Source organism: Arthrobacter sp. Soil782, from assembly GCF_001428435.1.
GTDB classification, from domain to species: Bacteria; Actinomycetota; Actinomycetes; order Actinomycetales; family Micrococcaceae; genus Arthrobacter_D; species Arthrobacter_D parietis.
Genome location: NZ_LMSO01000010.1, coordinates 1 through 115343 on the forward strand (window position 1 = coordinate 1; position 115343 = coordinate 115343).

The following is a 115343-nucleotide window of genomic DNA, read 5'->3' on the forward strand; positions in this document are numbered from 1 at the left end:
GATGGCCATGATTTCTCCGGTGACGGGAACGTGGATGTGTTGGCGAGAAGTGCCGACGGCAAGCTGTGGTTGTACGCCCGCAACGCTGCCGGCGGCTGGGATGCGCGGGTTCAGGTCGGTTCCGGCTGGAACGGTATGACCGCGATCCTGGCTCCGGGTGATTTCGACGGTGACGGAAATCCGGACGTTCTGGCTCGGGACGGYCTGGGCAAGCTCTGGCTGTATCCAGGCAACGGTGACAGCGGTTGGAAATCGAAGGTTCAGGTCGGCAGTGGTTGGAGCGGTATGACCAGCATCCTGGCCCCGGGTGACTTCGACGGCGATACCAAGGTTGACGTCCTCGCTCGTGATCGGGACGGTCGGCTGTGGCTGTACCCGGGTAACGGTGCAGGCAAGTGGCTGGCAAAGGTTCAGGTCGGCAACGGTTGGCACACCATGACCAGCATTGTCGGTCCGGGCGACTTCGACGGCGACACGAACGTTGACGTCCTTGCCCGTGATCGGGACGGCAGGCTGTGGCTGTACCCNCACACCATGACCAGCATTGTCGGTCCGGGCGACTTCGACGGCGACACGAACGTTGACGTCCTTGCCCGTGATCGGGACGGCAGGCTGTGGCTGTACCCGGGTAACGGTGCAGGCAAGTGGCTGGCAAAGGTTCAGGTCGGCACTGGTTGGCACACCATGACCAGCATTGTCGGTCCGGGCGACTTCGACGGCGACACGAACGTTGACGTCCTTGCCCGTGATCGGGACGGCAGGCTGTGGCTGTACCCCGGAAACGGGAACGGCGGATGGCTCAAGAAAGTCCAGGTCGGCTCCGGCTGGAATGGTATGACCAGCATCCTCTAACCGCCGATGGGGCAGTCCCGCCCCTGGACAAGAAAGGCCTCCCGCGCCCTATACGGCGCGGGAGGCCTTTCTTGTCTGATCGCTCTGCCCGATGGTTGTTGCGGAGCAGCCGCAAGCTATGGCCTCCCCGCGGCTGTCGAGCTGCCCACCGGCAGCGGACACCTGCACCGCCGTCGTCGGCCTGCCCAGCACGCAGACTCAGGGAACGGATACCGGAGACGTTCGCCGTGGCCTCCAAGGAACACACAGCCGCAGCATTGGCCGGGCGATAGCGGAAGGCGCCCAATCGCCGTCGTGCGCGGTGCCTGATGAAGCCTGGTCCCTCCGCGAGCGTTCCATTGTGCACGCACACCTACCGCAGTCCGTCTCCACCCACAGAAAAGTCCAGGCGGCCTTCCCGTTGCCGGGAATGCCGCCTGGACTGAGATGCCGAGGCGGAGGGCTTACTCGCCGTCCCAGAAAGCGGGTGCGGCCTTCATCGGATCGTTGAGGTCCACATCGCCCGGCTTCAGGCCCACGCTGAACTGAGTCATCATGTCGTGGTCCTCGTGCGGCAGGTTGTGGCAGTGGATCATGTACTTACCGCGGTGCGGCCCGAACTTCATGAGCAGGCGAACGGTTTCCCCTTCGCCCACATAGACAACGTCCTTCGGGCCCATTTCATAGGAGAAAGGTGCACGACCGTTGCGGCTGAGGATCTGAAAGTCGATGAGGTGGATGTGAATCGGATGGAACCACCCGCCGGAACTGTTCTCGAACTCCCAGATCTCGGTGTCTCCAAGGCCTGGATCAGCGCATACCCGGCGATACCCGCTGGCAATGATGTCTGCCCACGAATCTTCCCCGATGACCCAGACGCTGTCATCTCTCTTCACACGGAACTTGCGGACGCGGGTATCGCGGGCTGGGCGCAGATTCATCACTTCGTGCGAAACCAGCGTTTCGGGGATTGTCTTCCAGGTGTGGTCCGCGGTGTCCACCGGCTGGTCCGTGACATCGAAAGCCATGATCCGATCGGTGAAGTCGTAGTCAACGTTGTTCTTGTTCGACAGGTTCCGCAGCTCCACGCGCTGTCCGGGCTGATATCCCGAGAAGTCCACCAGGATCTCGTAGCGCTCGGCGCCGGCATGGCGCCAGGACTCAACCGCCTGGGTCTTCGGCATCAGTCCGCCGTCAGTGGCCACGACATAGACAGGTTCACCCGTGCTGAGCGTCGGGCGGAAGGAACGTGAAATGGACGCGTTCAGAATGCGGAAGCGGTAAACGCGTCGCTGGACCCTCATTACCGGCCACGGCTTGCCGTTCACGAGGATGACGTCGCCCCACAGTCCCGAGTGGGAGTTGTCGTCATAGGCGAGACCCCCGTCCGCGGCGAACATGGCATCAGAGAGCGTCAGGGGAACATCGAACTCGTTCTGCGGGAGTAGATCGCGCTCCGCGGGATCATGCATGCAGAATTGCGCTGACAGACCGGAGTACGCATTCTCCGCGGTGGTGTGCACGTTGTGATCGTGGTACCAAAGCGTACGAGCCGACTGGAAGTTCGGATACTCATAATTCTTTGCGAACCCGGGAGGCGTGACATCACTGGCATACCCATCGAACTGGGGGAGCGAGGCTGAACCGTGCAGGTGGGTAGACGTCGAAAGGGTGTGCCCGTGCCGGGGGTGAACCTGCGGCAGTTGATTGCGGATCTTGAGCACCGCCCGCGTTCCCTGAAGCAGGTCGATGGTCGGACCGGGAAAGATTCCGTTGTAGCCGAGGATGGGTGTGGTCAGCCGCGGGAGAATCTTCGCGATTCCGGCCTTCTGCGTGACGCTGTAATAGTGGACCTTCGCACCGTCCGGCGCGCGTCCCACCGCATAGGGCTCCAAAATCGGCGGGACCGTAAGCGGTACGCGGTACGGCAGCGGCATGTCACTGTCCGCCAGCTTGCTGGCGGACTTGGCGCTGACGGAGCTGAACGGAACGGCCAGCGCCCCGGCTCCAATTACCCCAAGTCCCCCCATTGTGAGGACCTGTCGCCGAGATACAGACATCGGTCTTCCTTCCCTTGGATGTATGAAAAGGATGTCCTTCGCTACTTGGAGAAAACTAGGACTCCAAGGTTCAGGTGCGGTAACCGGGCTTGCCGCGACATCGCCGCTCGGCAGGCACTAATCTGGAAGGGAAACCTCCAACCTTCCGGAACGGACCCCTACATGCGCGTTCATATTGCAACCGACCACGCCGGCATGGAGCTCAGTGCGCACCTCGTCACTCATCTGAGCGCGAAGGGGCACGAGCTGATCGACCACGGACCCTCCGTCTACGACGCGGAAGATGACTACCCGTCCTTCTGCATCAATGCGGCGCTGGCGGTGGTCGATGATCAGCTTTCAGGTGTCGAGGCGCTCGGCATCGTGCTCGGCGGTTCAGGTAACGGCGAGCAGATTGCAGCGAACAAGGTCCGTGGAGTGCGCGCCGCACTGGCATGGAACCTGGACACTGCCAGGCTTGCGCGCGAACACAATGACGCGAACGTCGTAGCGCTGGGCGGACGCCAGCACTCCCTCGAAGAGGCCACCGCCATCGTCGAAGCCTTTCTGCAGGAGCCTTTCAGCGGTGCTGAGCGGCACGTACGGCGCATCAGCAAGATCGCTGCCTACGAGACCACCGGCAAGATTCTTCCGTAGTGCCGGAGGGCCACTCGATACACCGGCTCGCACGCCAGTTCACCTCGGTTTTCACCGGCGAGATGTTGAGGGCGAGTAGCCCGCAGGGCCGTTTCGCCGAGGGCGCGGAACGTATCGACGGAGCTGTCCTGAACCGCGCCCGCGCACACGGCAAGCAGCTGTTCCTTGAATTCGACAATGACCTGGTCATGCGTGTTCACCTCGGTCTGTACGGTGCGTGGAGCTTCGGTGGTGACAGTCGGTTCCGGGGAGCGTCCAGCATCGGCGCACCCCGGCGCGTGGGGGAGAGGGAAACCGCCGACGACGACGCCCCCGCCGTTTATGCCGGCCCACCACCGCCCGTGGGAGCAGTCCGCGTGAGGCTCGTTTCCGCACACGGTTGGGCGGACTTGCGCGGGCCGACAGCCTGCGAAGTCATTACCGGCGCGGAGCGGGATGCAATCATTGCCGGGCTTGGACCGGATCCGTTGGACACGGACACTCCTCCGGCGGAATTCATTGCACGGGTACAGCGGACCCGCACCGCCGTGGGCCTGTCGCTCATGAATCAAGCCGTGATCGCCGGAGTCGGCAACGTCTACCGCGCCGAGGTGCTCTTCCGGCGTCGTGTGCATCCATGGCTCCCGGGCCCGGCGCTCGGGGATGCTGGCGCGTTGGCACTGTGGGAAGACCTGGTTCTACTGATGAACGAGGGCGTGCGTGCAGGACGCATTATTACGACGACGCCGAATCATCGGTCTCCCGGCGCAGGGAACGGCTCCGCTGTGCCCGCTGAGGAGGCCCACTACGTCTACAAAAGAACCGGGCAGGAATGCCGAATCTGCAGCACGCCGGTGGCAATGGCAGAGATGGGTGCTCGCAAGCTGTACTGGTGTCCGTACTGTCAGGCTGCCTGATCCAGATGCGGAAGGGGCCGCAGAGCTAGGTATGGAGGAGGTGGAGGGGATGACGGGAATCGAACCCGCGTAATCAGTTTGGAAGACTGAGGCTTTACCATTAAGCTACATCCCCGTGACAACCTAAGGACTGGATCGCAGTGCAAGCTGTGCGGTTTCCGGGTTGGTCTGGAACGCATATAACTACACCATAAGGGGGTCGAATTCTCAAAATGTGCAACCTTGCGGTTTCTTTCGTAGACTTGCCTCTGCACTTCAACGGGGTGTAGCTCAGCTTGGTAGAGCGCCTGCTTTGGGAGCAGGAAGTCGCAGGTTCAACTCCTGTCACCCCGACTCTGTGTTCAACGGTGCAGAAACCTGCACCAAACAGTGCAGACATGATCCTTCGCGGGATACGTATACCCGGTGCAGAACCGATCCCTATCATTCAGGAGAACTAGGCTGTGAAGAGCGCTGTCGAAAACCTCACTCCCACGCGAGTGAAGCTCAACGTGGAGGTCCCTTTCGAGGAACTCAAGCCGAACATCGAAGCTGCCTACAAGACCATCGCCACCCAGGTGCAGGTTCCGGGTTTCCGCAAAGGCAAAGTCCCCAACAAGCTGATTGACCAGCGGGTAGGGCGCGGTTACGTCATCGAGACGGCCATCAACGACGGCCTCAATGGCTTCTACCAAAGTGCCGTCCAGGATATGAAGATCCGCCCGCTGAGCCGGCCCGAGGTGGAAATCACCGAGGTTCCCGACCCCACGGCGCAGGACGGCCAGCTCCTCTTCACGGTTGAGCTCGATATCCGCCCCGAGATTGAACTTCCGGAGTACTCCGGCCTCGAAGTCACCGTTGAGGCTGCGAAAGCTTCTGACGAAGACGTCGTGAAGGCACTTGACGAGCTGCGCGGACGCTTCGGCACCCTCAAGGATGTGGACCGCCCCGCTACCGACGGTGACTTCCTGACCCTTGATCTGACTGCCAAGATCGACGGCGAGGAAGTGGACTCCGCTGTCGACATCTCTTACCAGGTGGGATCCGGCACCATGCTGGAAGGCATGGATGAAGCCGTGACGGGCCTGAGTGCTGACGAGTCGTCGACTTTCGAGACCACGCTCGCCGGCGGCGAGCACACCGGTAAGGCTGCCGAGGTTACGGTTTCGGTGAAGGCCGTGAAAGAGCGCGAGCTCCCTGACGCCAACGATGATTTCGCTCAGCTCGCCAGCGAGTTCGACACCATTGATGAGCTGCGTGCTGATCTGGCGAAGCGCTCTTCAGAAGACAAGCTCGTTGAGCAGGGCGTGGAAGCGCGCGACAAGGTGCTTGAGAAACTGCTGGAACTCGTCGAGGTTCCGGTGCCTGAATCCGTCATCGAAGAGCAGCTTGAGCAGCACTTCAATTCGGAGAGCAGCCACTCGGCCGGCGCGGACCACGACACCGAGGAACACCGCGCAGAGGTTCGCGGGAACACCGAGCAGGCATTCCGCAATGAGATTGTCCTGGATGCGGTCGCCGAGAAGGAAGAAATCGGTGTCAGCCAGAACGAACTGATCGACTACATCGTTACGTCGGCAAGCCAGTACGGCATGGAACCAAACCAGTTCGCGCAGATGCTTGACCAGAGCGGACAGGTACCGATGATCGTCGGTGAAGTTCGCCGTCGCAAGGCCCTGGCCAAGGTTCTGGAGCTTGCAGTGGTTACTGATACCAACGGCGAGACTGTCGACCTTTCGGACTTCGTTCGCCCGGCCGGAGATGTTGAGCAGGCGGAGAGCGAGACAGCGGCTGAGGAGGCCTCCGAGGATGCAGTCGAGGCGTCGGCTGTCGAGTCCGATGCTTCCGCTTCAGACACTGATGAAGCGGATGCGGAGTCCACGAAGGCTTAGTTCGACCTAGCGTGAAAAGATGCCGTCAGCGCCCTGCTGGCGGCATCTGCCGTTAAGCCTCCCGCTTCCTAACGCCGTCAGCGAACAGCTCACGGCACGGGAGCAAAACAGTACGCAAACAGGTTAGTGTCCAGTGAGAGAAAAACCTGAGTGAGAGGTCAATCAGCAATGGCATCCGAATCCACCACACCGACCATGGCAACCGTTGATCCTGCCAGCCGTGACGACTACATCTACAACCGGCTTCTGAAGGAGCGGATCATCTGGCTCGGATCCGAAGTGCGGGACGAAAACGCTAACGCCATCTGCTCGCAGTTGCTCCTGCTGTCGGCGGAAGATCCTGAGAAGGACATTTTCCTCTACATCAACTCACCCGGCGGATCAGTGACTGCGGGCATGGCCATCTATGACACCATGCAGTTCATCCCGAACGACGTCGTTACAGTGGCTACGGGCCTTGCAGCTTCGATGGGTCAGTTCCTGCTGTCCTCCGGCACCAAGGGCAAGCGTTACGCCACCCCGCACGCCCGCATCCTGATGCACCAGCCGTCCGGCGGGATCGGAGGCACCGCTTCTGACATCAAGATTCAGGCAGAGCTGATCCTGCACATGAAGCGCGTTATGGCCGAACTCACCGCCGAGCAGACCGGACAGTCGGTGGAGACCATCCTCAAGGACAATGACCGGGACAAGTGGTTCACGGCGCAGGATGCACTGGAATACGGGTTCTTTGACCATATTTCGGCGCATGCCGGATCCGTCTCCGGCGGCGGCGGAACCCAGCGCGACTGACCCGCATCACGCCCACTCCCATAGACCTGCCACACAGGAGGCACCATGAACCACGATTTCCAGGCCGCAGCCGGCGGCCGGGCTCCCCAGCTGCCGACAAGCCGTTATGTCCTTCCGCAGTTCGAAGAGCGCACGCCCTACGGTTTCAAGCGCCAGGACCCCTACACGAAGTTGTTCGAGGACAGGATCATCTTCCTTGGCGTTCAGGTGGATGACGCTTCCGCGGATGATGTGATGGCGCAGCTGCTCGTTCTTGAGTCTACTGACCCCGAGCGCGACATCACGCTGTACATCAACTCTCCCGGTGGATCGTTCACGGCGATGACCGCCATCTACGACACCATGCAGTTCATTCGTCCCGAGATCCAGACCGTCTGCCTCGGTCAGGCTGCCAGCGCGGCAGCCGTGCTGTTGGCCGCTGGTGCCCCCGGCAAGCGCCTTGCGCTTCCCAACGCCCGTGTGCTGATCCACCAGCCGGCACTCGGCGGCGGCCAGGGCGGCCAGGCTTCGGACCTCGAGATCCAGGCCAACGAGGTCATGCGTATGCGGGCCTGGCTAGAGGACACCCTCGCGCTGCACAGCGGAAAGACCTCCGAGCAGGTCAACATTGACATCGAGCGGGACAAGATTCTGACCGCCGAAGATGCAAAGGCGTACGGTCTCGTGGACGAGGTGCTCACCTCACGCAAAATCACACCGCCGAAGATCAACAAGCCGTAGCTGGTGAGAGTGGCGCCCGTGGTCCCTCCAAATGGGGAGAGACCACGGGCGCTATATTGCTGATTCGGGGCACCAAGTGGCCTAGAGTGGAACCTAGTCGACGCATGGAGACCGTCCCATTGCAGCAGTTGGCAGCGGCCAAAGATCTAGATGGAACACTCCAGGACCACGTTAGGGGACTGACACATGGCTCGCATTGGTGAGAGCACCGATCTACTCAAGTGCTCTTTCTGTGGCAAAAGCCAGAAGCAGGTCCGGAAGCTCATTGCGGGCCCGGGCGTGTATATCTGCGACGAATGCATAGAACTGTGCAATGAAATCATCGAGGAAGAGCTTTCCGAAGTTGCTGACCTCGGTACATTCGAGTTGCCGAAGCCCCGTGAAATCTTCGACTTCCTGCAGGAATACGTCATCGGACAGGAGCCGGCCAAGCGATCGCTGGCTGTGGCTGTTTACAACCACTACAAGCGGATCCAGTCGGGCCACACGCCCCGCGCCTCGGCTAACCTGTCGGATGCGTCTCCGACTGAAGATGTCGAGATCGCAAAGTCGAACATCCTGCTGATCGGACCCACGGGCTGCGGCAAGACGTACCTCGCGCAGACCCTCGCAAGGCGGCTGAACGTGCCGTTTGCAGTTGCTGACGCCACTGCACTGACCGAGGCCGGCTACGTAGGTGAAGACGTAGAGAACATTCTGCTAAAGCTCATCCAGGCAGCTGACTATGACGTCAAGAAGGCTGAGCAAGGCATTATCTACATCGATGAAATCGACAAGATTTCGCGTAAGAGTGAGAATCCGTCGATCACCCGGGATGTCTCGGGTGAGGGTGTCCAGCAGGCGCTGCTGAAAATCCTGGAGGGAACGGTGGCATCCGTGCCGCCGCAGGGCGGACGCAAACACCCACACCAGGAGTTCATCCAGATCGACACCACCAACGTGCTCTTCATCGTTGCAGGTGCTTTCGCAGGGCTGGAGGAGATTATTGGTTCGCGGGCAGGGCGGAAGGGCATCGGCTTCGGCGCACCGCTCAGTTCGCTCACGAACGAGGAAGTCAGCTACCGCGATGTCATGCCGGAGGACCTCCTCAAGTTTGGTCTGATTCCCGAGTTCATTGGGCGCCTGCCAGTGATCACCACCGTCACGCACCTTGACCGGCCGGCCCTGATGCAGATTCTGACGGAGCCCAAGAATGCGCTGATCAAGCAGTATCAAAAGATGTTCGCCCTGGACGGTGTGGAGCTGGTCTTCGAACCCCAGGCGCTGGAAGCAATCGCCGACCAGGCTCTCGAGCGCGGAACCGGCGCCCGGGGACTGCGCGCCATCATGGAAGAGGTCCTCCTTCCTGTGATGTTTGACCTCCCAAGCCGGGAAGACATCGCAACCGTGGTCATCAGCGGAGCAGTTGTCGACAAATCGGCCGAGCCCACACTGATCTCCCACGACGTAGTGGCCAAGCGCCGTAACAAGTCCGCCTAGCCAAGCGGGTACCCGGCGGGAATACCAGCTGCACGCGTCAGGTTGGGACGGAAGAGACCACTCTTCCGTGCAACCTAGGAGTTTTATTCATGATTGCTGCCAACCAGACCGCAAAAAAGGCCGACTTCTGGTTCGATCCGGTGTGCCCGTTCGCCTGGATCACCTCCCGCTGGATTGGAGAGGTCGAGAAGGTTCGCGAGGTCTCAGTTGCCTGGCATGTGATGAGCCTGTCTGTCCTTAACGAAGGCCGGGACCTTCCTGAAGATTACGAGGAGCTAATGAATCATGCCTGGGCTCCGGTCAGGGTGATCATCGCCGCCTCCGAGCTACACGGGCGGGAGAACATCAAGAAGCTCTATGACGCCATGGGCACCCGCATCCATAATGGCGGCGCCTCCGATTACGAAGCAGTGATCCGTGAGGCACTTGAAGAGACCGGTCTTCCCGCTTCTCTGTCCGAGTACGCCACCAGCGATGAATATGACACCCAGTTGCGGGCATCGCACCAGGAGGGCATCGATAGGGTCGGCGACGAGGTTGGAACCCCGGTCGTTGCATTCGACGGAACGGCTTTCTTCGGTCCGGTTCTTACACGCATTCCCCGCGGAGAGGAAGCCGGGCGCATCTTCGACGGCGCGGTCATGATGGCGGAATTCCCCGAGTTCTTCGAGCTGAAGCGATCCCGCACGTCCAGCCCCTCCTTCGACTGAGACAGGTCGTGGCTGAGTAGACCGCAATAACGAACGCCAAAGCCCCTCCGCCATTGCCTGGCTGGAGGGGCTTCTGCATGGTGGACCAGGCAGGGTCAGGCCGGGGTCGAGGCTTCCTCCGGCGGCGCCAGTCGGACGTCGCTTACGGAAAGGTCACCGTCGGAAACGCGGAGTTCAAGGCCGCTCGCATTGCCGGCGGCGCTCAGATCGGAAAGCGCTGCCTCAAGCTGCCGGACCTGCGCTTCTGAGCCGCTGATGACCGCCGACAGCACCTGTGTGCGCTGCTTGACCTTTGCTTCCGACTTGGCCTTTCGAAGACCACCCAGCGCAGCGCCCACGGTTCCGAGCATTCCGGTATCCGCGTCAAGAGCCGCGGAGGTCAGCATGCCTGCGGCAGGCCAAGCCGACAGGTGTACGGACCCGCGGCGCCACCAGCTCCACACTTCCTCCGTGGCGAACGGAAGAACCGGGGCAAAGAGGCGAAGCAGCCGGTCAAGGGTCGTTGCCAGGGCCGCGAGCACAGATGCTTTCTCGGAATCTCCCGCGCTACCGTACGCGCGATCCTTGATGAGCTCGACGTAGTCGTCCGTGAATGACCAGAAGAACGTCTCGGTGAGCTGCAGAGCGCGCGCGTAGTCGTACTTCTCAAAGGCAGCCGTGGCCTGTTGAACCACGTCATCGAGGGAGGCCAGGAGCGAACGGTCGAGCGGATTGGTAACCGCCGCTGCGTCCTGGGAGATGATGTCTGCTTCTGTGGCGCCAAGGTTGAGCACGAACTTGGATGCGTTGAGCAGCTTGATGGCCAACCTTCGCCCAATCTTCATCTGCGCGATTTCGTAGGCGGTGTCCGCACCTAGCTTGGCTGACGCCGCCCAATAGCGGACTGCGTCCGAGCCAAACTGATCAAGTGCATCCGTGGGAACAACGACATTGCCCTTGGACTTGGACATCTTCTTGCGGTCAGGATCAAGAATCCAGCCCGAAATGGCGGCGTGCTTCCACGGCGCGGAGTCGAGCAGCGAGTCAGCGCGAACCACCGAAGAGAACATCCAGGTGCGGATGATGTCGTGTCCCTGCGGGCGTAAATCGAAAGGGTAGACCTTGGCGAAGAGGTCCTCGTCCCGTGACCAGCCCCCGATAATCTGTGGCGAGAGCGACGACGTCGCCCATGTGTCCAGAACGTCGGGGTCTCCCATGAAGCCGCCCGGCTGATCCCGCTGCGCTTCGTCGAACCCCGGCGCCGGCTCTGCAGCCGGGTCAACGGGCAGCATGTCATCGGACGGGATGATCGGGTTCTCGTAGTCAGGGGTCCCGTGCTCGTCGAGGGCGTACCAGACCGGGAACGGCACCCCGAAGAACCGCTGGCGGGAAATCAGCCAGTCACCGTTGAGGCCCTCGATCCAGTTCTCATACCTACTGCGCATGAACGATGGGTGGAAGTCGATCTCGCGGCCGCGTGCAATGAGGCGTTCACGACGGTCGGCATCCCTGCCGCCGTTGCGGATGTACCACTGTCGGCTGGTGACCACTTCGAGTGGCTTGTCGCCCTTTTCGAAGAAGTTCACGGGGTGGGTAATCTTCTTGGGCTCCCCGGCGAGCAAATCTGCTTCGTTGAGCATCTCCGCTACGGCTTCCTTCGCGGAGAAGACGGTCTTACCGGCGATGCGGGAGTAGTTGTCCCGGCCGGCCGTCGTCGTAATCCAGTCCGGGGTGTCCGCAAGAATCCGGCCGTCGCGGCCGACGATCGCGCGGGTGGGCAGTTCGAGCTCGCGCCACCAGGTGACGTCGGTGAGGTCTCCGAACGTGCAGACCATCGCAATGCCGGCGCCCTTGTCCGGCTTGGCCAGGGGATGCGCCTTGACCTCGACCTCCACGCCGAAGAGGGGTGAGGTGACCGTGGTGCCGAAGTAAGGATGGAAACGCTCATCATCCGGGTGTGCCACCAGGGCGACGCAGGCGGCGAGGAGTTCGGGTCGCGTGGTTTCGATGTGGATCCGAGTGCCGTCCGCGGCCTCGAAGGGATAGCGGTAATACGCCCCCGGAACTTCGCGGTCCTCGAGCTCGGCCTGCGCAACGGCGGTCCGGAAGGTCACATCCCAGAGGGTGGGTGCCTCAGCGAGGTACGCGTCGCCCTGCTTGAGGTTGGCCAGGAAGGCACGCTGGGAGACGGCGCGGGAGGTTGAATCGATGGTGCGGTAGGTCAGGTTCCAGTCCACGGAGAGGCCGAGGGAAAGGAAAAGGTTCTCGAAAACCTTCTCATCCTCCACGGCGAGTTCCTCGCAAAGCTCGATGAAGTTGCGACGGGAGACGACATCGAAATCGCGCTGATTCTTCGCGGGCTGGGCAGGCGGGCGGTAGTCGGCGTTGTACGGCACGGACGGATCGCAGCGGACCCCATAGTAGTTCTGCACGCGCCGCTCGGTGGGCAGGCCGTTGTCATCCCAGCCCATCGGGTAGAAGACGTTCTTGCCCGTCATGCGCTGATAGCGCGCCATGACGTCGGTCTGCGTGTAGGAGAACACGTGGCCCACATGCAGGGATCCGGACGCCGTGGGAGGCGGGGTGTCGATGGAGTAGACGTTCTCACGCGACGTCTCAGGATTGAAGGTGTAGGTTCCCTCGGTGCGCCAGCGCGTGTTCAGCGCGGCTTCCAGGCCCTCGAGCGCGGGCTTGTCGGGAACGTTGATGGGGGCCGGTGTGGGCGTGTCTGTACCCGCGTTGATGTTTGCCATGCATCGATTGTTTCATGCTGGCCGGATACACCGGCTTCTGGGCCTCCATGGGCTAGTTTGGGTCAATGACTTCCAGAAAGAACAGGGCCGCAGTTGTCACAGGAGCAAGCTCCGGCATCGGTGAGGCCACCGTGCGCCGGTTGACGGCTGATGGTTGGCGTGTCTGGGCGGTTGCCCGCCGTCAGGATCGCCTGGAACAGCTCGGCGGGGAAACCGGAGCAGTGCCGGTAGCGCTGGATATCACCGACGACGACGGCGTTGCCCGCCTGGTCCGCGACGTCACCGAAGCAGGCGGCATCGACACCCTGATCAATATTGCGGGCGGGGCACGGGGCGCGGACTGGGTGGCGGATGCGCGCACCGAGGACTGGGAGTGGATGTACGGCGCGAACGTTATCGGCAGTATGAAGCTGATTCGTGCGTTCCTGCCGATGCTGCGGACGCATGGGGAGGGCACCGTCGTGAACCTGACGTCAACAGCGGCATTGGTTGCCTATGAGGGCGGCGCCGGCTATAACGCCGCGAAAGCAGCCCAACGGGCCATGACCAGGGCGCTACGCCTTGAAGAGGTTGAGAACAATGTGCGCGTCGTCGAGGTTCTTCCCGGCATGGTGCAGACCGAGGAATTTGCCCTGAACCGGCTCGGCGACGAGGAGGCCGCAGAGAAGGTGTACGCCGGTGTCGAAAAGCCGCTGACGGCTGCGGATGTCGCGGACGTTATCGCCTATGCCGTGTCTGTGCCGCATCACGTGAACCTTGACGAGATTGTCGTGCGGCCGTTGGCCCAGGCAGCCGTGCACAAGGTGGTCCGCCGGCGCTGAGCGGCGGGAGGCCGTGCAGGTGGCGGATGGTTCGCCCGATTGAGCGCAGCCGGTTAGAATTGATGCAACAGCTGTGACCCGGCCATCACCGGTGAGCTTCCGGAAGAACGCCCGCAGATGAAGTTTCGCGTCCCGCGGGTCAGTAGAACCGGACGGGTAAGCCCGTAACAGCAGACATGAAGCGGCTTGCACTACTCCGACCGAACCCGGGCGGTGGAAGGCAGGCAAGCGAGGTGGTACCGCGGATTACTCACCGGGCTTTCACTGCCGGCAGGGGGATTCGTCCTTGCAGAATGGTTGTTACTGCCCGCCGAACGTCGCCAGCTTCAGGACACACCTCATGTCACAGATTTATCCCAAGGCCTCCGCCGCGGACCCGGCTGTCTCCGGCTCTGCCTCGCCCAGGTTCCCCGAACTCGAGGAACGCGTTCTGTCCTATTGGGACGGGGACGGCACGTTTCAGGCGTCCATTGACCGGCGCGACGCCGGTGAGAACGGGACCAATGAGTTCGTCTTTTATGATGGACCGCCCTTCGCCAATGGCCTGCCGCATTACGGACACCTTCTGACCGGCTATGCCAAGGACCTCGTGGGTCGCTACCAGACCCAGCGCGGCCGCCGTGTTGAGCGGCGGTTCGGTTGGGACACACACGGGCTTCCCGCTGAGCTGGAGGCCATGAAGCAGCTCGGCATGAGCGACAAGCAGCAGATCGAAGCCATGGGCATCGACAAGTTCAATGACGCCTGCCGCGCTTCGGTGATGAAGTACGCGGGGGAGTGGCGTGACTATGTCACCCGCCAGGCGCGCTGGGTGGACTTCGAGAACGACTACAAGACCCTGAACGTCGAGTACATGGAGTCGGTGCTCTGGGCCTTCAAGACCCTGCACACAAAGGGTCTGACCTACAACGGATACCGGGTGCTGCCGTACTGCTGGAAGGACGAGACTCCGCTGTCCAACCATGAGTTGCGCATGGATGACGACGTCTATCAGGACCGCCAGGACCAGACAGTCACTGTAACGTTCCCGATCACGGCCGGAGAGTCCGCCTTGTCGAAGGAGCTTGCCGGCGTCGAGGCCCTTGCCTGGACCACCACACCCTGGACGCTGCCCACCAATGCGGCCCTCGCGGTCGGGCCGGAGATCCACTACGCGCTGATACCCGGCGCCGGTACTTTTGAGGGACGCCGATTCCTCATCGCCGAGGAACTGCTGTCCGGGTATGCAAAGGACCTGGGATATTCCTCCGCTGAAGAGGCGCGTGCCGCCGTCGTTGGAACGCACCGCGGCACGGAGCTGGGCGGACTGCAGTATGAGCCGCTCTGGGGCTACTTCGTCGATCCTGAACGCGGCGGCTACCGCAATGCGTTCCGGTTCCTCGTTGCCGACTACGTCACGACGACGGACGGCACCGGTATTGTGCACCAGTCGCCGGCGTACGGCGAGGAGGACCAGAAGATCTGCGAGGACGCAGGAATCCAGGTGATCCTCTCAGTTGACGAGGGCGCGCGCTTCCTACGCACCTTCGAACAAGGCCCCCTGGCCGACATCGTCGGATTGCAGGTCTTCGACGCGAACAAGACCATCACCCGCGTACTGCGTGATAGCGGCAGGCTGGTGCGGCAGGCAAGCTACGTGCACAGCTACCCGCACTGCTGGCGTTGCCGCAACCCGCTCATCTACCGCGCCGTTTCGTCCTGGTTCGTCGAGGTCACGAAGATCAAGGACCGCATGGTCGAGCTGAACCAGCAGATCAACTGGATCCCGGACAACGTCAAGGACGGCCAGTTCGGCAAATGGCTCGAGAACGCCCGGGACTGGTCGATCAGCCGCAACCGCTACTGGGGCAGCCCCATACCGGTCTGGGTGTCAGATGACCCGAACTACCCGCGTACTGACGTCTACGGTTCCCTGGCGGAGATCGAGCGCGACTTCGGGCGAGTGCCGCGCAACGCAGCGGGCGACGTAGACCTGCACCGCCCCTTCATCGACGAGCTGAGCCGCCCCAATCCGGATGATCCCCGGTCCCCTGAGGAGGGCCAGTCGACTATGCGCCGCGTGGCGGACGTTCTTGACGTATGGTTCGATTCCGGTTCCATGCCGTATGCACAGGTCCATTACCCGATGCAGAACCAGGACTGGTTCGAGTCCCACAACCCGGCCGACTTCATTGTCGAGTACATCGGCCAGACACGCGGTTGGTTCTACACGCTGCACGTCCTGGCCACCGCGCTGTTTGACCGGCCGACATTCAAGAACGTCATCAGCCACGGCATCGTGCTCGGCTCGGACGGTCAAAAGATGTCCAAGAGCCTGCAGAACTACCCCGACGTGTCCGAGGTTCTGGACCGGGACGGCTCGGATGCCATGCGCTGGTTCCTGATGGCTTCACCCATCCTGCGCGGCGGCAACCTCGTGGTGACCGAGCAGGGCATCCGGGATGGAGTCCGGCAGGTGATCCTGCCGCTCTGGAACGTGTGGCACTTCTTCCGCCTGTACACGAATGCCGCCGCCGGTGGAGCAGGCTATGAGGCCAGAACGGTGACGGCCGAGGCCGCCGAGTCCCTTGCCGACCCGCTGGACCGCTATATCCTCGCCTACACGGGGAATCTGGTGGAGGACATGACGGCCTCCCTTGACGCGTTCAACATCAGCGACGCCTGCGAGTCGCTGCGACGCTACCTGGACACGCTGACCAACTGGTACGTCCGCCGCGGCAGGCAGCGGTTCTTCGACGAGGACACAGCCGCTTTCGACGTGCTCTACACCTGCCTGGAGGCGGTCACCCGCGTTGCGGCTCCGCTGCTGCCGCTGGTCACCGAAGAGATCTGGCGCGGCCTGACCGGCGGGCGCTCGGTGCACCTGACGGACTGGGCTTCGCCGTCGTCGTTCGCTGCAGCGCCGGAACTGGTGGAGCGGATGGAACGCACCCGCCAGATCTGCTCCACGGGATCGAGCCTGCGGAAGGCAGCGAACCTTCGCGTGCGCCTGCCGTTGGCCGAGCTGACCGTCGTGGCACCGCAAGCCGGGGAGCTGGAGGGCCAGTACCGGGCAATCATCGCTGATGAGCTGAACATCAAGTCCGTCCGGTTGATCGATTCCGCGGATGTCTCGCCGGAGGAGTTCGGGATCTCGCAGCGGTTGGCTATCAACGCCCGCGCCGCCGGACCGCGTCTGGGCAAGAACGTCCAGAGTGCCATCAAAGCAGCGAAGGCGGGGGACTGGTTCGTGGACGACAACGGTGCCGTCACTGCGGGCGGTCTGGCTCTGGAGCCGAGCGAATACACCCTCGAGACGGTGGTCGACAGGAACGACGACGCCGGCGCAACCACCGCCGTGACGGTGCTGCCCGGCGGGGGCTTCCTTGTGCTCAACACGGAAGTCACGCCCGAACTCGCAGCGGAAGGTACGGCCCGGGACATCATCCGGTCCATCCAGCAGGCGCGCCGGGACGCTGATCTCCATATCAGTGACCGGGTGGTCACCACCGTGGAGGCGGACGCCCAGACCCTGTCCGCACTCGAGGCACACGCCGAGCTGGTCAAGCAGGAGACGTTGACAGACCAACTGGAACTCGTTGCCGCGGCCACCTCCGGTACGGATGGAGTATCAGTGAAGGTGGAGAGGCAGGCATGAACGCTGGAATGAACGCTGAGGGCTTTCCAACCGGAAGCGAACGGGGAATCGATCAGTTCTCGGTCGAAAGCGTGTATGCCGAATTGTTGAGCCGTGCGCCGGAAAGCAAGATGGAGCCCCGGATGGCCCCCTTGTTCCGTGCGATGGAAATCCTCGGCGAACCCAATCGGGCAGTTCCGATCATCCACATCACCGGGACCAACGGAAAGACCTCTACGGCGCGGATGATCGAGGGCCTGCTGCGGGCGCACGATCTTCGCACAGGCCGCTACACCAGTCCGCATCTGGCACGGGTAACGGAGCGGATCAGCATCGACGGGGAACCTGTTTCGGACGAGACGTTCGTGCGGGTCTGGGACGAGATCCGGCCATACCTGGAGATGGTAGACGCTGAGCTGGACGAAGCTGGCGACCCGCGGCTGACCTACTTCGAATGCGTCACGATCCTCGCGTTTGCCGTCTTCGCCGACGAGCCGGTGGATGTAGCTGTCATTGAAGTGGGACTTGGCGGCATCACGGACGCCACCAACGTGGGTGACGGCGCGGTCGCCGTCGTCACACCCATCTCCCTCGACCACACCGAGTTGCTCGGTGACACTCCGGGGGACATCGCGCTGGAGAAGGCTGGGATCATCAAGCCGGGCGGATTCCTGGTCAGTGCTGCCCAGCCGGCGGATGCAGCGCAGGTGCTCCTGGAGAAGGCGCGTGATACCGGCGTCGAGTTCCGTTTCGAAGGAGTGGAATTCGGAGTGGAGGACCGGCGCATTGCCGTCGGCGGGCAACAACTCACGGTGGCGGGCATCGCCGGCCGTTATGAGGACGTGCTTCTGCCACTTCACGGGGAACACCAGGCGCAGAACGCGGCGGTCGCCGTTGCGGCGGTAGAAGCGTTTCTCGGCGGCGGGTCACGGCAACTGGATGACGACGTCGTCCGCGATGGATTGAAAGCCGTCACCTCACCCGGCCGGCTGGAACTGGTAAGGACCGCCCCCAGCATCCTCGTGGATGCCGCCCACAACGCCGCCGGCGCTCGTGCTGCAGCGAAAGCAATCAACGAAGCGTTCGAATTTACCAAGCTCGTACTCGTTATCGGCGTCCTCAAGGACAAGGATGCAGGAGCGATCCTGAGCGAGCTGCACGAGGAACTCGGCGGAGTGCTCGAGGACGTCTGTCTCACCCAGTCCACCTCGCCGCGGGCCATCCCGGCGGAGGAACTGCGGCGGCTGGCGCTGAGCGCCGGCTTCGCGGACAACCGCGTCCATGTTGCCGAGCGGCTGGACGATGCCCTCGAGTGGGCCGTCCTGACTGCCGAGGAGGGCACCGAGCTCGGCGGCGCAGGCGTCCTCGTCACAGGATCAATCACTGTGGTGGGCGAAGCCCGCACGCTGCTGGGGAAGTAAGGGGAACGCAGATGGCTCGCCAGACAAAAGCGCAGCGCGAATGGCGACCGGGTATGCCGAAGAAGCGGCGCTCGGTCAAGGTCATGTTCGCGTCAACGGTGCTCCTGCTCGAAGCCTTCGTTGTGCTGTTCGCCACGCTGGTGGTGTTCGGCCTGCGCTCGGACACCATCCCGGTGGGCGTGATCCTCGGCGTCGGGCTTACCCTGAGCGCGGTGCTCATTGTCTCCTGCGCGCTTCTCACGAAGCCGTACGGAATTCTGATCGGGTGGATTCTGCAGGTGCTCATCATAGCCACGGGCATAGCTGAACCGATGATGTTCCTTGTGGGTATCCTGTTCGCGTTGACCTGGCTGTACGGGATCCGCACCGGCGCTCGGCTCGACCGGGAGAACGCCCAGCGGGACCGCGAACAGGCTGAATGGGATCAGGTCAACAAGTCCGAAGGCGACAACGGCCAGCAATCGCTTTAGTAGAGTCAACGATGGAACTCGCCGGGTATCCGGCCAACTGATCTCAATCGGAGGAAAAACATGAGTGCTGAACGGACCCTGATACTGGTAAAGCCCGACGGCGTTGCCCGCGGACTCAGTGGAACCATCCTTGCCCGCGTCGAGGCAAAAGGCTACAAGCTGGTCGATATGAAATTTGTACACGCTACCCGGGAGATCCTGGAAGCGCACTATGCCGAGCATGTGGGCAAGCCGTTCTACGAACCACTCGTTGAGTTCATGCTGAGCGGCCCGGTGGTCGCAGCCGTCTTCGAGGGCGAGCGCGTCATCGAGGGCTTCCGATCGCTCGCAGGAACAACAGAACCGACAACGGCGGCGCCCGGCACCATCCGCGGGGACTATGGTCGGGACTGGGGGCTGAAGGTCCAGCAGAATCTCGTGCACGGCTCTGATTCGGTCAAATCTGCTGAGAAGGAAATTTCTATCTGGTTCGGCTGAATTTGGTGCGGCTGAATGCCGGCTCACCGAGTTGATAGCCTTGGGCAATGACTGAATATCGCAGACTTGGCACATCAGGACTGAGCGTGTCGGTGATTGGCCTGGGGTGCAACAATCTGGGGCGGCCCGGAACCGCCTCAGAATCGCAGCGCGGTGCCGCTGCTGTCGTCAGTGCCGCTCTGGATGCCGGAATCACCCTCTTCGATGTCGCGGATTCCTACGGACGCTCTCCCGGTGTCAGTGAGGAACTTCTTGGCCGCGCGCTGGGGAAAAACCGCGATGACGTGGTGGTTGCCACCAAGTTCGGACTGGACCTCAAAGGGGTGAACGGTCCGGACTGGGGAGCGCGCGGGTCACGCCGCTACATTCTGAAGGCCGTCGAATCCTCGCTCAAGAGGCTCAACACCGACTGGATTGATCTCTACCAATACCACGCACCGGATGCCGCGACCCCGATCGACGAGACGCTCGCAGCGCTGGACCAGCTCGTGCAGAGCGGCAAAGTGCGTTACATCGGGCATTCCAACTTCGCCGGCTGGCAGGTCGCGGAGGCGGAGTATGTGGCTCGCCAGTTGGGCACTACCCGCTTCATATCCGCGCAGAATCACTACAATCTTCTCGAGCGGGCGCTCGAGCGGGAGGTGGTTCCCGCCGCACAGTCCTATGGGCTTGGACTTCTCCCATACTTTCCGCTGGCCAACGGGCTGTTGACCGGCAAATACGCGGCGGGTCACGCGCCGGCGGGGAGCCGGTTAACGCACTCGCGCACTAATCTGCTCGATCAGGCTGACTGGGAGCAGCTCGCAAACTTCAGCGCCTACGCGCGTGCACGGTCCCTTTCAGAGTTGGAAGTTGCGTTCTCCTGGCTGGCCAGCCGTCCCGCCGTAGCCAGCGTCATCGCCGGGGCAACGAGGCCGGAGCAGGTTCGGCAGAACGCAGAAGCGGCCCGGTGGATTCCTTCCGGGGCTGACCTCGAAGAACTCGAGCACATCTTTCCGGCAAGTTCCTAACGGCGCCGACGCGCCCCAACCGCGTCGAGCGGGCAGTTAGCCTCCGGAGAGAAGAACTGCCCGCCGAAGCGGTTGTAGGTGAATCAGTGGAAGGATTTCCCGTTGACCCGTCTCGACGCGCCGACCCTGTCCAGATAGGGCGTGATGCCGCCAAGATGCATCGGCCAACCGGCACCAAGGATCATGCACAGGTCAATGTCCTCCGGTGCAGCGACCACTTTCTCCGCGAGCATGCGGCCGATCTCATCGGCCAGGGCGTCCTGCGTTCGTCGCAGGACCTCCTCGCTGGAGGACGGTGACGAGCCGAAACTGAGCAGCGCGAGCGTGGATTCGGACGCTACCTCCGTGCCGGCGTCGTCCTGCTCCCATAGTCCCTTCTTTCCCGCGTCGATCAGGATCTGTTGATTTTTGGACAGGTAGAAGCGGTCGCCGAAGGCCGTGTTCAGTGACTCCTGCACGTGCTGACCCACCGGCAACCCCACGAGTGCGAGCAGCTTGAAGGGTGTCATCGGCAGCCCCATGGGCCGCAGCGCCCTGTCCGCGGTGGCAGCGTCGGTTCCCTCATCAAAAGCCGCAGTGATTTCGCCGAACATGCGCCCCAGTATCCGGTTCACAACGAAGGCGGGGGCGTCCTTGACCAGCACTGCGGTTTTTTTGAGTTCCTTGCCGACCGCGAAAGCTGTCGCCAGGACCTCGTCCGCGGTACGCGGAGCCTTCACAATTTCCAGCAGCGGCATGGCGGCCACCGGATTGAAGAAATGAAAACCGACGACGCGCTCGGGATGCAGGAGATCCTCAGCCATGGCGGCTACAGAGAGCGAAGAGGTGTTGGTTGCCAGAACGCATTCAGCCGAGACCACTTGCTCCACCTCTGCGAACACTGACTTCTTGATGTCCAGTTCTTCAAAAACAGCTTCAATCACGAAATCGGCGTCGGCGAAGGTTTCCTTTGACACCGAGCCGGATACGAGTGCTTTGATGCGGTTTGCCTTATCCGGGGAGAGACGCCTCTTCGCCAGCATCTTGTCGACTTCCGAGTGGACCCAGCCGACTCCCTTGTCTACCCGCGCCTGATCAATGTCTGTGAGGACAACGGGGACGCTCAGCTGACGGGCGAACAGGAGCGCGAGCTGGCTGGCCATGAGTCCTGCACCCACCACGCCCACTTTTGTCACCGGCCGGGCAAGCGAGCGGTCCGGCGCTCCCGCCGGGCGCTTGGCCCGCTTCTGCACAAGATCGAGGAATGCGTAGACCGTGTCATGAAATTGCGGGGTGAGCATCAGTTCGGTCAAGGCTGCACATTCGGCCGCAGCAGATTCCGCCTGGGTCCGGGTTCGAGCAGACTCGAAGAGGTCCAGGACCTTTCCGGGCGCGGGCGCGGCGTTCGAGGTTTTCGCCTCGACGAAGGTCCGGCCGGCCGCGGCGGCCGCTTCCCAGTCGCCGTCGTCATATGCCGACAAGGCGGCGCGGCGGTCGTGGATGCCTGCCGCGTTCTTCAGGACATCCGCCGCCCAGCGGATGGACTGCTCGAGGAAATCTGCGGGTTCGAAGAGCGCGTCAGCGATGCCGATCTCGTAGGCGGCCTGCCCATTGAGGGTGCGGTTGTTGCTGAGCGGGTTCTCGATCATGACCTTCACCGCGGCGCGCGGGCCGGTTAGCCGAGGCAGGCGGTATACCCCTCCCCAACCGGGAACCAGCCCGATGAACGCTTCGGGTAGCCCGATGCCGTTTGCACCGGTCGAGACCGTTCGATAGTCGGCAGCGAGAGCGATCTCGAGTCCGCCGCCGAGGGCCACTCCATTGATAAAGGCGAAGCTGGGAACACCGAGGGACCCGAGCAGATTGTAGGCGGCATGGCCGAGCTCTGCCATCAGGCGGCCATGTTCGGACGCTTTCAATGACTTGACTGTGGAGAGGTCTGCACCCGCCGCCAGGAAATAGGGCTTCCCTGTCAACGCTACGGCGGTGATCTCGCCTTGCACCGCACGGCCCTTCAGGGTTTCGAGGGTGCGCCCGAACTCGATGAGCGTGGCCGGTCCCAGGGTGGTGGGCCTGCTGTGGTCCAGCCCATTGTCGAGGGTGATCAGTGCCATGGTTCCTGCGCCGCCGGGAAGCGGCACATCTTCCACGAGTGAGTGCGTGACGACCTCCCCCGGCACCAGCGCGGACAGTTCCTCAAAGCGGTCGAAACTCATGCTGCTTCCTCCGTGATGTGTCCTGAGTAGTCGGCGTGATGCGGGTTTTCCCAGATGACGGTTCCGCCCATGCCCAGCCCAACACACATGGTGGTGATTCCGTACCGGACCTGCGGGTCTTCCTCGAACTGCCGGGCCAGTTGAGTCATGAGGCGCACCCCGGACGAGGCGAGGGGATGGCCTACCGCGATGGCTCCGCCATAGCGGTTCACACGCGGATCATCATCGGCGATGCCGAAGTGGTCGAGGAAGGACAGAACCTGGACGGCAAATGCCTCGTTGATCTCGAAGAGACCGATGTCGTCGATGGTGAGGCCGGCCTGGCTCAGGGCCTTTTCGGTAGCGGGTACGGGGCCGATGCCCATGACCTCCGGCTCCACCCCGGCGAACGAGTAGGCGACCAGGCGCATCTTTGCAGGAAGACCCAGTTGGTGTGCGGCCTCAGCGGAAGCAAGCAACGCGACTGTGGCTCCGTCATTGAGTCCGGCTGCGTTGCCGGCCGTGACCCGCCCGTGCGGGCGGAACGGGGTGCGAAGCGCGGCGAGGTCCTCGAGAGTGGTGCCGGGCCGCGGCGGCTCGTCCTGCTGGCTGAGCGTCCAGCCTGAGGCCGGCTTCCTTCCGGCGACTGGAACGAGATCCGGCTGGATCTGGTTTCGCCCGTACGCTGCAGCGAGCTTCGTCTGGCTGGCCACTGCGTAGGAATCCGCGCGATCCTTGGTGATGGCGGGAAAGCGGTCGTGAAGGTTCTCTGCCGTATTGCCCATATTCAACGCTGCGGGATCCACGAGACGCTCCGATAGAAAACGCGGATTGGGATCGGTGCCTGAGCCCATGGGGTGGTTGCCCATGTGTTCCACACCTCCGGCGATTACAACATCGTAGGCGCCGAAGGCGATGCCTGACGCAGTAGTTGTCACCGCGGTCATGGCACCGGCGCACATGCGGTCGATGGCGAACCCCGGGACTGTTCGCGGCAGGCCCGCCAGCAGGGCAGCGGTTCTCCCGATGGTGAGTCCCTGATCACCCGTCTGCGTGGTTGCGGCGATAGCGACGTCGTCGATCCGCTCTGGAGGCAGGGAAGGGTTGCGGCGCATCAGCTCGCGGATGCACTTGACGATCAGGTCATCGGCCCGCGTGCCGGCGTGAATCCCTTTGTCTCCGGCCTTGCCAAAGGGTGTCCGGACGCCGTCGACGAAGACCACGTCCCTGATCTGTTGCCGTGCTGCTGTGGCTGGTGTGGGCACAATCGCTCCTCATTGGGTTCGGGAATCCGACGCTTATGTTACTCGCGGGTAACATTGTGCCGCAACATGCCGAACTGTTATTGCTTCGGCGCTTTCGGCTGCTTCGGCTGAAGTGGGTCGGGATCAAGAAACGCTACGGTGAGCACTGCGGCAACGTGCTCGATCTGCCAGCGGCGTGCGCCGAGGTCAGCAAGGGAGGCGGCGATCGACTCGAGGTCGAGCGGCTCGGGCGGACGCCACGCCACCCTCCGCAGGAAGTCGGGAGTCAGGAGATTCTCCACCGGCATAGTCAACTTCTCCGCGACCGCAGCAATCCGCGGTTTGGCGGTTTGCAGGCGTGCTGCTGCCGCCGGGTCTCTTTCAGACCAGACACGAGGGGGCGGAGGAGCGTTCGTGGGCAGCTGCAGTTCGGGGAGATCGCGGGTGGTCCGTGCCATCGAAAGACACCGAAGCCACCGTGGCGCCTCGCGTTGTGCGGCCCGACCATGGAATCCGTTGACGGCCAGCAGCTGGGGGACCGTTTGCGGCATTGCTTTCGCGGCCGCCACGATTGCGGCATCGGGAATCAGCCGGCCAGGCGCGACGTCGCGCTTTTGGGCCAGCAGTTCCCTTTCCTCCCACAGCTCGCGGACGGCAGCCAGCTGCCGTCGGTCGCGAATCTGGTGAACCCCGGATGTCCGCCGCCACGGATCTGTTTTCGGGGGTGCCGGCGGGCTGGAGCGAATGAACTCGAACTCTTCCTCGGCGAAGCGCAGTTTGCCGTCCTCGCTGAGTAACTCAATAAGGCGGGCGCGCAGCTCAATCAATACTTCGACGTCGAGCGCTGCATACCGGAGCCACGGTTCAGGCAGGGGACGCTGGGACCAGTCTGCTGCAGAGTGTTCCTTGGCCAGCGTGAATCCGAGCAGGTGTTCGATCACAGCGGCCAGACCAACGCGCGGGAGTCCGGCGAGCCGCGCTGCAAGTTCGGTGTCGAAAAGTTTGTCCGGCCACATGCCCAACTCAGACAGGCAGGGAAGGTCCTGGGTTGCCGCATGCAGGATCCATTCAACGCCGGAGAGTGCCTCGTTGATGATACGCAGATCAGGAAATGGCTCCGGATCGATGAGCCAGGTTCCTGCGCCTTCCCTGCGGATCTGCACGAGGAAAGCCCGCTGCCCGTACCGGAAGCCCGATGCACGCTCGGCATCCACCGCCGCTGGTCCGGTGCCGGCGGCGAGCTCACTGGCGGCGCGCTCCAAACCTGCCGGTGTGTCGATGACGTAGGGAACGCCGTCTTGGGGTTCGTCAAGAAGCGGCAGGACGGCGATGGAGCCCTGTCCGGATGCGTCGTCGTTGTGGGCGCGGCTGTCAGGCTCGGATTGCACGGTCATGATGATTCCAGTCTAGCCGGGCACGTTCGGGGATGCCGGGGAAGTGGGATTCCGACGCCGGTGCAGCTGTCGGCATGCACGGGAAAAGACTGAAGGTTAACTTCGGCGCCGGTTCGGGAGCGCTGCAACTCCCTCAGGAAGCGGCGGAAGACCGGCAAAAGTGCACACCATGTCCGCCCATGCCTCCAGATGTTTCTGGACACTGTCCGAATCCGGAGTCCAGGAAGCTCGCAGCTCGATGTCGATCGTGTCTACTCGGTCGGCGAGTGATCCGTAGCTTTCGGAGAGAATGCGCGTGGCGGTGCCGCCCGCGGACCGATACCCGGCGTCGTGTGTCTGCAGTGCCTCCACCAGCCACGTCCACGCCACGGATCCGAGGAGGGCGTCGTTGCCCATATCGGGTTCGAGTTGGGCGCGGATATAGGTAACGATGCGAAAGGTGCCATCCCAGACCTCGGAGCCGTCCGGGTCATAAAGGAGTATGAAGCGGCCGGTGGCAAGTTCTTCGGCGTGATTGTCCGCGAAAGCAGCCCGTGCAGGTCCATGCACCGGCAGGGGACCCGGCTGGGCGCTCTGAAGGACTTCAGCTCCGAGAGCCACCGCATAGGGCGCAAGGCGGGAAGGAGCCGGAATCTCGTCGAGGCGAAGTTCATTACGGCATCTCGCCTGCCTCAGCCCGGCCAGGGCGTTCAGGAATTCAGGGGGAACCTGCGAGAGGTCACCAATTGCACTCACTCTCGCAGGTTATGCCCCAATCGCTTCCGCGGCCGGGCAGCCACGCCGGGTGCAGGGGCATCTGCCCAACGGCCTGAGTGCTTAGGAAGAGCGGGTTTCGCGTCGGATGGCCTCCGCAAAGGCATCTACATCTTCGGCGGTGGTGTCGAAGGTGCACATCCAGCGCACCTCGCCGGTCGACTGGTCCCAGTCGTAGAAGCGGAAGTGTTCGCGGATTCGGTCTGCCACGCCAGGAGTGAGGATAGCGAACACGGCGTTGGCCGCCGTCGGCTGGGTAAGCTGGACGCCGTCGATTCCGGAGACCGCCGCGGTGAGCCGTGCAGCCATGGCGTTTGCGTGACTCGCCGAACGCAACCACAGGCCGTCTTCAAGCAGCGCCACGAGCTGAGCGGACACAAATCGCATCTTCGAGGCGAGTTGCATGTTCATCTTCCGGAGGTACTCCAAACCGGTGGCAGCAGTGGGATTCAGGACAACAACGCACTCGCCGAACATGAGCCCGTTCTTGGTTCCGCCGAACGAGAGAACGTCGACGCCCGCGTCGCGGGTGAAGGCGCGCAGCGGCACGCCGAGAGCGGCTGCCGCATTGGCAATCCGTGCTCCGTCCATATGCAGGTGCATGCCCCTGGCGTGAACGTGATCCGCGATGGCGCGGATCTCCGCGGGAGCGTAGAGCGTCCCCAGCTCGGTGGTTTGAGTGATCGATACGGCGAGCGGCTGTGCCCGGTGCTCATCTCCCCATCCCCAGGCTTCCTGATCGATCAGCTCCGGCGTGAGCTTGCCGTCCGGTGTAGGAACGGCCAGCAGCTTCATCCCGCCGATTCGCTCGGGCGCCCCATTTTCATCGACGTTGATATGCGCGGTCTTGGCACAGATGACTGCGCCCCAGCGGGGTAGCAGCGACTGGAGACTCAGTACGTTGGCGCCGGTTCCGTTGAACACCGGGTAGGCGATGGTGTCAGCTCCGAAGTGCTCCCGCATGAGTTCCTGGAGCCTTCGGGTGTACACGTCCTCCCCGTAGGCAACCTGATGGCCTTCATTGGCGGCTGCCAGCGCGGCCAGTATCTCGGGATGCACGCCGGAGTAGTTGTCCGACGCGAAGCCGCGTACCTGGGGATCGTGGAGACGGGCGGGAGCGGAGATGGTGTCAGTCACTGGTCCATTATCTCGTATCGGGAAGCAGGGGAAGTTGTCAGGACGCGGGGTTGACCCGTTGCCCGTTGATTGCCGCCGCATCGAGCTCGAACAGGCCGGCCAGAGTCGCGGCGAGATCACGAACATGGGTGTACCCCGGGAAGCGGCGTTCGGGACTCTCAGCACGCATTTTTTCGTCGAGAAGAGCCTTGACCACCACGATCGAGGCAGCGGCACGGGCTTGCTCGCTCGGGTGCGCCGCTGCGAACTCCTGCCCCACAGCGCGCACCCACGTCTCAGCCGCCGCTTTGATCGCTGCATACGAAGCGCTGGAGGCGGTAGGTGAATCGACCGCCGTCGCTGACACGATTGCAAGCCTGCCCCGCTGTGACCGTTCCAGGTCGCCGGCGAACGCCCTCGAGGTATTGCGAAGGGTGGTGAGGACCGAACGATGAAGGAAATCGTAGTCCTCGTCGGATTGCCCGGCGATGCCTGAGCCGCCGCGCCAGCCGCCCACCAGGTGAATCAACCCATCCACGGTGGTTCCAGCAGCGCGCAGGTCGTTCGAGAGCGACAAAACGGCGGCGAAATCCGCGAGGTCACAGGTTCTCAATTCCGCACCTGACAGGTGGCCAAGCGCTCGTTCAAGGCGCGTGGAGTCTGATCCGACCGCAATGACGCGGGCGCCGGCCGAAGTGAAGGCTTCGGCAGCCGCTATACCCGCCTGGCTGGTTGCTCCCGCAATGAGAACGTTCAGACCTGACAGGCCGGGAGACTCCGTCACGCGGTAGCCCCGGTAATCCCCGCGGTGGACGCGATGACGTCCTTCATCTTCTTGTCCAATGCCTCGAAGAACATTGAGAGGGGGAATTCGTCATCGAGAACCGCATCGGTCAGGCCGCGTGGAGGACCCTCCAGAGGCAGTGCGTCGGCTCCCTTGGCCCACACTGATGCCGGATGCGGGGTCACTGTTTCGGAAACCAGCTCGTAGGCTGCAAGCCAGTGTGCAATCTTCGGCCGGTCGATCGAGCTCCAGTAAAGCTGCTGAATCTTCTCGCCGAGTGCAATAACGACGCCGGGGACTTCCTCCCAGTCGATGGTCAGCGTGGTGTCGGTCCAGTGGAGAACGTGGTTCTGGTGGAGCCAGGCGAACAGCAACTGTCCGCCCAAGCCGTCATAGTTCCGCACCCGGCTGCCGGTGATGGCGAAGCGGAAGATGCGGTCGAAAATAACTGCATACTGCACGAGGCGTGCGTGGTGGCGGGCCTCCTCGGAGGCGTCGTCGTCGGCTGCAATCCTCACCGATTCGCGGAAAGCGGTGAGATCGCATCGCAGTTCCTCAAGTGAATACAGGAAGTACGGCATGCGCTGCTTGATCATGAAGGGATCGAAGGGGAGATCACCGCGCATGTGGGTGCGGTCGTGAATCAGGTCCCACATGACAAAGGTTTCCTCCGCCAGCTGCTGGTCCTCGACGAGTTGCCGGGCTTCATCCGGCAAGTCCAGGCGCGTGATCTCTGCGGCTGCGGTGACGACGCGACGGAAGCGTGCCGCCTCGCGGTCCGCGAAGATGGCGCCCCAGGTGAACTGGGGCGTCTGCCGCACAGCGACGGTCTCCGGGAACAGTACGGCGGAGTTTGTGTCGTAGCCCGGCGTGAAGTCCAGGAACCGGATCGGTACGAACAGCTTGTTCGAGTATTCTCCCGCCTCAAGCTCGGCAATGAAATCGGGCCACACGACTTCGATCAGCACTGCCTCGACAAAGCGGTTGGAGCTGCCGTTCTGCGTGTACATCGGGAAGACCACAAGGTGCTGCCGCCCGTCCACCCGATCCAGTTGAGGTTGGAATTCAACCAGGGAATCGAGGAAATCGGGCACCCCGAATCCTGAAGCTTTCCACCGGACGAAGTCTTCCATCAGAGCCTCGTGGTAGGCGGCGTCATGGGGGAAGAGGGGAGCGAGTTCCCTGATTGACCGCACGATTGTATCTACGTGCGTTCCGGCTCCGGTCACCTCCGACGCATCGGCGATGGATCCATCCTTGGCCTGCAGGTTCTGCAGGGAGGCAGCTGCGCTCTTGAGCGCCAACCAAGCATCATGATGGTGCGGGCTCTGTGTAGTTTGGGGCCGTACGTGGGAGTCGAGGGTCTGGGTCACGATTCCTCCTCATGGTGGTGGGCTGTTGGTTTCCACGAGCGTAACAACGGAACAGCACACCTGATCCTCAAATGGATGCAACCTAAGGAACTCTAATGCTCAGACTGCCTCGGGTCTCAGAGAGGCACAGCACTGCTGGAGCCCTGGCGCTTGGGTGGGTCGCTGTGAAGGGCGTCAGTCCTTCGGGATCAGCCTCATGGACACCGAATTGATGCAGTAGCGCTGATCAGTGGGAGTGCCGTAACCCTCGCCCTCGAACACGTGCCCGAGGTGTGAGTCGCAGTGTCCGCAGCGAACTTCGATCCGTTCCATGCCGAGGGCCCGGTCCTTGATGTAGCGGACCCTGTCTTCGGCCAGCGGCGCCCAGAAAGACGGCCAACCGCAGTGTGAGTCGAACTTCTCGTTGCTGGTGAACAGTTCATGACCGCATGCCCTGCACTGGTAGACCCCCTGTGCATGGGTGTCGTGATACTCACCGGTGAAGGGACGTTCGGTTCCCGCCTGTCGAAGTACGTAATACTCCTCCGGAGTCAATTCCCGGCGCCATTCCTCATCACTCTTCTGGATGGGGGAGTTGTCAACATGCGGTAGTGATTCTGATGTACTCATGTTTCCTTCAACGCCTAGGAGTCACCGATAAATCCCGAGCCCGCATAGAGGTGGAGAACGGGGACCCCGAGCTTCTCCTGAGCGCGGTTCGCCCAGTCCCGGTGAAGCGTGTCAGCGACCGCATGCGGCCGCGTGATGACCACTGCCTGGTGTGCGTCGCGTTCCCTCACTGCATTGACCATCGCCTCCACCGCGTTACCCCGGGCGGTGAAACCATCGGCCCTCAATCCCGCGCCTGTCAGGGCCTCAAGTGAGCCTTGAAGAGCCTGATCGGCGGAGATACGGACCTCCTCCTCGGTGGGCCGGTGGGACAGTCCCTGCACTGCCTCGCTGAATTCCAGGAGACTCAGATGATGGAGGAACTCCCCGAGCACGTTTGTGTGCCGGTCTTCCGGAACAACCACTGTGTACGTAGAGTCACCTCCATCGACCAGCGACGACAAATGGGTGGCGTCAGCGGCTGTCAACGGCACCTCAGCGAGCACAACGATTGTTTCCTCCATGTGCCAACAGTAGTCGCCGACCCACCCGCCACCTAGGAGCGGCTCGACACTCCACGCATGGGGCAGTCCGCTGCTGCGCCGCTCGCGTAGGCGAGAATGTAGCCATGCCTCTCAGCTCCCCTCCGGCCGAAGCGGACCGTCAGTCATGGCTTCGTTGGGCAGTCCTCGGACTTGGTTCCGGCGTCGCCGTCAGTTCCGTCATCGCTGGTGCGGCCTCCGCTTTGGCAGCGCACTTCGCTAAAGAGGTGGTTACCCCGCGGAAACGAGACGAGAACCTGGAGATCTTCGCCGTAGTTCAGACGGGCGGAGGCCTGGAAGTGATTCTCCCGGCGAACGAGGACACCACCGTGGACGGCACCTACAGTCTGTACTTCGACGAGGGCCGCGGGCATGCCCGGATAGGAGCGATCCGTTCGTTCGTCCCCCGGGAGGGCACAGTTCAGCGTGAGGTGGAGGCGGTCTACTCGGGTGACATCAGAACGGCAATACGGGGCTGGTGGAGCGGTGCCGCCTACCCCACACCCTCGGCCCTCGGCTTCGCAGACGAACACGTGGACGTACCTGTTACCGGCGGCACCGCGCCCGCCTGGCTGGTGCGTGCTGAAAATCCTGCCGCTACGTGGGCGATCATGGTGCACGGTAGGGGAGTGCAACGCTCCGAAGGTCTGCGCGCAGTGCACACAGCACGCGAACTCGGTATGACCAGCTTGCTGGTTTCCTACCGCAATGACGGCGAAGCGCCTTTCGCTGCTGACGGCAAATACGGGCTGGGCATGACCGAGTGGCAGGACATCGAGTCCGCGATGGAGTACGCCTTTGACCAGGGTGCACAAGATGTCGTGTTGTTCGGCTGGTCCATGGGAGGCGCAATCTGCCTGCAGGCGGCGGATGTGTCCGGGTACCGCTCGAGGATCCGGGCGTTGGTGCTTGACGGCCCGGTGATTGACTGGATGAATGTCCTGACCCACCAGGCAGAGCTGAACCGTATTCCCGCTCCGGCCGGCAGGCTGGGCCAGTGGCTCATCTCGAACAGCTTCGGACGGATTGTGACCGGATTGTCAACACCGGTGGATCTGAAAAGCATGGACTGGGTGTCGAGGGCGGACCAGGTGACCATCCCCGTCCTGATTCTGCATAGTGAGGATGACGAGTTTGTCCCGGTAGGACCCTCCGCTGAGCTTGCCGAGCGCAACCCCGGTTTTGTCACGTTCGAACGGTTCTACCGCGCACGCCATACCAAGGAATGGAATGTTGACCCTGCGCGGTGGCACTCGGTGACAGCGGATTGGCTCCTGCGCGAGGTGTTTGGCCGCGTGGAACCGAAGCGGGCCCTAAGCCGCCCCTGATTCCCGTATCTTGCGCTTGATCCGCCCCAGCATCGCCGCCATGCCGCGCATGCGCAGGGGAGTGATGGCACGTGTGAGGCCGAGCCTCTCGGGAACGTCATCCGGAACAGCAAGGATCTGCGCTGCAGGCAGCCCGTCCAGGCCTTCCCGGAGCACGCCGGCGAAACCACGGGTAGTAGGAGCTTCCTGAGGCGCCGAGAAAAACAAGGATACGGATTTTTCGGCGTCATCGGCAATATCGAGAGTCAAGAAGAGCGGGCTCTGACACTCCACAACCTGCTCCAGAAGCTCCGGATGGTCAGTGAGCCGCTCTGGCAACGGAGGAAGTCCCCTGGAAAATTCAAGGAGCAACTGGAGGCGGTCCGGTTCGGACAAAGCCTGGAAATCGTCCACGATCTCGGCGAGCTGCTGGGGCAATGCGCTTGTTTCCACTGTCATCCTCACGAGTGCCCCGGGACCGTGACCCCGGGGCTTCAGTCTGTCTGGGTTTGTTCTATCGCTGCCGGGCGGGAACAGGGGCCACGCCGGGCTCCGACCCTTTAACGATCGGCACGCGTACTACGTTGCCCCACTCGGTCCATGAGCCGTCGTAGTTGCGCACATTCTCGAAACCGAGAAGGTGCTGAAGAACGAACCAGGTGTGGCTGGAACGCTCACCGATTCGGCAGTAGGCGACGACGTCGTCCCCTTCATTCAATCCTGCCTCGCCGCGGTAGATAGCATCCAGTTCACCCCGTGTGCGGAAGGTTCCGTCATCAGCAGCGGCACGTGCCCAGGGCACAGACACAGCTGACGGGATGTGCCCGCCGCGCAGCGCGCCCTCTTCCGGGTATGCCGGCATATGGGTACGCGCGCCGGTGTACTCGTCAGCGGACCTGACATCGATCAGCGGGTTACCGAAGTGGCCCAGAACATCAGTCAGGTAGGCCCGGATGGGAGCGTCATCGCGCTCGACCACCGGATATTGAGTTGTTTCGGGCCGGGGTACGTCCGTAGTGAGGGAGCGGCCCTCCGCAATCCACTTGTCGCGTCCGCCGTCGAGCAGGCGTACGTCCTCGTGTCCGAACAAACTGAAGACCCACAGCGCGTACGCGGCCCACCAGTTCGATTTGTCACCGTAAATCACGATGGTGCTGTCCCGGGAGATGCCCTTGGCGGACATGAGACGAGCAAAGCCTTCGCCGTCGACATAATCGCGGGTGACGTCATCATTGAGGTCCGTATGCCAGTCGACTTTGACGGCCCCCTCGATGTGGCCCGTCTCGTAGAGAAGCACGTCCTCGTCCGATTCGACAATCACGAGACCCGGCGTGCCGAGATTGTCCGCAAGCCACTGGGTTGAAACCAGGCGCTCGGGGTGGGCGTACTGGGCAAACTTCTCATTCGAATCTGTTGCGACACTCATCCGTTGGAGCCTTCCTGCATTGGTGATAGCTCTTTCCTATCTACCCTAACCACGCGTTCTACCAATTATTTCCGGGCAGGTCACAGGGCGCCATATAAAGTTGGACGAGGGGTCCGGCTACCTTGAACGGGGTTGGCGCGGCCCGCTGTCAAAGGTCCGAATGGGCCGCTGGGGCTGGCCCGGCTGCTGACGTATCCTTGCCTAGCACGGCTCGCAAAGGCCTGCTTGTAGATCGCCGACGAAAGACGCACTCATCTGTGGCCACCATTGAGCACCTGACCCAACGATCGCCGCAGGTATCTGTGGATGAACTGCTGGACGGCTTTTTCCCGTCACAGCGCTTCGGAGCCGTATCTTTCGATTCCTATCAACCCGATCCGGGGCAGCCGTCGCAGACCGCCGCGGTCAAGGCCCTGCGCCACTTCGCAGCAGCCGTGAACACCCCCAAGCCAAGCGGCCTTCGCAAAATCTTCGGGGCAAAGCGCGAGGAGAGCCGCGCAGGCATCTATCTCGATGGCGGCTTCGGGGTGGGCAAAACGCACCTCCTTGCTTCCCTCTGGCATGCCAGCGAAGGAAAGAAGGCTTTCGGAACCTTCGTGGAGTACACAAATCTGGTCGGTGCTTTGTCCTTCAGGCGTACAGTGGACGCGCTGAGCACATACCAACTCGTCTGCATTGACGAGTTCGAGCTGGATGACCCTGGTGACACAGTATTAATGTCACGGCTGATGCGGGAGCTGGCGGATGCTGGAGTGAAACTTGCAGCAACATCGAACACGCTGCCGGGTTCCCTGGGGGATGGCCGGTTCGCGGCCGTTGATTTCCAGCGCGAGATCCAGGTTCTTTCGGACCAGTTCGACGTCGTCCGGATCGATGGCGAGGATTACCGCCACCGTGGACTTCCGGAAGCCCCCGCACCATTGACCGAACAGCAGGTGCGACGCCGGGCTAGGCATCTGCCGGACGAGGTCACGGTTGCCGAAGACAACTTCGGCGATCTCATCAAGCACCTGGCGGGTGTTCATCCCAGCCGGTACCGGCAGCTCATCGATGGCATAGACGCCGTTGCCTGGCACGAGGTGTACACCATCACCGAGCAGGCGGTGGCACTGCGCTTTGTCGTGCTGGCTGACCGCCTGTATGACCGGGATGTACCGATCCTCGCCAGCGGTATGCCGCTGAGTGACCTCTTCACACCGGAAATGATGTCTGGTGGCTACATGAAGAAGTACTATCGCGCTGTTTCCCGCCTGACCGCCCTGGCCCGCCAGGGAGCGGAAGCGGGCGGCTGAAGCGACCGCGAAGGTTTCCGGCGCGACTTCCGGGATGACAAAGGCGCCGGCGCTGCCTCTCGGCAGGGTCGGCGCCTTCTTGTCGTGCTAGAGGCTGATTATCAGGCCGAAGCGTTGGGTGGTTCAGCCGGCCGGTCGATGTCCTGACCGTCAATCACAAGTCCGGTTGCCTTGTCCTTCAACTCTCCGGCCCTGCCTTTGAGCCCGTCAACTACAGACACAGACACCTCCCTTCTTTCCCGTGGAACCTGTTGTTCCACCCACTTTCATCATCATAAGGAGCAGAGAGGAGCCGGCCAAGGGTTTGAGCTTTCGCCCTGAGCGTGATCCGTCTTGCTGGGGGTGCAGCAGTGTGCGAATCTGAAGTGGCCAAGCAGGCACCCGGACGAGGTGCGCCGTACCCGGCCAGTGACAAGACGGCGCTGGAGGAGCGAGCAGACCATGGCGTGGTTTGTACTGGTTGTGTCAGGAGTGCTTGAGGCCGTATGGGCCACCGCGCTTGGGAAGTCTGAGGGATTCAGCAAGCTATGGCCGACGGTGATTTTCGCCGTGGGACTGGTGTTGAGTATGGCTGGTCTTGCATGGGCCATGCGAACGTTGCCGACCGGAACGTCCTACGCGGTATGGGTGGGCATCGGCGCTGCCCTGACGGTCACTTATGCAATGATTTTCGACGGCGAGGCGGCCTCGGTGCTGAAGGTCCTGCTGGTCCTTGGGATAGTCGGCTGCGTTATTGGTTTGAAAGTTCTTCATTGAGCCGAACAGACCCGAGGACAAGGACAGGCTCCCTCCAACAGGAGGGAGCCTATCCTGTCGCCGCAGGAGAGCGGACGACGGGATTCGAACCCGCGACATCCACCTTGGCAAGGTGGTGCTCTAGCCAGCTGAGCTACGTCCGCGAAAAAGCGCCCCCGTGGAGGCGCTTTGTGTGGGCGATACTGGGATCGAACCAGTGACCTCTTCCGTGTCAGGGAAGCGCGCTACCGCTGCGCCAATCGCCCAGGTCTTGCAATTCACCGTATGGAGGTGGGGACGGGATTCGAACCCGCGTATACGGCTTTGCAGGCCGCTGCCTAGCCACTCGGCCACCCCACCGTGACCCGCCGAAGCGGGATCACCAGCCGGAGCCAGCGAATACAGTGACTTGCGAGCGGACGACGGGATTCGAACCCGCGACATCCACCTTGGCAAGGTGGTGCTCTAGCCAGCTGAGCTACGTCCGCAGAGAAAATTGCCGGGACTGAAATGAGTTTCCCCACGGTGCCCTGCGTCTTTCCAACGAATAAAAACAATATCGGAGGAACCGGGCTTCGTCCAATTGAGTGGACTTCGGAGCGCCGCGCCCTGCAAGGGGCAGTTCTACGTTATAAGCACAGATCAAGTACACACTTCACGCTCCCGAGCCGGAGTACCCGCGAAGAAGTGTCGGACCGGGATGACACACTTGTTGCATGACCGAGCCGCTCCTCGCACACGCCACCGAACGCGGGCGTATGTATTCCCGATCCGTCACGGATGATCCCCTGGTTCCTTCCATCACCACCGTCATCTCGCAGGCTCAGAGTTCCTCGCTGGATGGCTGGTTCGGATACATGGCCGCCAGTGCCCTTGCACAGGATCCGCGCCTGGCGTCCTCGCTCGGCAACCCAAGCGAAATGCGGGCAGTCATCAAGGACGCTTCGAAAGCGGCCGAGCGCTACCGCGATGATGCCGCGCGGCGCGGAACACGTGTGCATCACTACTGTGAGCAGGTTGCTCTCCGCGACCTCGGACGGCCGCACCGCCTGGACGAGGCCCGCACGGATCTTGCCCAGCATGGGGAGGATGCCTTCGCTGCCCGTTTCGATGAGTGGTGGGATCTTTACCAGGTAAAGCCGATCGCACCCGAAATTACCGTCTGGAACTCGGAACTGGGCTATGCCGGGACCCTTGACCTGGTGGCCACGATCGCCGGACGCTTATGCGTCGTCGATTTCAAGACCCGCGCCACGGATCGCGATGGCATGGTGAAGCCGCTGGACGAGAAGGTAGTCATGCAGCTCGTTGCTGGTATGAAGGCACAGGAATCGTTGGTGGACCCGCATGCAGGCACCTGGGAACCCTGGAAATACGGGAAAGATCCTGTTCTGCTGGGTGTGGCGATCGGCCAGACCGAAGTCCGGGCGCATCGGGCAAATCCGGATGTCCTCAAAGAGCACTGGTTCAAGTTCTGCGCCCTGCGGCGGGCGTGGGAAGCCGGCAGCAATGCGGCCGGCGCGGGACGCCCGCTCCTGACCGTTCCTCCGCCGCCGCGGGCCGCTGTTGGGGTGCCTGCGACCAACAGGTTGGAGAGCTCAACCGGCAGGGGCAGCGCCGGACATCCCCCAGAGGAAGGGAACCGCGACTGCGCGACTCAGGGCGGGGTTCCAGAGCATTCGATGGAGGGTTGAGGATCGCCCTGGCCTAGAATTGACCAGGCATTCTGGACAAAAGGGCGTGGTCGGCGGCTTTCCATTCCCGTCCATGGCGTCGCAGACAATTTCCCAAGCACAGATGAGGATGTTCAACCGGATGACGGTTCTGAGTATCAGAATGATCGGTGATCCCGTACTACGGACGCCTGCGGCGGAAGTGACCGAGTACGGTCCGGACCTGGCGCGGCTGGTGCAGAACATGGTTGAGACCATGCATAGCGTGCGGGGTGCAGGGTTGGCGGCACCCCAGGTCGGTGTCGGCTTGCGGGTTTTCACTTATGCCGTTGACGGAGAAGAAGGTCACGTCATCAATCCGCGGCTGACGGCTTCCGGTGGGCTGCAGGCCGACGATCAGGAGGGCTGCCTCTCCGTGCCGGGCATCGGGTTCCCACTTCCGCGCGCCGACGAGGTCCTGCTCAAGGGATTCAGCGTGACCGGAGAACCCGTGCAACTCAACGCCACGGGGATGCTTGCGCGCTGTTTCCAGCATGAAACTGATCATCTTGATGGGCGTCTCTACATAGATCGTCTGGCGGGCGAGGACCGCCGCAGCGCCATGCGCGCTATCCGTAACGGACGCTACAGCGACGTCACTCTCGACACCGTATCCAAGCGGTCCGGAAACGTCGGATCAGCGTTCGGCATGAAAGTGTCCCTGCCGGGCAGCCAGGGCGCCGGCGCATGAGAATACTTTTCGCCGGAACGCCTCAGGTGGCAGTGCCGTCCCTGAATGAGCTTCGTTGGGCCGGTCACGAGGTCGCCGCCGTACTCACACGGGCGGATGCCCTTGTGGGGCGGAAGAAAGTCCTCACGCCGAGTCCCGTTGCCCAGGCTGCAGCCGAGGCAGGTCTGGAGATCATCAAAGCAAACCGTATCGACGAGCCGGTTGTTGAGCGCCTGAAGGCGCTGGACCTGGATGCTGCGGCGATCGTCGCATACGGCGGCCTTGTTCCACCCGCAGCGCTGCAACAGCCCCGGTTTGGTTGGATCAACCTCCACTTCTCGCTGCTGCCGGCCTGGCGGGGTGCGGCACCCGTGCAGCACGCGCTGATCAACGGGGATGACATCTCGGGGGCATCCACGTTCCTTCTCGAGGAGGGCCTGGACACCGGGCCGGTGTTCGGGACAGTGACGGAGCCGGTCCGTTCCGAGGACACTAGTGGCGTCCTCCTCGAACGCCTGTCTCAGAGCGGCGCGGTACTTCTTTCCCAGACGCTTGCCGCGCTCGAGCAGGGACGCGCAGTCCCTGTTCCCCAAAGCGGCGAAGTGTCCCTCGCTCCCAAGCTCTCGAGCGCCGACGGAAGAATCCGTTGGTCTGATCCGGCCCTCGCAATCAAGCGCCGGATCAGCGGTGTGACACCGGAACCCGGTGCATGGACCTTGCTGGACGGACAGCGCGTCAAGCTCGGAGTAGTGCTTCTTCATCCCGACATCGGAGAGATTCCTTCGGGCCGCGTTCGTGAAAGGGACGGGGCCGTGCTCGTGGGGACAGGCTCGCATGCGGTCCAGTTGACGGAGGTTCAACCTGCAGGCCGTTCTATGCTCGCCGCTGCCGAATGGTTCCGCGGAACTCGCCGAGAGGATCTGATTTTCGAATGACACCTGAATACCGGTCCGGAGAATCAAGCCGTCGCAATGAGCGGGGACGCGAACGCAACAGGTCAGGTGAGCGTAAGTTCTCCGCGACCGCGCCGGGAGAACGCACCCGGCGGGCGGATCCGGCCCGCCTCGTGGCTTTCGAAGTCCTGCGGGCTGTCGCGGCCGACGACGCCTATGCGAACCTGGTGCTGCCGACCAGCATCCGCAAGCATCGCCTTGGCCGTCAGGACGCAGGCTTCGCCACCGAATTGGCTTACGGGGCTCTTCGCGGTCAAGGCACGTATGACGCCATCCTCTCGCTGTGTGTCGATCGTCCGCTTGCGCAGCTTGATCCGGCTGTCCTTGATGCGCTAAGGCTAGGCGTCCACCAGTTGATGGCAATGCGCGTCCCCCCGCACGCAGCACTTGACCAGACGGTGGGGCTTGCCAGAGCCGTCATTGGAGCGGGACCATCTTCCCTGATCAATGCCGTACTGCGGAAGGTTTCCCGCAAGTCCTTTGCTGAGTGGCTAGACGTGCTCACAGAGGGGGTTGAGGACCCTGTCCGCGTCAGTTCGCTGCGCCATAGCCACCCGGAATGGATCGTCCGCACCATGCGGCAAAGCCTCGTGAATCACGGGCGTTCCGTCGCCGAGATCGACGACCTGTTGGCTGCAGACAATGCCGCGCCCGTCGTCAACCTGGTTGCATTGCCGGGTATCGGAGAACTCGACGAAGCGCTGGAAGCCGGTGCCCGCGCAGGCGAGCTGGTGGTGGATTCAGCGTTGTTCGCCGCCGGCGACGTCGGCCGGCTTGAGTCAGTTCGATCCGGCCGAATCAGAGTGCAGGACGCCGGATCCCAGCTGGTCGCGCGTGCCCTGGCCGCCGTCGAGGTTGATCATCCTCCGGAAGACGGCGAAGAGTGGCTTGACCTGTGTGCCGGTCCGGGTGGCAAGTCGGCCCTGCTGGCCGCGATCGCCGCCCAGCGCGGTTACAGGCTCGTAGCAAACGAACCAGCCGAACACCGTGCAGCGCTCGTCCGGCAAGCCCTTGCCGCAGTGGATCCGGCCGTATGGAGCGTACGTGTGGGTGACGGGCGCAGCATTGGGGAATCCTACCCGGAGGGATTCGACCGCATCCTTGTCGACGCGCCGTGCACCGGTCTGGGTGCGCTCCGCCGCAGGCCTGAGGCCCGTTGGCGCCGCCAGCCCTCCGATCTCGCGGAACTGGGACCCCTGCAGCGGGCTCTGCTCGCGGAGGCCCTCGAAACGGTTCGTCCGGGCGGTGTGGTGGCCTATGTCACCTGCTCGCCGCATCCCGCAGAAACTACGGCCGTCGTTCAGGACAGCCTCCGCGGCAGGGACGGTTACGTGCTTCTGGACGCGGGCCAGGTGCTGGATGGCGTGAGCAAGAGCGGTTCACTCCACGCGGGCCATGAGTCAACGGCGCAACTGTGGCCGCACGTACACGGTACCGATGCCATGTTCCTCGCCCTGATTCGACGGGCAACCTAGCGTTCGAGTCCCGACGGTTCACCCCCAAAGAAAGGTCGAACATTGAGAACCTGCTGCATTCACCCAAGCATCCTGTCGGCGGACTTCGTCAACCTCCAGTCCGAACTCGGACGCATTTCCACTGCGGACGCCGTGCACGTGGACGTCATGGACAACAGCTTCGTTCCCAACCTCACGCTCGGGCTTCCAGTTGTGAAACGGATCCAGGCAGTGAGTCCGGTCCCGCTGGACGTGCACCTCATGATTGACGACGCCGACCGCTGGGCACCTGAGTATGCCGCCGTGGGTGCCGCTTCAGTCACATTCCATGCGGAAGCGGCTCGGGCACCGATCAGGCTGGCACGGGAATTGCGTTCAGCAGGCACACGCGCGGGTATGGCTCTGCGCCCCGCTACCGCCGTCGAGCCCTATCTGGACATGCTCGGCGAGCTGGACATGCTGCTCATCATGACAGTGGAGCCCGGCTTCGGGGGACAGTCTTTCCTTGATGTGACGCTTCCCAAGATCCGGCGGGCGGCCGAGGCCATCCGCGGCTCAGATTTGCCGCTTGTCATTCAGGTCGACGGGGGTATCACGAAGGACACCATAGTCCGCGCAGCCGAAGCCGGAGCTACGGTGTTCGTGGCGGGGTCTTCGGTCTATGGTGCAGAAGATCCCGCGGAGGCCATCGCGGGGCTCCGGCGGGCAGCGTCTGACCAGCACACCCGGTAGGCACTAGGGCTTAGGCCGGCGGTATGCCGGTCAGGGTGATACGCAACGCCCGCGTGTCGGCAGCCGCCTGGCGGAGCACGTCCTGGCGTGGGTCGGGTACGGGCAGCAGGGGCAGGCGGGGGAGACTGCGGTAGGCAGCCAGTCCCGCGTGCTCAAGGCACTCGGAGAGAAGCTTTGCGTCGCCGCCCGGCTGTAGGCAGGCAGGATGGTCCGCGTCGAAGAGGATAGCCGCCCGCTCTGCTGCGGTATCGACCAGTGCATCAGCCTGGTTGGCCCTTCGCCGGGCGAACCGCTGCTGGGACCAGCCGCCGGCGGCGGTACGTGACTGGACATAGCGGGTGCCGTTCTTCGAAGCGATGAGGGCTCCTTCCCTTGCAATCCCGACGCCGTAGCCGCCGCGCCGGATCAGGAGCACCCCTACGGTGACTGGAACCGACGAAACCCGGATCAGTGCTTCAATCGCCGGCTGCGGCTCGGATGGCATCGGTTCACTGAAGACCTCACTCCGGCTGAGAACAGCAAGGGGAGCGGCGATCTCGGCCGTGCACCCATTTGCAGCCCGCAGGACCACAACGCCGGCCTTGCGATCGGCATGTTCTGCAGAGAAAGTTCCGTTTCGCTCGCCGAAGCGCTGCACCCAGCCGGCCAGGCGCTCGGGCGTGACCAGCACCGACCGTTTGTCCTGCACGTCGCTTCCTTTCGGACCTGTGGGCATTGGGTGTCGAAGGTTCACAGTAGCCTTGGCACTGTGAACGACCTATTCAGCCTCGACTCCGACGGCTATGGCGAGCCGGCTACCGCCTCGGGGACGGAACGCAACCGGCCACGCAGCCCGCTGCCGGTGCGGATGCGCCCGCGCACGGTCGATGAAGTGGTTGGGCAGCAGCACCTCCTCGGTGTGGGGTCTCCGCTTCGGACCTTGGCGGCAGGGGAACCGGCCGCACGCACGGGAGCTCCGACGTCCGTCATCCTTTGGGGGCCGCCCGGTACAGGAAAGACCACGCTGGCGCATGTCATTGCGCGCGGTCAGGGCCGCAAATTCGTCGAACTGTCTGCAATAACCGCAGGCGTCAAGGACGTCCGCCGGGTGATGGATGAAGCCCTGTCCAACCGGGACCTGCACCGCATCACAACAGTTCTTTTTCTGGATGAGATCCACCGCTTCAATAAGGCGCAGCAGGATGCGCTGTTGCCCGGCGTCGAGAACGGCTGGGTAGTACTCATTGCGGCCACTACGGAGAACCCGTCTTTCTCGGTTGTCTCCCCGCTGCTGTCCCGTTCCCTTCTGCAGACGCTGAAGCCGCTCACTGAAGAGGACATCAGTGCACTGCTGCAACGCGCCGTGGAGGACCCGCGCGGCCTGGCAGGAGAAGTCGCGCTCGAGGAGGATGCGCTGGCGCACCTGGTGAGGTTAGCCGCCGGCGATGCCCGTCGGGGACTGACGGCACTTGAGGCAGCTGCCGGCGTCGCATGCTCCGCTGTATCGGAACAGGGACCGGACGAGGATGAAGACGAGGAAGCGGAAGAGGCATCGGCGAGCGAAGGAGCCCACCCTGGACCTGTCCGCATCACGCTCCAGCATGCCGAAAAAGCTGTTGACGTCGCTGCCTTGCGCTATGACCGCGCAGGGGACCAGCACTATGACGTGGTCAGCGCCTTCATCAAGTCCCTGCGCGGTTCAGACGTGGATGCCGCGCTGCACTACCTGGCCCGCATGCTGGAATCCGGCGAAGACCCCCGCTTCGTGGCACGCAGACTGATGATCTCCGCGGCGGAGGACGTCGGGATGGCAGATCCCACTGCGCTCCAGACAGCGGTTGCAGCGGCACAGGCCGTTCAGCTGATTGGAATGCCGGAGGGCCGCATCATCCTCGCGGAAGCTGTCGTGCATATTGCCACCGCACCGAAGTCAAACGCCGCCTACAACGGAATCAATCGGGCTATCGCCGATGTTCGGGCGGGAAAGGGGCAGGGCATACCCGCGCACCTTCGGGACGCCCACTATCCCGGCGCACGGCAACTGGGCCACGGGAAAGGGTACGTTTATTCACACGATGAACCCCATGGAATCGCGAGCCAGCAGTATGCACCGGATGACCTCGTGGGCACCGACTACTACGTTCCGACTGACCGGGGTACCGAACGGACAGTTTCCGCGCGGCTGGAGAAACTTCGCGCCATTATTCGGAACCGCTGAGCACTGCTAGGATAGTGCGTTGACTGGCAAGTCGCGGCTCATCCATGCCCGCTACCCGCAGGTCTGAATTAACTCAGATCCCTTGGGCAGCAGCACCAGTGAGAACCCGCGGACTGTAGTACCGGAAAAGCGGCCCCTTCCGGCTCTCCGAACGTGGAGGCCAGCGACACCAAAGAGCTCACGGCGTTCGCCGTCGTGAGCTGCTTCGCCGCAAAACAGTGAAAGGTAAACGTGGCTAACAACACACGTGCCCGCCGCAAGGTCCGCATCTCGCGGGCCCTCGGCATTGCTCTGACCCCGAAGGCCGAGAAGTACCTGGAGCGTCGTCCGTACGCACCGGGACAGCACGGCCGCTCCCGCCGCAAGCAGGACAGCGACTACGCAGTACGCCTGCGCGAAAAGCAGCGTTTGCGCGCGCAGTACGGTATCCGCGAAGCGCAGATGGCCCGCGTCTTCGAAGAGGCCCGCCGTACAGCCGGCCTGACCGGTGAGAACCTCATCGAACTGCTCGAAATGCGCCTTGACGCACTTGTGCTGCGGGCGGGTTTCGCACGCACCAGCGCCCAGGCACGCCAGCTCGTGGTGCACCGCCACATCATGGTTGACGGTGCACGCGTGGACCGTCCGTCGTTCCGCGTCAAGGAAGGGCAGCTCATCCACGTGCACAGCCGCAGCGAGACCATGGTTCCGCTGCAGGTTGCCGCAGCAGGCGCTCACCGCGATGTGCTTCCGGCAGTTCCCGCGTATCTTGACGTTCAGATTGAGAAGCTCCAGGCCCGCCTGGTCCGCCGCCCCAAGCGCTCGGAGGTCCCTGTGACCTGTGAAGAGCAGCTCGTGGTGGAATACTACGCCCGCTGATCCAACGCCGAATTCGGCGTGTCGGCAGTACAACTGAACATCAGTTACCCAAGAGCCCGCGGCGCACGCCGCGGGCTCTTGAGTAGGTAAGGTACATAGGGAATCGCGGGCGCCTGCCCGCGCTGCGCGAGGACTAAGGAGTTGTTCACGAATGTCAGGTGGAGATATCGCCGGGCTGATTGCCGCCGGAGTCTTTGCGATCCTGGTCGCGCTGCTTGCCATCCCTGTGTGGAAGCTTGGCAAGGTTTTCGATGAGCTTCGCCAGGCCATCCGGTCCGTGAGCGAGGGCACCACTCCGCTCATCGATGAGGTCACCAGCACGGTGTCGACAACCCATCAACAGTTGAAGAACGTTGACGGGATCACCTCAAATGTGTCGGACGCCTCGGCCAACATCTCCGCGCTGTCGTCGCTGGTCGCAGCCACCGTGGGATCCCCGCTCATCAAGGTGGCGGCGTTCTCCTACGGGGTGCGCAACGCATTCGCCTCAAGACGGAAGCCGGCCTCCCGGCGTCGTAGTCGTTGATCGATACCTCGCGTACAAGACTCACTTACAACAGACGAGGAATTCTTGATGATCAAGAGGGTTTTCTGGCTCGCGGCAGGTGCCGCAATCGGGGTCATAGCGGTACGCAAGGTATCTGCGATGAAGTCGGCTGTCGGTCCCGAGGGACTGAACCGTGCTGTCGCGCAGCTGACCGACAGCGTCGCCGACTTCGCCGACGTATTCCGGCAGGGAATGCTGGAGCGCGAGACCGATCTGCGTGCTGCGCTAGGCGTTGATACCGAGCACCGTTCCTGATCCCTGCATCACCCGAAACCGCCGCTGCGCCCCGTCCGCGCGCAACACCGAAGGATTCCCATGAAGTCCCAAGAGATCGCCCGCCGCTGGCTCGACTACTTTGAACGCCAGGGACACACCCGCGTGCCGTCGGCCTCCCTGGTGTCCAGCGACCCGTCACTGCTGTTCACTGTTGCCGGTATGGTTCCCTTCATTCCCTACCTGACTGCACGCGAGGTGCCGCCCTACAGCCGAGCGACGAGCATCCAGAAGTGCATCCGTACCGCGGACATTGAGGAGGTGGGCAAGACCGCCAGGCACGGCACGTTCTTTCAGATGTGCGGAAACTTCTCCTTCGGCGACTACTTCAAGCAGAACGCCATACGCATGGCGTGGGACCTGCTGACAAGCAGTGTGGAAGACGGCGGCTTCGGACTGGCTGCCGACCGGTTGTGGGTCACGGTGTACCAGGACGACGACGAGGCCCTGGCCATCTGGCGGGACGAAGTGGGGTTCCCAGCCGGACGAATCCAGAAGATGGGGAAGAAAGACAACTACTGGAACACCGGCCAGCCTGGCCCCGGCGGGCCGTGCTCTGAAATCTTCTACGACCGCGGACAGGAGTACGGCAGGGACGGCGGACCGGAGGCGGACGAAGACCGTTACATCGAAATCTGGAACCTCGTGTTCATGCAGTACCGGCTCTCGGCCGTGCGCAGCAAGGATGATTTCGACATCGCGGGTGAACTGCCCAAGAAGAATATCGACACCGGCCTGGGCCTGGAGCGCCTGGCAATGGTGCTGCAGGGCGTAGAAAACATGTACGAGACCGATCAGGTTCGCCCTGTATTGGACAAGGCTGCGGAACTGTCCGGCCGCGAGTACACCAGTGCAGAATCCGACGACGACCCGCACCACCAGGACGACGTGCGGATGCGTGTCGTGGCCGACCACATCCGTTCAGCCCTGATGCTGATCACCGACGGTGTGACGCCGTCCAATGAAGGCAGGGGCTACGTCCTTCGACGGCTGATACGCCGGGCGGTGAGGGCGATGCGCCTGCTGGGTGTTGAGAAGGCGTGCCTGCCGGAGCTCCTGCCCGTTTCCCGGGACGCCATGAAGGGTGTCTACCCGGAGGTCGAGCGGGACTTCGAACGCATCAGCCGGATCGCTTATGCGGAAGAGAAGGCGTTCCTGCGCACCATCGCTTCCGGCACGGCCCGCCTCGAGGAAGCCGTCCGCGAGTCAAAGAGCGCGGGCCGGAACCTGTCCGGCCAGGACGCATTCAGCCTGCATGACACCTACGGGTTCCCCATCGATCTCACCCTTGAAATGGCTGAGGAAGCCGGCGTGAAAGTCGACGCCGAGGGGTTCCGCGCACTGATGCTCGAGCAGCGCCAGCGGGCGCAGGCTGACGCGCGCGGCAAGAAGGCCGGGCACGCTGACATGACGGTTTTCAACGAGCTGCTCACAACTGGTGAGACGGTATTCACCGGGTACGACGAATTGACCAGTGAGGCTGTGGTGCGGGGCATCATCAGCAACGGAGCGTCGATTCCCGCCGCGCGTCAGGGCGAGGAAATCGAACTGATCCTCGACCGGACCCCGTTCTACGCCGAGGCCGGTGGACAGGCCGCGGATGTCGGCCTGATCACGGGAAACGGCTTCACCGTGGAGGTCACGGACGTCCAGAGGCCAATCAAGGGATTGAACGTTCACCGTGCGCTTGTCCGCGAGGGGGAAATCACGCAGGGTGCGCCTGTTACCGCAGCCGTGGACCGTCAACGTCGCCATGCCGGTGAACAGGCACACTCGGGAACACATATTGTCCACGCTGCGCTCCACCAGGTCCTCGGCCCCGACGCGCTGCAGCGCGGTTCGTTCAACAAGGCCGGATACTTGCGGTTCGACTTCTCCTGGGGAGAGGGCATCAGCATGGCAGCCCGCTCTGAGATCGAAGAAGTCTCGAACCTCGCTATCCGCAGCAACCACACCGTCGAAACGAAGGTGATGGGCCTCGATGAAGCCAAGGCACTAGGCGCAACGGCGCTGTTCGGGGAGGCATACGGAGACAGGGTGCGCGTAGTCGAAATCGATGGCGAGTGGTCGCGCGAATTGTGCGGCGGCACCCACGTCGACTCAACGTCGCTGATCGGTACGTTGACACTGCTCGGGGACCAATCGGTGGGATCCGGCAACCGCCGTGTCGAGGCCCTCGTCGGCATGGACGCTTTCCGGCATGCTGCTGCTGAGCGCGCTCTGGTTACCGAGCTCTCGGAAATGTTGAAGGTGCCCTCCCCGCAGCTTCCGGAGCGCCTCGGCGCAACCCTGAACCGGCTCAAAGCAGCCGAGAAGGAACTGGAGCGCCTGAGGAAGGAACAGCTGTCGAACGCCGCCGCCTCGCTCGTCGCTACCGCCCAGGACCTTGCCGGCGTGCGCTTAATCATCCACGACGCCGGCACAGTCGGCAGTGCGGACGATCTCCGCAATCTCGCGCTCGATTTGCGGGGACGCCTCGGCTCAGGAGCCGCTGCGGTTGCTGTGGCCGGAGTGAGCAAGGACCGTCCGGTGGTCCTCGTCGTCACCAACGAGGACGCACGCGCAGCAGGGGTGAAGGCCGGTGCGCTGGTGCGCACCGCTGCAGGTATCCTCGGCGGCGGGGGCGGCGGCAAGGACGACATGGCGCAGGGCGGCGGATCCGATCCGGCTAAGGTTCAGTCGGCGCTGGAGTCCATCCGCGCCGCCGTGGCGGCCAGGTAGCAGGAGCTCCTTCCATCGTGGCATCCGGAGAGTACCCTCGAGGGGTCAAGATCGGCGTGGACGTCGGCATGGTTCGCGTGGGAGTTGCGGCCAGTGACAGAGACGGTCTGATCGCCACGCCCGTCTGCACTCTCAATCGGGATTCGCGGAAGAACAGGGACTTGCGCCTGCTGCTCAGGAACATTGTGGAGCTGGCAGCCGTTGAAGTATTCGTTGGGCTGCCACGCAACCTGAGCGGGACCGAGTCCGCCTCAACGGCCATGGCACGCAGTTACGCGGCGACCCTTTCCGGCATGATCTCCGAAGCCCACATGGACGTGCCGGTGCGATTGATCGACGAGCGGCTCTCCTCCGTTTCGGCCCATAGGTCGCTTCGGCAGGCTGGCTTGAACAGTCGTCAACACCGTAAGGTAGTAGATCAGGTGGCAGCCGTGGAGATCCTTCAACATGCCATCGACATGCAACGTAACCTTGAGCGGGATGTGGGGGAGCCGGTCGTTCAGGACCGGCGGCGAAGTCTTGATCCGCCGTCGGCCTCATCTGAGGAGTCAGACATTTCGCAAACCTACAGTGGGAGGAAAGAGGAGCAGTGAGCCATCGTCATCCTCCTTTCCCGGCAGCAGACCACGGAGCTGAACAGCACCCCGACGATCATTTCGAGGAGCATTACCCGGTGCACCCCGAGCCAGTCGAGCAGTTTTTCGAAGCAGACCTCCCGTCCCGCCGCAACCGCCGGCCCTCCAAAGCGCGCCAGCGCCGCCGGAGGCGCAGGACCATCGTCATGCTGGTGGTCGTCCTTGGATTCGTTGGAGTAGTGGTCGCCGTCGCCATGTTCCTCAGGAGCCTCCTCGGTGTAGGGGAAGTTACTGATTACGCGGGCCCGGGAACGGGGTCGGTGACCTTTACAGTCGACGCCGGCGCCGGACCGCTGCTCGTCGGTAACAGTCTGGAGCAGCAGGACATCGTTGCCAGCGCAGACGAATTCCTCAACGCTTTTTCCTCTGTTGCCGACGGTCGCGTGATCCAGCCCGGCGACTACGAGTTGAAATACCAGATGAGTTCCGAGGAAGCAGCGAAAGCGCTGCTTGCAGACGCTGATTCCAAGGTGCACTACGCTGCCGTGGCCAGGGATTTGAGGCAGAACGAGGTCTTCGACATCCTGGCCGAGTCAACCGGGATACCGCGTGAGGAATTTGAGGCGTTAGCCGAGGACCCAACACAGTTCGGCATTCCCGAACAGTCACCCAGCCTGGAAGGGTATCTCTATCCCGGCGAGTACCGCTTCGATCTTGATGTAACCGCCACTGAAGTGATCCAACAGATGGTCGACAACACCAAGGCGGCCCTTGAGGATGCAGGAGTCACCGACCCAGCCGAGCAGTACCGCATCCTGACTATCGCGAGCATCGTCCAGGCCGAGGCCGGCCAGGCCGATTACGCGCAGGTAGCCGGCGCCATCATGAACCGACTGGGTCCGGACAATACGGAGACAAACGGTTTGATCCAGTCTGATGCGACGGTGACCTATGGGCTTGGACGCAAGAGCTACAATCTGACGCCCGAGGAAAAGGCCGACACCTCGAACCCGTACAACACGTACGCCAACGAGGGACTGCCTGTCGGCCCTATCGGGTCACCCAGCGCGGAAGCGATCGAGGCTGCGGTCAACCCAGCCGATGTGCCCTACTACTACTGGGTGACCGTCAACCTGGACTCCGGTGAAACCAAGTTCTCGGAAACGCTTGCCGAACATGCACGGTATGTCGCGGAGTACCAGGCGTGGTGCGCTGACAATGTCGGAAGGTGCGAATAGGTGGTTCCCGATCAGACGTCGGCCCAGTACCGGGCCGGAGTTATCGGCCAACCCATCGCGCATTCGAAATCACCGATCCTTCACAGCGCTGCCTACGCCTTCCTGGGTCTTGACTGCAGTTACACGGCAATCGACACTTCGCCGGATTCGCTCAAGGACAGGCTGGCTGAGGTCAGGGCGAATCCTGCCTGGCGCGGGCTGTCTGTCACCATGCCTCACAAGGCTGCTTCCCTGCCGCTTATGGATGAGCTTGGGCCAGGGGTCGCTGAACTCGGGGTAATCAATACCGTGCGCGCTGTTGGGACGGGCCAACAGCGGCGTCTGATGGGCTACAACACCGACATCGAAGGGATCGTCCGTGCGGTACGCCACGCAGGCGCGTCCCCGAAGGTGGCCCTGGTGCTCGGTGCCGGCGGGACGGCCTCAGCGGCCGTCGCCGCGCTGGCACGCATGGGAGTCGAGCGGGCGCAGATCTGCGCCAGATCACCGCAGAAGGCAGAATCCCTGGTTAAACTAGGTCGGCGGCTCGGTATCGCCGTGAAGCTCAGCGGGTTCAGCGAAGCCGCAGAGCTCTGCGGAAGCTCGTCGCTGGTGATCTCTACGCTGCCGCCGCACGGGGCGGATGAGCTTGCCGGCGCACTGGGTGCGGCAGCAGCGCGAGACTATGCTGGACTTCGGAATGACTCCGACCCTCGCGTACTTCTCGATGTGGCCTACGACCCTTGGCCCAGCGCCCTGGCCCGGGCGTGGTCCTCGCTTGGCGGCGTCATTGTTCCAGGCCTTGAGATGCTCCTCTATCAGGCTGTGGAGCAGGTGAAACTCTTCGCCGGGGATGCCTTTCGCGAGGAGTCCGCTGTCATAAATGTGATGTGTGACGCGGTGGGGGCGCCCCGGCGCTAGCGGCGCCCTTGGGCCGTGGCAGGATGGACCTATGTTGCGTTGGTTGACGGCCGGGGAATCCCACGGCCCTGCTCTGGTCGGAATCATTGAGGGAATGCCCGCGGGTGTTGAGATCACCAGTGAGGCTATCCAGTCCGCTCTGGCCCGCCGCCGGCTCGGCTATGGCCGCGGCGCCCGGATGAAATTCGAACAGGACGAAGTCCGAATTGTCGGGGGAGTCCGCCACGGACTGACCCAGGGTGGCCCGGTGGCCATCGAGGTGGGAAACACCGAATGGCCCAAGTGGGAACAGGTCATGTCGGCGGATCCGGTGGATGCAGGAGTACTGCAGGAATCCGCGCGTAACGCACCTCTCACCCGGCCCCGGCCCGGCCACGCGGATTTCACCGGCATGCAGAAGTATGGCTTCGATGAGGCGCGGCCGGTGCTTGAACGCGCCAGTGCAAGGGAGACGGCCGCTCGCGTAGCGTTGGGCGCCGTTGCAGCCCAATTCCTGTCGTCCCTCGGCATCGAGCTCGTCAGCCACACCGTCGGTGTGGCGTCCGTCGCCGTTCCGGAAGGATCCGAACTGCCGGGCCCCCGGGACGTCCTGGCACTGGATGAAGATCCCCTGCGCTGCTTTGACCGCGAAACCTCTACCGCAATGGTGGCCGAAGTAGATGCCGCCCACAAGGAGGGTGAGACACTCGGTGGGGTGGTCGAGGTTCTCGCCTATGGGCTTCCTCCCGGACTGGGAAGCTATGTCCACTGGGACCGCCGGCTCGACGCCCGCCTCGCGGGTGCGCTGATGGGTATTCAGGCCATTAAGGGCGTTGAGGTGGGCGACGGCTTCGAGACTGCCCGGCGGCGGGGCTCGGCGGCGCATGATGAAATCGTGCGGGAACAGTCCGGGCGGATCGGGCGCACAACCAACAGGGCAGGCGGGATCGAGGGCGGTATGAGCATCGGTGATGTCCTGCGCGTGCGAGCAGCCATGAAACCCATCGCAACGGTTCCGCGAGCCCTCCAGACAATCGATGTAAGTACCGGTGACGCCGCCAGGGCTCACCACCAGCGTTCCGATGTGTGTGCTGTGCCCGCGGCGGGTGTAGTCGCCGAGGCCATGGTTGCCCTGGTCCTCGCAGAAGCGGTCACGGAGAAGTTCGGGGGCGACTCTGTGGCGGAAACGAAGCGCAACCTTAATTCATACCTGGAGAGCATCCCGGCGTCCCTGAATTCGGTTGCGCCCTGATGCATCCGGCGGCCCATAAACCGCTGGTGCTCATCGGGCTCATGGCCACGGGAAAATCGACCGTCGGGCGTCGGATCGCGTCCAGGCATGGCTGGCGATTCGTCGATACGGACGCAGCGATCGTCGACCGCCATGGCCCGATTCCTGCCATTTTTGCTGAAATCGGCGAACCGGGCTTCCGGCTACTCGAGGCCGGCATCGTGTCTGAGGTCCTCACGGCAGCGGAACCAGGCACAGTCATTTCCCTCGGGGGAGGAGCGGTCCTCAACGAAGGGACGCGGCGGCTTCTTGGATCAGCTTTCGTGGTCTTCCTCGACGCGGACCTTTTGACCGTCCTGCCGCGGCTCAGCGGCGACACCGGCAGGCCATTGCTGGCCCAGGACCCTGGCGAGACCTGGGCTCGGCTTGAGCAGGAGCGCCGTCCTCTCTACGAAGCTTTGGCAGACACGGTGATAGATACACGGAATGCGTCCGAAGAAGCAGTTGCCGACCGTCTCGAAATCCACCTGCGCAACCACATTCTTACTGAAGATAAGGACCAACGGCCATGACCGCTGAACCTACTGCCATCCGCATCACGGGAAGTTCCGCGGCGGAGAACTACGACGTCGTCGTCGGGCATGGCCTGCTGGACCGGCTCTCACCGCTGCTCGGCGAGCGGGTCCGGCGTGTCCTGGTGGTTCACCCCCGAGCCCTGCGATCTACAGGAGATACCGTTCGGGAGCAGTTGGCCGGAGATGGATTCACTGCGGTCACAGCAGAGATTCCGGACGCCGAAGAAGGCAAGCACATTCAGGTGGCGGCATTCTGCTGGCAGGTACTTGGCCAGAACGATTTCACGCGGTCCGATGCCATCGTGGCTGTTGGTGGAGGTGCGGTCACCGACGTCGCCGGCTTCGTTGCCGCAACCTGGCTGCGCGGGGTCAAGGTCGTGCACCTGCCGACCACCCTGCTCGGCATGGTGGACGCCGCCGTTGGCGGTAAGACCGGGATCAACACCGCCGAGGGCAAGAACCTGGTCGGGTCTTTTCATCCGCCGGCGGGAGTTCTCGCCGATCTGGACGCTCTTCAGACACTTCCGGCCAATGAATTGATCACCGGCATGGCCGAGGTTGTGAAGTGCGGATTCATTGCGGACCCCCGAATCCTCGAGTTGGTGGAGTCCGACCCGGAAGCGGTCAAGGACCCCACCAGCGGCGCCGTACGCGAACTCGTAGAGCGTTCAATCGCTGTGAAGGCTGCTGTGGTTTCCGAGGACCTCAAGGAGTCCGGCCGGCGCGAATTCCTGAACTACGGGCACACGCTGGGGCACGCGATCGAACTGGCGGAACGCTACTCCTGGCGGCACGGAGCCGCCGTCTCGGTAGGCCTCGTCTTCGCAGCGGAACTGTCCCGGATGGTTGGCCGCCTGGATGATTCCACCGCAGACAAACACCGCTCGATCCTGGAAACGCTGGGCCTTCCCGTGACGTACCGGCGTGATCGCTGGGCAACACTCCTGGACGGCATGCGGCGGGACAAGAAGGCACGGGGTGATCTGCTGCGGTTCGTGGTGCTCGATGATGTTGCCCGGCCTGCGATTCTTGAGGTCCCGGACACATCACTCCTCTTCGCCGCGTACCAGGAAATCGCTTCCTGATCCGGTTACACGGGCAGGGTAGACTGGTCTTCGGTCTTTTGGCGGGCAGTTCCTGAACAGTCCTGTACTGCGCCTGCTGCGACGTAAGCCAAACATCAGTGAATCGACGAAAGAGAATCCGTGGCTACCACGAATGACATCAAGAACGGCACTGTTCTCAAGCTTGAGGGAAACCTCTGGAATGTGCTTGAGTTCCAGCACGTGAAGCCGGGCAAGGGCGGCGCATTTGTCCGTACGAAGCTCCGCAACATCCTATCCGGCAAGGTCGTCGACAAAACCTTCAACGCCGGGCTCAAGATCGAAACTGCCACCGTGGACCGCCGCGACTACCAGTACCTGTACAAGGACGGCGACGACTTCGTGTTCATGGACACGACGGACTATGACCAGATCACCGTTCCCGGCGCTACCGTGGGCAGTGCGGAAAATTTCATGCTCGAAAGCCAGATGGCGACCATCGCCATGCACGAGGGTTCGCCGCTCTACCTCGAACTGCCGCCGTCGGTGGTCCTTGAAATCACTTACACGGAGCGAGGGCTGCAGGGCGATCGCTCTACCGGCGGCACCAAGCCGGCCACCGTTGAAACCGGGTACGAGATCCAGGTGCCCCTTTTCCTGGAAACCGGGACCAAAGTGAAGGTCGACACCCGCTCCGGTGAGTACCTGGGACGCGTCAACGAGTGAGCGCCCGGAGTAAGGCGCGGCGCAGGGCCATGGATATCCTGTTCGAGGCGGAGCAGAGGTCCGTTTCTCCCCTGGAAGCCCTGCAGGCACGCCGCGAGAAAACGGACACCGTCATCAATGAGTACTCGGTGGAGATCATCGAAGGCGTGATGGCCCACGGCACGCAGATCGATGAGTTCCTCGGCACGTATTCGCAGGGGTGGACGCTTGATCGAATGCCCGCGGTGGACCGTATGATCCTCAGGGTCGGCGCCTGGGAACTGCTGTACAACGAGGATGTTCCGGACACCGTCGCTGTGAGCGAGGCTGTGCAGCTGGCAACCATGTTGTCGACCGATGAGTCGCCCACGTTCATCAACGGCTTGCTGGGCAGGCTCCAGCAGCTCAAACCCACGCTGCTGGCGTAGTTTCCAGCTGCTTGGACCGGAAGGCTGCGCCGGGAACTCAGACCCTGCGCGCTGAAGCCGCGTTGAGGATCCGGCGGCGGGCCACGTCCAGTTCGTGTAGGAGGTGGACCTCCAGCTGCGGATCCTGCGTGGCGGCATGGCCCGCGCGGAGACGCTGACGCACAAAGGCCAGACGGACGCCGGTGTTGATGAATTGCTTCATACCAGGACCCGCGCCGACGGCCCGCGCCCACGCCATCGCCGATGACCGACCGCGCGGCGCTGCAACCATCTCCAACTCCTGATTGGTGAGCCAACCGGCACCGGAGTACTCCGCCAGGTGCTGATATGTTACTGTCCGTTCAGCGCGGCGCAAACCAAGCACGACTGCGATCACCACGAGGAATAGCGGCACCTGAACCAGGAAATAGAACGAGAAGAAGTCGGTGAACAGGACCACCAGGCCGCCGTTCCACAGCATGTGACCGGCGATGGCGGGAAGCAGCCCGATAGCAAACGCACCCAGCAGCCGGCCCTTCCCACGGCCTTTCGCGACGGCCATCCCTAGGACAACTCCCAGCGCACCGGTGAACATCACATGGGCGAACGGTGAGAACAATCCCCGCATCACAAACACCGTAATTAGTCCGCCGAGCCCTGCAGGGTCAGTGATCGCCGATCCGAAGTAGAGGATATTCTCGGTGAACGCGAAGCCCGCGGCGACAGTTCCGGCATAGACCATCCCGTCCACCGGCCCGTCAAAATGGGTACGTCGGGACAGAGCAAGAATCAGTACGCCGAGACCCTTGGCTGCTTCTTCCACCAGCGGAGCCTGGAAGACAGGACCGATGATGTCGTAACTCGTTCCCTCCAGCCCTACGCTCAGAAGCGCCGTGACGACGGGCCCTAGCAGGAGCGTGACAGCCACCGACGTTCCTGCTCCCCAGAGGAAAGCGAAAGTCAGGGCGCCCCGCGGTTCCGGGTCCCACCGGTCCACCCAGCGGATGCCGGCCAGGCAGATTGCCAGCGGCACCAGTGCAAGAGCGGCGCATAGAACCAGTGCAGCCGCTCCCAACTGCACCGTCACGAGCACCGCCACTCCACCAAGAATGAGGGCCGCAAAAACGAGCAGCAAACCATTGACGACGGCGGCGCGCACCTGACGGGAGCGCTCCCTGCCAAGTGATTGCATTCCGGCGGGCGGGTGGGCAGGCGATGGAATCGGTGGTCCCGGACTTACCTGCTGCCACATTCCCAGCGGCGGCTGTGCCGCCGGTTGTACCGTCCGACGTGGCTCCAAGTAGGGGCGCCCGGCGTTCATACTCATTCCCACAGGATAGGCGGTGGCGCGGCTGTGATAGTTTTGAACGCGCAGCCCAACCCTTTAAAGGCCGTCCCGTGAGGCGGAGAAGGAGGACGCGTCCCATGAGTGTACCCAGCCCTCACACCGGAGGCTCCGTGTTCCGCACGGTCCTCGGTGACGCTGATATCGATCGTGCCCTGACACGGATCGCGCACGAAATCCTCGAAGCCAACAAGGGCGCAGAAGACCTCGTACTGCTGGGCATTCCCCGCCGCGGTTTTCCCATCGCGCAAAGGCTCGCCCGCAAGATCGCGCGCACCGACCCCACTGTGAACCCCGGGCGCATTGTCGGCCGCCTCGATGTCACGATGTTCCGTGACGACCTACGCAAGCACCCCACCCGTCCACCGGGTCCGACAGAGCTTCCGTCTTCCGGCATCGACGACAAGGTTGTCGTGCTGGTGGATGACGTGCTCTACTCCGGCCGCACGATCCGGGCAGCGCTTGACGCAATTGTCGACGTCGGAAGACCCCGAATTGTCCGCTTGGCCGTTCTGGTGGACCGCGGGCACCGTGAACTCCCTATTCGAGCGGATCACGTTGGAAAGAATCTTCCTACCTCGTCCGCAGAAAAGGTTCGTGTGCGGATCAGCGAGATCGATTCCGTCGACGAAGTAATCATTGAAGGACCGGCATGAAGCACCTCCTGTCGACCGAGAACCTGCAGGGAACGCAAGCTATCCGGATCCTCGACACTGCCGAAGAAATGGCGGCTGTCGGTGAGCGGGAAGTGAAGAAGCTGCCGGCGCTGCGTGGACGGACCGTCGTGAATCTCTTCTTCGAGGACTCGACACGGACCCGTATCTCTTTCGAAGCCGCAGCGAAGCGGCTGTCCGCTGATGTGATCAACTTCGCTGCGAAGGGCTCCTCGGTTTCCAAGGGCGAGTCACTCAAGGACACGGCGCAGACCCTTGAGGCGATGAGTGCCGATGCCGTGGTCATCAGGCACTGGGCATCCGGGGCTCCCGCCCGGCTTGCTGCCTCGGACTGGATCGACGCCTCCGTCATCAATGCGGGCGATGGAACCCACGAGCATCCCACCCAGGCGCTGCTCGATGCCTTCACGCTTCGCAGGCACTGGTCGAAGATCGCAGGACTTCCATCCCTCGGTGAGGACCTGCGGGGGCTGCGCATCGCGATTGTGGGTGACGTTCTGCACTCGCGGGTTGCGCGCTCCAACCTCTGGCTGCTCACCACACTCGGTGCGGAGGTGACCCTCGTGGCGCCTCCGACCCTGCTGCCCGTCGGTATTGATACCTGGCCCTGCCGGGTCAGCTTCGATCTTGACGAGGTACTGGCGACCGGTCCGCACGCGGTCATGATGCTCCGGGTTCAAGGCGAGCGGATGAACGCTGCCTTCTTCCCCTCGACCCGTGAATACGCCCGCACCTGGGGCTTCGACGATGAGCGGCTGGCAGCGCTGGAGGCCTCTGCCGGCAAGGACACCATCATCATGCATCCGGGCCCCATGAACCGGGGCCTCGAGATTTCCTCAGCTGCGGCTGATTCTCCCCGTTCAACCGTGCTCGCCCAGGTGCGCAACGGCGTATCCGTCCGGATGGCCGTTCTCTACCTGCTGCTGTCGGGCGATGATTCCGCGCAGCCCACACCCGCCCAGGAGGCAATAACAGTATGAGTACCAGCTACCTGATCAAGGGCGCCACCATCGCCACGGGGGAGGCCGGTGTAGACGTACTGGTTTCAGATGGACGCATAGCTGACCGAGGGCGATCCCTTTCAGCTGCCGGCGCCGTCGTTCTTGATGCCGACGGGTTGATCCTACTACCCGGAATGGTGGACATCCACACACACCTTCGGGAACCGGGACGCGAAGATGCGGAGACAGTGGAGACCGGTACCCGGGCAGCTGCGCTGGGGGGCTATACAGCCGTGCACGCGATGGCCAACAGCATGCCCGTGGCAGACACCGCTGGCGTGGTTGAGCAGGTTCATGCACTCGGGAGGCGCGCCGGGTGGGTAGACGTACGTCCGGTGGGTGCGGTCACAGTCGGGCTTGCCGGGGAGAGGCTCGCGGAGCTTGGCGCGATGGCGGAGTCGCGTGCCAGGGTCAGGGTATTTTCCGACGACGGTATCTGTGTGTCAGATCCGGTGCTGATGCGGCGCGCACTGGAATACGTGAAGGCGTTCGACGGCGTAGTCGCCCAGCACGCGCAGGAGCCGAGGCTCACCGAGGGCGCACAGATGAATGAGGGCGCCGTCTCTGCAGTCCTCGGGCTGGCGGGTTGGCCGGCGGTTGCCGAGGAGAGCATTATTGCTCGTGACGTGCTGCTGGCGCAGCACGTTGATTCACGGCTCCACGTCTGCCATGTTTCAACGGCCGGGTCGGTTGACATCATCCGATGGGCGAAACAGCGCGGCGTGAAGGTGACCGCAGAAGTCACGCCGCACCACCTGCTGCTGACCGACGAACTTGTCCGTTCCTGGGATCCCGTCTACAAGGTGAACCCGCCGCTGCGCACGGACGACGACGTCACGGCTCTCCGCGAGGCGCTGGCTGACGGAACCATCGACGTCGTCGGCACTGATCACGCGCCGCACCCCTCCGAATACAAGGAGTGCGAGTGGGCGCAGGCCGCAATGGGCATGACGGGCCTGGAAACCGCTCTGTCTGTCGTGCAGCACAGCATGATCGAGACCGGACTCATGGATTGGTCGCGTTTTGCCGATGCGACGTCCATGCTCCCTGCGCGCATCGGCAGGGTGGAGACGCAGGGAAGACCGCTGGAGGTCGGCGAGATGGCAAATCTCACACTGGTGGATCCAGCAGCCCGGTGGACGGTCGATCCCCATAAGATGGCTACCAAGGGCCGTAACAGTCCCTTCGCCGGCCTTGAGTTGCCAGGCGCCGTCGTCGCAACCTTCTTCGCCGGGCATCCGACCGTGCTCGAAGGGCGGCTCAACACACCGCATCCCGATGCACAAGGGGAATGAAGCGTGGACGTAGCAACAACCGCGGTCGTCATCTCACTGATTGCGATCGTGCTGGTGGTGGGACTGATGGCCCTCGGCTGGCGCAATCGCCAGCTGCGCCAGCATGGGCTGCAGGCTCCTGCCGGTCTCCCCGGTAATCCCGGGACACCGCTCTATGCGGCGGAAGGGCAATACGTGGTCACCACCACCGGCGGTGACTGGCTTGACCGCGTTACAGCCCATGGTTTGGGCAATAAGGCAACAGCGACCGCAGCCGTGTATGCGCACGGTCTCCTGTTTGACCGCACCGGTGATAGCGAGGTGTACATCGCCAAGGAAAATCTTTCAGACGTTCGGCTCGAGCGCGGCATGGCCGGAAAATTCGTTGAAAAGGACGGTTTGGTGGTTGTGTCATGGACCCTGGATTCCCAGACCTTTGATACCGGCTTCCGAACCCGGTATTCCGCGGACAAGACTCAGCTTCTGGCCGCGATCAGCGCACTGATTGAGGACGCTGACCCCCTCACCAACCCCACGAGCAAGGAAATACAGTGACAACACACACGGGAGTAGCAGGCGCCGGTGCAGAGGCGGTTCTGATTCTGGAGGACGGACGTACCTTCCGTGGACGCAGTTACGGAGCGCCCGGAACGGCTCTGGGCGAGGCAGTCTTCGCTACCGGCATGACCGGGTATCAGGAGACCATCACGGATCCCTCCTACGCGCGGCAGCTCGTAGTGCAGACGGCACCGCACATCGGCAACACCGGGGTGAACCGGGACGACGCCGAGTCCCGGCGGATCTGGGTGGCCGGCTACGTTGTGCGTGACCCGGCGAGGCGCCCCTCCAACTGGCGGTCCGAGAAAAGCCTCGATGTCGAGCTGACCGAACAGGGCGTCGTCGGTATTCAGGGAGTCGATACCCGTGCCATCACCCGTCACCTGCGCGAGCGCGGCGCTATGAAGGCCGGCATCTTCTCCGGACCGGACGCCGCACGCAGTGATGCTGAGCTCCTTGCCGAGGTAAAAGGCCAGCGCAGCATGGAGGGGTTCCGGCTCGCGGAGGAAGTGAGCGCCACCGCGCGCTACGTGGTGGAGCCCGCCGACCACGGGTGGGATGGGGAGCCGCGGTTCACCGTGGCGGCCCTGGACCTCGGCATCAAAGCCATGACACCGAAGCACTTTGCCCAGCGCGGTGTGCGCACGGTGGTGCTGCCTGCAGATTCAACCTACGACGACGTCGTGGCCGTCGGTGCCGATGGCGTCTTCATGTCGAACGGGCCGGGGGATCCATCTACCGCGGACGCCCAGGTTTCGCTACTGCGTCACGTTCTCGACGCGCGGATGCCGTTCTTCGGTATCTGCTTCGGCAACCAGATCCTTGGCCGGGCACTCGGTTTCGGGACGTACAAGCTGCGTTACGGGCACCGGGGAATCAATCAGCCCGTACTCGACCGGCGCACCGGCAAGGTTGAGATCACCAGCCAGAACCACGGGTTCGCGGTGGACGCACCACTCGAGGGACCGGTTACCGCTCCTGAGGAACGCTTCGGCCGGGTCGAGGTGAGCCATGTGTGCCTCAATGACGACGTCGTCGAGGGCCTCGCGTGCCTGGATCTGCCGGCGTTCTCGGTGCAGTACCACCCGGAAGCGGGTGCCGGCCCGCATGATTCCGCGTACCTGTTCGACAGGTTCATCGACTTCATGGCCGAAGCTGCCCGCTCCGGCGACGGCTCCGGCAAGCTTGATGCCTCCGAAGTCTCCAAAGCTCCCACCCCCGCGCAGGAAGAAAACTAGATGCCCCGCAGAACCGATCTCACCTCCGTCCTGGTCATCGGATCGGGGCCCATCGTCATCGGCCAGGCGGCCGAGTTCGACTATTCAGGCACCCAGGCGCTCCGCGTGTTGAAGGAGGAGGGCCTGAGGGTCATCCTGGTCAACTCCAACCCGGCAACGATCATGACCGATCCGGAGTTCGCCGACGCAACCTACGTTGAGCCGATTACGCCGGAAGTGGTCGAGAAGATCATCGCGAAGGAACGTCCGGACGCGATCCTTCCCACGCTGGGCGGCCAGACCGCGCTGAACACGGCGATCGCCCTGGACAAGAACGGCGTACTCGAGAAATACGGTGTGGAACTCATCGGCGCGAACATCGCTGCGATCGAGCTCGGCGAGGACCGCGAGAAGTTCAAGGGCGTCGTGGAGCGTTGCGGCGCGGAATCGGCGCGGTCCGCCATCATTCACTCCCTGGAGGAAGCTTTTGTTGCCGCGGAGGATCTCGGATACCCGATGGTGGTCCGCCCTTCCTTCACCATGGGTGGTCTCGGTTCCGGCCTTGCCTACACCGAGCAGGACCTGCGGCGCATTGTGGGCCAGGGCCTGCAGTACAGCCCTACCAGCGAGGTACTGCTTGAGGAGAGCATCCTTGGGTGGAAGGAATACGAGCTGGAAATGATGCGCGACAAGAAGGACAACGTCGTCGTCGTCTGTTCCATCGAGAATTTCGACCCGGTCGGGGTCCATACCGGCGACTCCATTACCGTCGCGCCGGCCCTGACACTCACCGACCGTGAGTACCAGCGCCTGCGGGACATCTCGATCGCGGTCATCCGTGAAGTGGGCGTGGACACGGGCGGTTGCAACATCCAGTTCGCGGTTGAGCCAGGTACCGGCCGCGTCGTGGTCATCGAGATGAATCCACGCGTCTCGCGGTCCTCGGCCCTGGCCTCGAAGGCCACCGGATTCGCCATCGCGAAGATCGCCACCAAGCTCTCCCTCGGGTACACGCTCGACGAGATCCCGAATGACATCACGCGCAAGACACCGGCGTCCTTCGAGCCGACACTGGACTACGTTGTGGTCAAGGTTCCCCGGTTCGCGTTCGAGAAGTTCCCCGCCGCAGATGACACGCTGACCACCACCATGAAGTCCGTCGGCGAGGCGATGGCGATGGGCCGAAACTTCACCGAAGCGCTGCAGAAGGCGCTGCGCTCCCTGGAACAAAAGGGCTCACAGCTGACCTTTGATCCGGTCAGCGAATTCGACGTCCCCGAACTGATCGACGCGGCAAAGCGCCCGACGACGGAGCGCCTCTCCCAGGTGCAGCGAGCACTCCTCGGAGGAGCGAGCATTGAAGACCTCTATGAGGCCACCGGTATCGATCCGTGGTTCCTGGACCAGCTCGTCCTCCTCAACGAGGTGGCTGCGACCGTCCGCCAGGACGGGATCAAGCCTGACACGCTGCGACTGGCGAAGCGGCACGGCTTCTCCGACGAGCAGATCGGCCTCCTCACGCATACGCCGGAGGCAGTGGTGCGGGGCGTACGTCACGCCCTCGACATCCGGCCGGTCTTCAAGACTGTGGATACCTGCGCAGCCGAATTCGCGGCGTACACGCCGTACCACTATTCGTCCTACGACGAAGAGGACGAGGTGGGCCTGCACGCCAAGCCATCCATCATCATCCTGGGCTCCGGCCCGAACCGCATCGGACAGGGCATCGAATTCGACTACTCGTGCGTCCACGCGACCATGGCGCTGCGCAAGGCCGGCTATGAGACGGTGATGGTCAACTGCAATCCGGAGACCGTTTCCACGGACTACGACGTCTCCACCCGACTCTATTTCGAGCCGCTCACGCTGGAGGATGTCCTCGAAGTGATTGCCGCAGAGGAACGGACCGGCGGGGTCATGGGTGTCTTTGTGCAGCTAGGCGGCCAAACGCCGCTGAAGCTTGCCCAGGCGCTGGCCGATGCCGGCATCCCGATCCTCGGCACGTCGCCTGAGGCCATCGACCTGGCTGAGCACCGGGGTGAGTTTGCGCGGGTCCTGGCCGAGGCCGGACTGATAGCCCCGAAGAACGGTACGGCAGTCTCCTTTGAGGATGCCCGGGCCATCGCCGACGAGATCGGCTATCCGGTCCTGGTCCGGCCCTCGTACGTGCTGGGTGGACGCGGCATGGAGATCGTGTATGACGAGGCGAACCTGTCCCGCTATATCTCCAACGCGACAGAAATCACTGCGGACCATCCGGTCCTGATTGACCGGTTCCTCGAGGATGCCGTGGAGATCGACGTCGATGCGCTGTACGACGGCAAGGACCTGTACCTCGGCGGCATTATGGAGCACATCGAGGAAGCCGGCATCCACTCCGGAGACTCCGCGTGCGTGCTGCCCCCGATCACTCTGGGTACCGATGTGCTGGATCGGGTCCGGAAAGCAACCCGCGCCATCGCCGAGGGCGTCGGCGTCCGCGGTCTCATCAACATCCAGTTCGCGCTTGCAACAGATGTGCTGTACGTACTCGAAGCCAACCCGCGCGCCTCGCGTACCGTCCCGTTCGTCTCGAAGGCCACGGGTGTCCAGATGGCGAAGGCCGCCGCCCTCATCGGCACCGGTGTCACCATCCACCAGCTGAGGACTGCCTATAAAATCCTGCCTGAAAACGGTGACGGCTCACAGCTGCCGCTATCCGCGCCGGTGTCGGTGAAGGAGGCGGTGCTTCCATTCAGCCGCTTCCGCACGCCGGAGGGCACAGTGGTTGACTCGCTCCTGGGTCCTGAGATGCGCTCGACCGGTGAAGTCATGGGTATTGACAAGCATTTCGATACCGCCTTCGCCAAGAGCCAGGCCGCTGCCAACAACGCCCTGCCCACCCAGGGCAAAGTGTTCGTCTCCGTGGCTAACCGTGACAAGCGTTCGATCATCATGGGTGTCAAGCGACTCTCGGATCTCGGCTTCGAAATCGTCTCCACCGGCGGCACTGCCGATGTGCTGCGCCGCAATGGGATTCAGGCCACTCCTGTCCGGAAAGTCGCCGAAGGCAGCAGTGCAGAGGGCGAGGGAACCATTGCGGACCTGGTGGTCGCCGGTGAAATCGATATGGTCTTCAACACACCCTCAGGTGGGGAGGCTCGCAGCGACGGGTACCAGCTGCGCGCTGCTGCAACCTCGATCGGCATTCCGTGCATCACCACCGTCGCTGAGTTCAACGCGGCGGTGCAGGCAATCGAGGCGCTGCGCACCTACGAGTGGTCGGTCACAAGCCTGCAGGACCACGCACGGGCTATCCGGGGCGAGACCGTTCCGGACCCGGTCGGAGCCTAAGGTGACGTTCGGATCGCGGCTGGCGGCCGCCGTCGGGCGTTTCGGAAGCCTGTGCGTCGGAATCGATCCGCACCCCTCACTGCTGGCGGCGTGGGGCCTTCCCGATACCCCCGCCGGGCTGGACACTTTTTCGGAGACGGTGTTGGAGGCGGTCGCGGGAAGTGTGGCGGTCGTGAAGCCGCAGGTTGCCCTGTTCGAGAGGCACGGTTCCCGCGGAATGGCCGTCCTCGAGCGGCTGCTGAAGCACAGCACCGCGGCCGGGGTGCTGACAATCGCAGACGCCAAGCGCGGGGACATCGGATCAACCATGGCCGGCTATGCCGATGCCTGGCTCCGAGACGGGTCCGCCCTGGCAGCGGACGCCCTCACCCTGAGCCCGTACCTGGGGTTCGAGTCGCTTCGCCCGGCTTTGACCGCGGCCAGTGAGACGGGTCGCGGGGTCTTTGTCCTGGCCCTCACCTCCAACCCGGAGGGCGCGTCCGTGCAGCATGTGGGCGGCGGGGACTCGGTTGCGCGCCGCATAGTCCAGGCAGCGGCTGCAGAGAACGACGGCGGCACCCCGGGTTCGGTGGGTCTGGTGATCGGCGCGACCGCAGGGGCAGCGGTGCGTCAGCTTGGGCTCGACCTGGGCGCGCTGAACGGGCCGATTCTCGCTCCCGGCGTGGGGGCGCAGGGTGCCGGCCGGCAGGAGCTTCTGGAAACCTTCGCGGGCGCCTCCGGAGTGATCCTGCCCAACTCGAGCAGGGAGATCCTTAGCTCCGGTCCCGACGCGGCACGACTTCGCCAGGCGGTCGCCACGGCGCAACGCGCGGTGGACCTGTCCGGGGTCGCCGAGCCCGGAACGGATTGATTTTCAGTCAGCCGAGCAGATAGGTTCAGTGCAAGCCCAAACTCCAGACCCGTCACTGCCGGTGCTTGGCCGACGGTTTCAACTGCCTAGGGAGCCCGAGTGAGCCTGAAACCTCTCACCGATAGCGAACGAACACTGGCGCGGGAAAAAGCAACTGCGGCCCGGGCCGTCCGGGCGGAGCTGAAGTCCCGGCTGAAGTCGGGAGAAGTCACGGTCGATGACGTCATCAACGGTTCTACGCATGAAGAAGCGATCGGCAGGCTTCGGGTTCTTGATTTACTCAAGGCTTTGCCCGGTGTGGGAGAGAAGCGGGCCGCGGGCATCATGGACGCCGTGGGAATCGCAGCTACCCGCAGGGTTCGCGGGCTGGGAATCCACCAGCGCAAGGCCCTCGTTGAACATTTGACGAACCACCCGGCGAACAACCGCCACTAGAGAAAGAAGTATTCGTGAATCAGCCGCGGCTGACCGTGCTTGCGGGCCCAACGGCTGTGGGCAAAGGGACTGTCTCGACCTACATCCGTGACAATTACCCGGAGGTGGAACTCTCCGTCTCGGCGACAACCCGCGCTCCCCGTCCGGGTGAGGTGGAGGGAGTTCATTATCACTTCGTGTCGCCGGAAGAGTTCGACTCCCTGGTGGAAACGGGCCAGATGCTGGAGTGGGCCGTTGTGCACGGGCGGAACCGCTATGGCACCCTGAGACGCACGGTCAATTCAGCGATGGAGGCCGGAAAATCGGTTCTCCTCGAGATTGACCTGCAGGGCGCGAGACAGGTGAAGGAGAGTATGCCGGAAGCGAATTTCGTGTTCCTCGCCCCCCCCAGCTGGGAGGAAATGGTCCGGCGGCTCATCGGCAGGGGTACCGAAACCGCCGAGGAACAACAGCAGCGCCTGGTAACCGCTAAACTGGAACTTGCTGCCGAACCGGAATTTGATCACACCGTGATTAATGACGATGTTCAGCGCGCAGCAGATGAGCTTGTTTCATTGATGGGCCTCACCGCGCACTCGCAGTAAAATGCAACGCGCAGTGGCTTTTGCGGCCCAGCGACTATTGGAGATTTTGTGTCTACTCAGCCCGAAGGCATCATCAACCCGCCGATCGACTCCCTGCTCGAGGCGTCGGATTCGAAGTACGCCCTGGTGATTTACGGTGCCAAGCGTGCCCGCCAGATCAACGCCTACTACTCGCAGCTGCACGAGGGCCTGTTCGAGTACGTCGGGCCGCTTGTCGAGACCAAGCTGAATGAGAAGCCCCTGTCGATCGCCCTGCGCGAGATCAATGAGGGAATGCTCGTAGCTGCACCGGCAGAAGCGTCGGAGTAAGCGCTCCGCCGGTCAGCGCGAAGACTCGACGTGCGTATCGTCCTGGGAGTTGGAGGAGGGATCGCCGCCTACAAGGTGGCGTCCCTTCTGCGTTTGTTCACTGAAGCCGGCCATGAGGTGACGGTGATTCCCACCGATGCAGCGCAGCGCTTTGTGGGCACGGCCACCTGGGAAGCGCTGTCGGGGAACCGGGTCAGCAACGATGTGTTCGACGCCGTCGACCAGGTCCGCCATGTGCGGTTAGGTCAGGAGGCGGATCTTGTGGTCGTCGCTCCTGCGACCGCCGACCTGCTCGCCCGCGCAGCCGCCGGAATGGCGGACGACCTCCTCACGGGAACCTTGTTGGTGACTCGGGCACCGGTTGTGTACGCGCCGGCCATGCACACCGAAATGTGGCAGCATCCGGCTACGGCCGCGAACGTTGCGACGCTGAGGGCCCGTGGCGCCGTCGTTCTGGAGCCGGCGGTAGGCCGCCTGACGGGCGCGGACAGCGGACCGGGGCGGCTCCCGGAGCCTGACGACATTTTCGCTGCCGCGCTGGGGGCAGCTTCGGGGACGCCGACCGGGGCAGCACGTCCGCTGGCCGGCCGCACGGTCACCATCACCGCAGGCGGCACCCGCGAACCGCTCGATCCGGTGCGTTTCCTTGGTAACCGGTCCTCCGGGAAGCAAGGGGTGGCGCTTGCCGCGGCCGCTCTGGAGGCGGGCGCTACCGTGCAGTTCATTGCGGCCCATCTGGAAGTGCAGCCTCCGCCCGGTGCGCAGCTCACGGTCGTGGAAACCGCCGAAGAGCTGCGGGAAGTCACGCTCAAGCTGGCGCAGCGGTCGGATGCACTGGTCATGGCTGCGGCCGTCGCTGACTTCCGACCGGATACCGTCTCGGATACGAAGGTCAAAAAGCGCGACGACGGTGAGAACCCTGTGATCACGCTGATTCGTAACCCGGACATCCTTGTGGAAGTGGTGCAGCAGCGCGCAGAGCTGGGATCTCCCGCGGTGATTGTCGGATTCGCTGCCGAAACGGGGGACGACGACGCCACACCTCTTGCGCACGGACAGCAGAAACTGCAGCGCAAGGGCTGCGACCTGCTGATACTGAACAGGGTGGGTCGCTCACTGGTCTTTGGACAGGATTCCACTGAGGTGGCCATTTTGGACGCGGGCGGCGCGGAGCCGGAGGCCGTGAGCGGGAGCAAGACCAGCGTGGCAGCCGTCATCATTGCGCGGGTTGCTGCCATGCTGGGGACCTCATTCGACCAAGTAGAGTGATCACGTGAATTCACCCCATACGCCTAGCCACCCCTTGCGATTGTTCACCTCGGAATCGGTGACCGAGGGCCATCCCGACAAGATTTGTGACCAGATCAGCGACGGCATTCTGGATGCGCTGCTGGCGGCGGACCCACGGTCCCGTGTAGCGGTGGAAACCCTTGTGACCACGGGCCTGGTTCACGTGGCCGGCGAGGTGACCACCGAAGCGTACGTCGAAATCCCGGAGATCGTGCGCAAGACCATCCTGGGAATCGGGTACGATTCATCAGCAAACGGCTTCGACGGAGCACGCTGCGGTGTGTCCGTTTCGATTGGTCAGCAGTCTCCCGAGATCGCCTCAGGCGTGTTCAGGTCGCTCGAAACACGGGAGGGCACCAGTACCGACCCCTATGATGCCCAGGGCGCAGGAGACCAGGGCATCATGTTCGGGTACGCCAGCGACGAGACGCCCGTCCTGATGCCGACACCTATCTGGCTGGCCCACCGCTTGTCCGAGCAGCTCACCGATGTCCGGAAGAACGGCACACTGTCCTACCTGCGCCCGGACGGCAAGACACAGGTCACAGTCGGTTATGACGGCGACAGGCCGGTCAGCGTCGATTCGGTGGTCATTTCCTCTCAGCACGCCCAGGGGGTCGACCTTGGAACCCTGCGGGCTGACCTCGTGGAGCACGTGATCACCCCGGTTCTGGCGACGTCCCATCTCGACATTTCAAACGTCCGCCATATCCTCAACCCGGGCGGTGAATTCGTCATCGGCGGGCCGGTCGGAGACGCAGGACTGACCGGACGAAAGATCATTGTGGACACCTACGGTGGAATGGCCCGTCACGGCGGCGGTGCGTTCAGCGGCAAGGATCCGTCAAAGGTTGACCGATCGGCCGCTTACGCCATGCGCTGGGTCGCTAAGAATGTCGTGGCTGCCGGGCTTGCCCGCCGCGCGGAGATCCAGATCGCGTACGCAATCGGCATGGCGCAGCCGGTCGGCATCTACGTGGAGACCTTCGGTACCGAGCAGGTCGATCCCGCTGCAATCGGCTCGGCTATCAACGAGATCTTTGACCTCCGCCCCCTGGCGATCATCAATTCTCTTGACCTGCTCAGGCCCATTTACCAGAAGACCGCCGCGCACGGGCATTTCGGCCGCGAGGGCGACGGGTTCAACTGGGAACTCACTGACCGCACCGACGAGCTCAAGAGCTACTTCAACGCGTAGGCAGGTATTACCTTCGAACCGATGAGTTCCGACGATGGACGGCAGCTTTCGCTGCTGCAGGGCTTCAGCGCACCGGCGGCTCCGCGCGGTACGTCCCCGGTCGCAGCCGAGTTGCCAGTCGCCCGGGTTCTGATCGATTCACCACTGCCGCATCTTGACCGTCCGTTTGATTACCTGGTTCCGGCGTTGGACGACGACGCCGCCGTCCCTGGCGCCCGGGTCAAAGTCCGCTTCGCCGGGCGGGAGCATGCGGCGTTCATCATCGAGCGGCTTGCCGTGTCCGACAGCCCGGCACGTTTGCTGCCGCTGGCCAGGGTGGTGTCTGCGCATCCGGTGGCGACCCCTGAAATCCTGGCACTTGCAGCCTCCGTGGCGGTCCGGTACGCCGGCTCCGTGAGCGATGTCCTTCGATCAGCAGTGCCTCCGCGGGTGGCCCGCGTGGAGAAGGAGTTCACAATTGACGGGACGGTTCCCCCCGATGTGCCCGCACAGGCCGGTCAGCCCCCTGTGTATGACCGGTACGTTAACGGCAAGCGGTTCCTGGCACGATTGACCGAAGGTGAGAGTCCGCGCGCGGTACTGACGACACTCGGTGGTTACGGGCCGGCCGGGTGGCCGGCGGAAATGGCCGAAGCGGTACATGCAGTGTGGGCGGCGGGGCGTGGCGCCGTCGTCGTTGTTCCTGACCAGCGGGACCTCGGCCGTGTTGAAGAGGCACTTCGTGCGCGCATCGGTGCGGATGAGTTCGTCCGGCTTACGGCCGAAGACGGCCCCACCCCCCGGTACCGCAACTTCCTCAAACTCCTGCATGGACAGGTCAGAGTGGCGGTGGGTACGCGGTCCGCCGCCTATGCACCTGTGCGGGACCTGGGGCTCGTGTGCCTCTGGGACGACAATGATGAGTCACACAGTGAACCGCGCGCCCCTTACCAGCACGCCCGCGAGGTACTGCTGCTGCGCAGTGAACTGCAAGGTTGCGGACTGCTGATTGCTTCAGCCTCCCGAAGCGTCGAGGCCCAGCGGCTAATCGACAGCGGCTGGGCACAGTCCCTGACCGCTGATCGTCCGGCCGTGCGTCGGCTCGCTCCGCGGGTCCTTCACTCGGCCGATACTTTTCACACCGACCGCGAACCGCTGACGCACCAGGTCCGGATTCCTCCGGTGGCCTGGCGCGCCGCCAGGGATGGGCTGCAGCGCGGGCCTGTCCTGATCCAGGTTGCGCGCACGGGATTCTCACCTGCCCTGGCATGCCAGGACTGCCGGGAACCCGCCCGCTGTCAGCACTGCGCCGGTCCCCTGGCGCAGTCCGGCCGGGGCTCGGTTGTCGCGTGCCGCTGGTGTGGACGGCCTGATCACGCCTGGCGTTGCCCAACATGTTCGGGCGGTCGGCTCCGCTCCACCGTCAGCGGCGCTGCGCGCACCGCTGAGGAACTGGGCCGGGCGTTCCCCGGCGCCGTCGTCGTTTCCTCGTCCGGCGATCATATTCTCGATGCGGTGGATGATTCGCCCCGAGTGGTGGTGGCAACCCCGGGTGCCGAACCTGTTGCGGTTTCGGGCTACGCCGCCGTGGTCCTGTTGGACGGGAACGCGCTTCTGGGCAGGGAGTCCCTGCGTGCGCTGGAGAGTACCCTCCAGCGCTGGTTCAACGCTGCGGTGCTCGCCCGTCCTGCCTCGGCAGGCGGTGTGGTGGTTGTCACCGCGGATGACGACGTCGCTGCCGGCCACCTGGTCCGTTGGGATCCTGCCGGTGCTGCGGCGCGTGAGCTCGCACTGCGCACCGAACTGGGGCTGCCGCCGGCCGTGCGATACGCAGCGCTGACCGGTTCCCTGGAGTCACTGGCGGCCTTCCTTGAAGGAGTGGACCTGCCGCCATCGTGCAGGGTTGTCGGTCCAGCTGCGGTGCGCGCCGCGGCGGGTCCGGCAGGCCCGGAGAAACCGGGCCAACAGTCAGCGGCGGGCTCGCACCGTACTCTGGTGTTCTTCCGGTACCGCGATGCCGCAGAGGTCGTCGGCGCGTTACGGGCGCGCCGGGTTTCGCTCTCGGCCAGGCGGACCTCCGAACCTGTCCACGTTCGGATCGATCCTGTCGGGGCACTCTAGCGCCTCAGTGCTCCAGCCAGTCAACGCTGCCGAGCCCGTGAACGTCGCCGCCCACCGCCTGCGGGTTCGTCGTGGAGCTCTGCTGCTTCTTCAAGCGCGGCGAGGAGTGAATCAGCCGAGGTGTCCCAGGAATAGTTAAGGGCCTGTTCCCGACCGGCAGCGGACGCGCTTTTCCAACGCAGCGGATCATCAAGCGCCCGGATGGCACTGGTGAACTCTTCGGGTGAATCCGGCTGCACGTACAATGCCGCTGTTCCTCCAACCTCCCGGAATATGGGCGTATCCGCAGCGACAACGGGGGTACCCACCGCCATGGCTTCGATGACGGGAAGTCCGTAACCCTCAGCCCGGGAGACCGTCACGAGGGCAGTGGCAGAGCGCAGCAACTGATCGTAGTCCCGGTCGCTGACGCCATTGTGAAACACCACTGTTGCTCCGGCGGGTACAAGCCTTTCAAGCTCCGCACGCCGATCAGGCGTGATCCTGCTCAGCAGATGAAGCGTGTAGTCGGGCAGGCCTGCCATCCCGGCCAGCAGGGTCTCCACGTTCTTGTACGGCATGAAGGATCCCATGTAGAGCAGCGATTTGTCCGGAGCCGGATCCGGCGGCCGCGGTACGGCACCTGATTGGGGGGCATTGCCAATTATGCGGATCGGCCGCCGCGTCAGCCGGTGCGTCTCCATCAGGGCTCGGGTGGTCGCCGAGATGGTGGCAACGACGTCGGCCCGGTTCAGAAGCACCCGCTGCGGCCAGTAGGCCAGATGGTACAGCCGCCACAGAACCCGGACCGGCAGGGGAAGAAAGCCCGGCGGCGTGCGGTTCTGGTAGTAGATGAGATCGTGAAGCGTGAGCACTAGCGGGTAACGGCGCCCGAACGAACCCATGGTCTGCATCGGGCAGAACACGGCGTCCGGCTCCAGGCGGTTGATGCGCCAGGAGACGAACAGTTCGGCGGGGGAAAGCGGGCTGTTGATCATCACATGCGGAACGTCCGGTAGCAGGGCCAATTGCCGACGGTCATGAACCAACATGGTTACCTCGGCGTCCGGCCGATGTGCGAGCGCTTCAATGAGGCTGGCTCCATAGCGGCTGATGCCGTCGTGGTGGTCGGTGCGGGTGAACCTGGCATCGATCAGGATTTTCATCGGGTCCTCGACTCTACGAAATCTGAGATGTGGCCGGCCGCGGCATCAGGCGCTTCGTAATGGACGAGGTGACCCACCTCCGGAAGCACCACGAGTGTGGAGTCCGGCATCAGCGCCGCAAGCTCCTGCTGCGTCTGCACCGAGCCGAGATCATCCTTCTCAGCGGCAATCAGGAGCACCGGAAGATGGAGCAGGGCGGCGCTGTCGCGGACAGTCGCGCTGATGGATGCTGTGAACGCCTGCAGGACGACCTCCCGGGAGGCGAACGCACTGAAATAGGCGCGGTGCTGCGCGTGAATCCACCGCCGCAGCGGCCGGTCCCGGGTTTTAGCCATCAGCTCGCTCGTGGCACGCACGATCATGCGGTTGCGCAGCACTGCCTGTCCCGCCCGCTCGGGAAGCGCCGCGCCAAGGCGGTAGTACAGCTCCGCAAGGCGGGTGGCAATCCGACTGGGTCCTTCAAGAGCTGGGGCGCTGATCGGGTTGATGAGGACCAAGGCGTTGAAGGCGCCGGGAGCGTCTGCCGCGGCCCTGGCCGCGATGATGGACCCGAAGGAGTGACCCACCAGCACCGTCTGGGGACCGAGGGCAAGCCGGTCCATACTGCTCCGGACAAACGCCGCATACGCCGCGACGTCGTGCGTCCCGTCCAGGGGCTCGGACTGACCGAAGCCCGGGAGGTCCGGCACAAGAACGCGGTGGGCCGGAAGCGCTTCGATGATCCGCAGCAGCCCGTGGTGGTCGCCGCGGAATCCGTGCACCATGAAGATCGCAGGCGCGTCCTGCGCCGCTCCTTCAGGCGGAAAGTCCCAGAAACGCCGCAAGCCGCCGTTCAGGTGCAGTGACCGCACAGCGGCAGCGCGATTCAATACCACCATCTCAGTTGACCAGGTCCGGATGGGAACCGACCCGTGTGTCCGAGTCGAGCTGGGCGATGGCCGTCATGTCCACCGCGTCGAGCGTGAAGTCGGAGAGCCGGAAATTTTCAGCTATCCGTTCCTGCGAACTGGCCTTTGCTACGGCCGCGCCGCCGGTTTGCAGGTGCCAACGGAGAATGACCTGCGCCGGTGACCTGGAATGCTTGGCGGCAATGTGGGTGATGGTGGGGTTCGTGAGCAGGCTCCCTCGTCCGAGAGGACTCCACGCCTGTGTGAGGATGCCGTGCTCGGCATTAAAGCTCCTCAGGTCCCGCTGCTGCAGGTAGGGATGAAGTTCGATTTGATTCACAGCAGGAACCACCTCCGTTCGGGACAAAAGCTTCTCGAGGTGGTGTCGCTGGAAATTGGATACCCCGATGGCACGAACCCTGCCCCGTGAGTAAAGCTCCTCGAGTGCCCGCCAGGTGTCGACATACTGGTCTTTGGCCGGGCACGGCCAATGGATCAGGTAGAGGTCGAGGTAGTCGAGACCGGAACGCTTAAGGGAGTCCTCGAACGCGGCAAGAGTCGCTTGGTAGCCGTGATCCTCGTTCCAGACCTTCGACGTCACAAAGACGTCGCCGCGCTCAACATGGCCGGCGTCGACGGCATCTCGCACGGCACGGCCCACTCCCTCCTCATTGCCGTACATCGCAGCGGTGTCCAGCAGCCGGTAGCCGGCTTCGAGCGCGAGGGTGCACAGCCCGTGGGCATCGTCCGCCGGTACCTTGTAGAGACCGTAACCCAGCCGGTCCATGACGACGCCGTTGGAGACCGATGCCTTGCCGGAAGTATGCATGCCTCCGACTCTACCGAGGGTGGGGCCGGGAGCGCGTCATGACCGGCGAGCCGGTCGAATCAGCCCTGGCGAACCAGCGCACGGGCTGAACGTTCATCCACAATGAGGTCGGTTGCCAGGCCCGCAGCGAGCGCGCCGCGCAGGCCGTTGATTTTTGATTCACCGGACACCACGCAGATGCGCCGACTGACCTGGCCAAGCATACTGAGGTCAGGTCCCGTGCTTCGCTTGTTGAGGACAATGTCGCTGTAGGATCCGTCAGCACGGAAGAAGACGGTCGCAACATCACCGACTACCTGGTTCTCGCGAAGGATCTCGAGGTCTTCCTCATCGAGGTAGCCGCCCGCATAGACATGGCTGGGAATGCCCGCGCCGGTTGACCCTACCCCGAAGATCGCCATGGTCATGCGCTCCTGAAGATCGAGGATGCGCCTGACGCTGCGCTCGGCCCACATGGCTGTTTTGGTCTGGGCATGGTCGAAGAAGGCGGGGACAGGGAACTGTTCGACGCGCGCCCCGTACGCGGCGCCGAACCGGCGGAGAATCTCACTCGCGTAGGTGATTCCGGTCGTTTGCGTGTTGCCCGCGCCGTTCAACTGGACAATTGTGCTGTCATGCGTGACCTTACGGGTCAGATGATGGCTGACGGCGCTGATGGTTGACCCCCAGGCAACTCCGATGATGGCGTTGGAGTCAACCAACGGTCCCAGCGTTCGCGCTGCCTGGATAGCAACGCGGTCGAGCACATCCGAGTCGCTCACGAGGTCCGTCACGGGGACCACATGCGCCTCCACATCGAAACGATTGCGGATCTCACGTTCAAGAGCAGGTGCCCGGTCAAGGGGATTGTTGATCTGGATCTGAACTAACCCAGTATCCCGCGCCATGGAAAGAAGCCGGGACACGGTGGAGCGGGACGTGCGAAGCTCACGGGCTATCGCGTTCATGGTGAGGTCCTGCAGGTAGTACATCTGGGCTGCGCGAAGAGCGTCGCGGTTACGTGGCTGCTTAGCCTCGAAATTTCGGACATTTGCTCGGTCGGCGGCGTTCGGGGGAGCAGTGTTCACTGAATTCTCCGTAGGTGGGTGCACGTTTGTGCACTGTTGTTGACGAATATTCCCAATCCTCCAAAGAATAGGGGTCAGAACCGTATTGCACCACTAGTCAAGGAGCCAGCATCCCGTGAGGAACAGCACCGGGCCGACGACGCCGTCGGTCGAACAGAACCGTCCTTTACGGGATAGCGTCCAGCAGTTGAAGCAGGCGGGAAGGACCTCCGTACTCATCATCGGCGGCGGCATCAACGGGGTAGGTACGTTCCGCGATCTCTCGCTTCAGGGCATTGACGCCACGCTCATTGAACGCGGCGATTACTGCCAGGGCGCCTCGGGTGCCTCGTCTCACATGATCCATGGAGGCATTCGGTACCTCGAGAATGGTGAGTTCCGCCTGGTGCGTGAATCGGTTGTGGAGCGGAATGCCCTCTTGAAGCTCGCACCCCACTACGTCAAGCCGCTCCAGACAACCATCCCGGTCTTCAGCACCTTTTCCGGCATCCTGGCCGCCCCGCTCCGGTTCCTTACCCACAGACAGGGCGCACCCCGCGAGCGCGGCGCCGTTCTGATCAAGGCCGGGCTGACACTGTACGATGCGTTCTCGCGGGCAGGCGGTACCGTGCCCCGCCATAAGTTCATCGGGCGGAAAGCCTCGCTTGCCCAACTGCCCAAATTGAGGCCGGATGTGAAGTACACGGCTACCTATTTCGATGCCTCCGTCCATAACCCCGAGCGGCTCACCCTCGACGTGCTCCAGGACGGACTGCGCGCCAACCCCCGGTCCCGGGCCGTCAACTACGTCAGCGCGGTCGGCAGCAGTGAGGAAGGCATCGTGCTCCGCGATGAGCTCACCGGCGAGGTCTTTCCGGTTCAGGCCGACGTCGTCGTGAACGCCTCCGGGGCCTGGGTGGACGGAACCAACAGCGCTCTGGGTCAACCGAGCAGTTTCATGGGTGGAACCAAAGGCTCCCACATTGTGCTCGATCATCCGGAACTGCTGGCGGCCTGCGCCGGCCGGGAGATCTTCTTCGAACATTCGGACGGCCGGATCGTTCTGATCTACCCGATGGGGGACCGTGTGCTGGTCGGCACCACAGACCTTGAAACGGACATGGATGCCGCGGCTGTCTGCACCGACGCCGAGATCGACTACTTTTTCGATCTGATCCACCATGTCTTCCCGACGGTTCGCGCCACCCGGGACAGCATCGTGTACACCTTCTCAGGTGTGCGCCCGCTGCCGCGCCACGACGACACCCAACCCGGCTTCGTTTCCCGGGACTACCGCATTGAGCGGGGAACTACCGCCAACCGCCCCATGCTCAGTCTGGTAGGCGGCAAATGGACCACCTTCCGTGCGCTCTCGGAGCATCTCGCGGACGAGGTCCTCGGCCTGCTGCAGCGCAGCAGGACCGTTTCGACTGCAGCATTGCCGATCGGCGGCGGGACGGGATTCCCGCAGCAACCGCGTGACATTGCCGCCTGGACCGAAGCCAATGGAGCAGGGCTGCCCGCGGAGCGCGTCCGGCTCCTGCTCGAGCGGTACGGCACGAGAGCCGCCGAGGTCGCTGCCTTTATCGTCGACGGCGAGGACCGTCCGCTGCAGACTACCCGGGAAGTCTCCACTCGTGAGCTCGAGTACATGGTGCTTCAGGAACAGGTACAGCACATCTCCGATGTCATCATCAGAAGGACCGCGCTGGCCTTCAACGGACTCGTCAGCGCAGAGCTGATTGACGAGCTCGCCGACATTCTCGGGACCTACCTCGACTGGACTGCAGCCGAGCGAAAGGGCGAGATCGAAGACACCCGCCGATTGTTGCAGGAACAACACAAGGTGAGTGTGCATAGTTTGGTTGCATAGGTTGTAAGCAATCTTCAGCAGCCCTCGGGTAGCTGAGAACCAACGGCAGCACTTGCCGGGGGAGTAACGCGGTGCCGCGACCATCACGGTACCGGGGTCAATACGGCCCATAGTTGAATAAATGGAGGAGTCAAAGATGTCTCTGGAAGTATTCGTCGCCGAAACATTCGGCACGTTCATGCTGCTGTTGCTAGGTACAGGGGTCGTAGCCAACGTTGCGCTGGCCGGGACCAAGGGAAATAACGGCGGGTTCCTGATGGTCAACTTCGGTTGGGGCCTTGCGGTCTTCGCCGGTGTTTACGTCGCTGCGCTCTCGGGAGCGCACCTGAATTTCGCCGTCACAGTCGGCCTGTGGGCTAATGGCGACATCGCGGAGTTCGCTCCCGGCGTCGATAAGAACCTGGGCACCGCGCTTGCCTACTTTGCAGCGCAGATGCTCGGATCAATACTCGGTGCGGTGGGCTGCTGGCTGGCCTACAAGCAGCACTTCGATGCCGAACCGGATCCCGCAAACAAGCTCGGAGTGTTCTCCACAGGCCCAGCCATCCGTAACTACGGCTGGAACCTGGTCACTGAGATCATCGGCACTTTCGTTCTTGTCTTCGTCATTATCGCCTTCGCCGGTACGCCGTCGGGCCTCGGCCCGCTCGCGGTGGCTCTGCTTGTCGTCGGTATCGGCGCATCGCTCGGTGGACCCACCGGCTACGCCATCAACCCCAACCGCGACCTCGGTCCTCGTATTGCACACGCGTTCCTGCCGATCAAGGGCAAGGGAAGCGGCGACTGGAGCTACGCCTGGGTTCCGGTTGTCGGGCCGATCATCGGCGGTGTGCTTGGCGGCTTGATCGCCATGCTGGTCACCTTCCCGACTCCCGCAGCCTGAGCCACACCAGCCGGTGGCACAGATGATCCTGGGCCATCGCCGTCCGAATAAACCGAGAAGTACACTCAATGAGGAGAAGTAATGCCGCAGTACGTCATCGCTATTGACCAGGGAACCACCTCAAGCCGTGCAATCGTCTTCGACCACCAGGGGAACATCGTCTCCTCCGGCCAGAAGGAGCACGAGCAGATCTTCCCCAAGGCCGGCTGGGTGGAGCACAACCCGATTGAAATCTGGGACAACACCCGTGAGGTCATCGGCAACGCCCTCTCAAAAGCCAACCTGACCCGCCATGACATCGCCGCCGTCGGTATCACCAACCAGCGCGAGACCGCCGTTGTGTGGGACAAGAACACCGGCCAGCCGGTCTACAACGCGATTGTCTGGCAGGACACGCGCACCCAACCGATCGTCGACGAGCTTGCTGCTGATGGCGGTGTCGAAAGGTTCAAGCAGCAGGTCGGCCTGCCGCTGGCAACCTACTTCTCCGGAACGAAGATCAAGTGGATCCTCGACAACGTTGAAGGCGCCCGCGAGAAGGCTGAAGCCGGGGACCTCCTGTTCGGAAACACCGATTCCTGGGTGACCTGGAACCTTACGGGCGGTGCTGATGGCGGAGTGCACATCACCGACGTCACGAATGCCTCCCGCACTCTCTTCATGGATCTCGAAACGCTGAGCTGGGATTCCTCCATCCTGGAAACCTTCGGCGTTCCGGCCTCCATGATGCCGGAAATCCGGTCTTCCTCCGAGGTCTACGGCAACGTTCACAGCTCGCAGCTCCTCCGCGAGGTTCCCGTGGCGGGTATTCTCGGCGACCAGCAGGCTGCGACCTTCGGTCAGGCGGCGTTTGAGAAGGGCGGTGCCAAGAACACCTACGGCACCGGCAACTTCATGATCGTCAACACCGGTGAGGAGATCGTCCACTCGAAGAACGGCCTGTTGACGACGGTCTGCTACAAGCTCGGCGACGCCAAGCCGGTGTACGCACTCGAAGGTTCGATCGCCGTCACCGGCTCACTCATCCAGTGGCTCCGGGACAACCTCGGGATCATCAAGACCGCTCCCGAGGTGGAGCAGCTTGCGAAGTCGGTCGAGGACAACGGAGGCGTCTACATCGTTCCAGCGTTCTCCGGCCTCTTCGCACCGTACTGGCGCTCCGATGCCCGCGGTGCGATCGTCGGCCTCACCCGTTTTGTGAACAAGGGTCACATTGCCCGCGCTGCCCTGGAAGCAACCGCCTTCCAGACACGCGAGGTGCTTGACGCCGCCAACGCTGATTCCGGCGTCAACATGGAAGATCTCCGTGTCGACGGCGGCATGGTCGCCAATGACGCGCTGATGCAGTTCCAGGCCGACATCCTCGGTATCCCCGTGATCCGGCCGAAAGTCACGGAAACCACGGCACTCGGTGCCGCCTACGCTGCGGGCCTCGCCGTCGACTTCTGGAAGGACACGGACGAGCTGGCCTCGAACTGGTCCGAAGACAAGCGCTGGCTCCCGACGATGGACGACGCCGAGCGCGACCGTCAGTTGCGCAACTGGAAGAAGGCTGTCACCAAGACCTTCGACTGGGTGGATGAGGACGTTCAGTAGTTCTTCGTAGCACCAAAAAAGGCGGAGCGGACATTGTTCGCTCCGCTTTTTGGTGGGTCGAGCTGCGGGCTCGCGGCTGGTCCGCGTCCGCACAGCACCCGCGGGCCCTGCCCGCTCCGCGATGTCCAACCGCTCCGGGGCATCGCGGGTGCCGCCCGGGCGCTGGTCTTTGCCGCCGTCACCTTGGAACGCTGGACTCCCGTCAACGGCAACGGGCGCCTGAGTAATCGAGGCGCCCGTTGCGTTTGGGGGACGGGAGGTTGGTTGTGGTGTTTTTAGCGGAGGACTTCTCCTGAAACGTTGTCCGGATTGCCGAAACGGTGTGCCGTTATTGATACTGCCTGCTCACGCAGGAAGGGCAACATCTCAATTCGGCCGGCCTCCGTGACGGGACCGCTGTAAATGGCGATGTCCGGATCGCCGTCGGTGGCTGCACACAGTTCCGAGTAGCCGCCGCCCACGAGACGCACCCGGCCCAGGCCCGCAGACGGGGCGGCAGCCAGCCACGCGGCGTCGTCCTCTACCCGGTGGGTGACATTGTGTGCTGACAGGACCGCCGTGAGGGCCGGTGCAAGCGGCTCCGGGGTCGATACCGACATGGTCGAGCCGCTGCGCAGACCTGCCGCTACCACCCGGATGAATTCGCCGATAGCGCCGGCTTCGTTCAGCCGGACGGTCACCGGGGTCGCAAGGTACCGGAATTCGTTCCGTTCAACGCCAAGGGCCGACACGTCTTCATGCGTTCCGAAGGTGCGCACCCAGTGACGCTGATCGTCGGCTGCGGAACGGGCAAGGAAGCCGCGGTCGCCGTCGGGGACTTCCGCCGCGTGCAGCAGCTGGCGGACCGGCCCGCTGAGCGGCGCGTGAACGTTACCCGGATGGAGCTCTTCGCGCTCCCAGCTGCCGAGGTGGATGAGGTAGTTCGGTCCACCCGCCTTGGCGCCCGGTCCAACGGACGAGCGCTTCCACCCCCCGAACGGCTGGCGGCGAACGATCGCGCCGGTAATGCCGCGGTTGACGTAGAGGTTGCCCGCCTCCACTGATTCAAGCCACTGTGAGACTTCTTCAGGATTCAGGGTATGTATTCCACCAGTCAGACCGTACGCGCTGGCGTTCTGCCACTCGATCGCCTGTTCAAGCGACTCAGCGTGCATGATGCCGAGCACCGGACCGAAGAATTCCGTCATATGGAAGTAGCTGCCGGGCTTGACCCCGGTGCGTACGCCTGGGCTCCAGAGCCGGCCGGTGTCATCAAGCTGTTTCGGCTTGACCAACCACGATTCGCCTTCCCCGAGCGTAGTGAAAGCATCCTTGAGCTTGCCCGCGGCCGGCTCGATGATCGGACCCATCTCGGTCTCAGGGTCCTCGGGGTAGCCGACCTTCAGGGAAGCCACAGCATCAACCAGCTGATTGCGGAAACGCGCGGAGGTACCCGCCGACCCCACCAGAATGGCCAGCGACGCGGCGGAGCACTTCTGGCCGGCATGGCCGAAGGCAGACCGGACGACATCCGCCGCGGCGAGGTCGAGGTCGGAGCTGGGCGTCACAATGAGGGAGTTCTTGCCGCTGGTCTCTGCGAGCAGCGGAAGATCGTTCCGCCAGGACCGGAACAACTTCGCGGTGTCGTAGGCACCGGTGAGAATGACCCGGTCCACCTCGGGGTGGGAGAGCAGATGTTGCCCGACCGGCCCTTCGGCGACGTCAGCAAACACCAGTACGTCGCGGGGAATACCGGCCTCCCACAGCGCCTCGACCATGACGGCCGCGCACCGCTTGGCCTGGGGCGCAGGCTTGAGGATGACGGCGCTCCCGGCAGCCAGCGGAGCGAGGGCGGAGCCGGCGGCGATGGCCACGGGGAAATTCCACGGCGGGGTAGCCACGGTCAACGCTGCAGGGACAAACCGGGCCCCCTCAACGGTGTCGAGTTCTTCAGCGAGCAGCGCGTAGTAATTGGCAAAGTCGATTGCCTCTGAAATTTCCGGGTCTGACTCGGCGATGGTCTTACCTGTCTCGCTCGCCGAAACTTCCACGAGGTCCCCCCGGCAGAGAGCGAGTTGGGCCGCTGCGCTGCGCAGCACTTCCGCCCGCTCTGCTCCCGACTTCGACGCCCACTCGCGCTGTGCCATGCGCGCCGACCGGATGACGGTGTCGACGTCGTTGTTAGTTTCCAGCTGGGACGCCTCCACGAGCGCGACGCCCAGGGTGGAACCGGGGACACGGCTGAGAACCTCGTTGGCCCACTCCCGGATGCCGGGCAGGGACGGGTCGGAATCGGACTGGTTCCGGAACTCGCCGGGCCCGGTTGCGGTGAAGCGGTCCGGCTCCTGTGAACGGTTCGGTTGAGGCACCGTAGGTTCGAGTTCGGTGAGGGATGCGAGGAAGCGTTGCTTCTCACGCTCGAACAGCTCCTCATTCTTCGTGAGCTCGAAAACTGCGCTCATGAAGTTTTCCTGGCTCGCGTTCTCCTCAAGACGGCGAATGAGGTAGCTGATCGCCACGTCGAACTGCGCCGGCTTCACCACCGGGGTGTAGAGAAGCAACGAGCCGACGTCCTTGCGCACCTCTGCGGCCTGGTCTTCAGCCATGCCGAGCAGCATCTCGAACTCGATCCGGTCCTCGACACCGCGGGCAACGGAAAGCGTGCGGGCGAGCGCAATATCGAACAGGTTGTGCCCGGCAACCCCGAGGCGAACGGCGTCCGCATTCTCGGGACGCAGTGCCCAGTCCAGGCAGCGCTTGTAATTGGTGTCTGTGGCCTGTTTGCTCGGCAGCGTGGCCGGTTCCCAGCCGTGGACGGCGGCATCCACGAGCTCCATGGCCAGGTTGGCGCCCTTGACCAGGCGGACCTTGATGGCGGACCCACCGGCGGCACGCCGCTCCTGCGCCCAGGCGGTCAGGTCCTGCAGTGCACCGAGAGCGTCCGGCAGGTACGCCTGCAGGACAATCCCGGCCTCAAGGTTCCGCAGATCTGGAGTTTCGAGGATGCGTTTGAAGACTGCGACGGTGAGATCAAGGTCGTGGTATTCCTCCATGTCCAGATTGATGAACTTCGGAGCCGGGGATGACACTGCCAGCCGGTATAGCGGCAGCAGCCGCTCAGTGACCCGCTCGACCGTGCCTTCGAAGTCCCAGAGATTGAGGGTGCTGACCACAGACGAGACCTTGATGGAGACGTAGTCGACGTCGTCGCGCGCCAGGAGGTCACGGGTGCCGCTGAGCCGCGCGTCAGCTTCCTTGTCGCCGAGGACGGCTTCGCCCAGGAGGTTGATGTTCAGGCGCACGCCCTCGCCGCGCAGGGCGGCAATTGACTTGCCGAGGTGCGAGGGACGGGCATCAACGATGAGGTGGCCGACCATCTCCCGCAGCACACGCTGTGCCACCGGAACGACGACGCGCGGCAGGACCGGGGCCATGACCCCTCCCAGCCTGACGGCGCCCTTCATGTACCAGGGCAGGAACGACGGCGTCTTCCGGGCCAGCTGGGCAAGGTTCCGTGCTGCAACGGCAGGGTCTTCCGGCCGGATCACCCGGTCCACGAAACCGATCGTGAAGTCGAGCCCGTTCTGGTCCTTGAGGACTTCAGCGAGGAGTTGCGCGGACTTCGATCCGCGTGTGCTGCCTGCCGGAGCCGTTCCGGTGGTGCGCTGGGCGTCACCACCGGACGTGCCCTGGTGCAGCCAACGTCGCACCAGGGCAACCGCATCATCGCCGAGGGTCTGAGGCGATGGATCTGCGGTGGGAATGGTTTGTGTCATTGTTCTCGTCTACCTAACGACGACGGGCCAGAATGCCTGCAGAGCAGTCCACCTCCTGCGGTGGCTGGCCGATCAGCCGCGGGCGCATTCCGCCTCGGCATGCTGGGTGCAATAACAGAAAGTTGCGCCCAATGGAAATATGGTAACTCCTGAAGAACGCTGCCGGGACCAAACTGCGCTAAGGTGGGAGCATGTTCGCGCATCTGCTCCTTATCTAGCCGCGCATTCCAGCGCGGCCGCCCCTCCTGTGTTGAGGGGCTTTTGTATGTCCGGGGCCTGCTATGAACCCTGGGCACCCATTCGGGAGCGGTGAAGCGATGGTGGATGGAGAAGACGGTCACCAGTGGTCAACAGACAGGGCAAGAAACAGTGAGCATGAATCCCACGGTGGAAGAGCCGGACGCCGGTACGTACAGTTTCGCTGACATTGAGGCGAAGTGGCTTCCTGTGTGGGAACAGCTTGACACCTTCACACCGGTCGATGACGGCAGTAGGGAACGCCGCTATGTGCTGGACATGTTCCCCTACCCCTCCGGGGACCTTCACATGGGGCACGCGGAGGCCTTCGCGATGGGTGACGTCGTTGCCCGCTACTGGCGGCAGCTAGGCTACGACGTCCTGCACCCGATCGGCTGGGATTCCTTTGGGCTCCCCGCAGAGAATGCCGCCATCAAACACAACGCCCACCCGAGCGAGTGGACTTACGCGAACATCGACACCCAGGCGGCGTCCTTCAAGCGCTATGCAATCAGCGCCGACTGGTCCCGGCGCCTTCAGACGTCGGATCCCGAGTACTACCGCTGGACCCAGTGGCTATTCCTGCGCTTCTTCGAAAAAGGGCTCGCCTACCGCAAGGATCATCCGGTCAACTGGTGCCCGAAGGACCAGACCGTGCTCGCGAATGAACAGGTTGTCAATGGTGCGTGCGAGCGCTGCGGGAGTCCCGTTACAAAGAAGAGCCTGAACCAGTGGTACTTCCGCATCACTGACTACGCAGACCGGCTGCTTGAAGACATGGAACCGCTGGCGGGACACTGGCCGGAACGTGTGCTGGCGATGCAGCGGAACTGGATCGGCCGGTCCGAGGGCGCGCACGTCACCTTCACGATCGAGGCCGACGGCACCCTGCCGGCTACCGATGTCGCCGTCTTCACCACGAGGCCGGACACGCTCCACGGTGCCACGTTCTTCGTTGTAGCCGCAGACGCGGATCTCGCCGCGGACCTGGTGACCCCCGAGCATGCTGCTGCACTGTCCGATTACAGGGCGAGCGTCAACACGCTCAGCGACATCGAGCGCCAGTCCACTGAACGTGAGAAGACCGGCGTCTTCACCGGACGCTACGCAGTAAACCCGTTGAATGGGGAGAAGCTGCCGGTGTGGGCCGCCGACTATGTGCTCGCAGACTACGGCACCGGTGCAATCATGGCCGTTCCTGCACACGACCAGCGTGACCTCGACTTCGCGCGGGCCTTCGATCTGCCCGTGCGCATGGTGGTGGACACCGGGGAGGAGGATCCGGCGGTCTCCGGCAAGGCGACCACGGGGGAGGGGACGCTGGTCAACTCCGGCGAGCTGAACGGGCTTCCCAAGGATACCGCGATCCAGCGAGCCATCGAACTGGTCGCCGCCCAGGGTACCGGCGAGCGCACGGTCAATTATCGGCTGCGGGACTGGCTGCTGTCACGTCAGCGCTTCTGGGGAACGCCCATCCCGATCATCCACTGCGGTGCATGCGGCGAGGTTCCCGTCCCGGATGAGCAGCTTCCGGTACGCCTTCCCAGCGACCTGCGCGGAGAAGACCTGGCGCCGAAAGGCACGTCGCCGCTCGCAGCAGCGACAGACTGGGTTAACGTCCAGTGCCCACAGTGTTCGGGACCGGCTACCCGGGATACGGACACCATGGACACCTTCGTCGACTCGTCCTGGTACTTCCTGCGCTTCGCCGATCCGCACGCCACCGAGGTGCCGTTCGACTCCGCAAAGGTCAATGAGTGGCTGCCGGTCGGGCAGTATGTCGGCGGCGTGGAGCACGCCATCCTCCACCTGCTCTACAGCCGGTTCTTCACCAAGGTCCTGTTCGACCTCGGGCTGGTCAACTTCACGGAGCCTTTCTCTGCCCTTCTCAACCAGGGCCAGGTGCTCAACGGCGGCAAGGCAATGAGCAAGTCGCTGGGCAACGGTGTGAATCTCGGTGAGCAGCTCGACCGCTATGGCGTGGACGCCATCCGTCTCACAATGGTCTTTGCCTCCCCACCGGAAGACGACGTGGATTGGGCGGATGTTTCGCCGTCGGGCTCTGCAAAGTTCCTCGCTCGCGCGTGGCGCCTCGGCGCCGATGTGACGTCCGGGCCCGGCTCCGATGCCGCATCCGGGGACCGCGCGCTGCGTTCGGTCACCCACCGCACCCTTGCCGAAGCCGGCGACCTGCTGAAGAACAACAAGTTCAATGTGGTCGTCGCCAAGGTCATGGAACTGGTGAATGCTACGCGAAAGGCGATCGATTCAGGAGCGGGCGGTGCAGACCCTGCTGTCCGTGAGGCAGCTGAGGTCACGGCGATCATCCTCAGTCTCTTCGCTCCGTACACCGCGGAGGATCTCTGGGAACGCCTGGGCCACCCCGCGTCAGTGGCGGCTGCCGGTTGGCCCGCTGTGGATCACTCACTGCTGGTTCAGGACACTGTGACGGCTATCGTCCAGGTTCAGGGCAAGGTACGGGACCGCCTCGAAGTGCCGGCGGACATCACCGAGGATGCGCTTCGTGAGCTCGCCCTCGATTCCGCGCAGGTCCAGCGGACGCTGGCCGGCAGGAACATCCGGACGGTTATTGTCCGGGCGCCGAAACTGGTCAACATCGTTCCGGCCTGACCGGCCGGCGAGGAGATTTCGCCGTGGCATGGTTTGACCGCCGTGCAGGCCGCGCCGCCGCCGGTAGAGAACCGGCGGCGGAACCGACGACGGCGATCGTCACCGATTCCGCTGCCGCCTTCCCGCCGGCATGGGTCATGGGAGGCGGTCCTGCGGAAAACGTCGCTGTCGTGCCCATGCCGGTCATCATCTCGGGCCGCCATTACGGTGAAGGGGCTGACAACTTGCTCGAGCCGCTCGCAGTGGCTCTCGCGGAAGGGGCGGAGGTGCGCACGTCGCGTCCATCGCCGGGCCACTTCCAGAGCGTGTACCGGAGGCTGGAGCGCGAAGGTGCCAAGGAGATTGTCTCGATCCACCTGTCGGGCAGATTGTCCGGAACGGTCGACGCCGCTCGCTGGGCTGCGCGCACTGTGTCCATCCCGGTGCATGTGGTTGATAGCGGTACCGTCGGCATGGCTCAGGGGTGCGGGGTCGCGGCGGCGGCTCTTGCGCTGCGCGCCGGAGCGACCGCCTCGGAGGCCGCGGACCGTGCCGCGGTCCTGTGCTCCGGAACAAGCGTCTTGTTTTACGTTCCCAGCCTTGAACAGCTGCGGCGCGGTGGACGGATCGGGGCTGCCGCCGGCTTTTTCGGCGCATTGCTCGCGGTAAAGCCCCTTCTGGTTGTGCGGGACGGAGCGATCGAACCACTCGAAAAGGTGCGCACTGCGGCACGAGCCCGACAGCGCCTTGAGGAACTGGTGAGGGAGGACCTTCACCGGCGCCCATCGGGCAGCGTCGCCGCATACCATTACTTCGGCAACAGGTCGCAGGCCGAGCTTGCCGCTGAGCGGGCTCCGGAGGGTGCCGATGCCGTGTTGACCCAGCTACCGGCCGTCCTGGCCGCGCACACCGGTCTCGGTGTCCTTGCGGTGGCGCTGTCCGACCCGCTCATGCCGTAACGCCCCTGATCCTGCACTCCACACAGGCTCCGCTGCGGGTGGGTTGTGCACATAGCGACCGGCGGGGCCGCTTGGCAAAGCGTATGTTCCTACGCTGATCCCATGGCAAGGCACCGCTGGGCAACGGGGGAGCGCGTGTCCAGCCCGGACCGGTTGGACCGTGTCCTCAACCTGAATTGCGGGGAGCCGGTCCCAGAAGCCGAGTCCGCGCCACGAGCCGGCCAGAAGTCAGTAGAAGTCTGGGCAGGAACAGACGGAGGCCGGGACCAGGCAGTGCCAGAAGATGCTGGCCGATTCCGACAGCCGGGCGCTGAAGAACCTGCCACGCCCCGCGAGGATCGCCGGCGCCCGCACCGGCGATGGGTGGCTACGCGCCGGGCCGCGCTGGTGGCGGCGGGCTGCACCCTGGTTGTCGGCGGCTGGCAGTTCGTCAGTACGGACAGCGAGCCCGCCGAGGTGGTGCCGATCAGGCCTCAGGCTTCCGGCACAGCTGACCTGACGGCCGGCTCGGAGGCTTCTGCGGATGCCGCGGAGGCCGTGGCCGTCGAGGAAACGCAGAAAGCTGGTTCATCCGTACAGGGTTCAGGCTCCGCCCACGCAGATACCGTTCTGGTCCATGTTGCAGGAGCTGTGCAGGCACCCGGAGTAGTGGAGCTCGCTGCCGGGTCCCGCGTTTTCGAGGTCCTGGACAAGGCGGGTGGCGCGCTGCCTGAAGCGGAGCTGTCAGCGGTCAATCTGGCAGCCGTGGTGCAGGACGGACAGCAGATCCTGATTCCCCGTACCGGGGAGCCCCTGCAGCCACCCGCCGGCACGTCCGCACCGGAGCAGGCGGCGCAGGACGTGCTGGTGAACCTGAACACCGCCGATGTTCCGGAACTCGAGGAACTTCCCAGGGTGGGGCCGGTCCTGGCTGAGCGCATTGTCGAGTGGCGGGATCAGCACGGTCCCTTTGCACGTCCCGAAGACCTCGATGCTGTGCCGGGCATCGGCCCCGCGATGCTCGAATCACTTGTGCCGCTGGTGACCGTCTGAATGACATCGGCAAGGGCAGGGCGGTGGGAGCAGCTGGTGCGGGCCGCCGCTGGGGCGCGGTCACCAACCGGTGTGTCGGGGGACCGGCGCGGGGACCTGTCAGCCGGTCCGCGAGCGCGCCGTGAAGCACGCAGGCGGAAGGAACCGGCTGCAACCCGAGCAAGTCCGGCACGGGACCTCAGGCTGCTTCCGGGAGCGCTCGCGGCCTGGGGAGCAGCAGCGTTCGCTATCCGTTTGGAGGCGCAGGATGCACTGGTATTGGGCGGGCTGCTGGCCCTTGTAACAATCGGTTGCGCCGTCGTCGTCGTGAGAAGCGGGAGACATTCACCCGTAGCGCAGGTGCTGCTCGTCTTCCTGGGCGCGGCAGCGATGGTGTGCCTTGCCGCTGCCTCACACCAGTATCAGCGCTCCTCACCTTCGCTCTCCGCCGCAATTTCAGACGAGGCGCATGTGACCGTGAAGCTACGTGCGGTATCGGACCCCCGCGAGGCGTCGACAGCTGCGCCGGACGGTACTGCCCGCTGGATCCTCGAAGCGGAGCTTCTGGAAGGAACGTTCAACGGGTCGAGGTTCACGGCCAGCACACCGGTCATGGTGCTCGGAAGTACGGAATGGAGCGCAGTAGCGCACGGTGACGTCGTGCGTTCGGCTGGGAGGCCGCTCGCGACCGAGCCGGGCGCACGTGCAGGAGCACTGCTGATTGCAACAACGGCACCGGCGCTGATGGCGGACGAGCCACCCGGAGGAGTGCTGGTCGAGCGGCTGCGAAACCGTTTCCTCACGCTGTCATCCGCTACCTCCGTTCCCGACGACGGCTTGATGCCCGGGATGGTTATCGGCGCGCGGTCCGCCGTCGGGCAGGATCTGGTGGAGACCATGAAGGCAACGGGCCTGACCCACCTGACAGCTGTTTCGGGCGCGAACTGCAGTTATGTGCTGGCGTTTGTGTTCCTTCTCTGTCGCGGGTGTCGACTACCGCGGTGGGCTGCCGCCACGGCAGGAGTGGTTGCCCTCGTCGGATTTGTGCTGCTGGTGCGGCCTGAGCCGAGCGTTCTCAGGGCCGCCGTCATGGGGGCCATCGGAGTGCTGGCCGTCCTGACCGGCCGCGGGCGGCTGTCCCTGACCCTTCTGTTTCTGTCCATTGCAGCACTTCTGGCCGCAGATCCTTGGCTTGGTGTCGAGTACGCGTTCTTCCTTTCCGTCGCCGCCACCTCAGGCCTGGTGCTCGCCGGCCCTGTCCTGGCCGCCCGCCTGTCCTCGATACTTCCGGTGTGGGCGGCACAGTTGGTCGCAGTTCCGCTTGCCGCCCAGCTGTTCTGCTCACCAATCCTTGCCCTCATCCAGCCGAACCTGCCGACCTATTCCTTGCCCGCCAATATTGCCGCTGCTCCGCTCGTTCCCTTCATCACCATCACCGGGATGGTGGCCGTTGTCCTGGTGGCTCTCGCTCCCTGGGCGGCGGCGCCGTTTGCCGCTACAGCAGGGTGGGCAGCGGTCGGCGTCGCAGAAATCGCACGGTTCTTCGCCGCGGCCCCGCTCGCCGCCATTCCCTGGCCCGGGGGATGGGGAGGTGCGGTCCTGACGGCCCTCATCAGCGGCGTCGTCCTGGTGGCTGTGGTCTGGGGGCCCGCGTTGGTCCGAGTCATCCGAACGGCACCTTCCGTGATGCTCGCGCCGGAGCAGGTGCCGGCAGGACAGTCGGGACGGAAGGGTGCGCTGATGCGCATGTCAATCTGGATGTCCGTCGGCTGCGTGCTCGGCGTTGTCGCCGTCTGGGTCTGGACTGGCGCGGTCGGGCGGGATTCCGCGGACTGGACCGTTGCGGCATGCGACGTCGGTCAAGGGGACGGCCTGGCTGTCAGGACCGGCGCGGACAGCGCGCTCGTGTTTGATGCCGGCCCTGATCCGGGTCCGATGGACGCCTGTCTTGATCGTCTCGGCGTCAACACAGTCGACGTGCTCGTGCTGACCCATCTGCACGAGGATCATTTCGGCGGAATAGCCGGGGTATTCCAGGACCGAACTGTTGGCCGCGTGCTCTACTCCACATCCGAGGACTCCCTACCCGGCATAGTGACTGAGATCACCTCAGAGGCCGGCATAGACGCGGAGTCGGCTTCTGCCGGGCTTGCAGGCAAAACAGCCAACGTTTCCTGGTCGGTGCTGTGGCCGGGACCCGGACCTCCCGCAGATTCAGAGAACAACGCTTCCGCAGTGGTCCTCGTAACGGTGGAGGGCGCCGGTGCAGGGCACGGGCTCACCATCCTTCTCACGGGAGACCTTGAGGAGGACGCCGCTGCACGTTTCCTTGCAGGACATGCGCACCTTGCTGCCACCGGGGTGGATATCCTCAAGGTTGCGCACCATGGCGCACGCAATGGCGGAACTGAAATCATCAATGCGGTCTCGCCGAAGCTTGCGCTCATATCAGCCGGACGGGAGAACGATTACGGACACCCGCATCAAGAAACACTCGAAGCCCTCGAGACGGCGGGCGTACACGTCGCCCGTACCGACCTGCGCGGCACCATCCTGCTCACGCTCCGGCGCAATGGCATACACCTGGACTCGTCGCGATGAGTTGGATGCACCGCGTCCCCGTGGCAAAGTTGAGCCAGCCCATCCCTCCATTGATCAGGAGCCGCGTCCGTGTCCCCAAACCCCGCAGCATCGGTGACTGCGAGCTGGCGCGAGGTTACGCCAGCGCCGGTCATCCTTCTGCTCGGCCCGGAGGAGTACCTCGCAGGCCGTAGTTTCGAGGCCGTCCGCCACCGAATGCGGGAAACGGAACCGGATGCCGAGACAGTCCGGCTTGATGCCGCCCACTATGAACCCGGATCCCTGATCATGCTGGGAAGCCCTTCATTGTTCGGCGGTACGCAGATCATCGAAGCGCGCGGGTTGGCACAGATGAACGATGCGTTTCTCCAGGATGCCCTGCAATACATCCCGCATCCGGCCCCGGACGTGGTGCTCGTGATGCACCACGCAGGCGGCACGCGGGGCAAGAAACTCCTCGATGCGCTGAAAGCGCAGAAGGCCGTTCTGGTTGAGTGCCAGCCCCTGAAGAAGGATTCGGACAAGGCTGACTTCGTTACAGCCGAATTCCGCACCGCACGACGGCGCATCGAACCGGACGCGGTGCGTGCCCTGGTGGCCGCCGTGGGATCGAGCCTGTCCGAGCTTGCGGCGGCGTGCCACCAACTCGCTTCGGATTCCGAAGGCGCGGTCTCCGCTGAGCTGGTGGAGAAGTACTACGGGGGGCGGGTAGAAGCCACAGGCTTCAAGGTGGCAGACGCCGCGCTCGCAGGCCGCGGCGGACAGGCACTGACCATGCTTCGTCATGCCCTCTCAACCGGCGCGGATCCCGTGCCGCTCGTCGCTGCGCTCGCAATGAAGCTGCGCGGAGTGGCGAAAGTCTATGGGGTCAGGGGCAACTCCGCTCAGCTTGCCAAGGAACTCGGCATGGCGCCCTGGCAGGTTGACCAGGCCCGCCGCGAAGCCCAGCGGTGGACCCCGGATGGCCTGAATCACTGCATCCAGGTCCTTGCCGAAGCTGACGCCCAGGTCAAGGGTGAGGCGAGGGACCCCGTGTACGCGGTTGAGCGAGCTGTGACAGCCATCGCATTGGGCGGATCCCGCTAGCTTGGGATTTGGACTGAGCACCCTTCTGGGTTAAACAGCAGTGGCCGGCCCGAAGGCCGGCCACTGCGCTGGTGAAGCTGTGTAACTGAAGGGCAATCAGCCGAGGTTGTTGACCCTCTTGGCGATGCCCGACTTGCGGTTGGCCGCATTGTTCTTGTGCAGAACACCCTTGCTTACGGCCTTGTCGAGCTTGCGGTTGGCCACTGCAAGCGCAGCCACTGCCTTGTCCTTGTCGGTAGACTCCACAGCGGTGGTTACGGCGCGGATAGCGGTCTTCAGCTCGGACTTGACCGAGTTGTTGCGCTGGCGGGCCTTCTCGTTCGTGAGAATGCGCTTCTTTTGGGACTTGATATTTGCCACGTATTTAAGACTCTCTTTGTATTGCGGACTGGTCTGAGGGATTTCGGTGCGGCCATTGACTGAGCGGCGTGGGGATACCGGGCGGCCGAGCCGAAGTGCCCGTCGACCTGCGCGGACACACAGCTATACAGGCTACCAGAACGGGCGCGGCTTCGCGCTCCGGGCGCGTCCGGAGGATCCGCGCAGCTACATCAAGGCGCGCTCGTCCAGCAAGGGACGCTCGTTTCAGGAACGTTCCTCATACCGGGACATGACGCGGTCGAAAAGCAGACGGTCCAACGTCGCGCCGATCCGCCGCACGGCTCCGGGGTCGATCGTCAGGAGGCGTTTCACATAGACCTCGCTGGGCCGGCCTCGGCGGTCCCAGGACCCGCTACCTATGTCCACATAATCGTCGTGCCGGCTCCGGGCATTATTGCGGTCCCGGGAGGTGAGCATGAGTGCGAGCAGCGAGCTGCCATCCCTGCCGATAATCAGCACGGGTCGGTCCTTGCCCTGGCTCGGATCGTCCTCGTACGGCACCCAGGTCCATACAATTTCGCCGGGGTCGGCAGTGCTTCCCGGCTCCGGCGCATAGGCCTCTGGAGTGTTGCGCTGCGTGGCGGGGCGGGAAGCGATCGACTTCAGTGCCGCCTTGGCAAGACGGAACAGTGACTGTTCTAGTGAGGTCATCCGGCCAGCGTACCGGCCAGATTGCGGGCTCGAGACGTCCCCATGGGACAATGGAGACTGTACTTTCCGCGCGGGCTGCAGCCCCGGCGTCGTCGTCGTTCTTCCGCGGATTTTCCAAACTGTCCCACAAAGTAAGAGGTACGTCAGTGTCACCCATGGCCCGCACAGCTCCGGTGCCCGCTGCCACGGATCCCGCGATCATCAGAAATTTCTGCATCATCGCCCATATCGACCATGGCAAGTCCACCCTTGCGGACCGGATGCTCCAGCTCACCGGTGTGGTGGAGCAGCGGGATATGAAGGCCCAGTACCTGGACCGCATGGACATCGAGCGTGAACGCGGGATCACCATCAAGTCCCAGGCGGTCCGCCTGCCTTGGGAACTCGACGGCGTCAGCTACGCGCTGAACATGATCGACACTCCCGGCCACGTCGATTTCACCTACGAGGTTTCGCGGTCCCTTGCGGCATGCGAGGGCGCCATTCTGCTCGTGGACGCCGCGCAGGGGATCGAAGCGCAGACGCTCGCCAACCTGTACCTTGCCATGGAGAACGACCTCACGATCATTCCGGTGCTCAACAAGATAGACCTCCCGGCCGCGCAGCCCGAGAAGTATGCAGCGGAGTTGGCGAACCTGATCGGCGGCAATCCCGAGGACGTGCTGCTGGTCTCGGGAAAGACGGGCGTTGGTGTGGAAGCCCTGCTGGACAAGATCGTGAGGGACCTTCCGTCGCCGGTCGGGGATGCGAATGCGCCGGCCCGTGCAATGATCTTCGATTCCGTCTATGACACCTACCGCGGCGTGGTCACCTATGTCCGTGTGGTCGATGGCCACCTGAGCCCGCGTGAGCGCATCCAGATGATGTCCACCCGCGCCAGTCATGAACTGCTCGAGATTGGTGTCAGCTCGCCGGAGCCTACGCCGTCCAAAGGTCTTGGCGTGGGTGAAGTCGGTTACCTCATCACCGGGGTCAAGGATGTCCGGCAGTCCAAAGTTGGTGACACGGTCACCAATCTCGCGAAGCCGGCTGCGGCGTCGCTGAGCGGGTATGCGGATGCCAAACCGATGGTCTTCTCGGGGCTGTACCCACTCGACGGCGCAGACTATCCGGTGCTTCGTGATGCCCTAGAAAAGCTGATGCTCAATGATGCCGCGCTGATCTATGAGCCGGAGACCTCCGCGGCCCTGGGGTTCGGTTTCCGCGTGGGCTTCCTCGGCCTGCTGCATCTGGAAATCACCCGGGAACGCCTCGAGCGTGAATACAACCTGAGCCTGATCTCCACAGCACCCAACGTGGAGTATGAGGTGACGCTCGAGGACAAAAACGTCGTCCACGTTACCAATCCCAGCGAGTACCCCGTGGGCAAGATCGCTGCAGTTCGCGAACCAATGGTTTCCGCGACCATCCTTGCACCCAATGAATTCGTCGGCGCCATCATGGAACTGTGCCAGAGCCGACGCGGCGTGATGGGCGGAATGGACTATCTTTCCGAGGACCGCGTGGAGATCCGGTACCGGCTTCCACTGGCGGAGATCGTCTTCGACTTCTTCGACATCCTCAAATCGAGGACCCGAGGGTATGGGTCCCTCGATTGGAAGGCCGACGGCGATCAGGTGGCGGATCTGGTCAAGGTGGACATCATGCTCCAGGGGGAACAGGTGGATGCCTTTTCCGCGATCACCCACCGCGACAAAGCCTATGCGTACGGTGTGATGATGACGGGTAAACTGCGCGAGTTGATTCCGCGGCAGCAGTTCGAGGTGCCGATCCAGGCGGCCATCGGGTCACGGATCATTGCGCGGGAGAGTATCCGGGCCATCCGCAAGGATGTCCTCGCCAAGTGCTATGGCGGTGACATCACCCGGAAGCGAAAGCTGCTGGAGAAGCAGAAGGAAGGCAAGAAGCGTATGAAGATGGTGGGACGCGTCGAAGTGCCCCAGGAAGCGTTCATTGCCGCCCTGTCGTCGGATGAATCGAAGGACAAAGCCAAGAAGTGACGACGGCGCCTATCAGGGAACGCAGCATTGCCTAGTACCCTGCCCCTCGGTGAGCCTGCACCGGCCGACGGGCGGCTGCCTCCATCAGCTGTTGCCGGTTCACGGGACCGTGCTTTCGGACTCTACGTCCACATCCCCTTCTGTGCTGTCCGTTGCGGGTACTGCGACTTCAACACCTACACGGCTGCTGAGTTGGGTGGGGGAGCGTCGCAGGCCAGTTACGCACTCACGGTCGAGCGGGAGCTCGAATTCGCCGGGGGAGCGCTTGCGCAATCCGGCATTGCGCAGCGCGCGCTAAGCACGGTGTTTTTCGGTGGCGGCACGCCCACGCTGCTTCCGTCGCAGGATCTGTCACGGGTTCTGCAGACGGCGAAAAACGTATGGGGCCTCGAACCCGGGGCCGAGGTGACAACGGAAGCGAATCCGGATTCGGTGACCCCTGAATCACTGGCGGAACTGGCCCGGGCAGGCTTCACGAGGGTGTCATTCGGCATGCAGTCCGCAGTGCCGCATGTCCTCGCCGTGCTCGACCGCACGCACGCTCCGGAGCGGGTCCCCCTTGCGGTTGAGTGGGCACGGGCTGCCGGTTTGAAGGTCAGTCTCGACCTGATCTACGGAACACCCGGTGAGGAGTTGTCGGACTGGGAGAGCTCCCTCGAAGCGGCGCTCACCCTGGAACCGGATCATCTGTCTGCGTACGCGCTGATCATCGAGGACGGCACCGCGCTGGCCCGGCGGATCCGCCGCGGTGAGGTGCCGATGGTCGACGACGACGACCACGCGGACAAGTACGAAATTGCTGAGAACATGCTTCGTGGGGCCGGAATGTCCTGGTATGAGGTAAGTAACTGGGCGCGCACTGGCGAGGATCAGTGCCGCCACAACCTTGCGTACTGGAAAGGCCACGACTGGTGGGGAGCCGGTCCGGGCGCCCATTCCCACATGGGCGGCACACGGTGGTGGAATGTCAAGCATCCCGCCGCCTATGCGCAGCGCCTGGACACCGGCGCATCGCCCGCGGCCGGTAGAGAAATACTGGACGAAACGGCTCGCTACGTCGAGGACGTTCTCCTACGCTCACGGTTGGCCGAGGGTTATTTGGTGGCTGGCCTCCAGCCTGAGGGACGTCACGCGGTGGCCGGGTTGATCGCGGACGGGTTGATAGAGCCGGCGGATGCTTTCAAAGGTGTTGTGCGCCTCAGCGGGCGGGGACGGCTGCTCGCTGACGCCGTCGTCCGGCGGTTGTTGCCGAACTGAGCGGCTAGTGGAAAATCCTCAGGTTGAAGGGGTAGCGGTACGGCTTGCCCCGGTTGACGTGGATACCGGCCGCAACGGAGAACGCTGCAAGCATCACCCAGATGAGCGCATTGAGGACGGCGAAGATCCCGCCGATCCCGGGTATCAGGGACAGCAGCAGGCAGATCCCGGCAATGATGCTTGGCGGGAAAGTGAAGTTGAACGCTTCCTTCGATTCCTGCTCGGTGAAGGCGCCCCGGTCGCGGAAGATCAGAAAAATGATCAGCGACGGCACAAACCCCAGGATGCCGAGGAAGTGAGACAGCGTGGCCCATTGACGGTCTTCCGACGGACTCAGCGGTGGCGCACTCGAACTGGCACCCTGGAACGCGGGATCAGAGTCCCGGGGCGCCGGTCGTGACTGGGCGTCACCGTGCCGGTCTGCGCTGTTAGGCAACGGTACTTCCTTCGAACTGTTCGGACTTCACCGCTCACACAAGCGGAACTTACTTCCTCAAGGGTACTTGGTGTACCGGCCGGGCGCAGTCGCGTGTGCCGCGACGAAGCCTTCAACGGCTATGCGCCGGCTCCCGGTGCAGTGAGGAAATCGATGACTTCCTCGACGCGCCCGAGCAGCGTCGGTTCGAGATCAGCGTAGGTGCTGACGCCGTTGAGGATGCGCTTCCAGCCGTTCGCGGCATCCGCCTGCGTGGAGTGCGGCCAGCCTAAGCGGCTCAATATCCCCGTCTTCCAGTCCTCGCCGCGGGGTATTACCGGCCAGGCATCAAGACCAAGAGCACGCGGTTTCACAGCCTGCCACACATCGACGTAGGGGTGCCCGACAATCAGTACGTTCCCGGCGGCGCCCGCCACCGTCATCGCCCCGGCCGCGATCCGGGCTTCCTTGGTGCCGGGCAGTAGATGATCGACGAGGATACCCAGGCGGCGGCCGGCGGAGGGAGCGAAGTCCCGCACGGCTGCTGCCAGATCGTCCACGCCATGCAACGGCTCCACCACGATGCCCTCAACCCGCAGGTCGTCTCCCCAAACTTTCTCCACCAGCTCGGCATCGTGTTTGCCCTCGACCCAGATCCTGCTGGCTCGAGCCGTGCGCGCCCGCGCTCCGGCAACCCGGACTGAGCCCGATGCCGTTCTCAGCTGTGCTGCAGACTGCGCGCGGGCAGGAATCAGTTCCACCGGCGAACCTTCATGGTGGAAGCCGAAGCCGAGCGGAAAAGTGCGTCGCTTGCCGCGGCGGTCCTCAAGGACCATCACGTGCATCCCACCGGCCTTCTCCGTGCGCAGGATCTCCCCGACGAATCCGCTCTGCACGTCTTCAAGGACGACGCCGGGACGGGCTTCGACCTTGGCGGCCGGGGTGGCCCGGGGTCCGGTAAGATCCTGTGCTCCCCACTCGTGATACGACATGTGACTTCGCTCGCTTCCGCAAATTCCTGCCTTCGGAACAGGCAGAGCCAATGCTAACAATCGCCTCGATCGTATTAGACTTGGCACTTAGGTGTGTTGAGTGCTAACTCAGGAACAGGGCAGGAAAGTACATCGGAGGTGAACATGAGCGAACCCAGGCGGCTTGAAGTTCTGCGGGCAATCGTTGAGGATTACGTCCATTCCCGCGAGCCGGTGGGATCCAAGGCGCTGGTCGAGCGCCACAGGCTGGGCGTATCTTCGGCAACTATCCGCAATGACATGGCACTTCTGGAAGAAGAGGGCCTGATCACAGCCCCGCATACCAGTTCCGGCCGCATCCCGACCGACAAGGGTTATCGGTTGTTCGTCGACCGGATCGCCGAGGTCAAGCCGCTGTCCGCCCCGGAAAAGCGGGCTATCCGCGCACTCCTGGAGGGCGCAGACGATCTCGACGACGTCCTCGACCGCACCGTCCGCCTGCTCGCCCAACTCACCAACCAGGTTGCGGTCGTGCAGTACCCGCACCTGGGCACGGCGTCCGTCCGCCACATCGAACTCGTGCTGCTCGCTCCCGGTCGCGCGCTCGTGGTGCTGATCTCCACGAACGGCGCTGTGCAGCAGCGCGTAGTGTCCGTGCCCGCCGAGGCACAGGAAAATGACCTGGCCGACCTGCGCCAGCATTTTCTGGAAAGGGTTTCCGGTGTTCGTCTCCCGTCGGTTCCCCAGGAACTCGGTGCGTGCATTGCGGATCTTCCCCCCTCGCTGCAATCTCTTGGCCAGGCAATTGGACACAGCCTGGAGCAGTTGTCAGCCGCTAACAGGGAAGACCGGATCGTGCTGGCGGGCACGGCCAACCTCGCCCGCTCAACCCTCGACTTCCCTTTAACCATTGGTCCGGTCCTGGAAGCGCTTGAGGAACAGGTTGTCATGCTTCGGTTGCTTTCCGAGATGGGGCAGGATGCTCTGGGCATCTCGGTCCGCATCGGCCGGGAGAACCCGTATGGCGGTTTGGCCGAAGCCTCCGTGATTGCTACCGGATATGGACCGGATTCACTGGCAAAGGTGGGAGTGCTTGGCCCCACGAGAATGGATTATCCGACCACCATGGCCGCCGTGAGAGCGGTGGCCCGCTACCTTTCCCGCATCCTCGATGAATCTTGACCGGATGACGGAGCCCATGAAGCCCAGCCGCTCACGCGGTGAGATAACAGGAAGTGATGTGCAGGAGTGAGTAATCACTACGAGGTCCTTGGCGTTGCACGCGACGCCAGCGGCGAAGAAATCAAGAAGGCCTACCGGAAGCTTGCCCGCAAGCTCCACCCGGACGTCAACGCCGGCACGGAAGCAGCTGAGGAGTTCAAGCTCGTCACGCGCGCGTACGAGGTACTCTCGGATCCCCAGAAGCGGCGCGTCTACGACACCACCGGTAATGAAAACGGCACCGACAATGGATTCGGTGCCGGTTATTCCGGCTCGGGCTTTGCGTTCCAGGACATTTTCGAGACCTTCTTCGGCGGAGGCGGTCCCAGCGGCCCCCCATCCCGAACCCAACGCGGTCAGGACGCGTTGATAGCCGTCCGGATCGATCTGAAGGATGCGGTCTTCGGTACCAACAAGAAGATCGAGGTGGATTCAGCGGCGGTGTGTCCTACCTGCGATGGATCCTGTACCCAGCCGGGCACTTCCCCGCGAACCTGTGATATCTGCGGCGGATCCGGTCAGGTGCAGCGTGCGGTTCGGTCCATCCTCGGTCAGGTAATGACGACGGCGACCTGCGGCACCTGCCAGGGGTACGGAACCGTCATCCCGCATCCCTGTAACGAATGCAATGGGGATGGCCGCATCCGTTCCCGCCGAAGCCTCACCATCAAGGTGCCCGCGGGTGTCGCTACAGGTACCCGTATCCAGCTCGCGGGCCAGGGCGAGGTCGGCACGGCGGGCGGTCCCCAGGGCGATCTCTACGTAGAGATTCGGGTCAACAGCGACTCGACCTTCCTTCGTGAGGGCGACGACCTTCACGCGACCCTGAGCGTGCCGATGACCGCTGCGGCCCTCGGCACCAACGTGATAATGAAGAGCTTCGACGGTGACCAGGAACTCACGATCAAGCCCGGCACGCAGTCGGGCGAAGTGATTACCCTTCGCGGCCTTGGGGTGACCCACCTGCGCGGATACGGCAGAGGGGACCTGCTGGTGCATTTAAGCGTGGAAACGCCGCGGAACCTCGACAGCGGACAGGAAGAACTGCTTCGGCGCCTTGCGGAAATGCGCGGCGAAGAATTCACCGAGGGCCAGCTGGCGAGCAGCGGATCAGGAGTTTTTGCCCGCCTTCGTGAACGCCTCGGGAATCTATAGCCGGGTTATCGGGCAATGACCAACCAGGCCTTCTTCGGCGATCCGGCCGATGTGCAAACCGCTGCCGTCGGCGGCAGTCTGACGCTGCGCGGTCCGGAGGCGCATCATGCCGCAGCCGTGAAGCGGGTTAGGCCGGGTGAAGAGATCGATGTCCTTGATGGAGAAGGACACCGCTTGAGCTGCACCGTTGTCGAAGCAACTCACGGTGCCGTGGTGGTGACCGTGGACAGGCTCTCATTCGATTCGCCTCCCGCGATGCGGCTGGTCCTGGTGCAGGCGTTGGCGAAGGGGGACAGGGCGGAACTGGCAGTTGAGGCGGCGACGGAACTCGGTGTTGACGCGGTGCTTCCCTGGCAGGCGGATCGAAGTATCGTACGGTGGCGTGCCGAGAAGGCAATCAAAGGCCGTGCCAAGTGGGAGTCCCTCGTTCGTGCGGCATCGAAGCAGAGTCGGCGCGCACGTGTTCCGGAGGTACTCGATGTGCTGGACACCAAGGGCCTGGGACACTGGCTGGGCGGCGTGCAGCACCCGGTTGTGCTGCACGAGGAAGCGAGCGAGTCACTCGCGGAATACTGGGGTCGGAGTACGTTAGCAATGTCGGAAACGCTGGCCGTGATTGTGGGTCCGGAGGGCGGTATCAGCCCCGAAGAGCTCGGTGTATTGGCCAACGCGGGGGCGGTTCCGGCGCAACTTGGTACCAACGTCCTGCGAGCTTCAACAGCGGGACCCGCGGCCATCGCGGTACTGAATCACCTGGCCGGACGCTGGTAGCTGCGCGTCAGCGGACGCTGATCAGTTTGTCATCGGTCACCACGCCGGCGGCCGGGCCTGCTTCGGCGGGTGGGCCGGCGGCTTCGTACACCTCGAGGAGAAAAGTTCCCGCCTCCAGCGCAACGCTGAACTCGTATAGTCCGACAGCACCGGTTCCAGCGTCCACGGGAACCGTTCCGCTGACAACATCTTCGGCGGGGACCCCACCGCCATCTACGCGCCGCACCCGCCACTCAAGGGCAGCATCCGTCGTCGTGGTGCTGCCCTGGACTATAACCGTTCGATCGGAACGGACTGAGCTGTCCTGCGGGTTGATGATCCACACGGGCGCAATAGCGCCGACGTCCCGTTGGAGCAAGGAACTCAGCTCGATGTGTCCAAAAGCGCTGTAGCCCGCTTTGCCGTCCACCAGCAGGCGGACACTGCTGGGACTTCCGCTTGCAATCAGACCGGAATTGGCGGCTGCAGCCGTTGCTGTGTAGACAAGCTGCTGCACCGCACGCCCGGCGACTGCTGCATCGATGCCGGTGGTAAAGGCGTCCGAGGAGATGTCGATCGTGACCACATTGTCGAGTGAAATCGAAGTATTGACAGCCGAGGCTTCCTGCCACGGGCTGTAGTAATCGTCATCGAGCGGCTCCGCGCTGGTCATCGCCCACACGGCAGCAGCAATCGGATCTCCAGTTGACTCAGCAGGAAGGAACTCGCGATAGAGGAGCCCGTTGGCATCTCCGAGCCAGTAAACAGGAAGGAGCGGGGCGGCGTCCGGGGCCGCGGGACTTTGGAGATCGATTTCGGGCAAGCTGGCAGTCGACTCCAGCAACACTTCTGCCTCTGCTGCGATCTCGGAGGTCGACTCATTCTGCCCGCCGATCGTGCAGGCCTGCAGGCCCAACGCCGCGGCGACGAGTATGGATCCCTTCCACCGGCGCCCGGAGGTCCGTCGGTTGAGGAGAGGAAGAACGCCCATGCGTGTCCGTTCCTCTCATTCGTCGGGCCGATCGATTGTCGTGCAGCGTAAGTCTGGGCGTCGCCAATCAGTGGTGACGCCAACAGGAACCGGAACTGCACGGAGTTCTACTTCAGCTTTGCATAGGTAGGAGCCCCTGCCCTGTGTTTTTTCCGAATCGCGGCCTGACTGAAACGCTATTGATATCGGTCCGTTGCGTTCCTGAGATTTTTCCGTGCCCGGCCAAACCCCGGCTCCCTTGGCGCCGCATCCAGGTGAGCGGCAACAGGACGGCGGCGGTACGCTAGTAGAAGGCCTCGTCATGGGTCTGAACAAGCACACAACCGGATGAACCGGAAAATTCGGCGGCACAAGGAGAGATGGAAGGCCTACGGGCCGATACTATGACCGATTCTGCAGTGGGTATGGGGGCAGCGGGCCTGGACAGCCGGGTCGTCCAATTCGAATCAGCTGAACAGATGGTGCAGGCCCTAGGAGCCAATGATGAGGCACTGGCCATGATCGAAGGAGCTTTCCCTGGTATCAGTCTGCACGTGCGGGGAAGCGATCTTTCCATCACGGGGCCGGCAACCGACGTTGGGCGCACTGAGCGGCTGATCAGCGAGGTCCGCACGCTTGCCGCCAACCAAACACCGGTGACCGCGCAAGTACTGGAGCAGCTGCTTTTCATGCTCAAGACGCAGGGCGCGGCCAAACCGGCCGAAGTCCTGTCGATGAACATCCTTTCCTCGCGCGGACGCACCATCCGTCCGAAGACGGTCAACCAGAAGAACTACGTCGAGGCAATAGATACGCACACTATCGTTTTCGGCATCGGTCCGGCGGGTACGGGCAAAACATACCTGGCAATGGCCAAGGCGGTCCAGGCGCTCCAGCACAAGGAAGTCAACCGCATTATCCTGACGCGTCCGGCGGTGGAAGCGGGGGAGCGCCTCGGTTTCCTTCCGGGCACTCTTAACGACAAGATCGACCCTTACCTGCGCCCGTTGTACGACGCGCTGCACGACATGATGGAACCTGATTCAATTCCACGCCTGATGGCCGCCGGAACTATTGAGGTTGCGCCGCTTGCCTATATGCGCGGCCGAACGCTCAATGATGCCTTCATCATCCTCGATGAAGCGCAGAACACCACTCCCGAACAGATGAAGATGTTTCTGACCCGTCTCGGCTTTGGTTCGCGGATGGTGGTAACCGGAGATGTGACCCAGGTCGATCTGCCCGGCGGGACCAGTTCAGGGCTCAGGATAGTCAGTGACATCCTGCAGGGTGTCGAGGATGTTGCCTTCTCCACACTGGATGCCACCGACGTCGTGCGCCACCGGCTGGTGGGAGACATCGTGTCCGCCTACAGCCGGTGGGATGAGTCACAGAGAGTGGCTCTGAACGGACGCCGCGGTCCAGGGAAGGCGACCCGTAATGAGCATTGAGGTGAACAACGAGTCAGGCTTCGAGGTGGATGATGAGGCGCTGGTCAGGCTCGGTCGCCACGTGCTTGAGCGTCTCTTTGTGCATCCGGAGTCGGAGCTGTCGATCATCCTCGTTGACATCGACGCCATGGAAAAGCTTCACATCGAATGGATGGACGAGCCGGGGCCAACCGATGTTCTGTCCTTCCCCATGGACGAGTTGAGGCCTGGTACGGCCACGCGCCCCACGGATTCGGGCATTCTGGGAGATGTCGTCCTCTGTCCAGAGGTGGCCCGGACCCAGGCGAACAACGCCGGACACAGCATGAACGAGGAGCTGCTCCTGCTCACAACCCACGGCATGCTTCACTTGTTGGGGTTCGATCACGCTGAGCCGGAAGAGGAAAAGGAGATGTTCGGCCTCCAACGCGAGCTCCTGACCGATTTCCTGGGAGGCAAAGCGCCACGGGAAACCACCCAGTGAGTCTTTTCCCAGCGTCGAAGCAGTCCATCAAATGATCGTGTTCCTCCTGGCCCTGATGGCAATCGTGTTTGTGTTGATTGCCGCGTTGGTTACGGCTGCCGAAGCGGCTTTCAGCTATCTTCCCCGCCAGGACGCTGAGGCTCATCTTGACGGGCCCAAGGGAGAACCTGTCCGCCGCGTCCTCGAATCGCCCGTAGCACACATGCATGCGCTACGGTTTTGGCGGGTCTGGTTTGAGATGGCCGCCGCAGTCGCCGTTGCGCTTCTGTTTGCTGACGTGCTGGATAACATCTGGATCGCGGGACTACTGGCCACGGTGACGATGGCCGGCCTCGGGTTTGTACTGGTCGGTGTGTCGCCACGGCAGCTCGGCCGGACCAACGCAGCAACCCTGGTGCCGTTGACCGCACGCCTGGTTGGTGTCCTGCGGTCTATTCTGGGTCCCGTTCCTCGCTGGTTGGTCGGCATCGGCAGCGCACTGTCGCCGGGGTCAGCCCGGGCTGAGGCGGCGTTTTTCACGGAAGAGGAGTTTCGGGAACTGCTCTCACGTGCCAATGAAGCGGAGATGATCGAGGACAGCGAAGCCGAATTGATTCATTCGGTGTTTGAGCTGGGAGATACCAAGGTGCGGTCGGTCATGGTGCCGCGCACGGACATGGTGTCGGTCGAGGCCGGATCCACACTCCGGCAGGCGATGTCCCTCTTCCTGAGGTCCGGCTACTCCCGGGTTCCCGTGATCGGCGACAATGCGGATGACGTCCGGGGCATTCTGTACCTGAAGGACGTCGTTGCTGTCCTGAACGGAAACAATCCCAGCGATAGGGACCCGGTGGATGGTGTCTGCCGGGATGTCCGCTATGTTCCTGAGTCCAAGCCCGTGGGAGATTTCCTTCAGGAACTGCAGCGCGAATCAACACATGTCGCCATCGTCATCGACGAGTACGGCGGTACGGCAGGACTCGTGACGCTGGAGGACCTGATCGAGGAGATCGTCGGCGAGATCGTCGACGAGTACGACTCCGAGGTACCCGAAATGGAACAGTTGGCCGAGGGCGGATTTCGCGTCAGTGCCCGCATGAGCATCGACGATCTGGGTGAACTGTTCGACCTGGAGCTTGAGGATGATGAGGTTGACACCGTCGGTGGTCTTTTGGCAAAGACCCTCGGACGGGTGCCCATCGTCGGGAGCGAGGTCCAGGTCGGTGACATCGCACTACGGGCGGAACGCGTCGAAGGGCGCCGCAACCGCGTGTCCCACATCCTTGCATGGCGGGTCGAACGGCCCACGGATGAGGACGCACGAACAGATCAGGACAACGGAGTTTCAAGGGAAACGGTGGAAAACAAATGAGCACGCAGCAGTATCGCGCGGGGTTCATCTCGCTCGTCGGCCGGCCCAACGCAGGGAAGTCAACCCTGACGAATGCACTGGTGGGGCAGAAGATTGCCATCACTTCGGCCAAACCCCAGACCACTCGGCACACCATCCGCGGGATTGTGCACCGGGAGGACGCGCAACTCATCCTGGTCGACACACCAGGTCTGCATCGACCACGAACTCTTCTCGGCCAGCGTCTCAATGACTTGGTTGCGGACACTCTGGCGGAGGTCGACGCCATTGGGTTCTGTCTGCCCGCCAACGAACACGTGGGACCGGGCGACCGCTACATTGCGGCGCAACTGGCGCAACTGTTGCGGAAACCCGTCATCGCTGTCGTCACAAAAGCAGATCTCGTGAGCAAGGAGGCGCTTGTGCGCCAGTTGTTAGCGGTGGCTGAGCTGGGACGCGAGGTGCTCGGCGAAGCGGGGTGGGCCGACGTCGTGCCTGTGTCCGCAGTTGACGGGTACCAGGTAAGCACGGTTGCCGATGTCTTCGCGTCGCACATGCCCCAGTCGCCGCCGCTGTACCCCGATGGTGCCCTCACCGACGAGCCGGAGGCCGTGATGGTTGCTGAGCTTGTGCGGGAAGCGGCGCTTGAGGGCGTTCGTGATGAGCTTCCCCACTCGCTCGCGGTCGTCGTTGAGGAGATCGTCCCGCGCGAGGGGCGCCCCGAAAACAATCCGCTGCTCGATGTCCGGGTGAATCTTTACGTCGAGCGTTCTTCGCAGAAGGCCATCGTCATCGGAAAGGGCGGCGCACGACTGCGCGAGGTAGGGACTGCCGCAAGGAAGAGTATTGAAGCTCTACTCGGCACCAAGGTCTATCTCGACCTCCATGTGAAGATTGCCAAGGACTGGCAGCGCGATCCCAAACAGCTCGTGAAGCTCGGTTTCTAGCCGGTGCTGATCGCCTCGGGCACTTCAAGCGGCGCTTGCTCGTTGAGCTACAGATGCCCGGAGCACAGGGGCACCAAGTCTTGAATCACATCGAAAGGGCCGAGCGTCATGAGTGAATCCGGCGGTGAGCGGAACGGCTCCCCGGATGGTATCCGTCTGGGGACCGGTGGCCGGCATCTCGGCAAGGGACGGCCGCGCGTCCTGCAGATAGTCGCGATCTCGCTCGTTGCGGTACTCGTGGGTGCCATCGCATTCGTGGCGCTCTCGGTGGTTCGCCTCCAAGGGAATGTAGCCACCGAACCCCTCAACCTTTCCACCGACGGTGAATCCCAGCTGCCCGTCGACCTCAGCAGGGATCCCGTGCAGATTCTGATCATCGGCAGTGACACCCGCGCCGGGCAGGGTGGGGACAGCGAGCCAGAGGACGTCGAGGGTCAGGCGGATGTCATGATGCTCATGACGATGTCCGCGGACCGGAGCAACGTCACCATGGTGAGCTTCCCCCGGGATCTGTTGGTTCCGCTGCCGGCTTGCGAGAACCCGGAAACCGGTGCAACCAGTCAGCCGATGGCGCTGGGACAGCTTAACAGCTCCCTGGCGAACGGCGGTCCCGGCTGCACCGTCGCAGCCATCAACGAAATCACGGGTCTGCAGATCGACCACTTCATGATGGCTGATTTCAACGCGGTGACTGAGCTTTCGAAGGCAGTGGGCGGTGTTGAAGTCTGCGTCAACCAGGCCGTCGACGACGAATTTTCCGGTTTGGAACTGCCGGCCGGTACCAGCGAGGTGGAGGGTGAGCAGGCCCTGGCGTTCCTGCGCACGCGGCATAGCTTCGGCACCGGGGGAGATGAAGGCCGAATCCGCGCGCAGCAAGCTTTCCTGGCGTCACTGGCACGGAAAATCAAGGAGGAAGGCACGCTGAGCAACATCCCGCGCCTCTACTCCATTGCGGAGGCAGTCACTCAGAACCTGACGGTCGACGACGGTCTCGCCGAGATTCCGGAGCTGCTCAAACTGGCAGGGCGCCTGCAGGAGGTTGACCTGGGAAACGTGGCGTTCGTGACGGTCCCCGTTGTGCCCTATGAACTTGACCCGAATCGCCTCGTCCTGGATGAGGACAAGGCTGATGACCTGTTCGCGGCTCTTCGCGCCGATCGGGACATCACCAAGCCGGTACAGGAGCCCTCGCCGTCAGAAAGCGCGAGTCCGGAGACGGACCCGTCGGGCACGCCTGAGCCGACTCCGGAACCTGAACCCACCCCGACCGTCGAAGAGCTCGGTTTCGATCCGGCGTTGGTTCCGCTTACTGTGCTCAACGCTTCCGGCGAATCCGATCGCGGGCAGGAACTGCAGGAAGTGCTGCTCGCAGAGGGCTACGTACAGGCCACTGTCGCTGACGCGGACGATCGTCCGGCTACCCAACTGTTTGTGGGCCCCGGCTACGAGGGAATAGCGCCCGTCATCGCAGAACTGTTCGGTCTGGCTGATGTTCAGGTAATCCCGAGTGCAACAACTGTGGGACTGGAACTATCCGTTGGCAGCGACTTCACCGAGGGGGAGACTATCGAGGCCCAGGGCGTTGCCGGCGACCTGAGCGGCCAGACGGCCGCCCAAGTAACCTGCCAGTCCTGAGCAGCTCCTACCAGATCCTGACCCGTTCCTCGGGCGCAAGCCACAGCTTGTCTTCTTGATCCACCGAAAAAGCACTATGGAATTCGTCGAGGTTGCGCACTACCTGATTGCACCGGAATTCGTTCGGTGAATGAGGATCGATGGCGATGCGCCGTGCGGCCTCTTCAGTGCGAATGTTCTGGCGCCAGCATTCGGCCCAGGAGTAGAAGAAACGCTGCACTCCGGTCAGCCCGTCAAGAACAGGCGCTTCCGCTCCATCCAGACTGATGACGTAAGCAGCCAGGCTGATTCCCAGTCCGCCAAGGTCGCCGATGTTCTCACCGAGGGTGAATTTCCCGTTAACCGGATGGTCCGGAGCCTCGGTGGGAGCCAACTCAGAGTATTGACTGACAAGCCGTCCAGTGAGCGCCTCGAATGCCATCCGGTCAGCTTCAGTCCACCAATTGTGCAGCGCGCCCGTACCGTCGAACTGTGATCCCTGGTCATCGAAGCCATGCCCGATCTCGTGTCCGATGACGGCCCCGATTGCCCCGTAATTTGCGGCTGGATCGGCATCGGCGTCGAAAAATGGCGGCTGCAGGATCGCGGCCGGGAAGACAATCTCGTTCATTGTCGGCATGTAGTAGGCGTTCACGGTCTGCGGAGTGAGGTGCCACTCGCCACGATCAATGGGGCCGCCGAGCTTGGCAAGTTGCCGGTCGGTTTCGAACTCGGTCGCTCTGCGCACATTGCCGTACAGGTCACCGGGGACAATTTTCAGTGTTGAATAATCGATCCAGCGATCGGGGTACCCGATCTTCGTGGTGAAGAGACTCAGCTTCTCCAGGGCACGTGCACGTGTCTCGGCGCTCATCCATTCGAGACGGTTGATGCGCTGTTCGTAGGCAGCAAGGATGTTTTCGACCAGTTCCCGCATGGTGGCCTTGTGGGACTCAGGGAAATGCCGCGCCACGTACATACGCCCAACGGCCTCACCCATGGTTCCCTCGACAATCGCGACACCCCGTTTCCAACGTTCCTTCAGCCGAGGCGTACCGCTGAGGGTGGTCCCGTAGAACGCGAAGTGAGCGTCGACGAAGTCGTCGCTCAGAAACGGAGCTGCGTGCAACAGCACCCTGGCAGCCAGCCAGTTTTTCCACACCTCCAACGGGACTTCATCCAGTGCTCGTACCAGAGCCGTGATGTACCCCGGCTGGTTCACGATCAGTTCGCCGGGAACCCCGACGCCGGCAGTCAACTCCGTGAGCCAGGTTTCCAGCTGCGGTGCATCCTTGATCAACGTGGCAGTTGTGCGCAGATTGTAGGTGGCTTGCGGATTACGTTTGGTCACCGTGTCCATGTGGGAAGAAGCTAGCCGTGCTTCGAGATCGAAGACGCTCGCCGCCGCAGCACGGCTCTCAGGGCGCCCGGCAAGCTCGAACAGCTGGTGCAGCAGTTCGACATATCCGAGTCGTGCCTCTTCGAACTTCGCCTCCCGGTAGTAGGACTCGTCAGGCAGCCCGAGTCCGGACTGGTAGAGGTGCAGCAGGTAGCGTTCGGGATCTCCTGCGTCGTTGCTGACGTAGGGGAGGACAAGACCGGCTGCGCCGGCCCTCGTGAGTTCGGCGTCGAGGCGGACGACGTCCATGACCGCCGCAGCGCCGTCTATCTCTTCCAGCAGCGGTTGCACGGGAGCGCTGGCCTCCCTGTTGAGATGTTCTATGTCCATGAAGTCCGCAAACAACGCGCCGAGACGAAAGCGGTCGCCGTCGTCGTCCGTCTCTGCTGCCGCATCCTCGACGATTCTGCGCACGGCCAGTTCAGCTGCATCCGCCAGCTGCGAGAATGAGCCCTCGCGGGCTCGGTCCTCGGGAATGGGGGTGTTTCGTAGCCAACCGCCATTGACGTGGCGGAAGAGGTCGTCCTGGGGGCGTACATCGGAATCGATGTTCGCGACATTGATGCCGGATGCGGTCATGAAAGCTCCTTCGTTGGTGCGTCTTCTCATCCTAGGGGCCGTGCTAGTGTTGAATTGTGCGCGCAGAGCTGCTCCTTCTTAGCTGCCGTGGCGGGGCCAAACCGACGGGATAGTCAGTCTTTGACTACCGGGTCGCAGGCCGAATCCCCGCTGCGGAGTCTGTGTTGCCGGCCGCCATCCTGTGAAGCAAGAGCCTTATAGGCTCACCAAAGGAAAGGCCCCTCACCGCCATGCGCAACGCACAGAAACCCTCCGGAATGCCGTTCCACAAGTATGTTCCGTTCCAGGATCAGATCACTGTGGAACTTCCGGACCGCACCTGGCCGGACAAGGTCATCACCAAGGCTCCGCGCTGGTGCGCCGTCGACCTTCGGGACGGCAATCAGGCGCTGATCGACCCTATGAGCCCCGAGCGCAAGCACAAGATGTTCGACCTGCTGGTACAGATGGGCTACAAGGAGATTGAAGTAGGTTTCCCGTCCGCCTCCCAGACCGACTTCGACTTCGTCCGCCAGCTCATTGAGGGCGATCGCATCCCGGATGACGTGACCATTCAGGTACTGACCCAGGCACGCGAACACCTGATCGAGCGCACCTATGAATCGATCGAGGGCGCTGACCGCGCGATCGTCCATCTGTACAACTCGACGTCGGTGCTCCAACGCCGGGTCGTGTTCAACCAGGACATGGACGGCATAGTTGATATCGCGCTCACTGGCGCACGGCTGTGCCGCAAGTTCGAGGAGAATGTGGGTGATACCCACATCACCTATGAGTATTCGCCGGAGTCCTTCACCGGTACTGAGCTGGAATTCGCGGCGCGCATCTCCAACGAGGTTGCCGCCGTGTTCGAGGCGTCCGCCGACCGCCAGATGATTCTGAACCTGCCGGCAACCGTGGAAATGGCGACGCCCAACGTGTACGCCGACTCCATTGAATGGATGTGCCGTAATTTGGCGAACCGGGACGCCGTTATTCTCTCGCTTCACCCCCACAATGATCGCGGCACCGGTGTCGCTGCGGCAGAGCTTGGCTACCTCGCCGGGGCTGACCGCATCGAGGGATGCCTGTTCGGCAACGGTGAGCGCACCGGAAACGTTGATCTCGTGACTTTGGGCATGAACCTGTATGGACAGGGCATCGATCCGCAGATCAACTTCTCCGACATGGATCACATCCGCCGAACCGCAGAATACTGCAACCAACTCAATGTCCCGGAGCGTTCACCCTACGGTGGAGATCTGGTATTCACCGCCTTCTCGGGATCGCATCAGGATGCGATCAAGAAGGGTTTCGAGCGGATGGAGGCAGACGCCGCTGCCGCTGGCAAGACGGTCGAAGAAATCCCGTGGGCCGTCCCGTACCTGCCCATAGATCCGAAGGACATTGGTCGCTCATACGAGGCCGTGATCCGCGTAAACTCCCAGTCAGGCAAGGGCGGCGTGGCTTACCTTCTCAAGCATGACCACAGCCTGGACTTGCCGCGCCGGGCGCAGATCGAATTCTCGGGAGTCGTGCAGCGACGGACAGACACAGTGGGCGGGGAAGTGAGCGGAGCCGAACTGTGGGAAACCTTCCAGGACGAATACCTGCCGTCCCGTAACGGAACGTGGGGCACCTATGTCCTGACCTCGACGAACACCGATACGTCCGAAGACGGCCGATTCAACCTGACGGCAACCCTTCTGGTTGGCGGCGTGCAGCAGCGCCGATCCGCGCAGGGGAACGGTCCTATTGATGCCCTCGTGTCTATCCTCGGTCAGGACGGCGTGGACGTGCGCGTCCTTGACTACACCGAGCACGCATTATCTTCCGGGGGTAATGCGCGGGCGGCTGCCTATGTGGAGTGCGCAGTCGGGGAGCGCGTCCTCTGGGGTGTTGGAATTGATGCCAACTCGACTATGGCGTCCCTGAAAGCGGTCATCTCTGCGGTGAACCGCGCCATCCGGGATAACAGCTGACGTCAGCGCAGGGCATACGGGAGGGCTTGGCGCGGCGTTGGTCGCGTCCGGCCCTCCGAGTGGGAAAATAGAACGTGTCCAGATCATTCGCGTCGCGAACCTACAGGGCGGAAGGCGTCGTCCTTCGCACGTACAAGCTCGGTGAAGCCGACCGCATCATCGTGCTCCTGACCAGGGAACACGGTCAGGTGCGCGCTGTTGCGAAGGGTATCCGGCGGACGAGCAGCAAATTCGGAGCGCGGCTGGAACCGTTCATGACCGTGGACCTTCAACTGGTTTCCGGACGCACCCTCGATGTTGTGACGCAGGCCCAGACACGCGGCGCCTACGGGCATGGAATTGCGTCCGACTATTCCCGCTACACCGCGGCGGCAGCTATCGCTGAAACGGCCGAGAAGCTCACGGATGCGGACGGTGAGTCCGCAGGAGCACAGTACGGCCTGGTCATCGGTGCCCTGTCGGCTCTCAGCAGGGGTCTCCATCCGTCCGAACTGATTCTTGACTCCTATCTGCTACGGGCATTGGCCACGGCCGGCTGGGCGCCGAGCTTCACCGACTGCGCCCGGTGCGGCGCGGCTGGTCCCCATACTGCGTTCTCGGCCGCTTTGGGCGGCGCGGTGTGCGCCTCCTGCCGGCCGCCCGGTTCAGCGTCACCGTCACCCGATGCCATGGCTTTGTTGGGTGCGCTGCTGTCCGGGAACTGGGAGGTTGCGGATACCGCCGAGGCTTTTGCCCGGCGTGAAAGTGCAGGACTTGTAGCTGCCTACGTACAGTGGCATTTGGAACGAGCAGTGAAGTCCCTCAAACATGTGGAGCGCGTATGACAAAATCCGCCGGCGAACCGTCTCAGCCGTGGCCTCATCCGAGCGGCGAGCGTCCGCCTGCCATCTCCGTGGACCTTGTGCCGGCCCACGTGGCAATCGTGATGGATGGCAACGGACGGTGGGCCAATGAGCGGGGGCTGCCGCGTACGGAGGGCCACCGGGCGGGTGAGGCTGCGCTCCTCGATGTGATCGCAGGCGCCATCGACATCGGCGTCAAGTATGTCAGCGTCTATGCCTTTTCTACCGAGAACTGGAAGCGCTCCCCGGACGAAGTACGGTTCCTGATGGGTTTCAGCCGGGACGTCCTGCGCCGGCAGCGGGATCAGCTCAATGAGTGGGGAGTGCGCATACGGTGGGCTGGACGGCGCCCGCGGCTTTGGCGCTCGGTCATCAATGAACTTGAGATCGCAGAGGAGCGCACGCGCTCCAACTCGGTGTGTACCCTCACCATGTGTGTCAACTACGGGGGCCGGGCTGAGATTGCCGATGCGGCCAGGGGCATAGCGGAAGACGTGGCGGCTGGCCGGTTGAAGGCGTCATCCGTCTCAGAGAGCACCATCCAGCGTTACCTGGACGAGCCGGACCTGCCCGATGTCGATCTGTTCCTGCGCACCTCCGGCGAGCAGCGGACCTCAAATTTCATGCTGTGGCAGTCCGCTTACGCAGAAATGGTCTTCATGGATGTCCTGTGGCCGGATGTCGACCGCCGTACGCTCTGGAGGGCCGTGGATGAGTACGCTGCGCGGGATCGGCGCTACGGCGGAGCTGTCGACAAAGCCAAGTCCTAGATCTCCGGTATGGGTGAGGCGCTGCTGTAGCACCTTACCCACCGATCGAGATCGGCATACACTTTTCGACGCACCGCCGTTCTCGACAGGAGGGTGTCATGCAGCGCGCCGTCATACCTGCACACGGTGACGTGAGGTCCCAACTGCAGGGCACGTTGCGTCATGACGGTCACATCGAGGACGCTGTCCGAGGAGAGCATTGCTTCACTCCACACGGGACTGATGGTGGATCGCGCAGAGGACAGAACCAGCACCGGAAGGTCGATGGAAAGTCCGCGGCGCACCTGCGCGTGTCCGTTGAGGACAGCGGTGAGCCAGCCGGCCCGGATGGGAAAACCGAATTGCGGCCGCCACTGCCCGTTAAGTTCCCACTCGCCCTCGGCAAGGTTGCTTATACTTCGCCAATAGAAGCCGAATTCCGGCAGTTTCAAGCGTGCCTTGGGCCTGAATCGCGTGATCGGCTCGAGGAGCCCCTGCGTGGTGGTGCGCAGTATTGCACTTCCCTGGATGTCCAGCCACGGACTGTTGAGGATGAGGCTCGATACCCGCCCTGGAAAGCGGTTCGCCCACAGCGAAGCGACGAGGGCGCCGGTCGAATGCGCCATCAGGGTGATGCCGGACGGCGGCGCGCCTGTTTTGGCGGTGATGTCTTCGGAGAGGGTATCCAGGGCAGCAGCGATGTCGTCGTCGTACTCCGACAGGTTCGTGACGTACCCGGGCGTCTGCCACGGCCGCAGGCTTCGTCCATACTTCCGCAGGTCCAGGGCGTAGAAGGCAATACCGCGGTCACTGAAGAAGTGAGCCAGTTCGTGCTGGAAGAAGTAATCGCTCCAGCCATGGACGTAGAGCACCGCCTGCACTGCGGACTCCTGTTCATCGCGTCCGCATGGGCGCAGGCGATTCAGCGCCACGCGCGCTGCGTCACGCAGACCGGTCGGCGAAACGACGGCGGGTGGGGTGTAGGAGACGAGCGTGGCCAGACACGGGCCCTCCTCATCTGAACCAACGTGCAGCTCGGTCAGCGCAAATCCGTCGCCCAGGTGGTCCGGCTGCCAATTGATGCCCATTGGTTGAGGATATCGATGCCATCGTCAACTTGGTGAAGCGGCTGCGGCCGTGGCAACTTTGACCCATGCGTATTTATCCTGCTTTCTTCCGCGTCGTCTTCAGCGGTATGGACCCTGAGCGCGCGCACCGGATCGGCTTCCGCCTGATCCGGTGGACGGGCAGGACCCCGGTGGGCGGCGTCCTGCGCCGCATCACCGCGCCGTCCACCGAACTGCAGACTACGGCGTTCGGTGTGACCTTCCCGTCACCGTTCGGGCTTGCGGCCGGTTTCGACAAGGAGGGACACGGCGTCGCCGCGCTGGCTGACCTGGGGTTCGGCCATGTAGAGATCGGAACAATCACTGGGCAGGCGCAGCCGGGAAATCCGAAACCACGGCTTTTCCGGCTGGTAGAGGACCGGGCGGTGATCAACCGGATGGGTTTCAATAACGACGGCGCCGCTGCAGTTGCTCCGCGCATCGCGGCCGCACGCCGCACGCTTGAACGACGCTACCCGCCGGTACGGCCCGTGATCGGCGTGAATATCGGCAAGACGAAGACTGTGGATCTGCGCGATGCGGTCGCCGACTACCGAATATCCGCGACGGCGTTGGCCCCGCTTGCGGACTACCTTGTGGTCAACGTCAGCTCGCCCAACACTCCGGGACTCCGTCTGCTGCAAAGCGTCCGCTCCCTCCGCCCCCTTCTGAAAGCGGTCCGAAAGGCTGCAGATGAAAGCGCCGACCGTCACGTACCGCTCTTGGTAAAGATCGCACCGGATTTGAGCGACGACGACATCGATGAGGTAGCCGCGCTCGCGCTGGAGCTGAAACTGGACGGCATCATCGCAACCAACACCACAGTCACCCGGGAGGGCCTTACGACCAATCCTGAAACCGTGGTGGCCTGCGGGGTAGGCGGGTTGAGTGGTGCTCCGCTCAAGGCACGTTCGCTTGAGGTACTCACGCGCTTGCGGCATGCAGCCGGACCAGAACTGGCCCTGATCTCGGTGGGTGGAGTGGAAACAGCAGACGACGTCGTTGACCGTCTCAACGCTGGAGCCAATCTGGTGCAGGGCTACACCGCGTTCCTTTACGAAGGCCCCTTCTGGGCTTCGTCGATCAACCGCGCGCTCAGGAACCACCCCCGCCTCAAGCGCTGAAGCGGCGCGCAATGTCCGGCTGTTAGGCGGGAAACTGCCCGCGGCTTACCTGAGGCTTGGGCAAACGGAGTCGGCGGATCTGCATGGCACGTGAGATTCCGTACCAGAGATCCCCACGCCCGGGTTCGCCGAACTTCGCTGTCAGTTGCGCCTTGAGCTTGCGGCGCAGGAGAAGGCAGTCAACGATCACCGCCATGATGATCACCCAGAAGGTCAGCATGACGTAACCCTGGAGAGTCAGATTGGGGATGAAGCTCAGGAAGACGAAGACCAGCGCCGCAAACATCAGGAACTCGGCGACATTCCAACGTGCGTCCACATAGTCACGGACGTAGCGACGGGCCGGGCCCTTGTCGCGGAACGGCAGGTGCCGCTCGTCGCCGTTCTCGAGTGCACGCCTCATCCGCAGTTGGTCCTCGCGCCGCGCCAGACGGCTGGCCTCCCGCGCTGCCTTCCGGTCATTCGGAACCAGAGGCCGCTTCCGGGCCGCTTCCTGAACGCTGCGCCTGGGAGTGGGCGCGCCCTTACCGGCCGTTCTCAATCGCTGTTCCTCCGCGACTTGCTCTGCGGGATTCTCAACAACGGCAGCGTCTCTTTTTCGTCCAAACACCCCTCTAGGATACCCGTCCTGAGCGTCGGGTTCTCCGCATGCGTGTGTAGGCTCGAAGGCATGAATATGCCTTCAAGCGATGTACTGCCGGACACCACCGTTGCTGCCCTGCGTTCCACCGTCGACTCCGCGTTCCCTCAGACAATCGAGGAGCTCAAGTCGCTCGTCGCCATTCCCGGTGTGGCCTGGGCGGCCTTTGATCCTGCGGAACTCGATCGCAGTGCTGAAGCAGTTGCTTCGCTGGTCCGATCCACGGGAATGGAGGATGTGCGTATCCTCCGAATGGATAACAACGGCACACCCGGTGGACCTGCCGTCGTCGCGCAGCGTCCGGCTGCTGCAGGAAAACCGACCATCCTCCTCTATGCACACCATGATGTCCAGCCTCCCGGTGAGCGGGACCTGTGGGAAAGCGATCCGTTCATCGCCGAGGAACGAGAGGGCCGGTTATACGGGAGGGGAGCAGCGGACGACAAGGCCGGCATTATGGCCCATATCGCGGCGGTCCGTGCTGTCTCCGAGGTCCTGGGGGAGGACCTTGGCCTGGGCATCACCTTATTCATCGAAGGTGAAGAGGAGGCTGGATCCCCGACCTTCCGCAGCTTCCTCGAAGAACACCGTGAACTCCTGCGCTCCGACGTCATCGTGGTTGCGGACTCGAGTAACTGGAAGGTCGGCGTCCCTGCCCTCAC

100 protein-coding genes, 6 tRNA genes and 1 riboswitch (1 of these 107 running past the window's edge) are annotated in these 115343 nt (G+C 63.2%); of the genes, 73 read left to right on the plus strand and 33 right to left on the minus strand.

The window, feature by feature from the left end:
* Together ASH00_RS17055 and ASH00_RS17060 are read left to right on the plus strand one after the other, a co-directional pair.
* Positions 1–527 (plus strand): FG-GAP repeat domain-containing protein (locus ASH00_RS17055; RefSeq protein ID WP_268760521.1); only part of this gene is annotated, 527 nt, incomplete at both ends.
* A gap of 7 nt (positions 528–534) precedes the next feature.
* Positions 535–852, plus strand: a complete 318-nt coding sequence (locus tag ASH00_RS17060) for an FG-GAP repeat domain-containing protein (protein ID WP_235563324.1) — start codon at positions 535–537, stop codon at positions 850–852.
* Between the two features lie 443 nt (positions 853–1295).
* Here ASH00_RS17060 and ASH00_RS13430 read toward each other — a convergent pair whose 3' ends face one another.
* Positions 1296–2891: a multicopper oxidase family protein gene (locus ASH00_RS13430; protein ID WP_056549352.1), complete on the minus strand. Its 1596-nt coding sequence runs from the start codon at positions 2889–2891 to the stop codon at positions 1296–1298.
* 162 nt (positions 2892–3053) lie between these two features.
* Between ASH00_RS13430 and ASH00_RS13435 the strand changes: the two genes are divergently transcribed.
* Positions 3054–3527: a ribose-5-phosphate isomerase gene (locus ASH00_RS13435; protein ID WP_056549354.1), complete on the plus strand. Its 474-nt coding sequence runs from the start codon at positions 3054–3056 to the stop codon at positions 3525–3527.
* Positions 3527–4423 carry an Fpg/Nei family DNA glycosylase gene (locus tag ASH00_RS13440; RefSeq protein ID WP_056549357.1) on the plus strand — a complete coding sequence of 299 codons (897 nt, stop codon included), beginning with the start codon at positions 3527–3529 and terminating at the stop codon, positions 4421–4423. The genes ASH00_RS13435 and ASH00_RS13440 overlap by 1 nt, the downstream gene beginning before the upstream one ends.
* 41 nt (positions 4424–4464) lie before the next feature.
* On the opposite strand, the gene ASH00_RS13445 is transcribed toward ASH00_RS13440, so the two are convergent.
* A tRNA-Gly gene (locus tag ASH00_RS13445) sits at positions 4465–4538 on the minus strand.
* Positions 4539–4682: 144 nt separating this feature from the next.
* On the opposite strand from ASH00_RS13445, the gene ASH00_RS13450 reads away from it, so the two are divergent.
* From ASH00_RS13450 to ASH00_RS13475, 6 genes are all read left to right on the plus strand, one after another.
* Positions 4683–4756, plus strand: a tRNA-Pro gene (locus tag ASH00_RS13450).
* A 110-nt stretch (positions 4757–4866) separates the two neighbouring features.
* Entirely contained in the window at positions 4867–6294 is a 1428-nt protein-coding gene (tig, locus tag ASH00_RS13455; protein WP_056549358.1) for a trigger factor, read from the plus strand.
* 195 nt (positions 6295–6489) lie between these two features.
* Complete coding sequence (locus tag ASH00_RS13460) at positions 6490–7086, plus strand: ATP-dependent Clp protease proteolytic subunit (RefSeq protein WP_056549607.1); 597 nt, start codon at positions 6490–6492, stop codon at positions 7084–7086.
* Between the two features lie 45 nt (positions 7087–7131).
* A complete protein-coding gene (locus ASH00_RS13465; RefSeq protein ID WP_056549360.1) occupies positions 7132–7806 on the plus strand; it encodes an ATP-dependent Clp protease proteolytic subunit in 675 nt (224 codons plus the stop codon).
* A gap of 186 nt (positions 7807–7992) precedes the next feature.
* Positions 7993–9285: an ATP-dependent Clp protease ATP-binding subunit ClpX gene (clpX, locus tag ASH00_RS13470; RefSeq protein ID WP_056549362.1), complete on the plus strand. Its 1293-nt coding sequence runs from the start codon at positions 7993–7995 to the stop codon at positions 9283–9285.
* Positions 9286–9374: 89 nt separating this feature from the next.
* Entirely contained in the window at positions 9375–9995 is a 621-nt protein-coding gene (locus ASH00_RS13475; protein WP_056549364.1) for a mycothiol-dependent nitroreductase Rv2466c family protein, read from the plus strand.
* A 95-nt stretch (positions 9996–10090) separates the two neighbouring features.
* Here ASH00_RS13475 and valS read toward each other — a convergent pair whose 3' ends face one another.
* Positions 10091–12727, minus strand: coding sequence for a valine--tRNA ligase (gene valS / locus ASH00_RS13480; protein ID WP_056549366.1), 2637 nt, complete (start codon positions 12725–12727; stop codon positions 10091–10093).
* 65 nt (positions 12728–12792) lie between these two features.
* On the opposite strand from valS, the gene ASH00_RS13485 reads away from it, so the two are divergent.
* The 6 genes from ASH00_RS13485 to ASH00_RS13510 all read left to right on the plus strand — a co-directional run bounded on the left by ASH00_RS13485 (position 12793) and on the right by ASH00_RS13510 (position 20542).
* Positions 12793–13548 (plus strand): SDR family oxidoreductase, encoded by a 756-nt coding sequence (locus ASH00_RS13485; protein ID WP_056549367.1) that lies wholly within the window; start codon positions 12793–12795, stop codon positions 13546–13548.
* 340 nt (positions 13549–13888) lie between these two features.
* Positions 13889–17185 (plus strand): isoleucine--tRNA ligase, encoded by a 3297-nt coding sequence (gene ileS / locus ASH00_RS13490; protein ID WP_056549369.1) that lies wholly within the window; start codon positions 13889–13891, stop codon positions 17183–17185.
* Positions 17182–18585, plus strand: coding sequence for a bifunctional folylpolyglutamate synthase/dihydrofolate synthase (locus ASH00_RS13495; RefSeq protein WP_235563313.1), 1404 nt, complete (start codon positions 17182–17184; stop codon positions 18583–18585). The genes ileS and ASH00_RS13495 overlap by 4 nt, the downstream gene beginning before the upstream one ends.
* Positions 18586–18596: 11 nt before the next feature.
* A complete protein-coding gene (locus tag ASH00_RS13500; protein WP_056549371.1) occupies positions 18597–19055 on the plus strand; it encodes a DUF4233 domain-containing protein in 459 nt (152 codons plus the stop codon).
* 60 nt (positions 19056–19115) lie between these two features.
* Positions 19116–19532: a nucleoside-diphosphate kinase gene (gene ndk / locus ASH00_RS13505; RefSeq protein WP_056549373.1), complete on the plus strand. Its 417-nt coding sequence runs from the start codon at positions 19116–19118 to the stop codon at positions 19530–19532.
* Between the two features lie 47 nt (positions 19533–19579).
* The gene (locus ASH00_RS13510; RefSeq protein ID WP_056549375.1) at positions 19580–20542 is read left to right on the plus strand and encodes an aldo/keto reductase; all 963 of its coding nucleotides are present in this window, start codon (positions 19580–19582) and stop codon (positions 20540–20542) included.
* Between the two features lie 83 nt (positions 20543–20625).
* On the opposite strand, the gene ASH00_RS13515 is transcribed toward ASH00_RS13510, so the two are convergent.
* From ASH00_RS13515 to ASH00_RS13555, 9 genes are all read right to left on the minus strand, one after another.
* Complete coding sequence (locus ASH00_RS13515; protein ID WP_056549377.1) at positions 20626–22737, minus strand: 3-hydroxyacyl-CoA dehydrogenase NAD-binding domain-containing protein; 2112 nt, start codon at positions 22735–22737, stop codon at positions 20626–20628.
* Positions 22734–23981 (minus strand): thiolase family protein, encoded by a 1248-nt coding sequence (locus ASH00_RS13520; RefSeq protein ID WP_056549379.1) that lies wholly within the window; start codon positions 23979–23981, stop codon positions 22734–22736. The genes ASH00_RS13515 and ASH00_RS13520 overlap by 4 nt, the downstream gene beginning before the upstream one ends.
* Positions 23982–24058: 77 nt before the next feature.
* Positions 24059–25354: an HRDC domain-containing protein gene (locus ASH00_RS13525; protein ID WP_056549381.1), complete on the minus strand. Its 1296-nt coding sequence runs from the start codon at positions 25352–25354 to the stop codon at positions 24059–24061.
* A 96-nt stretch (positions 25355–25450) separates the two neighbouring features.
* Positions 25451–26080 carry a DUF3000 domain-containing protein gene (locus ASH00_RS13530; RefSeq protein ID WP_056549609.1) on the minus strand — a complete coding sequence of 210 codons (630 nt, stop codon included), beginning with the start codon at positions 26078–26080 and terminating at the stop codon, positions 25451–25453.
* 90 nt (positions 26081–26170) lie between these two features.
* Complete coding sequence (locus ASH00_RS13535) at positions 26171–27244, minus strand: threonine aldolase family protein (protein WP_056549383.1); 1074 nt, start codon at positions 27242–27244, stop codon at positions 26171–26173.
* 37 nt (positions 27245–27281) lie between these two features.
* Positions 27282–28007, minus strand: coding sequence for an SDR family NAD(P)-dependent oxidoreductase (locus tag ASH00_RS13540; protein ID WP_235563314.1), 726 nt, complete (start codon positions 28005–28007; stop codon positions 27282–27284).
* A complete protein-coding gene (locus ASH00_RS13545; protein ID WP_056549385.1) occupies positions 28004–29380 on the minus strand; it encodes a DUF6421 family protein in 1377 nt (458 codons plus the stop codon). Before ASH00_RS13545 ends, ASH00_RS13540 begins: the two co-directional genes overlap by 4 nt.
* 174 nt (positions 29381–29554) lie before the next feature.
* Positions 29555–29989 carry a peptide-methionine (R)-S-oxide reductase MsrB gene (msrB, locus tag ASH00_RS13550; RefSeq protein WP_056549388.1) on the minus strand — a complete coding sequence of 145 codons (435 nt, stop codon included), beginning with the start codon at positions 29987–29989 and terminating at the stop codon, positions 29555–29557.
* A gap of 14 nt (positions 29990–30003) precedes the next feature.
* The gene (locus tag ASH00_RS13555; protein ID WP_056549390.1) at positions 30004–30492 is read right to left on the minus strand and encodes a hypothetical protein; all 489 of its coding nucleotides are present in this window, start codon (positions 30490–30492) and stop codon (positions 30004–30006) included.
* 104 nt (positions 30493–30596) lie between these two features.
* On the opposite strand from ASH00_RS13555, the gene ASH00_RS13560 reads away from it, so the two are divergent.
* Positions 30597–31838 (plus strand): alpha/beta hydrolase family protein, encoded by a 1242-nt coding sequence (locus ASH00_RS13560; RefSeq protein ID WP_056549392.1) that lies wholly within the window; start codon positions 30597–30599, stop codon positions 31836–31838.
* Here ASH00_RS13560 and ASH00_RS13565 read toward each other — a convergent pair.
* Both ASH00_RS13565 and ASH00_RS13570 read right to left on the minus strand, forming a co-directional pair.
* A complete protein-coding gene (locus ASH00_RS13565; RefSeq protein WP_056549394.1) occupies positions 31824–32276 on the minus strand; it encodes a SufE family protein in 453 nt (150 codons plus the stop codon). The genes ASH00_RS13560 and ASH00_RS13565 overlap by 15 nt on opposite strands.
* A gap of 55 nt (positions 32277–32331) precedes the next feature.
* Positions 32332–33243, minus strand: coding sequence for a sulfurtransferase (locus ASH00_RS13570; RefSeq protein WP_056549396.1), 912 nt, complete (start codon positions 33241–33243; stop codon positions 32332–32334).
* A 257-nt stretch (positions 33244–33500) separates the two neighbouring features.
* Here ASH00_RS13570 and zapE point away from each other — a divergent pair, with 257 nt between their 5' ends.
* Both zapE and ASH00_RS13580 read left to right on the plus strand, forming a co-directional pair.
* Positions 33501–34535: a cell division protein ZapE gene (gene zapE, locus ASH00_RS13575; protein WP_056549398.1), complete on the plus strand. Its 1035-nt coding sequence runs from the start codon at positions 33501–33503 to the stop codon at positions 34533–34535.
* A 363-nt stretch (positions 34536–34898) separates the two neighbouring features.
* Positions 34899–34961, plus strand: a riboswitch (guanidine-III (ykkC-III) riboswitch).
* A 15-nt stretch (positions 34962–34976) separates the two neighbouring features.
* Positions 34977–35291, plus strand: a complete 315-nt coding sequence (locus tag ASH00_RS13580) for a DMT family transporter (RefSeq protein WP_056549400.1) — start codon at positions 34977–34979, stop codon at positions 35289–35291.
* A 69-nt stretch (positions 35292–35360) separates the two neighbouring features.
* On the opposite strand, the gene ASH00_RS13585 is transcribed toward ASH00_RS13580, so the two are convergent.
* From ASH00_RS13585 to ASH00_RS13600, 4 genes are all read right to left on the minus strand, one after another.
* Positions 35361–35434, minus strand: a tRNA-Gly gene (locus tag ASH00_RS13585).
* A gap of 30 nt (positions 35435–35464) precedes the next feature.
* A tRNA-Val gene (locus ASH00_RS13590) sits at positions 35465–35536 on the minus strand.
* A gap of 20 nt (positions 35537–35556) precedes the next feature.
* Positions 35557–35630: transfer RNA gene (locus ASH00_RS13595), tRNA-Cys, on the minus strand.
* Positions 35631–35684: 54 nt separating this feature from the next.
* Positions 35685–35758: transfer RNA gene (locus ASH00_RS13600), tRNA-Gly, on the minus strand.
* Positions 35759–35986: 228 nt separating this feature from the next.
* Between ASH00_RS13600 and ASH00_RS13605 the strand changes: the two genes are divergently transcribed.
* The 5 genes from ASH00_RS13605 to rpe all read left to right on the plus strand — a co-directional run bounded on the left by ASH00_RS13605 (position 35987) and on the right by rpe (position 40791).
* Positions 35987–36964 carry a cytochrome gene (locus tag ASH00_RS13605; RefSeq protein ID WP_235563317.1) on the plus strand — a complete coding sequence of 326 codons (978 nt, stop codon included), beginning with the start codon at positions 35987–35989 and terminating at the stop codon, positions 36962–36964.
* A 121-nt stretch (positions 36965–37085) separates the two neighbouring features.
* The gene (gene def, locus ASH00_RS13610; protein ID WP_056549611.1) at positions 37086–37673 is read left to right on the plus strand and encodes a peptide deformylase; all 588 of its coding nucleotides are present in this window, start codon (positions 37086–37088) and stop codon (positions 37671–37673) included.
* Entirely contained in the window at positions 37670–38587 is a 918-nt protein-coding gene (fmt, locus tag ASH00_RS13615) for a methionyl-tRNA formyltransferase (protein ID WP_056549402.1), read from the plus strand. Before def ends, fmt begins: the two co-directional genes overlap by 4 nt.
* Positions 38584–40080 carry an RsmB/NOP family class I SAM-dependent RNA methyltransferase gene (locus ASH00_RS13620; protein ID WP_235563318.1) on the plus strand — a complete coding sequence of 499 codons (1497 nt, stop codon included), beginning with the start codon at positions 38584–38586 and terminating at the stop codon, positions 40078–40080. The genes fmt and ASH00_RS13620 overlap by 4 nt, the downstream gene beginning before the upstream one ends.
* A gap of 42 nt (positions 40081–40122) precedes the next feature.
* A complete protein-coding gene (rpe, locus tag ASH00_RS13625) occupies positions 40123–40791 on the plus strand; it encodes a ribulose-phosphate 3-epimerase (protein WP_056549406.1) in 669 nt (222 codons plus the stop codon).
* Between the two features lie 10 nt (positions 40792–40801).
* Here rpe and ASH00_RS13630 read toward each other — a convergent pair whose 3' ends face one another.
* Positions 40802–41479 (minus strand): acVLRF1 family peptidyl-tRNA hydrolase, encoded by a 678-nt coding sequence (locus ASH00_RS13630; RefSeq protein ID WP_056549408.1) that lies wholly within the window; start codon positions 41477–41479, stop codon positions 40802–40804.
* 60 nt (positions 41480–41539) lie between these two features.
* On the opposite strand from ASH00_RS13630, the gene ASH00_RS13635 reads away from it, so the two are divergent.
* The 13 genes from ASH00_RS13635 (at position 41540) to nusB (ending at position 54061) form a co-directional block, all read left to right on the plus strand.
* Positions 41540–42988 (plus strand): replication-associated recombination protein A, encoded by a 1449-nt coding sequence (locus ASH00_RS13635; protein ID WP_056549409.1) that lies wholly within the window; start codon positions 41540–41542, stop codon positions 42986–42988.
* A gap of 231 nt (positions 42989–43219) precedes the next feature.
* Positions 43220–43846, plus strand: a complete 627-nt coding sequence (gene rpsD / locus ASH00_RS13640) for a 30S ribosomal protein S4 (RefSeq protein WP_056549410.1) — start codon at positions 43220–43222, stop codon at positions 43844–43846.
* 151 nt (positions 43847–43997) lie between these two features.
* The gene (locus ASH00_RS13645) at positions 43998–44372 is read left to right on the plus strand and encodes a DUF948 domain-containing protein (RefSeq protein WP_056549411.1); all 375 of its coding nucleotides are present in this window, start codon (positions 43998–44000) and stop codon (positions 44370–44372) included.
* A 48-nt stretch (positions 44373–44420) separates the two neighbouring features.
* Positions 44421–44648 (plus strand): hypothetical protein, encoded by a 228-nt coding sequence (locus ASH00_RS13650; RefSeq protein WP_056549412.1) that lies wholly within the window; start codon positions 44421–44423, stop codon positions 44646–44648.
* A gap of 60 nt (positions 44649–44708) precedes the next feature.
* A complete protein-coding gene (alaS, locus tag ASH00_RS13655) occupies positions 44709–47387 on the plus strand; it encodes an alanine--tRNA ligase (RefSeq protein WP_056549413.1) in 2679 nt (892 codons plus the stop codon).
* Positions 47388–47404: 17 nt separating this feature from the next.
* Complete coding sequence (gene ruvX, locus ASH00_RS13660; RefSeq protein ID WP_056549414.1) at positions 47405–47980, plus strand: Holliday junction resolvase RuvX; 576 nt, start codon at positions 47405–47407, stop codon at positions 47978–47980.
* The gene (gene mltG, locus ASH00_RS13665; protein ID WP_056549416.1) at positions 47977–49200 is read left to right on the plus strand and encodes an endolytic transglycosylase MltG; all 1224 of its coding nucleotides are present in this window, start codon (positions 47977–47979) and stop codon (positions 49198–49200) included. The genes ruvX and mltG overlap by 4 nt, the downstream gene beginning before the upstream one ends.
* Positions 49201–50100 (plus strand): shikimate dehydrogenase family protein, encoded by a 900-nt coding sequence (locus ASH00_RS13670; RefSeq protein WP_056549418.1) that lies wholly within the window; start codon positions 49201–49203, stop codon positions 50098–50100.
* A 31-nt stretch (positions 50101–50131) separates the two neighbouring features.
* The gene (gene aroC / locus ASH00_RS13675; protein WP_056549421.1) at positions 50132–51331 is read left to right on the plus strand and encodes a chorismate synthase; all 1200 of its coding nucleotides are present in this window, start codon (positions 50132–50134) and stop codon (positions 51329–51331) included.
* The gene (locus ASH00_RS13680; RefSeq protein WP_056549423.1) at positions 51331–51882 is read left to right on the plus strand and encodes a shikimate kinase; all 552 of its coding nucleotides are present in this window, start codon (positions 51331–51333) and stop codon (positions 51880–51882) included. Before aroC ends, ASH00_RS13680 begins: the two co-directional genes overlap by 1 nt.
* Complete coding sequence (gene aroB / locus ASH00_RS13685) at positions 51879–52970, plus strand: 3-dehydroquinate synthase (RefSeq protein WP_056549425.1); 1092 nt, start codon at positions 51879–51881, stop codon at positions 52968–52970. The genes ASH00_RS13680 and aroB overlap by 4 nt, the downstream gene beginning before the upstream one ends.
* Positions 52971–53090: 120 nt before the next feature.
* Positions 53091–53654, plus strand: coding sequence for an elongation factor P (gene efp, locus ASH00_RS13690; protein ID WP_056549427.1), 564 nt, complete (start codon positions 53091–53093; stop codon positions 53652–53654).
* The gene (nusB, locus tag ASH00_RS13695; RefSeq protein WP_056549429.1) at positions 53651–54061 is read left to right on the plus strand and encodes a transcription antitermination factor NusB; all 411 of its coding nucleotides are present in this window, start codon (positions 53651–53653) and stop codon (positions 54059–54061) included. Before efp ends, nusB begins: the two co-directional genes overlap by 4 nt.
* Before the next feature lie 37 nt (positions 54062–54098).
* Here the strand turns inward: nusB and ASH00_RS13700 are convergent, their stop codons facing one another.
* Positions 54099–55367, minus strand: a complete 1269-nt coding sequence (locus ASH00_RS13700; protein WP_082566153.1) for a PrsW family intramembrane metalloprotease — start codon at positions 55365–55367, stop codon at positions 54099–54101.
* Positions 55368–55465: 98 nt separating this feature from the next.
* Here ASH00_RS13700 and pyrR point away from each other — a divergent pair, with 98 nt between their 5' ends.
* The 13 genes from pyrR (at position 55466) to ASH00_RS13765 (ending at position 70208) form a co-directional block, all read left to right on the plus strand.
* Positions 55466–56041 carry a bifunctional pyr operon transcriptional regulator/uracil phosphoribosyltransferase PyrR gene (pyrR, locus tag ASH00_RS13705; protein ID WP_056549433.1) on the plus strand — a complete coding sequence of 192 codons (576 nt, stop codon included), beginning with the start codon at positions 55466–55468 and terminating at the stop codon, positions 56039–56041.
* Positions 56038–57039: an aspartate carbamoyltransferase catalytic subunit gene (locus ASH00_RS13710; protein ID WP_056549435.1), complete on the plus strand. Its 1002-nt coding sequence runs from the start codon at positions 56038–56040 to the stop codon at positions 57037–57039. Before pyrR ends, ASH00_RS13710 begins: the two co-directional genes overlap by 4 nt.
* Positions 57036–58355 (plus strand): dihydroorotase, encoded by a 1320-nt coding sequence (locus ASH00_RS13715; protein WP_056549437.1) that lies wholly within the window; start codon positions 57036–57038, stop codon positions 58353–58355. The genes ASH00_RS13710 and ASH00_RS13715 overlap by 4 nt, the downstream gene beginning before the upstream one ends.
* A gap of 3 nt (positions 58356–58358) precedes the next feature.
* A complete protein-coding gene (locus ASH00_RS13720) occupies positions 58359–58889 on the plus strand; it encodes a PH-like domain-containing protein (protein ID WP_056549439.1) in 531 nt (176 codons plus the stop codon).
* Positions 58886–60130, plus strand: coding sequence for a glutamine-hydrolyzing carbamoyl-phosphate synthase small subunit (carA, locus tag ASH00_RS13725; RefSeq protein WP_056549441.1), 1245 nt, complete (start codon positions 58886–58888; stop codon positions 60128–60130). Before ASH00_RS13720 ends, carA begins: the two co-directional genes overlap by 4 nt.
* Positions 60131–63442: a carbamoyl-phosphate synthase large subunit gene (gene carB, locus ASH00_RS13730; RefSeq protein WP_056549443.1), complete on the plus strand. Its 3312-nt coding sequence runs from the start codon at positions 60131–60133 to the stop codon at positions 63440–63442.
* Position 63443: 1 nt separating this feature from the next.
* Positions 63444–64292 carry an orotidine-5'-phosphate decarboxylase gene (gene pyrF / locus ASH00_RS13735; protein ID WP_056549445.1) on the plus strand — a complete coding sequence of 283 codons (849 nt, stop codon included), beginning with the start codon at positions 63444–63446 and terminating at the stop codon, positions 64290–64292.
* A gap of 99 nt (positions 64293–64391) precedes the next feature.
* Positions 64392–64727, plus strand: coding sequence for an integration host factor, actinobacterial type (gene mihF / locus ASH00_RS13740; RefSeq protein WP_056549447.1), 336 nt, complete (start codon positions 64392–64394; stop codon positions 64725–64727).
* 14 nt (positions 64728–64741) lie between these two features.
* A complete protein-coding gene (gene gmk / locus ASH00_RS13745) occupies positions 64742–65311 on the plus strand; it encodes a guanylate kinase (protein WP_056549449.1) in 570 nt (189 codons plus the stop codon).
* Between the two features lie 48 nt (positions 65312–65359).
* Complete coding sequence (rpoZ, locus tag ASH00_RS13750; protein ID WP_026544007.1) at positions 65360–65620, plus strand: DNA-directed RNA polymerase subunit omega; 261 nt, start codon at positions 65360–65362, stop codon at positions 65618–65620.
* A 30-nt stretch (positions 65621–65650) separates the two neighbouring features.
* Positions 65651–66889: a bifunctional phosphopantothenoylcysteine decarboxylase/phosphopantothenate--cysteine ligase CoaBC gene (gene coaBC / locus ASH00_RS13755; protein ID WP_056549451.1), complete on the plus strand. Its 1239-nt coding sequence runs from the start codon at positions 65651–65653 to the stop codon at positions 66887–66889.
* Between the two features lie 4 nt (positions 66890–66893).
* A complete protein-coding gene (gene metK / locus ASH00_RS13760) occupies positions 66894–68108 on the plus strand; it encodes a methionine adenosyltransferase (protein ID WP_056549453.1) in 1215 nt (404 codons plus the stop codon).
* A gap of 21 nt (positions 68109–68129) precedes the next feature.
* Positions 68130–70208, plus strand: a complete 2079-nt coding sequence (locus ASH00_RS13765) for a primosomal protein N' (protein ID WP_056549455.1) — start codon at positions 68130–68132, stop codon at positions 70206–70208.
* A 20-nt stretch (positions 70209–70228) separates the two neighbouring features.
* Here the strand turns inward: ASH00_RS13765 and ASH00_RS13770 are convergent, their stop codons facing one another.
* Genes ASH00_RS13770 through ASH00_RS13785 form a run of 4 tightly spaced genes read right to left on the minus strand, consistent with a single transcriptional unit; the run spans position 70229 to position 74040 of the window.
* Complete coding sequence (locus tag ASH00_RS13770) at positions 70229–71353, minus strand: glycosyltransferase family 4 protein (RefSeq protein ID WP_056549457.1); 1125 nt, start codon at positions 71351–71353, stop codon at positions 70229–70231.
* Positions 71350–72231, minus strand: coding sequence for an alpha/beta fold hydrolase (locus ASH00_RS13775; RefSeq protein WP_056549459.1), 882 nt, complete (start codon positions 72229–72231; stop codon positions 71350–71352). The genes ASH00_RS13770 and ASH00_RS13775 overlap by 4 nt, the downstream gene beginning before the upstream one ends.
* Position 72232: 1 nt before the next feature.
* A complete protein-coding gene (locus tag ASH00_RS13780) occupies positions 72233–73069 on the minus strand; it encodes an aldo/keto reductase (protein WP_056549461.1) in 837 nt (278 codons plus the stop codon).
* A gap of 59 nt (positions 73070–73128) precedes the next feature.
* Positions 73129–74040, minus strand: coding sequence for a sugar-binding transcriptional regulator (locus tag ASH00_RS13785; protein ID WP_056549612.1), 912 nt, complete (start codon positions 74038–74040; stop codon positions 73129–73131).
* A 211-nt stretch (positions 74041–74251) separates the two neighbouring features.
* On the opposite strand from ASH00_RS13785, the gene ASH00_RS13790 reads away from it, so the two are divergent.
* From ASH00_RS13790 to glpK, 3 genes are all read left to right on the plus strand, one after another.
* Positions 74252–75988 (plus strand): glycerol-3-phosphate dehydrogenase/oxidase, encoded by a 1737-nt coding sequence (locus ASH00_RS13790; RefSeq protein WP_056549463.1) that lies wholly within the window; start codon positions 74252–74254, stop codon positions 75986–75988.
* A 136-nt stretch (positions 75989–76124) separates the two neighbouring features.
* The gene (locus tag ASH00_RS13795; protein ID WP_056549614.1) at positions 76125–76871 is read left to right on the plus strand and encodes an MIP/aquaporin family protein; all 747 of its coding nucleotides are present in this window, start codon (positions 76125–76127) and stop codon (positions 76869–76871) included.
* A gap of 81 nt (positions 76872–76952) precedes the next feature.
* Positions 76953–78467, plus strand: a complete 1515-nt coding sequence (gene glpK, locus ASH00_RS13800; protein WP_056549465.1) for a glycerol kinase GlpK — start codon at positions 76953–76955, stop codon at positions 78465–78467.
* 275 nt (positions 78468–78742) lie between these two features.
* On the opposite strand, the gene ASH00_RS13805 is transcribed toward glpK, so the two are convergent.
* A complete protein-coding gene (locus ASH00_RS13805; RefSeq protein WP_056549467.1) occupies positions 78743–82222 on the minus strand; it encodes a bifunctional proline dehydrogenase/L-glutamate gamma-semialdehyde dehydrogenase in 3480 nt (1159 codons plus the stop codon).
* Positions 82223–82597: 375 nt separating this feature from the next.
* On the opposite strand from ASH00_RS13805, the gene leuS reads away from it, so the two are divergent.
* From leuS to holA, 5 genes are all read left to right on the plus strand, one after another.
* Positions 82598–85090: a leucine--tRNA ligase gene (gene leuS, locus ASH00_RS13810; protein ID WP_056549469.1), complete on the plus strand. Its 2493-nt coding sequence runs from the start codon at positions 82598–82600 to the stop codon at positions 85088–85090.
* A 23-nt stretch (positions 85091–85113) separates the two neighbouring features.
* A complete protein-coding gene (locus ASH00_RS13815) occupies positions 85114–86028 on the plus strand; it encodes a DegV family protein (protein ID WP_056549471.1) in 915 nt (304 codons plus the stop codon).
* A gap of 102 nt (positions 86029–86130) precedes the next feature.
* Positions 86131–87060 carry a ComEA family DNA-binding protein gene (locus ASH00_RS16495; protein WP_082566155.1) on the plus strand — a complete coding sequence of 310 codons (930 nt, stop codon included), beginning with the start codon at positions 86131–86133 and terminating at the stop codon, positions 87058–87060.
* Positions 87061–89640, plus strand: coding sequence for a ComEC/Rec2 family competence protein (locus tag ASH00_RS13825; RefSeq protein WP_056549473.1), 2580 nt, complete (start codon positions 87061–87063; stop codon positions 89638–89640). It begins immediately after the preceding gene.
* A 69-nt stretch (positions 89641–89709) separates the two neighbouring features.
* A complete protein-coding gene (holA, locus tag ASH00_RS13830; RefSeq protein ID WP_056549475.1) occupies positions 89710–90705 on the plus strand; it encodes a DNA polymerase III subunit delta in 996 nt (331 codons plus the stop codon).
* A 96-nt stretch (positions 90706–90801) separates the two neighbouring features.
* On the opposite strand, the gene rpsT is transcribed toward holA, so the two are convergent.
* The gene (gene rpsT, locus ASH00_RS13835; RefSeq protein ID WP_056549477.1) at positions 90802–91065 is read right to left on the minus strand and encodes a 30S ribosomal protein S20; all 264 of its coding nucleotides are present in this window, start codon (positions 91063–91065) and stop codon (positions 90802–90804) included.
* Between the two features lie 225 nt (positions 91066–91290).
* Positions 91291–91737: a type II toxin-antitoxin system PemK/MazF family toxin gene (locus tag ASH00_RS13840; RefSeq protein WP_056549479.1), complete on the minus strand. Its 447-nt coding sequence runs from the start codon at positions 91735–91737 to the stop codon at positions 91291–91293.
* A gap of 146 nt (positions 91738–91883) precedes the next feature.
* On the opposite strand from ASH00_RS13840, the gene lepA reads away from it, so the two are divergent.
* Both lepA and hemW read left to right on the plus strand, forming a co-directional pair.
* Positions 91884–93737, plus strand: coding sequence for a translation elongation factor 4 (lepA, locus tag ASH00_RS13845; protein ID WP_200954827.1), 1854 nt, complete (start codon positions 91884–91886; stop codon positions 93735–93737).
* A 27-nt stretch (positions 93738–93764) separates the two neighbouring features.
* Positions 93765–94994, plus strand: coding sequence for a radical SAM family heme chaperone HemW (gene hemW, locus ASH00_RS13850; protein ID WP_056549482.1), 1230 nt, complete (start codon positions 93765–93767; stop codon positions 94992–94994).
* A 4-nt stretch (positions 94995–94998) separates the two neighbouring features.
* Here the strand turns inward: hemW and ASH00_RS13855 are convergent, their stop codons facing one another.
* Both ASH00_RS13855 and ASH00_RS13860 read right to left on the minus strand, forming a co-directional pair.
* On the minus strand, positions 94999–95430 hold the full coding sequence (locus ASH00_RS13855) for a DUF4870 domain-containing protein (protein ID WP_056549484.1): 432 nt from the start codon (positions 95428–95430) through the stop codon (positions 94999–95001).
* 119 nt (positions 95431–95549) lie between these two features.
* Complete coding sequence (locus ASH00_RS13860) at positions 95550–96401, minus strand: DUF3097 family protein (protein ID WP_056549485.1); 852 nt, start codon at positions 96399–96401, stop codon at positions 95550–95552.
* Positions 96402–96545: 144 nt separating this feature from the next.
* Between ASH00_RS13860 and hrcA the strand changes: the two genes are divergently transcribed.
* The 3 genes from hrcA (at position 96546) to ASH00_RS13875 (ending at position 99527) form a co-directional block, all read left to right on the plus strand.
* Positions 96546–97562: a heat-inducible transcriptional repressor HrcA gene (gene hrcA / locus ASH00_RS13865; RefSeq protein ID WP_056549616.1), complete on the plus strand. Its 1017-nt coding sequence runs from the start codon at positions 96546–96548 to the stop codon at positions 97560–97562.
* 66 nt (positions 97563–97628) lie between these two features.
* Positions 97629–98756, plus strand: a complete 1128-nt coding sequence (dnaJ, locus tag ASH00_RS13870) for a molecular chaperone DnaJ (RefSeq protein ID WP_056549487.1) — start codon at positions 97629–97631, stop codon at positions 98754–98756.
* 15 nt (positions 98757–98771) lie between these two features.
* Positions 98772–99527 (plus strand): 16S rRNA (uracil(1498)-N(3))-methyltransferase, encoded by a 756-nt coding sequence (locus tag ASH00_RS13875; RefSeq protein ID WP_056549490.1) that lies wholly within the window; start codon positions 98772–98774, stop codon positions 99525–99527.
* A gap of 7 nt (positions 99528–99534) precedes the next feature.
* Here the strand turns inward: ASH00_RS13875 and ASH00_RS13880 are convergent, their stop codons facing one another.
* Entirely contained in the window at positions 99535–100497 is a 963-nt protein-coding gene (locus ASH00_RS13880) for a GerMN domain-containing protein (protein WP_056549492.1), read from the minus strand.
* A 383-nt stretch (positions 100498–100880) separates the two neighbouring features.
* Between ASH00_RS13880 and ASH00_RS13885 the strand changes: the two genes are divergently transcribed.
* The 5 genes from ASH00_RS13885 to ASH00_RS13905 all read left to right on the plus strand — a co-directional run bounded on the left by ASH00_RS13885 (position 100881) and on the right by ASH00_RS13905 (position 106302).
* Positions 100881–101927 carry a PhoH family protein gene (locus ASH00_RS13885; protein ID WP_082566156.1) on the plus strand — a complete coding sequence of 349 codons (1047 nt, stop codon included), beginning with the start codon at positions 100881–100883 and terminating at the stop codon, positions 101925–101927.
* A complete protein-coding gene (gene ybeY / locus ASH00_RS13890) occupies positions 101917–102390 on the plus strand; it encodes an rRNA maturation RNase YbeY (protein ID WP_056549496.1) in 474 nt (157 codons plus the stop codon). Before ASH00_RS13885 ends, ybeY begins: the two co-directional genes overlap by 11 nt.
* A gap of 31 nt (positions 102391–102421) precedes the next feature.
* A complete protein-coding gene (locus ASH00_RS13895) occupies positions 102422–103741 on the plus strand; it encodes a hemolysin family protein (RefSeq protein WP_056549498.1) in 1320 nt (439 codons plus the stop codon).
* On the plus strand, positions 103738–104667 hold the full coding sequence (gene era / locus ASH00_RS13900; RefSeq protein WP_056549500.1) for a GTPase Era: 930 nt from the start codon (positions 103738–103740) through the stop codon (positions 104665–104667). The genes ASH00_RS13895 and era overlap by 4 nt, the downstream gene beginning before the upstream one ends.
* Before the next feature lie 108 nt (positions 104668–104775).
* Positions 104776–106302, plus strand: a complete 1527-nt coding sequence (locus ASH00_RS13905; RefSeq protein WP_056549502.1) for an LCP family protein — start codon at positions 104776–104778, stop codon at positions 106300–106302.
* A gap of 7 nt (positions 106303–106309) precedes the next feature.
* Here ASH00_RS13905 and ASH00_RS13910 read toward each other — a convergent pair whose 3' ends face one another.
* Positions 106310–108259 (minus strand): M13 family metallopeptidase, encoded by a 1950-nt coding sequence (locus ASH00_RS13910; protein WP_056549504.1) that lies wholly within the window; start codon positions 108257–108259, stop codon positions 106310–106312.
* Positions 108260–108489: 230 nt separating this feature from the next.
* Here ASH00_RS13910 and leuA point away from each other — a divergent pair, with 230 nt between their 5' ends.
* The 3 genes from leuA to ASH00_RS13925 all read left to right on the plus strand — a co-directional run bounded on the left by leuA (position 108490) and on the right by ASH00_RS13925 (position 111832).
* The gene (leuA, locus tag ASH00_RS13915) at positions 108490–110220 is read left to right on the plus strand and encodes a 2-isopropylmalate synthase (RefSeq protein ID WP_056549505.1); all 1731 of its coding nucleotides are present in this window, start codon (positions 108490–108492) and stop codon (positions 110218–110220) included.
* Between the two features lie 74 nt (positions 110221–110294).
* Positions 110295–111044, plus strand: coding sequence for a DNA repair protein RecO (recO, locus tag ASH00_RS13920; RefSeq protein WP_056549506.1), 750 nt, complete (start codon positions 110295–110297; stop codon positions 111042–111044).
* A complete protein-coding gene (locus ASH00_RS13925; protein WP_056549508.1) occupies positions 111041–111832 on the plus strand; it encodes an isoprenyl transferase in 792 nt (263 codons plus the stop codon). The genes recO and ASH00_RS13925 overlap by 4 nt, the downstream gene beginning before the upstream one ends.
* On the opposite strand, the gene ASH00_RS13930 is transcribed toward ASH00_RS13925, so the two are convergent.
* On the minus strand, positions 111829–112899 hold the full coding sequence (locus ASH00_RS13930) for an alpha/beta hydrolase (RefSeq protein WP_056549510.1): 1071 nt from the start codon (positions 112897–112899) through the stop codon (positions 111829–111831). The two genes, ASH00_RS13925 and ASH00_RS13930, sit on opposite strands and share 4 nt — an antisense overlap.
* 65 nt (positions 112900–112964) lie before the next feature.
* On the opposite strand from ASH00_RS13930, the gene ASH00_RS13935 reads away from it, so the two are divergent.
* Complete coding sequence (locus ASH00_RS13935) at positions 112965–114041, plus strand: quinone-dependent dihydroorotate dehydrogenase (RefSeq protein ID WP_056549512.1); 1077 nt, start codon at positions 112965–112967, stop codon at positions 114039–114041.
* A gap of 22 nt (positions 114042–114063) precedes the next feature.
* On the opposite strand, the gene ASH00_RS13940 is transcribed toward ASH00_RS13935, so the two are convergent.
* A complete protein-coding gene (locus ASH00_RS13940) occupies positions 114064–114582 on the minus strand; it encodes a DUF3043 domain-containing protein (RefSeq protein ID WP_327019701.1) in 519 nt (172 codons plus the stop codon).
* A gap of 129 nt (positions 114583–114711) precedes the next feature.
* Between ASH00_RS13940 and ASH00_RS13945 the strand changes: the two genes are divergently transcribed.
* Positions 114712–115343, plus strand: partial view of a dipeptidase gene (locus ASH00_RS13945; RefSeq protein WP_157359147.1) — the 5' end (the start) only. Its footprint extends 769 nt past the window's final position; only the first 632 of its 1401 coding nucleotides appear in the window; it begins with the start codon at positions 114712–114714; the stop codon falls past the right edge of the window.

Excerpts from the sequence above, each read along its gene's own strand:
- ASH00_RS13910 (WP_056549504.1), bottom strand. The coding sequence starts at position 108,259 with ATGACCGCATCCGGCATCAATGTCGCGAACATCGATTCCGATGTACGC.
- ASH00_RS13715 (WP_056549437.1), top strand. The coding sequence starts at position 57,036 with ATGAGTACCAGCTACCTGATCAAGGGCGCCACCATCGCCACGGGGGAG.
- ASH00_RS13825 (WP_056549473.1), top strand. The coding sequence starts at position 87,061 with ATGACATCGGCAAGGGCAGGGCGGTGGGAGCAGCTGGTGCGGGCCGCC.
- carB (WP_056549443.1), top strand. The coding sequence starts at position 60,131 with ATGCCCCGCAGAACCGATCTCACCTCCGTCCTGGTCATCGGATCGGGG.
- ASH00_RS13710 (WP_056549435.1), top strand. The coding sequence starts at position 56,038 with ATGAAGCACCTCCTGTCGACCGAGAACCTGCAGGGAACGCAAGCTATC.
- ASH00_RS13460 (WP_056549607.1), top strand. The coding sequence starts at position 6,490 with ATGGCAACCGTTGATCCTGCCAGCCGTGACGACTACATCTACAACCGG.
- leuA (WP_056549505.1), top strand. The coding sequence starts at position 108,490 with ATGCGCAACGCACAGAAACCCTCCGGAATGCCGTTCCACAAGTATGTT.
- ASH00_RS13510 (WP_056549375.1), top strand. The coding sequence starts at position 19,580 with ATGACTGAATATCGCAGACTTGGCACATCAGGACTGAGCGTGTCGGTG.
- ASH00_RS13475 (WP_056549364.1), top strand. The coding sequence starts at position 9,375 with ATGATTGCTGCCAACCAGACCGCAAAAAAGGCCGACTTCTGGTTCGAT.
- ASH00_RS13805 (WP_056549467.1), bottom strand. The coding sequence starts at position 82,222 with ATGACACAAACCATTCCCACCGCAGATCCATCGCCTCAGACCCTCGGC.
- ASH00_RS13700 (WP_082566153.1), bottom strand. The coding sequence starts at position 55,367 with ATGAGTATGAACGCCGGGCGCCCCTACTTGGAGCCACGTCGGACGGTA.
- aroC (WP_056549421.1), top strand. The coding sequence starts at position 50,132 with ATGTTGCGTTGGTTGACGGCCGGGGAATCCCACGGCCCTGCTCTGGTC.
- ybeY (WP_056549496.1), top strand. The coding sequence starts at position 101,917 with ATGAGCATTGAGGTGAACAACGAGTCAGGCTTCGAGGTGGATGATGAG.
- ASH00_RS13465 (WP_056549360.1), top strand. The coding sequence starts at position 7,132 with ATGAACCACGATTTCCAGGCCGCAGCCGGCGGCCGGGCTCCCCAGCTG.
- ASH00_RS13925 (WP_056549508.1), top strand. The coding sequence starts at position 111,041 with ATGACAAAATCCGCCGGCGAACCGTCTCAGCCGTGGCCTCATCCGAGC.
- ndk (WP_056549373.1), top strand. The coding sequence starts at position 19,116 with ATGAGTGCTGAACGGACCCTGATACTGGTAAAGCCCGACGGCGTTGCC.
- ASH00_RS13885 (WP_082566156.1), top strand. The coding sequence starts at position 100,881 with ATGACCGATTCTGCAGTGGGTATGGGGGCAGCGGGCCTGGACAGCCGG.
- ASH00_RS13770 (WP_056549457.1), bottom strand. The coding sequence starts at position 71,353 with ATGAAAATCCTGATCGATGCCAGGTTCACCCGCACCGACCACCACGAC.
- msrB (WP_056549388.1), bottom strand. The coding sequence starts at position 29,989 with ATGAGTACATCAGAATCACTACCGCATGTTGACAACTCCCCCATCCAG.
- ASH00_RS13680 (WP_056549423.1), top strand. The coding sequence starts at position 51,331 with ATGCATCCGGCGGCCCATAAACCGCTGGTGCTCATCGGGCTCATGGCC.
- pyrR (WP_056549433.1), top strand. The coding sequence starts at position 55,466 with ATGAGTGTACCCAGCCCTCACACCGGAGGCTCCGTGTTCCGCACGGTC.
- ASH00_RS13430 (WP_056549352.1), bottom strand. The coding sequence starts at position 2,891 with ATGTCTGTATCTCGGCGACAGGTCCTCACAATGGGGGGACTTGGGGTA.
- ASH00_RS13765 (WP_056549455.1), top strand. The coding sequence starts at position 68,130 with ATGAGTTCCGACGATGGACGGCAGCTTTCGCTGCTGCAGGGCTTCAGC.
- ASH00_RS13560 (WP_056549392.1), top strand. The coding sequence starts at position 30,597 with ATGCCTCTCAGCTCCCCTCCGGCCGAAGCGGACCGTCAGTCATGGCTT.
- ASH00_RS13500 (WP_056549371.1), top strand. The coding sequence starts at position 18,597 with ATGGCTCGCCAGACAAAAGCGCAGCGCGAATGGCGACCGGGTATGCCG.
- ASH00_RS13645 (WP_056549411.1), top strand. The coding sequence starts at position 43,998 with ATGTCAGGTGGAGATATCGCCGGGCTGATTGCCGCCGGAGTCTTTGCG.
- ASH00_RS13525 (WP_056549381.1), bottom strand. The coding sequence starts at position 25,354 with ATGACCGTGCAATCCGAGCCTGACAGCCGCGCCCACAACGACGACGCA.
- ASH00_RS13860 (WP_056549485.1), bottom strand. The coding sequence starts at position 96,401 with ATGTCGTATCACGAGTGGGGAGCACAGGATCTTACCGGACCCCGGGCC.
- ASH00_RS13795 (WP_056549614.1), top strand. The coding sequence starts at position 76,125 with ATGTCTCTGGAAGTATTCGTCGCCGAAACATTCGGCACGTTCATGCTG.
- ASH00_RS13880 (WP_056549492.1), bottom strand. The coding sequence starts at position 100,497 with ATGGGCGTTCTTCCTCTCCTCAACCGACGGACCTCCGGGCGCCGGTGG.
- leuS (WP_056549469.1), top strand. The coding sequence starts at position 82,598 with ATGAATCCCACGGTGGAAGAGCCGGACGCCGGTACGTACAGTTTCGCT.
- ASH00_RS13620 (WP_235563318.1), top strand. The coding sequence starts at position 38,584 with ATGACACCTGAATACCGGTCCGGAGAATCAAGCCGTCGCAATGAGCGG.
- ASH00_RS13935 (WP_056549512.1), top strand. The coding sequence starts at position 112,965 with ATGCGTATTTATCCTGCTTTCTTCCGCGTCGTCTTCAGCGGTATGGAC.
- ASH00_RS13785 (WP_056549612.1), bottom strand. The coding sequence starts at position 74,040 with ATGTACTACCTGCAGGACCTCACCATGAACGCGATAGCCCGTGAGCTT.
- def (WP_056549611.1), top strand. The coding sequence starts at position 37,086 with ATGACGGTTCTGAGTATCAGAATGATCGGTGATCCCGTACTACGGACG.
- clpX (WP_056549362.1), top strand. The coding sequence starts at position 7,993 with ATGGCTCGCATTGGTGAGAGCACCGATCTACTCAAGTGCTCTTTCTGT.
- ASH00_RS13780 (WP_056549461.1), bottom strand. The coding sequence starts at position 73,069 with ATGCATACTTCCGGCAAGGCATCGGTCTCCAACGGCGTCGTCATGGAC.
- alaS (WP_056549413.1), top strand. The coding sequence starts at position 44,709 with ATGAAGTCCCAAGAGATCGCCCGCCGCTGGCTCGACTACTTTGAACGC.
- ASH00_RS13495 (WP_235563313.1), top strand. The coding sequence starts at position 17,182 with ATGAACGCTGGAATGAACGCTGAGGGCTTTCCAACCGGAAGCGAACGG.
- ASH00_RS13515 (WP_056549377.1), bottom strand. The coding sequence starts at position 22,737 with ATGAGTTTCGACCGCTTTGAGGAACTGTCCGCGCTGGTGCCGGGGGAG.
- ASH00_RS13775 (WP_056549459.1), bottom strand. The coding sequence starts at position 72,231 with ATGGTGGTATTGAATCGCGCTGCCGCTGTGCGGTCACTGCACCTGAAC.
- ileS (WP_056549369.1), top strand. The coding sequence starts at position 13,889 with ATGTCACAGATTTATCCCAAGGCCTCCGCCGCGGACCCGGCTGTCTCC.
- ASH00_RS13570 (WP_056549396.1), bottom strand. The coding sequence starts at position 33,243 with ATGAGTGTCGCAACAGATTCGAATGAGAAGTTTGCCCAGTACGCCCAC.
- ASH00_RS13555 (WP_056549390.1), bottom strand. The coding sequence starts at position 30,492 with ATGGAGGAAACAATCGTTGTGCTCGCTGAGGTGCCGTTGACAGCCGCT.
- ASH00_RS13580 (WP_056549400.1), top strand. The coding sequence starts at position 34,977 with ATGGCGTGGTTTGTACTGGTTGTGTCAGGAGTGCTTGAGGCCGTATGG.
- ASH00_RS13435 (WP_056549354.1), top strand. The coding sequence starts at position 3,054 with ATGCGCGTTCATATTGCAACCGACCACGCCGGCATGGAGCTCAGTGCG.
- aroB (WP_056549425.1), top strand. The coding sequence starts at position 51,879 with ATGACCGCTGAACCTACTGCCATCCGCATCACGGGAAGTTCCGCGGCG.
- era (WP_056549500.1), top strand. The coding sequence starts at position 103,738 with ATGAGCACGCAGCAGTATCGCGCGGGGTTCATCTCGCTCGTCGGCCGG.
- valS (WP_056549366.1), bottom strand. The coding sequence starts at position 12,727 with ATGGCAAACATCAACGCGGGTACAGACACGCCCACACCGGCCCCCATC.
- ASH00_RS13605 (WP_235563317.1), top strand. The coding sequence starts at position 35,987 with ATGACCGAGCCGCTCCTCGCACACGCCACCGAACGCGGGCGTATGTAT.
- ASH00_RS13875 (WP_056549490.1), top strand. The coding sequence starts at position 98,772 with ATGACCAACCAGGCCTTCTTCGGCGATCCGGCCGATGTGCAAACCGCT.
- ASH00_RS13485 (WP_056549367.1), top strand. The coding sequence starts at position 12,793 with ATGACTTCCAGAAAGAACAGGGCCGCAGTTGTCACAGGAGCAAGCTCC.
- ASH00_RS13905 (WP_056549502.1), top strand. The coding sequence starts at position 104,776 with ATGAGTGAATCCGGCGGTGAGCGGAACGGCTCCCCGGATGGTATCCGT.
- ASH00_RS16495 (WP_082566155.1), top strand. The coding sequence starts at position 86,131 with ATGGCAAGGCACCGCTGGGCAACGGGGGAGCGCGTGTCCAGCCCGGAC.
- hrcA (WP_056549616.1), top strand. The coding sequence starts at position 96,546 with ATGAGCGAACCCAGGCGGCTTGAAGTTCTGCGGGCAATCGTTGAGGAT.
- fmt (WP_056549402.1), top strand. The coding sequence starts at position 37,670 with ATGAGAATACTTTTCGCCGGAACGCCTCAGGTGGCAGTGCCGTCCCTG.
- ASH00_RS13895 (WP_056549498.1), top strand. The coding sequence starts at position 102,422 with ATGATCGTGTTCCTCCTGGCCCTGATGGCAATCGTGTTTGTGTTGATT.
- ASH00_RS13840 (WP_056549479.1), bottom strand. The coding sequence starts at position 91,737 with ATGACCTCACTAGAACAGTCACTGTTCCGTCTTGCCAAGGCGGCACTG.
- glpK (WP_056549465.1), top strand. The coding sequence starts at position 76,953 with ATGCCGCAGTACGTCATCGCTATTGACCAGGGAACCACCTCAAGCCGT.
- ASH00_RS13650 (WP_056549412.1), top strand. The coding sequence starts at position 44,421 with ATGATCAAGAGGGTTTTCTGGCTCGCGGCAGGTGCCGCAATCGGGGTC.
- ASH00_RS17060 (WP_235563324.1), top strand. The coding sequence starts at position 535 with ATGACCAGCATTGTCGGTCCGGGCGACTTCGACGGCGACACGAACGTT.
- ASH00_RS13930 (WP_056549510.1), bottom strand. The coding sequence starts at position 112,899 with ATGGGCATCAATTGGCAGCCGGACCACCTGGGCGACGGATTTGCGCTG.
- ASH00_RS13565 (WP_056549394.1), bottom strand. The coding sequence starts at position 32,276 with ATGACAGTGGAAACAAGCGCATTGCCCCAGCAGCTCGCCGAGATCGTG.